Here is a 111,862-nt window from a genome sequence, read left to right as displayed (position 1 = left end):
TCACCGCCACCTTCAGGATGCTCGATCGTGTCTTCCAGCGTGAACGAATAGGAACCGGAACCGACGTCGGACAGCGTCACCGTGAACACGGTGCGCCCGCCCGCGCTGGCGATCAGCGTGCCGCTGTCATNTCCTCGTTGCCTCCGGCAAGCTGCTCTTCTTCCACGTAGTGTGGCAGCGCGGTACCCAGCGCAAAGGGCTTGTCGTCGATGACCTCGACGGAGAAATTGTTGTCCGTGCTGTCGCCGTCGGAATCCGTTGCCGTGAACGCGAAGGTGAAGGTCAGCGTGTTCTCACCTCCACCTTCGGGGTGCTCGATCGTGTCTTCCAGAGTGAACGAATAGGAACCGGAACCGACGTCGGACAACGTCACCGTGAACACGGTGCGCCCGCCCGCGCTGGCGATCAGCGTGCCGCTGTCATTGTCGAGCACATAGGTGATGGTGTCGCCGCGCGATGTCAGATTGGCGGCCGTGACCGCGCCGCCATTGACGACGATGTTGTCCACCGCAACCGCATTGGCGAACGCAAGGCCGCGATCGCCATTGCCGTTGGAGGCACCGCCATCAGGGTCGGTGTTGGCGTCGTCCGCCCCCCAGTCGATGTTGAGATCGACGTTTGTGATTTGGTTGGTCGTCGGATTGGTTATCGGCGTGCCAAGGATGACAAAGTCGTCATCGCCAGAGCCGTCGGAATCTNAACGCGAAGGTGAAGGTCAGCGTGTTCTCACCTCCACCTTCGGGGTGCTCGATCGTGTCTTCCAGAGTGAACGAATAGGAACCGGAACCGACGTCGGACAGCGTCACCGTGAACACGGTGCGCCCGCCCGCGCTGGCGATCAGCGTGCCGCTGTCATTGTCGAGCACATAGGTGATCGTGTCGCCGCGCGATGTCAGATTGGCGGCCGTGACCGCGCCGCCATTGACGACGATGTTGTCCACCGCAACCGCATTGGCGAACGCAAGGCCGCGATCGCCATTGCCGTCCGAAGCGCCACCATCGGGGTCCGTATTGGCCTCGTCCGCCCCCCAGTCGATGTTCAGGTCCACATCGCTGACTTGATGCGTGGTCGGATTAGTGCGCTGGCCCAGAAACCAGAATGTGTCGTCGTCGCCAGAGCCGTCGGAATCCTCAAGTCCGGCACCGGCAACGCTGCCCTCTTCTTCTTCAACAACTCCATTGGCCGAGGCTCCGCCGATCAACGGCGCGTCGTCGTTGATCGTGACGTCGAAGGAATGGTCCTGTGCAAAATCGTTGGAATCGGTGACCGTCAGGCCAAAGGTCAGCGTGACGCTGTCCTCGGCGCCTGCGACAGGGTGGTCGAGCACGTCGAGCAGTTCGAACGTGTAGGTTCCGTCGCCCTGTTCGTCGACGGTGGCGATGAAGACGGTGCGCCCGCCGGCGGTGCCGGTGATGGTCTGGCCGTCGTCGGATAGCGTGGTCGTTATGTCCTCGCCACGCGAGGTCAGCGGCGTACCGTTCGACCAGGTGACGACATTTGTGAACACGACTTCGCCATTGACGATGGTCTGGGCGTTGTCGGAATAGTCATCGGGACCCCAGGTGATGCCGAGCGAGCCGCCGAAGGGCGGCAGCGCGTCGGGATCGGTGTCTGAGCCGCCGGGATAGCTGTCGCCGTCATTGCCGTCGGCGAGCACCGCCTCCTCGTCGATGAGGGCAACATCCGCTGCTTCGAAGATCGGGATATCGTTGGTGCCCACGACCGTGATGCGCACCGTCACCGGGACATCGTTGATGCCGTCGGAGATCGTCACCTCGAAATCGAGCACGATGGTCTCGCCGGCGGCGAGGAAATCGATGAGGGCATTGGTGACGGTGTAGGTCCAGTCGACGGTGCCGTTGCCGGCGGCGGACGGCTCGGTGGTGACGCCGCCGGTGGCGGCGGAATCCAGCGTGAAACCGGCGAGCAACGCGTCGATCTGCACCGCCGTCAGCGTCGGTCCGTGGAGGATCGTGTTGGAAACCAGGGTGCGTGTGGTGATCTCGGCAGTGCGCGTCTCGCCAAAATCGGGATCGAAGAAGGAGATACTACCCGTCGCCGGCACCGGCTCTGGATCGATCCCGCCCGGGACGTCGTCGGATTCAATCAGTGTGCCGGTATCGCCGCCCGCGGAAATCGTCGGTGCCACACCGCCACCGTCGAGAACCTGTTCCTACGTCGTGCCATCTCCGCCCTGGGAAGTATTCTGGAGCAGCCCCAGAACTTCGGGCCCGCCGCCATCCTGCTCCTCGCCGATCCCGTCTTCGAAATTGCCGCCGGAACCCTGTGGCGCGGGCCCAACGACCGACAGCAATCCTTCGGGGCCAGCCGCGACGTTGATGCCGTTTTCGCCGAGCACCGCCACTACCGTTTCGCTCGGAACCTCAATCCCGTCTATCACAAAGGTAGGGATGTTGAGTGCGCCACCGACAATGCGAATTGAGGCACCGTCTCCCAGCACCACCACCAGGTCGGCTCCGTCGACCTGCAGATCATCAATGATCACGCCACTCGGTAGCTCAACCACGTTGTCGGCATCTGGAACGATTTCCGAGGGAATGACGATGTCGGATCCGGAACTTGTCGGCTCGTCAGCCAACGGAACCGGCTCGCCATCGGCTTGCGCAACTACGATGATCTCTTCGTTATCGTCAGCAACGTCGACGATGCTGCCGTCCGCGCGCTGATCGATCTCGGATGCGCTGAAGTGCCGATCTTCTACGGTCATGACTGTTCCCCAACTCCCAAACAGTCGCGCACTAAATATTTGTCATCGACCAATTTCAACTCGGAATTAACGAATACATATAACCAAATATGCAGCACGCTGAATAATTTAGAGATGGTTAACCTTGTGTATACTATATTATGCAGTTGCTCACCCCTCCCGGAATTAAGCAAACCTTTTGGCGATCGGTAGAATTTTCCTCAAATTTCGTTACTTATGTTTGTAAAGTATTTCCGATGTATATTTCGCGTTTATTCACACGAAATCAGTACGATCCTCCACAATCGAGTGGGGATCGATCATGTTCGAGAAATCGCAGGCAAGTATTGTTTCAGTATTTATAGGTGTAGCACTCGTAATTGCTGCATCAACGTGCGTTGCGGGCCCAATTACGGAGCGCATGGCGAGCGTAAAATCCGAAAATCGACCGAGCATACTTGCAGAACGCATCAGATCTAATCAGGCCAATATAATGCCCGTTGTTTCGGCACTGCTCGAACAACACCCGCAATCAATGCGTGCGTCCATGCATGGGGGGCTTACTGCCGCAGCCTATCTAAGGGACAATCTCGGCACCGGCCTTCTGCTGAAGCGTCCGAGCAAAGCCAAGCGGCCGGTTGCCGCGCGCAACAACACGACACTTTTCAAGTCGATAGGCATACCCTTCGGCAAACTCCCCGCCATGGAGCGCATGCGCTCGGTGGAAATGGATATTGAAGCGGGTTTCTTGAACAACTGCGCATCTCATGGATGTTGGCGCGCAGCACGATCCTTGAACACCCTGATCCGGGACAAGGCGCAAGGCGGGTTCACCCGTCTCCTTACATCCGTGAATACGGGCGTGAACAAGCTCATTCGCTATCAGCCGGATCGAAATGCATATCGTGTGACAGACTTCTGGGCCAATCCCAGCACTACCCTAAATCGCGGCGCTGGAGATTGCGAAGACTACGCCATCCTGAAGATGGCCGTCCTGGCTGAAGCCGGGGTACCCAGGTCTGCAATGTCTATTGTCGTGCTGCGGGATCAAAGCCGGGCTGTTTATCACGCGGTGCTTTCCATCCGAACGACGCAGGGCAATCTGATCCTCGACAATGTGCGCGATGACATTCTGACCGATGATGAGTTGCCCGACTATGTTCCGCTCTATTCTCTGAGTGGCGATCGCGGACACATTTTTGGGCGCCCGGTCGGCGGCTCCCGCATGGTGGCATCTCTAACGGGGCTGAACGGCATTGCGCCGGGCGAAGGTCAGTATCCAGATGTGCGAGCTAAAGCACCGCAGCCAATGGCAGTCGGTCCATTCTGACCTGCGCCTGGGTCACGGGTGGGTGACGAACGCAACAACCATCGACTGATCAGGAGTGGGTGCTAGCGCGGCTTTCAGTTGCCCTCGTACCCTGCGCCCCACGACACCGAGCGCAAATCCCGTATTGACCGGCGTCTTGGGATCGTCCTTTAGCTTGTTCAGAACGTCCTCCAGCTGCATGTCGAGCGACAGGCGCAACCCACGCATGAGCTCGGCTTGCTCTACACCGACAAAACTTGCCTGGACAAAGTGCAGGAACGGCAGATTGTAGTGAACGATCCGCTTGTCGTCCAAGAGGGCAAAGGCAGGCGATGGACTCGCTTGCACCAGTGCAAAGACATTTTCCGGCACCGTGGCATGTTCGAGCTGCCTGAGCCGGGCACGCATCCAGTGCGTTCCGATAACACGAAGTGCGGAGGCCAGGTTTCCGGACTCTGGCAGAGAATCGTGTGCGGCCCCCACCACCTCGCTTAGAGCTCGTCCTTCGGCTTTCGCGGCTTCCGAAAGGGCTTCCCAGAAAATTTTCTCAAGCCGTATACCGCGCCTCTTGCCCCGAGCGGTCACCGCTCGAAACAGCAGCGCGCTGCCGTCGAACTCCTCAGCATCTGTATCCAGGTCAATCGGTTTCATGCACTTCGCGTTTCCTCCGACCGTCGCATCATCGCTCGGTCAAGGCTTCGTTCTTAGCCTTGTTGATTGGTTTCATCAGATAATCGAGGACAGTCTTTTGTCCGGTCATGATCTCGACCGATGCCACCATGCCGGGAATGATCAGATGCGTCCTGCCGTCCTTGACGATGCCGCTCTCGTCAGTCTTTACATAGACTTGATAATACGTCTCGCCCGTTTCGGCATCGACCAGGCTGTCCGCGGAGATGTTCGAGACATCGCCATCCAGCCCGCCGAAAACCGAGAAGTCATAGGCAGTTACTTTGACCAGAGCTGACTGGCCGGGACGAACGAACGCGACATCGCGCGGCGAGATACGTGCTTCAATGAGCAGCGCATCCGAGGTCGGGACGACGCCCCCGATCACCGTCCCCGGCTGAACGAAAGCTCCGATCGTATTGATATCGAGTGTGTTCACTATCCCGTCGACGGGACTGCGTATATCGGTCCTCCGAACGCGGTCGCTCGCACCGCGGATTGTCTCCTCAAGTACATTGAGATCGGACAGGAGCTCGGATTTTTCCGTCCGCGCTTCCTGCTCCAGCTGGAGTCTGAGCTCAACCTGCTGCAGTTCTGCCTCGCGGATGGCGGCCCGTAACCGGCCGAGGCTTTTCTGCGCGACGGACAACTGCCCCTTCTTCTCGGCAAGTTCGCGCTCAAGGCGCAGAAGATCGGTTTCCGCATGTAACCGCTTCTTGACCAGCGGTTCGATCATCTGGACCTCGCGGTCCATGGCTTCGATCACTTTCTGAAGCTGCTCAATGTTCGTCTCGGCCTCTTGCAGTTCCAGCGAACGCTGGTCGGCCCGCGCGCCAAGCACATCAGCCTTGTTCTGGAAATTCTCGCGCCGCGCCTGGAATACGGCGGCCTCGTTCGCGCAGATCGCCGGATTGGCCGCCGCCAGCTTGTCGCTGCATTTAAAGGACCTCTCCAGATCTACGGCTATTTCGAGATCGAGGCGTTCTATGCGCGTACGAAGGGCATTGGCACGCGCCTGCGATTCACCCAGGGACGAAGTCGTCGTCGTGTCGTCCAGGCGCAAGATCAAGTCGCCCGCCCGTACCACCTGCCCGACACGAACAGCAATCTCCTGGACAACGCCGGCCTCACTCGCCTGTATGATCTGGGTCTTTGAGAGCGGAATAACCTTGCCCTCGCCGCGCGCTATTTCGTCGACGCGTGCAATCGCCGCCCATGCAACGAAAGTCCCAATCAGCAGCACGACAATCCAAACGACGAGCCGCGCGGCGAGCGGCGGTCGATCCTTGATGCGTTCTCTCATGCGGCTTCACCTGGCGAATTGCGCTGAAGCGCCTCAATCACCTTTTGCTTGGGGCCGTCTGCAACCACGCGGCCCTTATCGACGACAATGAGGCGGTCGATCAGCTCGAGCATCGAATGGCGATGAGTGGCGATTATTACGGTGGTAGGCCCATCCAGAGCCTTGCGGAGGTTGTCTATGAGTAGGCGTTCGCTGGCCAGATCCATCGCACCGGATGGCTCATCGAGAAAAACGATCCTGGGACGTGCGAGTAGGAGCCGGGCGATTGCCAATGCCTGCCGCTGCCCTCCGGAAAGCGCGCTGCCACGTTCTCCAACCGGCATGTCGAAGCCGCGTGGATGTCGCCCTACGAACTGATCGACGCCCGTCAGCTTGGAAACGTACAGGAGTTCGTCATCGCTGGCGGTTGGTTTGCCAACCAGCAGGTTCTCCTTGACCGTTCCTGAAAACAAATCCGCTGACTGACCGACAAGCCCCACACAAGTACGGATTTCCGCCGGATGATACTGCCGCACATCGATGCCATCCAACATCAACTTCCCGGAATCGGCCGGATAGAGCGCTCCGACAAGCCGGCCGATAGTAGACTTGCCTGAACCGATGCGTCCGACAATCCCAACCCTTTCGCCAGCGTTCACGCGGAATGAGAGTTCGTTCAGCACCTGCATATCCGAACCGGGGTAGCTAAACCCAACGCTCTGAAATTCGATACTGGGCGATGCTATCGTCCGGTTGACGAAACCCACGGTATCCGGCCGGTCTTCCGGCTGTTCCATGATTGTGTTCAAGATCCGCAACGACAGAAGCGCCTGCCTCAGGCGGGCAAGCGTCATTGCAATCTGGCTGAGAGGCGCAACGGCTCGTCCTGACAACATCACGGTTGCGATGATCGCGCCGGTTGAAATATCACCTGCGGCAAAGGAATAGGCGCCTGCGAGTATGATGCCGACCGTCACCAGTTGCTGAACGAACTGCGTCGAGTTTGCAGCCGATGCCGAAATCCGCTTGATCTGGTCGCTTGTATGGGCAGCGTTTTTGCTCAGCTCCTGCCATTTCCGCAAAAGACCGGCTTCCGCCCTCAGGCTCTTCACAGTTTCGATAGTCGCAATCGATTCTACAAGCAGCGCCTGACGTTGAGCCGCTTCGTTAGCAGCGGCTGCAACCCGCCTGCCGATACGTGCCTGCGCAACAAGGCCGATCGCGACAGCCAGCCCGAACGCCACCGCTGGAATGACCGCGATCCAGCCCGAAATGCTGTAGATGACACCAAGAAAAATGAACACGAAGGCAGAATCGATGATCGTGCTGATCGTGTTCGATGTGAAAAACTCGCGCACGAATTCGTACTGTGTCACCCGGCTCGCATATTCGCCCGTTGACATCGGTCGGGCTGCGAGCGTGGAGTTCAATACCTTGTCGAACAGCAGCGCTGACAGCCGCAGGTCTGCCTTGCGGCCGGCATAGTCGATAAGCGCGGCGCGCGCTGTTTTGAGGATGAGGTCGAATACGAGTGCCGCACAAACGCCGAGTGCAAGAACCCAAAGCGTGGCTATTGCCTCGTTTGGCAGCACACGATCGTAGACATTCATCACGAAAAGCGGCGAGACGAGTGCGATGAAATTGATGAAAAGTGCCGCTAGCGCTACGCGCAGATAGGTACGCCAGAATTGCGACAGCGTCGATGCAAGCCAATGCGGCTTTTCGATCCGCGGGGCCAGTCCGACGCTCGCCTCCTCGGCGCGATTTCCGTATGATACCGACAGTCCGACAAGTCGCGTGGGACGGAGCTTCAACAGCTGGTCTGACTTGATGACCTCGCCATCGCCGAGCGAAAGCGAGGGGCCTGTCACGACGTCGCCATTGGAATCGAACTCCAGCAGCGACAGCGCCTGCCCGTCCTCGAACAGGGCAATTGCCGGCAGTTCGGCATTGCCGCTTTTCAGCGCGGTAGGCGAGACATGCTTTGCTTCAAGGCCAACCCGGCGCGCCAGCCGATCAATGGAATCGGCATCCGGTTGGACGAGGTCGGATTCAGGAACGCCGGAAAATAGGACCGTTTGAGACGCATTGCGCCCGAGAAAGGCGGCAACCGAAGCGAAAGCGGTTTGAAAGCCTTCCTTTGAAATGGAACTGGCCGCGCTATGCGCGGCCAACATCGCCGTGTCGGTTCCATGCAACGCGATATCATTCCTTCCGGATGGGGGCTAACAAATCTAGCGGCAGCGCCGAGGTTTGCCTTGACGGCGTCCTGCGGTAATCGGGCGTTTCCACGCTTTGGACGCGAAATTCTTCACGCGCGTATGCTTCGCTCTGTTCAACCGGAGCAGTCCCGAGTACCGACGCAAGTGTGCCGGTCGCGGCGAGCAGTCGGTATTCGGCAAACAACGCCGCATAAACCGCCGTCTGGGACAAAATAGCTGAATTGAAGCGCGTATTCTGCGCTCCGAGGACGTCGAGCAGCGATCTCTGTCCGTTGCGCAGCTGCTCGCGATACGACGAAACGAGCTGAGCATTCACGCCGGCCTGGTCGCGCAGAAGTCCGGCAAGTTCGGCCCGCCGACCACGCTGGTTCCAGGCACCGCGCACCGCCTCTTCCACCTCACGATGGATTATCGCCAGTGCATAACGCTGTTCGCCCGACCGTCGGATGCTTTCTTGCTTTGCCGCAACATCCCGTCCGCCGCGAAACAGGTTCCACCTTGCAGTCACTTTGGCTTCGAGGTCGGATGTCCGGCCCAATGAGCCGTCGATATCCTGGCCAACCCGCGCCCGACCTTCCAATGCGACCTTCGGAAAGAACGGCGCGTTCGCGCCTCGCACCTCGGCATCGGCGGCATCTACATCCGCTCCGGCCGCTTTGATGCGCGGATTGTTGCGCCGCGCCATCGCGATTGCATCGTCTAGCGTTCTGGGCAGGTATTTCGAAACCGATCCCGGCGACCGCGCGTTCGTCAGCGGCCGGCCAACAAGCCGATGAAACCGGATCTTCGCGGCCTGGAGATCTTCATTGACCTCGGTCAGCCTTGCATCGGCCGATATCAGCCGCTCCCGACCCTGTATGCGGTCCGCATCCGTCAGCACCCCGCCGCTCACACTCGCGGCAATATCGCCCAGTATGGCCTTGTGGAAGCCCACATTCTGCTGCGCAGCGGCAACAATTTCCGCCTGAACCAGGATTTCAAGGTATTCCTGCGCCACTGCCAGTGCGATTGCTTCCGAGCGCTCAAGCACACGAAATGAGGCACCATCCACCCGTGCTGCCTGCCGCTCAACCTCCGCGCGCCGCGCACCGCCGTCGAACAGGGTTTGCGTCAGCGAGATGCCGACATCGCGCGGATATAGCTCCTGGCCGGAAACCCCCAGCCTGCGGCTGCTTGGGCTGTCAAGCTTGCGGATACCGACCGACGCCTCCAGATCGATGCTCGGAAGATAAAGACCGCGAGCTTGCCGCAATTCGAATTCGGTAGCTTCCCGATTTTCAGCCGCCTGAAGAATTTCAGGGTTTGAAGTAAGCGCCTCCGTGACCGCTTCCTTCAAGGTAAGCGCGTGCGCAACACCCCCAGCGCAAGCGACGGCGAGCCCAACCTGCAAGACGCCAAACGAAACAAGTTTCCCCAAGCCCATACTGCACCCATTTCTCCCGATTTCATCAGCACTAATTCAGGTGCAGGCATGAGTCACCTAGTTGAGCGCGATTCAGTTTATTCCAGTTAATTTACCCAAATGCCCGTTGCAGTTAAGCAACTATGAAATCAAACGCGTATAATCACATAGAGCATTCGCGTGATCATTGGTCCAGTTCACATAAGTAATTATGTAAGGCTACGTAAGGCGCAAAAGCGCTCACCTCTATTGAAAATCACAACTAACATAAAATATTATGCATCAACGCCGATGCGCTTTATTGTTCACACCCTGCGTTTATGCAGCTCATCGATCAAGGCACCATGCGGGCCTGACGGTCGGCAGCCGGCAAAATAAAGACAGAGCCTGTTTAAGCCCCCCACCGCGGACCCACAAACAGGGCCACCAAACCGGCTAAGTACCGTCGAGCAGGCAAATATTCGAACGGCGCGCCGGCATTTTTCGACATTTCGCGCCAGCCAATCGTTTGATTTTTCTCGATTCTAACTCACAATTGCGCGCGCCTCGTGCATGCTGCTGCCGTTGGAGAAATACGTTTGGATCACGGAAGCCCCGACGTTTCGATTGCTCTCGCGCTGGGCGGCGGCGGCGCGCGGGGTCTGGCTCATATCCACGCTTTGGCGGCGTTCGACGAACTTGGCATCCGCCCCTCGATCATTGCCGGCACCTCCATCGGCGCAATTGCAGCCGCGGCATATGCTGGCGGCATGTCCGCAGCCGAGATACGCGCTTATGCCGAGCAGCGGCTCATGGACCGCTGGTCGCTCTTCACCGATCTCGTACGCAGGCAGAACGCACCCAAATCTGCACCGCTGCCCGGTCCCCTGAGACGATCGCGGCGGTTCGATCTGCAGCGCATGCTCGCCACCCTCCTGCCGAACGATTTTCCGGCCAGTTTCGCGGAACTCGCAATGCCGGTGAAGGTTGTCGCCACGGATTTCTTCGCCCAGGCCGAAACTGTATTCGACAGCGGGCCGCTCCTGCCTGCCCTTGCCGCATCGGCCGCAGTGCCGGTGCTTTTCCGGCCTGTGCTCTACGACGGCCGTGTCTATATCGACGGCGGCACCACCAACCCGATTCCCTTCGACCTATTGCACGGCAAGGCCGACATCGTGATCGCGGTCGATATCATAGGCGACAATATCGAGCGCACTTCCAACCCGGTGAGCCGCGTCGACGCGCTCACCGCATCCAGCCACATCATGCAGCGCGCCATAGTGAACGCGAAACGCAAGGTCTGCGAGCCGGATCTTATGGTCCGGCCGGAGATTGACGGTGTCCGCGTGCATGAATTCCACCGGATCGGCAATATTCTGGACAGAAGCGCCGAGTTTCGCGAACATCTGAAGCGCCAGATCGGCGGTCTTCTGGAAATGAGGGTTCGGCGATGAAGACACTCATTATCTGCCTTGCCGGGCTGGCCACGGCGGCTGGCGTTCTGATCCTGGTTGCAAGGATCCTGTTTCCCCTTCCGGCGCAAACCGGCATGCCGCCATCGCAGGCGCGGCCCGCATCGCCCGGCAGCCCCCTTGCCGGGGCGGTTTCTTCAATGGCCGCGGCCGCGCCCGGCAAGACCGGCGTCTTTCCCCTGCTTTCCGGCAGGGATGCCTTCCTCGCGCGGATGCTGCTTGCCGAACAGGCCACCGACACGATCGATGCCCAGTATTATATCTGGCATGACGACCTGACCGGCATCATGCTGCTTTCGGCGCTACGCCGCGCCGCCGAACGCGGCGTACGCGTGCGCCTGCTGGTCGACGACAACGGGGTATCGAACCTGGACGCAGAACTCTCGGCGCTTGACGCATTGCCGGAGATGGAAGTGCGGCTGTTCAATCCGTTCGTGCTGAGGCAGCCGAAACTGCTCAACTACACCTTCGACTTCTTCCGCCTCAATCATCGCATGCACAACAAGAGCTTCACCGTCGACGGCATGGCGACGGTGATTGGCGGCCGCAACATCGGCGACGAATATTTCGACACCGGACCGGACAGCAACTTTCTTGATCTTGATGTCCTGGCGGTCGGGGCCGTGGTGCCGGATGTTTCTGCGGATTTCGACCTCTACTGGGCCAGCGCCTCGGCCTACCCGGTCGCCACGATCGTCGCACCGTCGAACAACGGCCTTCAGCGCCTCGACAGTGCATTGGAAGAGCATTCGGCGACCGCCCGATACGAAACCTACCGCAGCGCTCTGGGCGCCTCGCGGCTGGTCGAAAATCTGCGCACAGGCACGTTGCCGCTTGAATGGACCGACGTCCGACTGGTCAGCGACGATCCCGCCAAGGCACAGCGCAAGGCCCGCCGCGAAGACCTGATGATCTCGCGCCTGATCGACCTGCTCGAAACGCCCGCGAAGTCGCTCGATCTGGTTTCCGCATATTTCGTGCCCGGGGCACAGGGTACATCGCAACTGACCGGCCTTCAGGCCGCCGGCGTCGATGTCCGCATCCTCACCAACAGTTATGAGGCCACCGACGTTGCGCTGGTCCATTCCGGCTACACCAAATACCGCACCGAACTTTTGCGCTCGGGCGCCGAGCTGTTCGAGCTCAAGGCCAGCGCCCTGCCTGAGACCGGTCGCGGCGAACTCGGTCCTTTCGGCTCATCCGGTGCGAGCCTTCATGCCAAGACCTTCGCGGTCGACGGCAGGCACGTCTTCATTGGATCGTTCAATTTCGATCCGCGGTCGGCTCTCCTCAACACCGAGATGGGCCTGATGATCGAGAGCCCGGCGATCGCCGGTGCTATCGGAACCATGTTCGACAGCAGTCTGGCGGATCTATGTTACCGGCCGGTACTGGCTGACGGCGAACTGCGATGGGTCGAGAGCGGAGCCGAGGGCGAGGCAGCACGCACGGTCGAGCCAGGCACATCTTTCGTCTCGAGAGCGATCCTGACGGTCGCCGGCTGGCTGCCTGTCGAATGGCTGCTGTAGGAGCCGTCGCGCCAGTCTATTCGCGGGGTTAGAGCAACGGGTGCTTCTCGCGCACCCGATTTTGGTTTACTCGCACTGGTGGCGGCGCTGTCGTCGCATTGTCCACGGTCGCCCCGCCCATGTCTTCACCCGCCTCAACCGCGCGCTCCTATGCCGCCTTCCGGCACAGAGCCTTTCTGCGTTACTGGCTGTCTCGTTTCCTGACCACATTCGCCACTCAGATCGTTTCGGTCGCGGTTGGCTGGCAGATATACGATCTGACGCGCGACCCCTTCGACCTCGGCCTCGTCGGCATCATCCAGTTCGCTCCGGCGCTGCTTCTCGTTCTGGTGACGGGTGCGGTGGCCGACCGCTTCGGCCGCAGGCGCATCATGGGCCTGTCGATCGCGCTGGAAGCCTTGTGCGCCGCGGCCCTCGTCGTTCTGAGCCTGCGGGGCCTGAGCGGACCTGGCCCGGTTTTCGCACTTCTCGCCGTATTCGGTTTCGCACGCGCCTTCTTCGGGCCGGCCGCAGCATCCCTGGTGGCCAATCTGGTGCCACCCAAGGACTTCGCCAACGCTGTCGCGTGGAATTCCTCCGCGTGGCAGACGGCGACTATCGTAGGACCCGTTGCCGGAGGCCTGCTCTATGGCGTTTCGGCAGCGGCCGCCTATGTCGTAGCCGCCGCGCTTATGCTCGGTGCCGCAGTACTCATCCTGTCCATCCCGAAGCCCGCGCAACAGACCGAAACGCAGCAGCCGACGCTGTCCACCCTGTTTGATGGGTTCCGCTACATCTGGCGCGAGAAGGTTGTGCTCGGCGCCATCTCGCTAGACCTGTTTGCCGTACTCCTCGGCGGCGCGGTCGCGCTGCTGCCGGTTTATGCCCGCGATATTCTGGAACTGGGCCCATGGGGCCTCGGCCTTCTCCGCGCCGCGCCCGGCATGGGTGCGATCGTGGTCGCCATGTGGCTCACCGGCCATCCTATCCGCGATCATGCCGGCTACATCATGCTCGGCTGCGTTGCCCTGTTCGGAACCTTCACCACAGTCTTCGGTGTCTCGACGATACCCTGGCTGTCGATCGTCACACTGGCACTTCTGGGTGCCGCCGACATGATCAGCGTCTACATCCGCGAAACGCTGATCCAGCTCTGGACCCCCGACCGGCTGCGCGGCAGGGTGAACGCCGTCAATATGGTGTTTGTGGGCGCATCGAACGAATTGGGAGAGTTTCGCGCCGGGACCATGGCGGCCTTCATCGGCACTGTGCCCGCAGTGGTTTTCGGCGGCGTCGGGGCCATCGGTGTCGCCGCAATGTGGGCGGTGCTTTTCCCGCAGATGCGCAAGGCACGGCATCTCGACGGGCGAACCTGACGCTAAACGCGGTCGCTGACCGCATTCCGGATGAGGCACCCGGTCAGTCGGCCGCCATACCGGCCCGAACCTGTGCAGCCTGGCGCAGCGCTATGCGCTGGTCGCGTTCGACATGGATGAGCTCGGCCACACGCCAGACGAGATTGTCTTCGACCTCGTGCAGAGCGCCATCCGAAAAAACCATGTCCCACATCAACCCGACAAACTCGAATTTCCCCTCGCGGTCGAGGTGCCGGTCGAGCACGCTGGTGAAAGCATAGAGGTCGACAGCCTCGCGGTCGGCCGCTTCACCGGCTTTGATCACGGTGGCGAGTTCGGAGCCCTCGAGCCCGTAGACGTCGCCCAGCAGCCGCTTCAGCATGTCCCTTTCGTCGTCCGTACGCTCGCCATCGGCATCCATGACATGCGTCAGCAGCGCCGCGGCGGCGACACGCGGATCGCCCTCGGCGATATCGCCGTTTTCGCCGACACCCGGCAGCTGGTTGAGGAATTCTCTGAAGCGGTCGAACATGGAAAGGCTTCCGGACAAGTTGATTTCGATCTGGTTGGCTGCCGGCCAGGGCAAATCTAGAAAAGCCGGAAGCGGCTTTTCGGCTCGTCTTCCGCTTCAGGCTCGACGCCTGGATCGTCCGGGGGCCGGGTGAACGGAACGACATCGGCTTCCGCCCGCTCTTCCTCCTCGGCAACCTTCTTGACGGGCGCCGGCTTGGCAGCGGCGGCCGTCGAAGCGTCCTTCTTTGGTTCCGCCGGTCTTTCAGCTTTGTCGGCAGCAGCCTCCGGTTTCTTTGGCTCCGGCTCGGTCTTCGCCGATGCGGCGTCAGCCTTGACCGGCGTCACGTCGATCTCGACGATCTTGACCTCGTCAGCCTTCTTCGCTTCGGTCAGCGTTTCCAGATCGGCCGCTGGCGGCGCGTCTTCTGCCTCCTGCTCGATCAGCTGCGGCGCGCGCTCCACGGGAGCTTTCCATTCGAACGCGTCGATCCGCCCGCTGACCGGCGAGAACGGCGCCCAGTGCTCCGAAACGAATCCATCGGCCACCCAGGCATGGTCGCGCGGCGCACGAAGCGCCCGCGCCAGCCATTGGCGCACGCGACCCTGCTCGCCCGTATCGGCTTCCTCGATATCGGCCATCAGCAGGAACGCACCTTCGCCGGGTGCAAGCTTGATCGCCGACTCTGCTGCCGAGCGCGCCTGTTTGAGATCACCGGACGATAGGGCTGCACGCGCCACGGCGAGCGCGGATTCGGCGTTGTTCTGCTTCAACGACTGCAGCTTGAGCGCCCGTTTCAGCTTGTCCTGCGGCGTGTCGCCGACACGTGCATTGACATAGACATCGGCAACTTCCGGGTGCGGGACTTTCTTCCAGATTGCCTCCAGTATCCGGGCGGCCTTGCGCACATCGTTCAGCCTGATCAGCGCGCGCCCTGCAACAAGGGCTGCCGGAACCAGCTCCGGCGCAAGCCGGATCGCCTCGAGCCCGTTGTTGCGCGCGGTTGTCGGGTCCGCGTTCAGCACCGACATCGCCTTTGCAGTCAAAAGCACGGCGCGGCGCCGGTTCGCGATATCGCGCTCGGTCTGGCGCGTAGAGCGCTGTGCGTCCGCGAGCCGCAGGGCGCCGTCCCAGTCGCCCTGTTCGGCGCGCTCTTCCAGCGTCGATTCCACTGCCCAGCCAAGCTGCGGCGCGGCATCCGCCGCCTGCGCGGCATAGTGGCGTGCCGCCTGCCTTTCGCCCATGCGCTCGGCTTCGAGATAAAGCCCGCGCAGGCCGAGCAGCCGCATCTCGGGGTCTTCGAGCATTGCCTGGAACTTCTGGCGCGCGGTGTCGTGATCGCCTTCCAGCAGCGAAGCCTGTGCATCGAGCAGGTGGATCAGCGGCTCCTGATCGGAGCTGATCAGCTTCGCCGCCTCGCGATTCTTGGCCCGCGCCAATGCCGCATCGCCTGCACCGGCGGCAATCATGCCGGTCGACAGCGCCTGATAACCGCGGTCGCGGCGGCGCACGCGAAAATAGCGCGAAATCGTATAGGGGCTGTTCCAGATGCTCTTGAGTAGCCACCAGGTCAGCATGATCGCGGTCACGATGGCCGTAAGGATCACCGCCGCGACCATCAGCGAGACCTGATACTGGTAGCCGCTGAATGTGACGGTCATTTCGCCCGGGCGGTCGGCAAGCCAGGCGAAACCGAGGCCGACGGCAAAAACCAGAACGAGATAGGCGAGAATACGCAACATCAGATCTCTCCTAGGCCCGTAACGCGTCGGCCAGAACCTTGGCCACAAGCTCGTCCGCGGCGCTGCGCGCCTTCACTTTGGCGATGAAGCCCGCGCCTGCCGACTTTGCAGCGTCCGGCAACGCGTCATATTCAGCGATTGCACCCGCATAATCGCCATTGGTGATGGCGACTTCCATACGCGCCACGACGGCCGGCACGTCCTCGCCTTCCACAGCTCCTATCGGGCGCACGGTGATCAGCGATTCCGCACTCGACCAGAGCCTGTCGAGCAGACCCGCATTTGCATTGTCGGGCTGGTCGGCCGCGATCATGGCGCGCGCAGCAGCGTCGGTTTCGGCCGCGATGGCCGCCGCGGTTGGCACACCCGTTGCCGCAAGATCGCGAAGTGCGGCGATCTCCGGCGCGTCCGGTGCAAGCCGTGCAAAGGTCTCGAGCTCCGCCGCGAATGGCTGGCCGCGGTCGATCGCAGCCTTCAGCGCCGAAGCGGCAATGGCGAGCGCCACGCCGGGATCGTTGCCCTGCTCTTCCAGCTTCTCGGCAAGTTGGGCAAGCGAGGTATCCAGCGCCGCGAAGCGCTCCTGCGTAGAATTGGCCAGCCCTTCCAGCTCGCCTTTCATGGCAGAAAACTGGCTTGCGAGCCCGCTCACTTGTTCGGTTACGGCCTGCACGTCTCCGCCATTGTCGGCGGGCAGTGCCGCGAGCTGCTGTTCGATCCGGCCGAGCCTGTCGCGCAGTGCGGCAAGCGCGGCATCGTCACCGCCGCTGCCGGAAGCGACGGCATCTGATAGCCGGCCGAGTTCGGCGCGCATTTCTTCGACCGTTACCGCCATGCTTTCCACACGTGCATTGGTTTCTGCCAGTGCGCCGCCAATCTCTTCATTGCCGCCGCCGGCAGGAGGCGCGGCCTGGATCGCCGCGATTTCATCGCGCAGCGAGGCAAGTTCGGTTTCCAGCCGCTCGACCGCAGAATTGTCGGTTGCCGCCGGCTCAGACTGCGGCATTGGAAGATAACCGCCGAGATAAAGCCCGCCCGCACCTGCGAGCGCCACGGCGCCGCCGAAAAAGGCAGCGGCAAAAGCACCAATGCCGCCGCGTCGCGGCTGCGCCGCAGGAGTTGCTGGTTTCGCCTTCGGCTCGTCTTTGCCCTTTGTATCCCCCACCCTGGTTTCGGTGGCCTTGGGCTCGTCTTTTTTCGCCGGCTCGGGCTTGCCGGTCCCGCCGCGCCCGAATGCGGATTTGGTGCCGCCTGGTCCGGCCTGCGCGCTGGACGCCGGGGGCTGGGCGCTCGCCTGCGTTGTGCTGTCAGCGCCGCCACTGGTCGCAGCAGCCTTCGTCTCCGCTTTCTTGTCCTGGGCAGCTCCGGCCCTGGCATCCTCGCGCTTCACATCTTCGGCGCTGAGATCGATCGTCACCGGCTCGGTGCGTTGCTTGGAATGCCTGACTTTCGGGGATTTCACCATGCCGCGTCTCGTTACCGGTTTGTATATGGGCGCGCTGCCGTCGCGCCGGTATCTGTTACCATATAGCCATGGTAACGGTGGGGAAAAGCGCCAAGCCCGGTCAGGGCGCGCGACCTAGGAGCGCAACCAGCGCATCCTCGTTGGCCGCACTTGCGATCTCGGCTGATTTACGCAGCGAATGTGACAATCCCTCGGCGACTTGCCGCGACATGCACAGAATGCGCATGTCCTCCCGGTCGCCGAGAAAACCGGCCAGCAGCTCGGCGCCGAAACACGAATAGACCAACACGGCATCAATCGGTCCGCCGGAGGTGAGTTTTTCGCGCGCCGCGGCATCCATGGGCACCGCCGCAATACGATAGGTCTCGAGCGGCGTGACGCTGAACCCTGCATTCGACAGTCTTTTTTCAAGCACCGGCCGCCGGCGTTCGCCGGTGATGTAAAGCACATGCCCCCCAGCGCTGAGCTCAGAGCCGATCAGCGCGGCAAGGTCGTCCACATCTCCACCAGCCGACCGAACGTTTTCGAAGCCTGCTGCGCGGGCTGCGCCTGCTGTCCGGTCGCCGACGGCAAAACAGCGCAGCGGCGCGATCGCCCCCAGCAGTTCCGGCGAAGCCGAACCCAGGGCGTTGGCGCTGGTGACCGCCACCGCGTCGAAACCCGACACATCCGGCACTGGCGCTTTGACAGGCTCGACCTCCGACAACGGCACAACGACCGCCTCGTGCCCGAGCGCTTCAAGACGTGCCGCTGTTTGCGTCGCGCCGGGCTCCGGTCGGGTGACCAGCACGCGCAAGGCGCTCAGCTCCAGCTGTCGAAAAAGCGGGTCCCGGCTCGGTCACGCACGTCGGCCGCAGCGCGTTCGCCGATCGCCGCCGCGTCTTCAGCGCTTCCCTCGCCGGAAACCTCATGCGCTTCCATACCGTCCGGCGTCAGGATCATGCCATGGAAGAAGAGCTTTTCGCCATCGAGCCGCGCATAGCCGGCGATCGGCGTGCGGCAGGAACCGTCGAGCTTTCCCAGAAACGCCCGCTCGCATGAAAGCGCGCTGACAGTCTCGGCATGGCTGATCTCCGCCAGCAGCTGCCTGGCGCGCTCATCGTCGCCGCGTGTTTCCACGCAGATCGCCCCCTGCCCGGGAGCGGGCGGAAACCGATCGAGCGGCAATAGCGCCGTCGCCACATGCGCCATGTCCAGACGGCGCAGGCCGGCATAGGCGAGAAGCGTGGCATCCACCACACCTTCGCCGAGTTTCCGCAGCCGTGTCTGAACGTTGCCGCGGTAGCTCTCGACCCTGAGATCGGGGCGCAAACGGCGCACCAGCGCCTGCCGCCGCAGCGATGCGGTGCCGACGAGCGCATCTGCCGGGAGATCGTCGAGACCGCCGCCGTCGCGGCCGATGAAGGCGTCGCGCACATCCTCGCGCTCCAGATAGGCTACAATCTCCAGCCCGTCCGGCAGCTGCGTCGGCATGTCCTTGGTCGAATGCACGGCCATATCGATGCGCTTTTCCTTGAGCGCATCCTCGATTTCCTTGGTGAACAGGCCTTTGCCGCCGATGTCCGCCAGCGGACGGTCGGTGATGCGGTCGCCGGTGGTCGAGAACACCTCGATCCCGACCGCATCTTCGCTGAGCCCATGTGCCGCAACCAGCCGGTCGCGCACCTCATGCGCCTGCGCCAGCGCCAGCGCGCTGCCGCGCGTGCCGATCCTCAACTGGTGTGTTTGCATGTGTCTCGGTCCGTGTTAACCGGGCGGCGCCGGCCAGAATGCCGGTTTCCTAACGAGGAAAACGCAGCCGGGCAATGACCACTCCCCGCAAACGACCTTTGTATGCTCTGGGCATCGAGACGAGCTGCGACGAGACTTCGGCGGCCGTGGTGAAACTCGACAGTGGCGGCGGCGATATCCTCGCTAATGTGGTTCTCAGCCAGATCGCGGAACACAGCGCGTTTGGCGGCGTCGTCCCGGAGATCGCGGCGCGCGCGCATGTCGAGGCGCTGGACGGCGTTGTCCGTGCCGCGCTCGATGATGCCGGCATGGAGCTTTCCGACCTCGACCTCGTAGCCGCAACGGCAGGGCCGGGTTTGATCGGCGGCCTGATCGTCGGCCTGATGACCGGCAAGGCGATTGCAGCCGCATCCGGCCTGCCGCTGGTGCCGGTCAATCATCTCGAGGCGCATGCGCTCACAGCGCGACTGACCAACGGCACCGCGTTTCCTTACCTGCTCTTGCTCGTATCGGGCGGCCACACCCAGGTCGTTCTGGTGCGCGGCGTCGGCAGTTACGATCGCTGGGCAACGACGATAGACGATGCGCTGGGCGAAGCCTTCGACAAGACGGCGAAATTGCTCGGCCTGCCCTATCCCGGCGGCCCCGCGGTGGAAGAGGCCGCGCTTGAAGGTGACGTAAAGCGTTTCGCTCTGCCGCGTCCGCTGCGCGGCGAGGAACGTCCGGATTTCTCGTTCTCCGGCCTGAAGACTGCCGTGCGGCAAACCGCCAATGAGCTTGCACCCGTATCCGAGCAGGATGTCAGCGACATCTGCGCCTCTTTCCAGCAGGCAATTGTCGACACGCTGAAAGAACGCGTGGGCAAGAGCCTCGCGCGCTTCCGCGAAGAATTTGCCGACATTGCGGAGCCGACGCTGGTCGTCGCCGGCGGCGTTGCGGCGAACAAGGCGATCCGCACCGCGCTCGAAACGCTCTGCACCGAACACGGCATGCGCCTTGTCGCGCCACCGCCCGCACTATGCTCGGACAATGGCGCGATGATTGCCTGGGCGGGGCTGGAACGCTTCGATGCCGGTCTCGCCGACAGTGGCGCGCTCTCGTTTGCGCCCCGCCCGCGCTGGCCGCTGGACGAATTCGCCGCGCCGCTGGTCGGCCACGGCAAACGGGGAGCCAAAGCATGAACCGGATCACCGTGCTTGGCGGCGGTGCATGGGGGACCGCACTTGCGGTGACGCTGATGCGGGCCGGCCGCGACGTGACGCTCTGGGCACGTGACGCCGAAACCGTCGAGGCAATCAACGGTTCCGCGATGAACCCGCGTTACCTGCCCGGTATCAAGCTCAACCCCGTGCCTGCCACTACCGGCGATCTGGCTGCAGCGCTTGAAGGAGCCGAGTGCCTGCTTTCGGTGGTTCCAGCACAGGCGACGCGCGCTCTTTTCGGCGCATTCGGCGACGGGCTGGCGAACGGCGTTCCCGTAGTGCTGTGTGCCAAGGGCATCGAACGCTCGACCGGCAAACTGATGTCGGAAATGGCGACGGAGCTTCTACCGCACAACCCGGCCGCCGCGCTGTCGGGCCCGAGCTTCGCCACCGATGTCGCGAAAGGTCTGCCGACCGCCGTTACGGTCGCCGCGCACGACGCCGACCTTGCTTCAGGACTGGCGGCCGCGTTCTCGAGCGACCGCTTCCGCTGTTATTCCTCTGGCGATCTCACAGGCGTGGAAATCGGCGGCGCGTTGAAGAACGTGCTCGCCATTGCGGCCGGCGCAGTAGCGGGAGCCGGTCTCGGCGCGAGCGCGGAGGCCGCGATGGTCACGCGCGGCTTTGTGGAGCTACGCCGCATTGGCGCCGCCTATGGAGCAAAGCCGGAAACACTTATGGGGCTTTCGGGCCTCGGTGACCTGATCCTTTCCTGCGGATCTGCACAATCGCGCAATTTCGCATACGGCCAGGCGCTCGGGCGCGGCGAGGAACTGGCCGGCCGGCCCCTTGCCGAGGGGGTTGCAACGGCCGCAATTGCAGCGGAAATTGCCGCGTCGCGCGGCATCGAAGCACCGATAGTGGCAGCCGTCGACGCCGTGCTCAAAGGCAGGATTTCAATCGCCGATGCGGTGGCAGCGCTTCTGTCGCGGCCGCTGAAAAGCGAGACTGACTGACCGGCGCGCATGCGCTGCAATCACGAAACCGGAGAACCTCATGGCCTACTGGCTTTTCAAATCCGAACCGTCGACCTGGTCGTGGGAGATGCAGAAGAAAAAGGGCGACGCCGGCCAGGAGTGGGACGGCGTGCGCAACTATCAGGCGCGCAACAATATGCGCGAAATGAAGGTCGGCGACCTGGGATTCTTCTACCATTCGCAGGAGACGCGCGACATTGTCGGCATTGTCGAGGTCTGTGCGTTGGCACATCCGGACTCCAGCACCGATGACGAACGCTGGGAGTGCGTGGACATCAAGGCCGTGCGCGACGTGCCCACCCCTCCAACGCTGGACGCTATCAAGAAGAACCCGAAGCTCGCCGAAATGGTGCTGGTGAAAAACTCGCGGCTTTCGGTTCAGCCGGTCAAAGCCGACGAATGGGCCGAGATCTGCCGCATGGGCGGGGTGAACCCGGTTCCTTGAACATGCGCGCTCCGGCGCCCGCCGGCGCCGCCGCCTTCATACGCGCCAACACAGCACTGATTTCGCCACCGCATGTGCCCGAAATCCGGCTGCATCTGGCCGACGAGGCGCATGAGCTGTGGCATCGCACCGAAGATGAACTCGATGCGATTGGCCTGCCGCCGCCCTTCTGGGCCTTCGCTTGGGCGGGTGGACAGGGGTTGGCGCGTTATGTACTCGACCATCCCGAAACCGTACGCGGCAAATCGGTGCTCGATTTCGCCTCTGGCTCCGGGCTGGTGGCGATAGCCGCAGCAAAGGCGGGTGCGCGTACCGTACTGGCCGCCGACATAGACCCGTTCTGCGCGCCCGCATGCCTGCTCAACGCCGCCGCCAATGAAGTCGATATCAAATGCTCGCAAGCAGACCTTATCGGTGCCGACGACGGCTGGGACGTCGTTCTTGCCGGCGATGTATTCTACGAAAAGCCTTTGGCCGCGCGGCTGCTGCCCTGGTTCCGCGCTCTCCATGAGCGCTGCGCGCTGGTATTCGTCGGCGACCCCGGCCGCTCCTATCTGCCCGGCGAAGGCCTTGTTGCCTGCGCAACCTATTCCGTTCCGGTGACGCGTGTTCTGGAAGATGCCGAAGTAAAACGCACCACGGTGTGGCGGGTTGCTTGACGGCATCTACCATCCGGCGTTCAATCCGCTGGTATCGATTTAGGGGGAGGCAATAGTGGACTTCGGCGGACTGAACTATCTGGCGATTCTTGTCGCCGCGATTGCAGGTTACCTATTCGGCGCGGCCTATTACGGCACTCTCGGCAAGCCGTGGATGAAGGCCGCGCGCATCGATCCGGCCGACGCAAAAATGTCGCCGGCGCTCATGATCACCGGTTTCGTGGCCGAGCTTGTCATGGCCTGGGTGCTGGCCGGCGTGATCGGCCATCTCGGCACCGGCCAGGCGACATTGTGGAACGGCGTCGTCTCCGGCGCGTTCATCTGGCTGGGTTTCATGGCAACCACCGTGGCGGTCAACCAGCGCTATCAGGGCTTCGGCTGGGACCTGACGATCATCGATGCTGGCCACTGGCTCGGCGTCGCTATCATCATGGGCGGGATCATCGGCTGGTGGGGCGTTTAGCGGCGAAGCCGTACAGAGCTAACGCCCAAGCAAAAGCTCACCCCACCACCTTGACGATGCTCCCTCGCCCCATCTGCGCCAGAAGCCACGCCATATCACGCGGAGAAACAGCAACGCAGCCCTCGGTCGGCGCATAGTCAGGCTTGGCGACATGCAGGAAAATGGCGCTGCCGAGGTTGCGGCGGCGCGAACCGATGTTCCAGTCGAGCACGATAACAACGTCATAGAGCCGGTCGTCGCGCATCATCTTTTCGTGGCTGGCGGTGAAGGGCAGACGCACGAGGCGGTTGTAGTTCGCGTCCGCCGGAGCGTCGCACCAGCCGAAATCGGCGCGGATGGCGCGCAGCGATAGCCGCGCCGGCACCGCAATGCGGCGCCCACGGCGAAAACCGCCGATAACCTTCATCGACGCTCGCGGCGTTGCGCCGTCGCCCTCCCGCTTGTTCGCACTGATTCCGGAGCGGCCGAGTGCGCATCGCATAACGCGGTTTCCGGCAATCAACTGCCCCTGTGCGCGGTTGCCCGGCCGGCTGCGCACAACAAGCACGAGCCCATGACCGGGGATATTTCCGCTATTGTGGTTGCGGTCACTGTTTTTGGAGTATGATCGCACGCCGGAACAAAAGCCTGTGAACGCCTATCGCGCAGGCGAGGTTCCGCATAAACGGAGCACGGTCAACCTTGTTTTCCTGTTTTGTTTGAATGGATTGCCAATGACTTCCAGAACACTTCTCATTGTAGACGACGACGAAGACCTGCGCAGCACGCTCAAGGAACAGCTTTCGCTCTACGAGGAATTTGACGTGCTGGACGAGTCCTGCGCCGCCAAGGGCATCGCTGCAGCGCGCGGTTCGATCGTCGATCTGCTGATCATGGATGTCGGCTTGCCGGACATGGACGGGCGCGAGGCCGTGAAGGTGCTGCGCAAAGGCGGCTTCAAGGCGCCGATCATCATGCTGACGGGGCACGACACCGATTCCGACACCATTCTGGGGCTGGAAGCCGGCGCCAACGACTATGTGACGAAGCCGTTCCGCTTCGCCGTACTGCTCGCCCGCGTGCGCGCCCAGCTGCGCCAGCACGAACAGAGCGAGGACGCGACCTTCTCCGTCGGCCCCTACACCTTCAAGCCGAGCCAGAAGCTTCTGATCGACCAGCGCGGCGGCAAGGTGAGGTTGACCGAAAAGGAAGCCGCGATCATCAAATATCTTTACCGGGCCGACAAAAGCGTGGTCACCCGCGACGTATTGCTGGAAGAAGTATGGGGTTACAATTCCGGCGTCACCACCCACACGCTGGAAACGCATGTCTACCGCTTGCGGCAGAAGATCGAGCGTGATCCTTCCAATGCGGAAATTCTTGTGACAGAAAGCGGCGGATACAAGCTCGTTCCGTGAGCCGGCTGCGCTGCCCGGCAAACCGGCCGGGTGCTAGGATGTTCCCCCAAGGGGGCGGGGAACCGGGGACTTGAATGGCGCTTGACGACGACATCCGGATCCTGGAGCGGGTCAAGCTGTTCGAGGATTTCAGCAGCGACCAGCTTCGCCTTCTGGCGTTTGGTGCCGAGACGCTGCGCCTGCGCGCGGGGCGCGACCTTTATCGCGAAGGCGCTCCCTCCGATTGCGCCTATGTCGTGGCCAGTGGCAAGATCGAACTCAGCCGCAGCCGTGGCGGTGAGAACGTGACGGCGGGCGAAGCCGGCCCTGGCACGGTTCTTGGCGAATTGTCTCTGATCTCAGGCGGCAAGCGCGTGTCGACTGCGACTGCTGCCGTCGACAGCGAGGTGATTCGCCTCAACCGCTCGCTTTTCCGCCGTATCCTGGAAGAGTATCCGGAAGTCGCTGCAAAACTTCACGCACGCATTTCCGCGAACATGAAATCGATGCTTGACGAGATCGGCAGTCTCGGCCGCCACTTCGCGGAGTAGGGCCGCCGCTGTCATCCTTGGGCTTGTCCCAGGGATCTACCGCCGCTCCCGCAGATCGTCCACGGCTTGCCTTGCCGCAGGTCCTCGGGACAAGCCCGAGGAAGACGCCGCGTGCCGGCCCACCCTCTAATCCAGATCGAACCGCGCAATCACCGGCACATGGTCGGAAGGCCTTTCCCAGCCGCGCGCCTGCTTGAGCACCGTGATGTCCGTGAGCACGGGCGACAGCGATGCCGAAGACCAGATATGGTCGAGCCGCCGGCCGCGGTCGGAAGCCTCCCAGTCCCGCGCGCGATAGCTCCACCAGGTGTAGATGCGTTCCGGCGGCGGCGTGTGCTGCCGCATCAGATCGGCCCAGCCGCCGGCGGTGCGCATCGCCTCCAGCCCCTCGGTCTCCACCGGCGTGTGGCTGACAACCTTGAGCAGTTGTTTGTGCGACCAGACATCGGCCTCAAGCGGCGCGATGTTGAGGTCGCCGACGAGAATGGACGCGGCTGCCGAATCTGAATCCGCCGGCACATCATGCATCTCGGCGATGAAATCGAGCTTGTGGCGGAACTTCGGATTGATGTCGGGATCCGGTTCGTCGCCGCCCGCAGGCACGTAGAAATTGTGCAGGAGCACCGGCTTGCCGCCGGCTTCGAACCGCACGCAAAGGTGCCTGCTGTCTCCCATCTTGCAGAATTCGCGCTTTTCGACCGTCTGGATCGGCCGTTTCGAGAAGGTCGCTACGCCGTGATAACCCTTCTGGCCATGGAAGGCGATGTGCTCATAGCCGAGCGCCCGGACATCGGCTTCCGGGAACAGCTCGTCGGGGCACTTGGTTTCCTGCAGGCACAGGAGATCAGGCTGGTGTTCGGCCAGAAACTTCGCCACCAGCGGCATTCTCAGGCGCACGGAGTTGATGTTCCATGTAGCGACGGTAAGGGGCATGCGAGAGGTCCGGCTTGTGCAAAAACCGGAAACTGCCAATGCAGGTGCGGGCACGCAAGGCCGCTTCGGCCCTTGGTGCGCCGCGCTGCCTCAATCCACAGCTTTCACGCCAGGTACATCAGCCGCCGCGCTTGATCTCGTTCATCTCGCGCACGCGGTTGTAGTTGATCTCAAAGACGCTCGGATCGAACGTCACGCCCTGCTGGACGTTGAAGATCATCACGGTGGTGTCCTTGCCCTGCGCGTCGGTGATTGTCCACTGCCTGAGCTCGTAACTCTGAGGGTCGAACATCATGGTGATGGTCGCATCGCCGAAGACCGACTTGTCCACCAGCTTGATGGTGGTCAAGTCCGCGTCCTGGCGCAAATCGGCAACCTTGTTGCCGGAAAGGTCGATCCGTTCGTCGAGCAGCAGCTTCAGCGGCGTCTGTTTGAGCGCATAGAGATCGGCCGTGTTCAGCTTGCCGTTGAAAAGCACAACCGACTGGCCGTCCGAAACGACGCGGAATTTCGACGGTTCTTCATAGTTGAAGCGCAGCTTGCCCGGACGTTCGATGAAGAACTTGCCGCCGGTCTGTTCGCCCTGCGGCCCGAACTGGACGAACTCGCCCATCATCGTGCGCACGGAGGAGAAATGGTCGGCGATCTTCTGCGCCGCCGCGCCTTGCGCCCGCGCATGGTCGCTGGCGGCAAGCGGCAGAAGCAGGGTGGCACCCAACCCCGCGGCGGCGGCCAGAAGGGAACGGCGGGAGATATTGCTCTTGGCTTCAAACATCAGCGGGCCTTTGAAATGGCTGTTGGTGTCGAGCGGTAGATCGTCACTGGGGCCGAAATTTGGCCGGACAGGCGCAACGCCGCCCTGGGGCCGGTCTCCCTGAGGCGCGCCATCACATCTTGTCCTCTTCGGTCGGCACCAGAATCTCGCGTTTGCCGGCGTGATTGGCGGGGCCGACAATGCCCTCTTCTTCCATTCGTTCGATGATCGATGCGGCGCGGTTGTAGCCAATGCCCAGGCGGCGCTGGATATAGCTGGTCGAAGCCTTGCCGTCGCGCAGCACCACAGCCACCGCCTGATCGTAGGGATCGTCGGAATCCTCGAAATTGCCGCCACCGCCCGAACCCGGACCGCCGGCATCGTCGTCGCCGTCGTCTTCGGTGATCGCGTCTAGATATTCAGGCGTGCCCTGCAGCTTGAGATGCGCGACGATCTGCTCCACCTCGTCGTCGGCAACGAACGGCCCGTGGACGCGCTGTATCCGCCCGCCGCCCGCCATGTAGAGCATGTCGCCCATGCCGAGCAGCTGTTCTGCGCCCATCTCGCCAAGGATGGTGCGGCTGTCGATCTTCGACGTCACCTGGAAGGAAATGCGGGTCGGGAAGTTGGCCTTGATCGTACCGGTGATGACGTCGACCGACGGCCGCTGCGTCGCCATGATGACGTGGATACCGGCAGCGCGGGCCATCTGCGCCAGACGCTGTACCGCGCCCTCGATATCCTTGCCGGCGACCATCATGAGGTCTGCCATTTCGTCGATGATGACGACAATATAGGGCATTGCCTCCAGTTGAAGGCTTTCGGTCTCGTAAATCGCCTCGCCGGTCTCGCGGTCGAAGCCGGTCTGCACGGTGCGGCTGAGCGCCTCGCCCTTCTTCGCCGCCTGCGCGACGCGCTGGTTGAAGCCGTCGATATTGCGCACGCCGACCTTGGACATCTTGCGGTAACGGTCTTCCATCTCCCGCACCGTCCATTTCAGCGCCACGACCGCCTTTTTCGGGTCGGTGACAACAGGTGTCAGAAGATGCGGAATACCGTCATAAACCGAGAGCTCCAGCATCTTGGGGTCGATCATGATCAGCCGGCACTGCTCCGGCGTCATGCGGTACACCAGCGACAGGATCATGGTGTTGATGGCGACCGATTTGCCCGAGCCGGTGGTGCCGGCAACGAGCAGATGCGGCATCTTCGCTAGGTCGGCGATCACCGCCTCGCCGCCAATCGTCTTGCCGAGCGTCAGGGCCAGCTTGGTCTTGGTCTGCTCGAAATCGCGGCTCGCCAGAATTTCGCGCAGATAGACGGTCTCGCGACGCGCATTGGGAAGCTCGATGCCGATGGCGTTGCGGCCGGGAACCACGGCGACGCGGCAGGCAATCGCACTCATGGAGCGCGCGATGTCGTCGGCGAGGCCAATGACGCGGCTCGACTTGATGCCGGGTGCCGGCTCCAGTTCGTATAGCGTGACCACCGGGCCGGGGCGCACATGGATGATTTCGCCCTTGACGCCGAAGTCCTCCAGCACGCCTTCCAGAAGCCTTGCATTCTGTTCCAGCGCCTCGTTGGAAAGGCTCTGGTCCTGGACGACGTTTTTGGGCTCGGCGAGCAGGTGCAGCGACGGCAGTTCGAATTCGCCGCTGCCGATCAGCGAGCGCTGTGCCTCGCGGCGGATGCGGGCGCCCTGCTGCGGGCGTGGCGCCGGACCCTCGACGCGGGCCGCACCTGGAGCAGGCGTCTGCACAGGTTCGAAACCATCATCAGCTTCGAAATCGTCGTAGTCAGCCTCGATTTCCGGTGCCCCACGACCGAGGTCGGCGAATTCCGGTTCGATGCGCCCGCCTGGCGCTCGCGCCGCGACCGGCGGTTCTTCCAGATAGTCATCTTCATCATAATCGGGCTCGAACCGGCTGCGCTTCCCGGCGAACGTGAAGCGACGCCGCACAAATCCTCGCATCGAGAGCCACCAATGGGTCAGCGCTCCGAGAGCCAGCAGGCCTTCGCCGTCACTTGTATCCCCATCGTCGAACTCATCTTCATAGTCGGCAATGTCGGCATAACCTGTATCGCGACCGATGAGGGATGAGGCGAATGCGAACAGCCAGAGCGCGGGAGCCGCAAACAGCAGCATAATCAGCACTGCCGCCCAGCCGGTGGGGTAGCCGCCGACAAAGAAACCCGGAACCGCAAGCACCATGTCGCCGAACACGCCGCCGAGGCCGGACGGTAGCGGCCAGCTTTCAGGTGCTGAAATGCATCCCGCAAGCGCGGCTCCTGCAAGCGACGCGCCTATCCACGCCGCGCCGCGCTTCAGCGGCTGGTCGATCGCGGAGCCCGAAATCATCCTGACCGCCCAGATGACACCGGGAACCAGCAGGCCGACCGAGGCCAGCCCGTAGAACTGCATGGCAAGGTCGGCGAACACCGCACCCGCAAAGCCCATCGCATTGGTGGCCAGCATGTCGGTAGCGTGGCTGAAGCTTGGGTCGGCGACATTCCATGTCGCGAGGCTTGCAACGGCAAATCCGGCGACAATCAGCATCGCCACTCCGGCAGCCCGGCGCAGGAGACGTCTGACAAAGCCGCTCAACCCATGACCGGTATCGTCCATAGCTAGGGAATGGCCCGTACGCATCTGTCTCCTCAGCGTTCGCCCGCAGGTGCGCCTTGGAGCGCGCCCGAAACTAGCCGGAGACTAGGCGGCGGAAGGTTAAGGCTGCATTAACCATGCGCATTTGCTTAAGCGGAATGAAAGCAAACGGGCCCGGCGGAACCGGACCCGTTTACGGTTGCAGCTGTTATTGACGTTCCGGCCAGCGAATGTCGCCGGCCGGAAGGCTTTGTCAGGAGTGGTAGGCCACTTCACCGTGCGAGGCGAGATCGAGACCGGTGGCTTCCTCCTCCTGCGTCGGACGCAGGCCGACGATCAGATCGACCACCTTGAAGATGACGGCCGAGAGCACGCCGCACCACACGATGGTGACGAGCACCGCGACGAACTGGATCCACAGCTGCGAAGCGATGGAGAAGTCCTCCGCGCCCGTGCCGCCAAGTGCCGGAGCGGTGAAGATGCCGGTTCCGAGCGCGCCGACGATGCCGCCGATGCCGTGAATGCCGAACACGTCGAGCGAGTCGTCGTAACCCATCTTGATCTTCACCACGGCCACGAAGAAGTAGCAGACCACCGAGGCAATCGCGCCAAGCACGATGGCGCCAACCGGACCGATCGAGCCGCAGGCAGGCGTAACTGCCACGAGACCCGCGATGATGCCGGATGCCGCACCGAGCATGGAAGCCTTGCCGCGCGTCAGCGCTTCGATCGCTGCCCAGGCAACGGCAGCACCTGCGGTCGCGGTGAAGGTGTTGATCATCGCAACGCCGGCACCGGCCGTGGCTTCGAGGTTGGAACCGGCATTGAAGCCGAACCAGCCCACCCACAGCATCGAGGCGCCGACCATGGTCAGCGTCATGGAATGCGGCGCCATGTTGTCCTTGCCGTAACCCATGCGCTTGCCGACCATCATGGAGCCGACGAGAGCCGCGATACCGGCATTGATGTGGACGACCGTGCCGCCGGCGAAATCAAGTGCGCCGAGGTTGAACAGGTAGCCCGCCCCGTCCCAGACCATGTGTGCGATCGGGAAATAGACGAAAGTGACCCAGAGCACGGTGAACAGCATCACAGCGCTGAATTTGATGCGCTCGGCAAACGCGCCGACGATCAGGGCAGGCGTGATGACGGCAAAGGTCATCTGGAAGCAGATGAACACATATTCCGGGATCACGACGCCGTCTGTGAAGGTCGCGGCCTCGCTGTCTGGCCCTACGCCGGCAAGGAATAGCTTGCCGAAGCCACCCCAAAACGGGCTGGTGCTGCCGCCGAAGGCGAAGGAATAGCCCCACAGCACCCACACCACCATCACCACGGCAGCGATCATCGTGCATTGCATGAGGACGGACAGCATGTTCTTGGCACGCACCAGGCCGCCATAGAAAAGCGCCAGACCCGGCATCGTCATGAACAGAACGAGCACGGTGGCGATCATCATGAAGGCGGTGTCGCCCTTGTCCATGGTGGTTGCGGTTTCTTGCGCGAAAGCGGCGGTCGTGCCGAAAGCGCCGAGTGCCAGAGTGCCCAGAAGGGCGGCGCGCGAAAGCGGCGCGATAGTCGAACGAATTGTCATTGGTTTCTCCATTACCCGCTGGGCCCGCTTAAAGCGCGTCGGCATCTGTTTCGCCGGTGCGGATGCGCACCGCCTGGTCGATCCCGTAAACGAAGATCTTCCCGTCACCGATCTGACCGGTCTTGGCCGCGTCAGCGACTGCCTCGACGACCTTGTCGACCATGTCGGTCGATACAGCGATCTCGATTTTCACCTTGGGCAGGAAGCTGACGGCGTATTCCGCGCCGCGATAGATTTCCGTATGCCCCTTCTGACGCCCGTAGCCTTTGACTTCGGTAACAGTCAGCCCCTGTATCCCGACGCCGGTGAGCGATTCGCGCACCTCGTCGAGTTTGAACGGCTTGATGATAGCCATCACTATTTTCATGAGTTTCCACCTTTTCCGACTGCGGCTTCCCGCGGTTGCGGCATCACCGGCGCGAACGAGCCGGCAAGTGGCTGCAGCCATTCAAGCGCCGTGCCAGTTCGTACGGACGGTCGCTAAGCTGCTGGTATTAAACAGGAAAAAGTGAGCGAGAGCGCCATGCCTTCGCAAGCGCAGCATATACGATGCTCAATGTGTAGGCAGATGAGCTATCGTGCCTATTTTGTGGGCTTCGCGCGTTCCCGGATCAACCCCTCCTGGGCGACGGAGGCGATCAGCAGCCCGTCGCGGGCATAAAGCAGCCCCCGCGAGAAGCCGCGTGAGCCGATCATGTTGGGGCTGTCCTGCGAATAGAGCAGCCAGTCGTCCAGCTTGTGCTGGCGGTGAAACCACATCGCATGGTCGAGGCTCGCCATCTGCAGCCGCGCGTCGAAGCCGGTGCGGCCATGTGCGAAATTCGCCGTGTCGAGCAGCGTCATGTCGGAGAGATAGGCGAGGATCGCGCTTTGCAGCGCCCGGTCGTCGGGCACGTCGCCGGTCATGCGCAGCCACACGCTTTGCCGTGGCGGCAGCGGATCTCTCGTTGTGTAGTGCTCGACATTGACCGGCTTGACCTCCAGCGGCCGCTCACGGGCCCAGAACCTGCGGATCGCCTCGGGGATTTCGAGCTTCGAATCGTTGATCAGCTCGATCTGCGTCTTCAGCTCTTCCGGAGGCGGCACGTCGAGCGACATCGGCATCTGGTGCTCCACGCCTTCCTCGTCGCGGTGGAACGAGGCAGCGAGCGTGAATATCGCCTTGCCGTGCTGGATCGCCACCACGCGGCGCGTGGTGAAGGCGCCGCCATCGCGGATGCGGTCGACATTGTAAATAATCGGCACCGAGGGATCGCCCGGCAGCATGAAATAGCAGTGCAGCGAATGCACATGCTTGTCTTCGGCATCCACCGTGCGCTGCGCCGCCACCAGCGACTGGCTGATCACCTGCCCGCCGAAAACGCGCTGCCAGCCCACCTGCGGGCTGCGACCACGATACAGATTGTGTTCCAGCCGCTCGAGATCGAGAATGGACAGGAGTTCCCGCATCACGTCTGTCATGGTGTGGCCTTTAGCGCTGGTAGGGTTGCGGTTTCCAACAGGAAGCCACAAATCAAGTCAAGGCAAGCCAGCCGCAAAGCAGGAGATGCCCGCATGAACAACCGGACCTTCGATGTCGTCATTGCCGGCGCGGGTTATGTCGGCCTCGCTACCGCTGTCGCGCTGCGCGCCGCGCGGCCTTCGCTCTCCGTAGCAATAGTGGATGCCGCGCCCGAGGGCATTTGGAAGAAGGATGGCCGCGCCTCGGCGATCGCAGCAGCCGCATGCCGCATGCTGGCTCAGCTCGACGCCTGGGAGGAGATCGCACCTGAGGCCGAGCCGATCACCGATATGGTGGTCACCGATTCTCGAACCTCCGATCCCGTGCGCCCCGTATTCCTGACCTTCGGCGGAGATGTCGCGCCTGGCGAGCCGTTTGCCCACATGGTCCGCAACGTCGTTCTCAACGGCAGTTTGCGCAAACGCGCGGCCGCGCTGGGCATCGACCTGATCGAGGGCGTTGCCGTTTCGGGTTTCGAGCGTGGAGCGGCCTCGGTTGCCGTGCAGCTGGCCGACGGCATTACACTCGATACGCGGCTTCTCGTTGCGGCCGACGGCGTTCGCTCGCGGCTGCGCGACATGGCCGGCATCAAGACGATGCATTGGGATTACGGCCAGTCGGGTATCGTCTGCACCGTGGCGCATGAGCGGCCGCACAACGGCCGCGCGGACGAGCATTTCCTGCCCGCCGGTCCCTTCGCCACCCTGCCGCTCAAAGGCAATCGGTCCTCGATCGTGTGGACGGAAAAGACCGAAGACGCCGAGAAGCTGGTCGAACTGGAGCCCGTCCTGTTCGAGGCCGAACTCGAACTGCGCTTCGGGCTGAAGCTCGGTGACATAAAAGTCGTAGACAAGCCTCGCGCCTGGCCGCTCGGGCTGACGCTGGCACGCGACTTCGTGCAGCCGCGTTTTGCTCTGGCGGGCGACGCCGCACACGGCATCCACCCCATCGCCGGGCAGGGCCTCAATCTCGGCTTCCGAGATGCCGCGGCCCTGGCGGAAATCATTGTCGACGCCGATCGTCTCGGCCGTGATATCGGCGCGCTCGACGTGCTGGAGGGCTACCAGCGCTGGCGCCGTTTCGACACGGTTCAGATGGGCGTGACCACCGACGTGCTGAACCGCATGTTCTCCAACGATTTCGGCCCCCTGCGGGCGCTCCGCGATATCGGGCTCGGTCTTGTCGACCGTATGCCGCCGCTGAAGGATTTCTTCATCAGGCAGGCTTCAGGGCTTTCGCCGGATGCGCCGCGGCTGCTCAGGGGCGAAGCAATCTAAGGCCTGCCAACTTACCGCAATGTGGCTCCGGCATTACCGGAACCTTACCGGCGAGTGACCAAAGCTTAACTTGTCCGATCGCCCCTCTGGCCGGATGCTTTTCGGCGTCCGCCAGAGGAGTTAGGCCCATGAAAAAGCTCGCAACCGCCATTGCGATGACAGCCATCGCCGGCACCCCGACGCTGGCCCACGACCGCCCGCTCGGCGACGGCAAGATCTCGTCGTCGCCGCGCGCCAACTATCTCATGTCGTGCCAGCAGCGCTTCAATGCCAACGCACCGGGCGCGCATCGCACCGGCGACTGGATATCCGGTTCCACCTACGACCCCGCCGAAAAGCCGACCGTTGATGGCAGCGTATCCTGGCCGTCGCGCATTTCGGTATCCCTGCAGGGAAATCAGCGCGTCGTCTCGGCAAACAACCTGCCGAACCACCCGACGGGAAATTTTCCCATCGCCCGCAATGACGACGCCTACAGCTACGACCGCAACCCGAACCGCATTCGCGAACAGAACATCATGCTGCGGCTGCCAGCCGACCCTCAGCTTGCGGCCAGCCCCTCTTGTGTTCCGATGGGTATGATCGGCTTCGCCCTCTCTGGCGTCGCCATCTACAACGCCGTCGACGCCGCTGGCCGCGACGCACCGGCTCATGAAATCCAGGACAAGTGCGGCGGCCACCCACAGCAGGCCGGCCAGTATCATTATCACGACCGCTCACCCTGCCTTGCCGACACGCGCTCCGGCATTTCGGGCCATTCAGACCTGGTCGGCTACGCGCTTGACGGCTTCGGCATCTATGGCCTGCACGGCGAAGGCGGCAAAGCGCTGACCAATGCCGACCTCGACGCTTGCCACGGCCACACCCACACCGTGATGTGGGACGGCAAGGCGCGCGAAATCTACCATTACCACCTGACCGACCAGTACCCCTACACGATCGGCTGCTATCGCGGCACGCCGCAGCGCGTTGCCGGCCAACGCATGGCCAATGCCGGCGAACGCCGAGGCCCGCCACAGGCCGGCGAACGGCGCGGAGGGCGCGAACAGTTCGGCGACAGGCCGCCGCGACAAACCCTCTTCGGCCTTTTCCGCCGACCGCCGCAAGACCGGCCATAAGCGCGAAACCAGAGACGTCTCCCACTCTTTTCATTGCCGCGCGGGGATGGCCGCCGCCTGCTGCTGTACTAGATTAGCAGCGGCGGCCAGCGCGGCCCGAAACGTTTCATGAGGAGAGAAAAATGCAACGTCACGCCAATGCGGTCTGGAAAGGCGATCTGAAGAGCGGAACAGGCACGCTGGAAACCCAGAGCGGCGTTCTCAAGGAACAGGCCTATTCGTTCAAGATGCGCTTCGAGGATGAAACCGGCAAATCCGGCACCAACCCTGAAGAACTGATCGCTGCCGCACATGCCGGCTGCTTTGCCATGCAGCTTTCGCATTTTCTGGCCGAAAACGGCACCACGGCCGACAGGCTGGAAGTCAGCGCCGCTGTTACCCTCATTCCCGGCACCGGGATCACCGAAAGCGCCCTGACGCTGGCGGCAACCGTCCCCGGCATTGACGATGCGAAGTTCCAGGAACTTGCCGCCAAGGCGAAGGCAGGCTGTCCGGTTTCAGGCGCGCTTGGCGCGATCAACATCACGCTGGACGCCCGCCTGGCCTGATCACGCGCGCATCGTGTAATTTTCACATCGGAAGGTGGCGCAAAACGCAATCTTGCGTCGCCTTCCCTGCCCACTTCGCAACCAAAAAACGGCTCGTAAGCACTAAAATCGACATCATGCTTCGCTATCTCGGGAGGATGCACGATGCTGATGCAGGTGGAGACGCGTGCCTTGAAAAGCCCCAAAGCCGATACCGGTCTCTCCGTAACAGACATCACGGACCAGGCCTCACGGCTTGACGCGTTCGACAATCACGAGCGCATCTGGCTCGGCCGGGACGAAAAGCGCGGTCTCACGGCAATCGTTGCAATCCATAACACTCGCCTCGGCCCCGCGCTCGGCGGCACGCGCGTCTGGCCGCACGAGAATTTCGACGCGGCGTTGACCGACGCGCTGCGCCTTTCGCGCGGCATGACCTACAAGGCGGCTGTCGCCAACCTTTCGCTCGGCGGCGGCAAAGCTGTGATCTGGGCCGACCCCGCGACCGACAAGACACCCGAACTGCTCGATGCCTACGCCGAAATGCTGATGCAGCTCGACGGCCAGTATTATACCGCCGAGGATGTCGGTCTGTCGCTGTCCGATGCCGATTATCTGCGCGAGCGCACCCGCAATGTCACAGGCACCACGAAGGGCGGCAGCGGCAACCCCTCACCCGTCACTGCCCATGGCGTTTATCTCGGCCTCAAGGCCGCCTTTGCCTTCCGCAACGGACATGAGGATCTGAGCGGCGTGCGCATCGCCGTTCAGGGCCTCGGCTCGGTCGGCTGGGCGCTGTGCGAGCGGCTGCATGCCGACGGGGCGAAGCTCATCGTGTCCGACATCGACGAGAAGCGCGTCGCAAAGGCTGTCGCGACATTTAGCGCAGAGGCCGTAGGCGCTGATGAAATCCTCTCGGCCGACGCCGACATCTTCGCACCTTGCGCGTTGGGCGCGGTGCTTTCCGCCGAGACCATTCCGTCGCTCAAGGCAAAGATCGTCGCGGGCGCTGCCAACAACCAGCTCGCGAAACATGGCGATGCCCGGCTCCTGATCCAGCGCGGCGTGCTTTACGCGCCTGACTATGTGCTGAATGCCGGCGGGCTGATCAACGTCGCGGGCGAACTCGACCCCGACGGTTATGACCGGCAAAGGGTGCTGAAGGCGCTGCAGGAAATTCCGGCGACGCTGAACACGATTTTCCAGCGTGCCGCGCAACTCGGGCGCCCGACCAACGACATCGCCAAGGACATCGCCGACGAGCGCCTGCGGCGGGGGTAGTCCCGGCCGCCTAGCTCCCCTTGATGCCCTTGAGCGCGTTTTCGCCCCACACCTGCTCAAGCCGGGCGTCGCGCCGGCAGCCATTGCGGTAATATTTATAGCGCACCGGATTTTTGCGGTAATAGTTCTGGTGGTAGTCCTCCGCCGCCCAGAAGGTAGGCGCCGAGGCGATTTCGGTTACCACATTGCCGCCGAGTTCGCGTGCGGCGGCGCTTTTTGCTTTCCCTGCAGACGCCTTCTGGGCATCGGTCGTGGCGTAGACCGCTGTCGTGTAACTGTGGCCCCGATCGCAGAACTGCCCGCCGCCATCGGTCGGATCGATCGAGTGGAAGAAGGCCGCCACCAGCATGTCGTAGCTTACGCGTGAATTGTCGAACTCGATCCTGACCGCCTCGCGATGACCGCCGGACGAATGATCGTAATATGTTGGATTGTCGGTCCGCCCGCCGATATAGCCCGAAGTGGTGGACACCACGCCGGACACCTTGTCGAAATCGGCTTCCACACACCAGAAACAACCTCCGGCAAAGATCGCAACCTCCATCTGCGCCGAGGCGGGCTGGGTTGCAGGAAGTGCTGCTGCCGTGGCGAGCAGAAGCGCGTAAGCGGTATTGCGGATCATCGGGGAACCTCCGGTTTCGCAGCGAAAACTAGCACTGCTTTTTCGCCGTTCAAATCACTGGCTTACACGCTTGCGTGAGAGAACCAGCGGCTTGTGTGAAAGCGCCGGCCCTGCACCAATTCTCGTGCGATCCGGAATCGGGTGGCGGCCGGCATTCCGCGCCAATAGTTGGGTGGCCTCTTCAACAGGGGCATCTTCACATGACACACTTCCTTCTCATCCATGGCAGCTGGCATGGCGCATGGTGCTGGTTCAAGGTTTTGCCGCGCCTGCGCGCGCATGGTTCGGTTTCGGCGGTCAACCTGCCAGGCCGGGGACGCGATCCGGCACTTCTGCCGACGATCGATCTCAAAGCGATGGTGAAAGCAGCCGAGGCGCACGTGCCGGCGGAGCGCAAAACAACGATCGTCGTGCACAGCCGCTACGGCATTCTCGCTTCCGCGCTCTCAGAAAAGCATCCTGATCGCATCGAGCGCGTGATCTACCTCGCCTCTTTCATGCTGCCGGCCGGCGACAGCGTCGCCAAATGGGCGCCGACCGACCGCGATTCGCTGATCCCGGCCAATATGGACCTCAACATGACGGAACTCTGGGACTGGCTGCGGCCGGAGGCCTATCGCGACGCGCTTTATGCCGACTGCAGCGATGAGGATGTGGCGCTCGCCCACGCGCTCCTGTGCCGCGAGCCACTCCGCCCCGCCGGCGAGGCGCTGAGGTTAACGCCGGAGCGTTATGGCACCGTGCCGCGCGCTTACATAAGGCTGACGGAGGATCGCGCTGTCTCGCTTAACCTCCAGGATCGGCTGATCGAGGCGAGCCCGCCGGAGCGCGTGGAAAGCATCGCTGCCAGCCACTCGGCCTACTTCTCGCAGCCGGACAAACTGACCGAAACGATCATGAGCTTGGCGCGCGACTGACGGCACTTCCACGGTTCGCAACAGAGTATTAGTCGCCAGGGTTGCAACCAATAGTATATTTAAGATTGTGTTATAATCGCCGAAATATTGGCATCTATATTGCATTATATTTCCGGTAGTAACAGAAACGGGGGGTGGATAATGTCCAATGTTGTTCAATTTGGTACAAGGCGTCCTGTAATCGAACGCCCCACCTCGGGACCTCCACTCGAGGAGCGGCGTGCAGATCGACGCCGTCGCGTGAGGCGCGAGGCGGTGCTGCATTTCAATAGCGGTTACGGGGCGTTCGATGCGAGCGTCCGCAATCGCCCAACGGGGCATGCCTCGACATCGAAAGCACGCTCGGTGTACCGACGCGCTTTCACCTCACCGTTTCAGGCATCAAGGTCGGCAATGCTCATGTTCGGTGGCGTTCGTCCACGCAACTCGGCATTTTCCTGCTGGAGCCGTTTCCGCCGGACCTGATACCGCGCTAGGCGAGCTGGCTTGAGCGGCGGCTAAACCCGCCGTTCCACCATCATCTTCTTGATCTCGGCAATCGCCTTCGCCGGGTTCAGACCCTTCGGGCAAGCCTGGGTGCAGTTCATAGCCGCCCAACCGCAGGACGAAGTCCGAGGACGGGCAATCAGAGAAAGATCATGAACGGGCGGCGGCTAAACCCGACGCTCCACCATCATCTTCTTGATCTCGGCAATCGCCTTCGCCGGGTTCAGCCCCTTCGGGCAGGCCTGGGTGCAGTTCATGATCGTGTGGCAGCGGTAGAGCCGGAACGGGTCTTCCAGATTGTCGAGCCGCTCACCGGTCTTCTCGTCGCGGGAATCGATCAGCCAGCGATAGGCCTGCAACAATACGGCCGGGCCGAGATAACGCTCGCCATTCCACCAATAGCTCGGGCAGGATGTCTGGCAGCAGAAGCACAGAATGCACTCGTAGAGACCATCGAGCTTCTGCCGGTCCTCATGGCTCTGCCGCCATTCCTTGGCCGGCTCCGGCGTCTCGGTCTGCAGCCAGGGTTCGATGGAGGAGAGCTGCGCATAAGGCACCGAAAGGTCCGGAACCAGGTCCTTGACCACCGGCATGTGCGGCAGCGGGTAGACCTTCACCGAACCATTCACCTCATCCATGCCTTTGGTGCAGGCGAGCGTGTTGGTGCCGTCGATATTCATCGCGCAGGAACCGCAGATGCCTTCGCGGCAGGAGCGGCGTAGCGTCAGGGTCGGATCGACATTGTCCTTGATCCACAACAGCGCATCGAGAACCATCGGCCCGCAATCGTCGGTATCGACATAATAAGTGTCGACCCGCGGATTGTTGCCGTCGTCCGGCGACCAGCGGTAGATCCTGTATTCGCGCAGGTTCGACGCGCCGTCCGGTTTCGGCCAGACCTTGCCTTCGGTGACCCTGGAATTCTTGGGAAGCGTGAGTTCAACCATCTAACGGCGGTCCTTTCGGATGACCAGCTTGAGCCCGGACCAGACATGGTCGATCGCGGCGACCTTCACGTCTACCAGATCGAGTTGAAGCGCGGCGTTGCGCACGGTGTCCTCGGTCACGTCGGTCGGAACTTTCGAAGCCTTTTTAGGCCAGGAAACCCAGATCATGCCGTCGCGGCGAATGGCATCCTGGGCGTCGGGCAGCGCATCTTCGAGCTCGGCACGCCGGTGCGTGAAGCCGTGAATAACGTCAAAGGCGAGCGACTGGCCGGCGAGCGCGTCCCAGCTTTCAAGCCGTTTGGAGCTCGCGAAGCTTCGGCATGCCGCCAGATCATCCAACTCGCGCGGCAGCGCGATGAATGCGACATCGATGCCATCCTTCAGGCCAAGCTTGGCCGGAAGGGGCGCGCCTGAATAACCTGCCGACGCCAACGCCATCGTCAGTAAACGCGCTTCTTGGGCGCGATCTTGGCCGGGTCGATGCCGCCATCTTGGGGCTTCAGCATCGGCTCGGTGTGAACTGGCCGGTAGGTCAGCGTCACCTTGCCCTTGTCGTTCACCTTGGCCAGCGTGTGGTGGCGCCAGTTCTTGTCGTCGCGGTCGGGGTAGTCCTCATGCGCATGCGCGCCGCGGCTTTCGGTGCGTGCCTCCGCGCCGTAGACGGTCGTGATTGCACAGGCCATCAGATTTTCCAGCTCCAGTGTTTCCACCAGATCGGAATTCCAGATCATCGAGCGGTCGGTGACCTTGAGATCGTCGAGCTCCTTCCAGATGTCTGAAATGCGCTCGCAGCCCTGTTTGAGCGATTCCGAGGTGCGGAACACCGCGGCATCGTCCTGCATCGCCTTCTGCATCTTGCCGCGCAGCGCGGCGGTCGGCGTGTTGCCCGAGGCATGGCGCAGCTTGTCGAAGCGGGTCATGATCTGCTCGACCGCGCTTTCGTTGATTGAAGGCACTTCCGCCTCACGGTCGATCACCTGGCCGGCCCTTATGGCCGCCGCGCGCCCGAAGACGACGAGATCGATCAGCGAATTGGAGCCGAGCCGGTTGGCGCCATGCACGGATGCACTGGCCGCTTCGCCCACCGCCATAAGGCCGGGTGCGACGCGATCCGGATTTGCCTTGGTCGGGTTCAGCACCTCGCCCCAGTAATTGGTCGGTATGCCGCCCATATTGTAGTGAACCGTCGGCAGAACCGGGATCGGTTCGCGCGTCACGTCCACGCCGGCGAAAATACGCGCCGATTCCGCGATGCCCGGCAACCGCTCATGGATGACTGCGGGATCCAGATGGTCGAGATGCAGGAAGATGTGGTCCTTGTTCTTGCCCACACCCCGGCCTTCGCGGATTTCCATCGTCATGCAGCGCGAAACCACGTCGCGGCTGGCAAGGTCCTTGGCCGAAGGCGCGTAACGCTCCATGAAGCGCTCGCCTTCTGAGTTGACGAGATATCCGCCCTCGCCGCGCACACCCTCGGTGATCAGGCAGCCGGCGCCGTAGATGCCGGTCGGGTGAAACTGAACGAACTCCATGTCCTGCAGCGGCAGACCCGCACGGGCAACCATTCCGTTTCCGTCGCCCGTGCAGGTATGCGCCGAGGTGCAGGAGAAATAGGCCCGGCCGTAGCCGCCGGTCGCCAGCACCACCATTTTGGCGGCGAAGCGGTGGATGGTGCCGTCGTCGAGGTTCCAGGCCACGACGCCGGTGCAGACACCGTCGGTCATGATCAGGTCGATGGCGAAATATTCGACGAAGAACTGCGCCTTGTTCTTGACCGACTGGCCGTAGAGCGTGTGCAGGATCGCGTGGCCGGTGCGGTCGGCAGCGGCGCAGGTGCGCTGCACGGGCGGCCCGTCGCCGAAATTCTGCATGTGGCCGCCAAACGGCCGCTGATAGATGCGACCGTCCTCGGTGCGCGAAAACGGCACGCCGTAGTGCTCAAGCTCGTAAACGGCCGCCGGGGCTTCGCGCGCGAGATATTCCATTGCGTCGACATCACCCAGCCAGTCGGAGCCCTTCACCGTGTCATAGAGGTGCCATTGCCAGTGGTCCGGGCCCATATTCTTCAGCGATGCGGCAATGCCGCCCTGCGCGGCGACCGTGTGCGATCGCGTCGGAAAGACCTTGGTGATGCAGGCGGTCTTCAGTCCCTGCTCTGCCATGCCGAGCGTGGCACGCAGGCCGGCGCCACCGGCTCCCACGACAACAACGTCGAAGGAATGATCGACATAGGTATAAGCGCCGTTGCCCGCGGCTGAACTGTCCTTAGCGGCCACTGTGATCAGCCTCCGAATGCAAGCTTGAGAAGCGCGAACACCGAGACCGCGCCGACGACGATGGGAAAGAAGACATTGAGCGCCAGAAGCACGATCTTCAGCAGCTCGCCGTGAATATAGTCCTCGATGATCACCTGCATGCCGAGTTTCATGTGATAAAGCGCGGAGGCAAGCACCAGGATCAGGACCACGGCAACCAGCGGGTTGCCGAGCGTGGCCGCCACCGTGGCATGGTCGGCGCCATTGAGCGCCACGATCAACCCTACGAAAAACAGAATCAGCGGGATGTTGGCGAGTGCTGTCAGCCGCTGCCGCCAGAAATGCTCCGTGCCCTCCTTGGCCGAGCCCAGCCCGCGAACGCGGGCCAATGTCGTGCGCATGTCGCTCATCACATCCCCCGTGAGGCGTAGCCGGCGATCCAGACGAGCACCGTTAGCGTTGCCGAGCCAGCCAAGGTGGCCCAAGCCATCTTCGTGGCGGTATGTTTTTCGAGCATCGAACCGGTGTCCCAGATCAGATGGCGCACACCGCCCAGCATGTGGTGCAGCAGCGCCCAAGTGTAGCCGAAGAGCACGAGCCGGCCGAGAAACGAGCCGTAGATCGCGTTGACGAAATCGAAATAGGCCGGCGAGATCGCAGCCGCGATCAGCCACCAGGCCACCAGCAGCGTTCCGAAATAAAGTGCTGCGCCAACGATGCGATGCACGATCGACATCATCATTGTCGGGATCAGTCGGTACACCTGCAGATGCGGCGATACCGGGCGCTGTCGGGTGGCTGTCGTTTCGCTCATGGCTTCCCCGCTGCCGCCCCGCCTGAGCGGGGCAAAATTCGAGCCCGCAATCCTGCGGACCGCGGGTTTTCTAGTCCGGTTTTTGCACTGCGTCAAAGCCGGACCGCTAGGTCTTTAAGCTTGTTTAGGGCGTTCACGGCGCGGCGTCCACGCAAGGGGCGAACTTCAATCGATTGAGGTCGAAAGGAAGCGGCGAAAGCGGCTCAGCGCGTGCAGTCGAGTGGCGCTCGGCCGGCTTTCATCCACAGCGCCTCGCGACCCTCGAGCACCAGCGCCAACCCCTCCGCGCCGTAGCGGCTGCGCTGATTGGGCGGCGCTGCAACCAGCTCGTAACGCGCGACCTCAGGCTCGCCCGTTTCTTCCGAAACGCCTTCGGCTGCGCTGACAATAACCACGGCACCGGTATTGGTGACTCGGATGTCGCCGGCTTCGCCGCATCGGTAGGTTGCGACCCGCGGCTGCGAATTCGCTACCTGCTGCGCTGTCCCGCTGCCGGTGCAGCCCGCCGCCGCGAACGCAGCAGCGCAGGCAATACTCGACACAAATGCGCGTAACGCGCGCCCGGCTGAAATCGTCATAACGCGGACGCTAGGCGCAAAGCGCCATCGAGATCAAGCACTGCGGCGGCCGGGGAGGGTTGCCGGCTAACGCCCATCGAACCGGATCACGTAGCTCGACCAGTCGGCTGGCGCCGCGATCTGTTCGTAAAGTTTGCGGCCGTCTTCCGGCACGCGCGGCGCGTTGAGGATCAGCTTCGACCAGCCGCGCTCTTCTGCCTGATCCGCCAGAACGTCGACCAGCGCCTTGGCGATTCCCTTCTGGCGGTGGTCGTGATGCACGTAGATATGGTCGACCACACCGCAGCGCATTCCCGACACCGGCTCCGGCTGGTCGGCAAACATGATAAAGCCCACCAGCGCGCCGTCGATGCGCGCGCCATAGATCTCGATGCCGCGATCCTGCAGCAGCGTCTCGGCATAAAAATCGTCCGGGCGGCGCGGCGCACCGCGTTTCAGCGCCTGCGCGTAACCCGCAACCAGCGGCGCGAAATCATGCGCGTCGTTCAGCCGCAACTGGGCAATGTCGATCTCGGGATTCTGGCTCATGCCGTGTCCGTTCGCGGTTAACCACTTTCATCGATCCCCGGGGATCGCACCCTCCGCGCCGGGTGACAAGCGTTAAGAATGCGTTAATTTGACCAACCGAGGGGGCGGCACCTTTCACGGGAAGGAAAGCGCCATGCGCATGAGTGGATTTTGCACCGGATTGGTGCTTGCAACGGCATTGCTTGCCGCGGCGCTGACGCCGGCTGCTGCCGGCACATACGCCAAGGAACGCGTCTATGACGATTCCTTCGGCAATCTCATCATCTTGAGCCCGTCCGGACATAAACGAATCGTCGTGGGCATGGGCCACATCGCCGTCGAGATGGAGCAGGAACGCAGCGAATCGCCGGCCTATCGGCACGGCAACGACTACCGTGTCGTGAAACGTCACTGCTACCGCCCGCCGCACATCTGGAAAGGCCGCGGCTACATGTACGGCCTGGCCGACGGCGAAATTCCGCAAGCGCCGCTGGTCTGCAAGTAGTTCGAATGCCGGCCATGACTTGGCCGGATTTGCGTTGCCGAGTGGCGTTCAGGAAGCGTTAACCATGAGTGAAGCCCGCACTGCGCGCAGTCTGCGCGGCCAGATCGCATCGCTGGAGACGATGACCCGCTTCGTGCTGGCCACACTGGCGCTGGCGAGCGGTGTCTATACCTATCTTGGCGTGCGCAGCCTGCTCGACGGCGACGCGACCATGATCTTCTTTGCCGCCGTAATCTATTCTGCAGCCGTCTCGGTCGGCATCTATGGCTTCTGGACCTATCTGATCCGCTTCGTGCCCGATGTGCGCGACCTGGCGTCCCGCCTGGGGCTCGTTGCCGTCATGGCTCTCGGATCGGCGATGATCATCGCCATGTCATCCTGGCTCAATGCGGCTGCCCTGGCGGGCTCCGCGGCTGTGGAACAGCATCTGGCGACGACAATTGAGGGTTTCACGGCCGATCTCGACCAGGCCAACTCCAATGCCATAGCGGCGCAATCGCTGCTGCCGGACATCCAGCGCGCCTCCGAACGTTTTGCCCGGCTGGCCGAGGAAGAACGGGAATCCGGTGCGCTGACCGGCTCGTCGGGTTCCGGCAGCGTGGTCCAGCTGCTCAGCCAGATGTCGGCGCAAATGCGTGAGCTGGAGGCCAGCATCGCCGCTTCGCGCGAAACCGTTGCGCTGCTGTTCGAGGAAGGCCAGGGCCATCTGGCGACGATGCGCGGACTTGTATCCGGCTCGGGCGCGGTTGCGCCCCGCGCCGACCAGTTCGGTGAAGAGGCTGTCGCACTGACCGGCGTGATTTCAGCCCTTGAGCAGACCTCGATCGCGCCTTCCGTGAGCCGTGCCGCAGCCGACCTGTCGGCGGGCTTTATTGCGCCGGTTGCCGACGGCCGCTCCGCTGACCTCGCTGGCCGTCAGGACGCTGTTATGGCGCGGGTGCGGGCCTCCGTTGCCGCGCAATCCGAGGCACTGTCCAACGCCGCGAACGAGATACTCGCCCTGCCGCGCGTCGCCGAGCGCCGTTTCGTGCCGCTGTCGGCTGCCGAGGCCGTGCTGCTTTATGCATCGAGCTTCCTGCCAAGCTGGGCCGGCGCCATCTCCATCGACCTCATGCCGGCCGTGCTGGTGGGCATCATGGCGATCGTCCATGGCGCGATCCGCCGTGACGAGGACGAACTGACGGAGGCCGACCTCATCACCGCCGGCGATATGCTGCGTGCTCTTGATGTTCACGCCGCGATTGCGGCGCGGCGCAGGGAAGAGGCCCCACCGACCAACAACGACACCGCTCCGGAAGACGAAAAGCCGGACCGGCGCGAAGCAGGTTCGGATGCACCCAACGTGACCCCGCTCAGCCTCACTGACCGCAAGAGGACCGACCCATGAGCCTGCGTGACGAAGCAATCGACAGGTCGCCGCGCGACGAAGCGGGGCTCGTGCGCTGGGCATTCTTTTTCATGCTGCTCGGCACATTTGTCGTGCTGACGCTCGACTTTCGCGACATCGTCGAACGCAATGGCGGACTATGGGCGCCGGAACGTTCGGCGACGGCGGTGACCGTTCCGGTTCTGCCGCCCGCCATCGAGGGTGACGAAGACGCCAGGCCGCGGGGGGTCGATCCGCGCGAATTCGTAACCGCGAATCCGGACAATCTGCGCGATGCAATGCGCTTCACGCTTCTGCCCGATGGCGTGCTGCGGGCCGTCGGCAGCATCGACCGCGGCGCGGCTGCCAGGCTTGAAGCCGAGCTCGGCGAACGCGGCGAATATGTGCGCACGATCTCGCTCGATTCGCCCGGAGGTTCACTCGACGATGCCATGCTTATGGCGAAACTCATTCGCGAGCGCGGGCTCTCGGCCGAGGTTCAGGACGGTGCGCTCTGCGCTTCCTCCTGCCCGCTCATTCTCGCTGGCGGCAAGAACCGCAAAGTGGCCGAAAAAGCGGCGATCGGCGTTCACCAATTCTATGCGGTGACAAGCCGCGAACTCGGCCCCGAACAGGCCATGGCAGACGCACAGCTGACCACGGCGCGCATCACCCGCCACCTGATTGAGATGGGCGTTGATCCGGCGCTTTGGCTGCACGCGCTCGATACGCCTCCGCGCCGGCTCTATTACCTGTCGGCGGAGGAACTCGCCGCCTACCGGCTGGTCACCGGCGCCCGCACCGCGGCTCTGGTGGATTGACGCCAGGCACCGCCTACCGCGCCTGCGCGTGATATTCCGGGTTGGGTTGCATCTCCACCGCCGCCGCCACCCGGTTCGACATGTTGAAGAACGCCGCGACGGATGCGATGTCCCAGATGTCGCGGTCGCTGAACCCGGCCCTGCGCAGGGCCTCGCGGTCGGTGTCGTCCATCTTCGCCGGCTGCTCTGTGAGCTTTTCCACGAAAGCCAGCATCGCCGACTGTTTTTCCGAAAGTTCGGCAACGCGCCAGTTCATAACCATCATCTCGCCGAGCGCGGGGTCGCCCGAAAGCTGGCGCACGGCCGCACCGTGCGCAACGAGACAGTAGAAGCAGTGGTTCACCGAAGACACGACAACGGCGATCATCTCGCGTTCCAGCTTCGACAGGCCGGAATCGCCGAGCATCAGATCGTTGTACATGTCGGTAAAGGCACGCAGCTTCTTTTCGTCGAACGCGTATGATTTGAGCACATTGGGCACCAGCCCCAGCTTCTCCTCGCATTTGGCAAAATAGGCCAGCGTCGCCTCCGACAGCTCTCCCGACGGTTCGAGGTCCAGTGCAGTCACACGCTTGGTCATGGCCTTCATTCTCTCTTTAAAAATTGCTGCGCACATGTGAGCGCCGGAACCTTCTCCGGCTCGCCAAACAGGCTTCATCTGTTACCATGCATTTTAAACTACCTGCCGGGGGAGAAAATCGCCATGGGTGCCAGCGGCCGCGCTGAGAACGCCGACAAGAAAACGAGGGGGGGAAATCAGCCCCCTGCCGGCCTCTCGGAGTTCCTGCGTTTTCTCGTGTCGCGCGCACCGGAGGAAGATCTCGCATCATACGACAAGAATGCCCTGACGCGCGCTGCCGAAATCGCTCAGGCGGCGCTGCTTAGCCACCACCAGGGCGAGAGTGTCGTGTCCGTCGATGCCAACCCCGGCATCGTCTGGCGCGGGCGCCCGATGTCTTCGGTGACGGTGATCAACGACAACATGCCGTTCCTGTTCGATTCCATCACCGGCGAAATCAACGATTCGGCCGGCGAGGCGGGCCTGGTGCTGCACCCGGTTTTGATGGTCAAGCACGACGCCAATGGCGTGGCCCGCATCGTCGGCGACGCGTCGAACAAAAAGGCCCCGGCCGACGTGGACCGGGTCAGCCTGATCCATGTCCACATTCCGCGCATTTCGGAATCCGAAGCCGAAGCACTGGCCGGACGACTGAGAAACATCCTCGCGCAGGTGCGCGCCGCGGTGGCCGACTGGAAGCCGATGCTTGCGCGCCTCGACCAGTCGATTACCGATTTCCGTTATTCGCCTGTGCCGCTTGGAAAGGCGAAGGTCGAGGAGGCGATCGCATTCCTCGAGTGGCTGCGCGACAACAACTTCACATTCCTCGGCATGCGCGAATTCGTCTACAAGGGCGGCGAGAAGACCGGCGAACTGAAGCGGACGGACAAACCGGGGCTGGGTATTCTGTCCGACCCGGATATTCTCGTCCTGCGGCGCGGCACGGAAGCCGTGACCACGACGCCCGAAATACGCGCATTTCTGCATGGTCCGGAGCCGCTCCTCGTCACCAAGGCCAATGCGCGTTCGCTGGTCCACCGCCGCATCTATCTCGACTATCTCGGCGTCAAGACCTTTGACGAGAAGGGCAAGCTCAAGGGCGAACTGCGTATCGTCGGGCTGTTCACCTCCACGGCCTACACGCGCTCGGTCATGAACATTCCCTACCTGCGGTCCAAGGCCAGCGAGGTGGTTGCAAAATCGGGTTTCGACCCTGCCGACCATTCCGGCAAGGCGCTTATCAACGTCCTGGAATCCTACCCGCGCGACGAGCTGTTCCAGATCGACGTGCCGACGCTGCGCCGCCATGCAGAGGGCATCCTGGCGCTCGGCGAGCGCCCGCGGGTGCGCGTTCTCTACCGCATCGACCAGTTCGACCGCTTTGTTTCCGTGATCGTGTTCGTGCCGCGCGACCGTTACGATTCGCGCGTCCGCGTGAAGATCGGCGATTACCTGAAGGACAAGTTCGACGGCCGCCTCTCCGCCTATTATCCTGCCTTCCCGGAAGGTTCGCTGGCCCGCGTGCATTTCATCATAGGCCGCTCCGGCGGCAAGACCCCGCAGCCTGACGGCGACGAGATCGAGGATGCGGTGCGCGAAATCGTCCGCACCTGGGACGACGGTCTTCGCGAAGCGGTCGCCGAGACCGGAGCCGGCGCGGATGTGGCAGCTGCGGCGGCGGAGTTCCCGCAAAGTTACCGCAACGCGTTTTCGCCACGTATCGCACTGCACGACGCGCGGCGCATGCAACAGGTCGGCGCCGACGCTCCGGTCGCCATCGAGTTCCTGCGTGATGCTACGCAGCAGGACACTCATTGCGGACTGAAGATATTCCATCATCGCGCACCCGTTGCGCTTTCGGAACGCGTACCGCTTCTGGAAAACATGGGCTTTCGCGTCATCAGTGAGCGGACGTTCGACATCGGCCATGGCACCGGCGTCGTTTTCCTCCACGACATGGAGCTGGAGAGTGCTGCCGGCCGGCCGATCGACCTGGAAACCTGCGGCGACCTATTCGCCTCCGTGTTCCTGTCGGTCTGGAGCGGCGCCAGCGACAACGATGCCTACAATGCGCTGGGCGAAAGTGCCGGGCTCGGCCCGACCCAGATCCGCATCCTGCGCGCCTATGGCCGTTACTTGCAGCAGGCCGGAATCCCGCAGAGCCAGGACTTCATCGCCGGGGTCCTCAACCGTTATCCTGCGATCGCGCGCGACCTCTACGAACTGTTCGATGCCCGCAACAATCCGGCCCGCAAAGCCGCGGGCGACGACATTTCCGAACTCGTTCTTGCCGCGCTCGACAATGTGCCCTCAATCGATGACGACACCATCTTGCGGCGGTACCTCAACCTGATCGATGCCACCTTGCGCACCAACCACTATGCGGAATTTGGCGACAGGCCGGTATCGCTGGCGATTAAACTCGATTCGCGCGCCCTCACCGGACTGCCCGAACCGCGCCCGTGGCGCGAAATCTTCGTTTACGGGCCGCAGGTCGAAGGCGTGCACCTGCGCTTCGGCCCGGTTGCGCGCGGCGGGTTGCGCTGGTCCGACCGGGCGCAGGATTACCGCACCGAGGTGCTGGGGCTGGTGAAGGCGCAGCAGGTGAAGAACGCCGTTATTGTGCCCGTGGGCGCCAAGGGCGGATTTTATCCCAAGCAGCTTCCGGCCGGCGGCAGTCGCGACGAGATATTCGAGGCCGGGCGCAACGCCTACATCAACTTCATCTCCAGCCTGTTGTCGGTGACCGACAATCTGGATGGAGACAAGGTGGTGCCGCCAGAAAACATCGTGCGACATGACAGCGACGATCCTTATTTCGTCGTCGCCGCAGACAAGGGCACGGCCACATTCTCAGACACCGCCAACGGCATCAGCCAGGCCAGCGATTTCTGGCTCGACGACGCCTTCGCCTCCGGCGGCTCGGCCGGCTACGACCACAAGAAAATGGGCATCACCGCGCGCGGCGCATGGGAGGCGGTGAAACGCCATTTCCGCGAAATGAACCGCGACATCCAGACCGAACCCTTTACGGTGGTCGGTGTCGGCGACATGTCGGGCGATGTGTTCGGCAACGGCATGCTCCTGTCGGAACAGATCAGGCTGATCGCCGCCTTCGACCATCGCGACATTTTCATCGACCCCGATCCGGATCCGGCGGCGAGCTTTGCCGAGCGCAAGCGGCTCTTCGAGATGGGCCGCTCGAGCTGGCAGGACTACGACAAGGCGAAAATGTCGAAAGGCGGCGTCATCGTCTCCCGCGGGCAGAAGTCAATCGACCTTTCCAAGGCCGCGGCAGAAGCGATTGGACTTGCGAAAACGACCGCCTCGCCCGTCGAGATTATGAACGCCATTCTGAAAGCGCAGGCGGACCTGATGTGGTTCGGCGGCATCGGCACATATGTACGCGCTTCCGGCGAAAGCAATCAGGAGGTCGGCGACCGGGCCAACGACACGATCCGCGTCACCGCGAAACAGGTGCGCGCGAAGGTCGTCGGCGAAGGCGCCAATCTCGGCTTCACCCAAAAGGCCCGTATCGAATATGGCCTGCATGGGGGCCGCTGCAATTCGGACGCCATCGACAACTCTGCCGGCGTCAACTCCTCCGACGTCGAGGTCAACATCAAGATCGCGCTCGCCGCGGCCATGCGCGCCGACAAGCTGGAGCGTCCGGCCCGTAACAAGCTGCTGGCGGCGATGACGGACGAGGTGGCCTCGCTGGTGCTCGCCAACAACTACCAGCAGACGCTTGCCCTATCGCTGGCCGCGCGGCGCGGCGTCGCCGATATCGGCCAGCAGGCGCGGCTGATGGCATCGCTGGAATCGCGCGGCCTCCTCGACCGCGAGGTGGAAGACCTGCCCGGCGCCGAAGCGCTGGCCGAGCGCCAGTCGCTCGGCGAACCGCTAACCCGAGCCGAACTCGGCGTGTTGCTTGCCTATGCCAAGATCGTTCTCTTCGACGATATCCTTGCAAGCCACGTACCGGACGACCCGCATTTCCAGACCGATCTCGTCGGATATTTCCCCGACAGGATGGCAAAGAAATACGAAGGCGAAATACGCACGCATCGGCTGCGTCGCGAGATCATCGCCACCGAGCTCGGCAACGACACGGTAAACCGTGGGGGGCCGACCTTTATCAGCCGGCTGCAGGATTTGACCGGGCGCACCGCACCGGAGGTGGTTGCGGCATTTGCGGTCGTGCGCGACGGTTTCGAGTTGCCGGACATCTATCGCTCCATCGACCTGCTCGACGCAAAGATCGATGGCGATGCGCAGCTTGGCCTCTATCAGCAGGTCGGGCGCCTGGTACACGCCGCATCTGCCTGGTTCCTGAAGAACGAAGCCGACGGCCAGCCCATCGGCGCCCGCGTCGCCACCCTGCGCGAAGCACGGGCGGCACTGGAACCGGTGATGATTTCCAAGCTGCCCGAATATATGCGCCAGCGCCTTGCCGACCGCGAGCGGGGTTTTGTCGAAGCTGGCGCGCCCGAGGAACTGGCCCGCAAGCTGGCGCTGCTCGGCATCGGCGAACTTGTGCCGGACATCGCACTCGTTGCCAGCCGGGCCAAGGTTCAGCTCACAGCTGCCGCGAAAGCCTTCTTCGAGGTGACCGAGGCTTTCCGCATAGGCCGCGTCGAGGATGCCGCGCGCAACATTCAGGCCGCCGACTATTACGACGGGCTTGCGCTGGCGCGCGCAAGTGACATGATCGCAACCGCCCGCCGCGGCATTGCCGTTTCGGCGCTGCGGGCGGGCGCAAAGGACGGGACCGCCGTGGCCTCCTGGATCGATGCGGGGGGCGAACGGGTTTCGCGAACGAGGGAACGGCTTCTGGCCCTGACCGAAAGCGGGGAGATCACTGTCTCGCGGCTCTCGGTGGCAGCCGGTTTGATGGCCGACCTCGCGGGGTAATAAACTTGCGCTCTTCCGGCTTCGTCCGGGGAGGCAGCGGAGGGGTGATGGACAACGAGGCCGTGAAACCCGCGACCCGGCGCGGCATCTGGGGCTGGATGCTGTTCGATTGGGCACAGCAGCCGTTCCACACGCTGATCATCACCTTTGTTTTTGCACCCTACTTCGCCGCGTCGGTCGCCCCCGACGCCGCGACCGGGCAATCGATGTGGGGATATGCCACCGGCATCGGCGGACTTGCCATTGCGTTGTCCTCGCCGGTGCTGGGGGCCATCGCCGACGCCACCGGTCCGCGCAAACCATGGATCCTTGTCTTCTCGCTGATCGGCATCGTTGCCTGCGCCATGCTCTGGTACGCCACGCCCGGCATGGAAAACCTGACATGGATGCTGCTGGTCATTGCGCTTGCAGTGTTCGGCATGGAGTTCGCGGCCGTCTTCAACAACGCCATGATGGCCGACCTTGTGCCGCGCTCGCAGCTCGGGCGGCTTTCCGGTTCGGCCTGGGCATTGGGTTATCTCGGCGGTCTCGTCTCGCTGGTGATCGTGCTCGGCCTGTTTTCGGCGTCGCCCGAAAGCGGCAAGACATTGCTTGGGCTCACGCCGATATTCGGCCTCGACCCGGCCACACACGAGGGCGACCGCGCCGCCGGTCCCTACACCGCCGTCTGGTATGCTCTTTTCGTCATCCCGATGTTCCTCTTCACGCCCGACGTGGTTCGGCGGGTGTCGCAGGCAGGTGCGGTCCGCCAGGGCCTTTCGCGCCTCGGCAGGACGTTGCGCAGCCTGCCCTCGGAGCGCAGCTACTTCAGCTTTCTGATCTCCAGCATGTTCTACCGCGATGCGCTCAATGCACTTTATGCCTTCGGCGGCATCTATGCCGCCGGCGTGCTTGGCTGGTCGATCATCCAGATCGGCATTTTCGGCATTCTGGCCAACATCACCGGCGCCATCGGTGCCTGGCTCGGCGGCCGCGCCGACCAGCGATTTGGCCCGAAGGCGGTTGTCGCGACAACCACCACCCTGCTTGCCTTCTGCTGCATCCTGGTGATTTCGACCACCAAGACGGAGGTGTTGTTCGTCTCGGTTGCGGCCCCCGGCGAAACATCGAACCTGCCCGACATCGTCTTTTATGTTGCCGGCGCGCTGATCGGCGCCGCGGGCGGTTCTCTGCAAGCCGCATCGCGCACGCTGCTGATCGATCAGGTGGACCGCGACCGGGTGACGGAGGCCTTCGGCCTCTACGCCTTGTCGGGCAAAGCAACGACCTTCATCGGACCGTTCTCGATCGCAATCGTCACAGCCTATTTCGCCTCTGAAGCTTTCGGCCTGACGACACAGGACGCGCAACGCCTCGGCGTCACGCCGGTGGTCGCCCTGTTCCTGATCGGCCTCATACTGCTGCCCTGGGTGACAAGCCGGCACAAGGAAGCGCAGGCAACTTGATCACCAGCGTTAATGCCGGAAGTGCCGCACGCCGGTGAACACCATCGCCAGTCCGGCTTCGTCGGCGGCGGCGATCACCTCGTCGTCACGCATCGAACCGCCCGGCTGGATGACAGCCGTCGCACCCGCCTCGGCTGCGGCAAGCAGCCCGTCCGCGAACGGAAAGAAGGCATCCGAGGCAACGACCGACCCGATCGCAAGCGTTTCCGTCAAGCCGGCGGCCTCTGCCGCGTCCTGCGCCTTGCGGGCAGCGATGCGTGAGGAATCCACACGGCTCATCTGGCCGGCGCCGATGCCGACGGTTGCACCGCCTTTCGCATAGACGATCGCATTCGACTTCACATGCTTTGCCACCCGGAAGGCAAAGCGCAGATCGGCCATCTCGGCATCGCTGGGGGCACGCCGGGTCACGACCTTCAGATCGAGATCGTCGACCACAGCATTGTCGCGGCCCTGGACGAGCAGCCCGCCGGCGACGCTTTTCACCATAGTGCCGGGCCCACGCGGGTCGGGCAAGGAACCGGCCAGAAGCAGACGCAGATTGGCCTTGGCGCCAATGATCGCCAGCGCTTCTTCGCTCGCGTCAGGCGCGATGATGACCTCCGTGAACACCTTGACGATCTCGGCAGCGGTAACGGCATCGAGCGTCTGGTTGAGCGCAACGATGCCTCCAAATGCCGAGGTCTGATCGCACAGAAGCGCCTTGCGGTAAGCCTCGGTGAGCGTCGCACCCTCGGCCACACCGCAGGGATTGGCGTGTTTGATGATTGCAACGGCCGGACCGCGCGCCCGGTCGAACTCGGCAACGAGCTCATAGGCTGCGTCCGTGTCGTTGATGTTGTTGTAGGAAAGCTGCTTGCCCTGCACCTGCCGCGCCGTTGCAACGCCCGCGCGCACAGGACCGCCGGCATAAAAGCCGGCCTTCTGGTGCGGATTCTCGCCGTAGCGCATGGACGTGGCGAGCTTGCCTCCGAAGCCGCGATATGCGGGCTCGGCGATTTCGAGTGCTGCTGCGAACCAGCCGGAAATCGCGGCGTCATAAGCGGCAACGCGGGCAAAGGTCTTTGCCGCCATCTCCTGCCGGAAGCGATAGCCGAGCGCGCCATCGTTGGCGTCGAGTTCGGCCAGCAGTGCATCGTAATCGGAGGGATCGGTGACCGCCGCCACATAGGCGTGGTTCTTCGCCGCGGCGCGCAGCATGGCGGGCCCGCCGATGTCGATGTTTTCCACTGTCTCGGCGTAAGAGCCACCGGCGTCACGCACCGCCTCGAACGGGTAGAGATTGATCACTGCCAGATCGATCGGGCCTATACCGTGCTCGGCAAGCGCCGCCGCATGTTCGTTATCGTCGCGAATTGCAAGCAGCCCGCCATGCACGGAAGGGTGCAGTGTCTTCACGCGGCCATCCATGATTTCGGGAAAGCCGGTCAGCTCCGAAACATCGCGGACCGCAATGCCCGCAGCCGCAATCGCTTTCGCCGTCCCGCCGGTCGATACGAGTTCGACGCCCCGCTTTGCCAGTGCCGCAGCGAGCTCGGTCAGTCCCGTTTTGTCGGACACCGAGAGCAGGGCGCGTGCCAGCGGCACACGGTCGGGCGGCGTGATGTTCTTGGCGGCAACGGCCATATCGCAGATTCTCCCGGGAAACAGACGCGGGCGAGTTAGCATAGCGTTGTGCGAATGCAAGCCGGCGCGGCGTCGCGGGTCAGCCGATCAGTTCGGTGCGAGTGAAGCGCCAGTTGATCTCGCCGATCTGCGAGGCCTTGAAGGAGAGTACGATCTGCCGGCTTTTCTGCGGTCCGCCGGCGCCGGCGAAGAAGATCGATTCCTCCACCTGCGGGTCCACCGCATCGCATGTGAATATCCACACATCCGAGGGTGCGCCCTTGAGAACAAGACGCTCGGAAGGATCGAGGAAAAGGCCGATACCCGGATGGATATGAAACCGCACGGCCACGAGGTCGCGGCCGTCATCGAGTGCCGGCCTGCCGCCCGAGCGGTAGAACCTGTCGGTTCCTTCCAGGATATTGCCGTTGCCCGACAAGGCCATCTCGCGCTCATGCACGATACCGAAACGCGGCACATAACCGTCGTGACTGGCAATGAAGCCTTCGATCCCGCCAGCGTCGGTGCGTTTCACCGGTACACGCTGAGGCCCTCCGGTGAGCGGCGTTCCGACAAGATCGGCCAGTCGCCCGGAGGTGGTGAAGCGTGCCGACGACGTATCGTTGAGCGTCGCGGTGGAATGGGCGGCTGTCGCGCGGGCCAGCATACGGAACTCGTCGGCGCCGTAGTTGTCGACGCCGCAATTGACAATGAAGCGGTGCCGCCCGGACGACATTTCGAAGGAAAGGCAGCCCGCATGCGCCTGATGCGAGATGTCGGACTGCGGGGCGGTTCCCGTATCGGCAAGAACGACCGTGCCCCCCATGGAAAGCCGCTGATAACCTGAATGGGTGGCGTTAAGCAGCGGCGCACCGCCGGTATCGTCGTGATGAAGCAGCGCCGACACGCGATCCTGTATCGTCGACCCCATGCCGTTGAACAACGCCAGCGTACCGTCCTGATGGCGGAAGAAGCGTAGCGCCGGCAGCATGCGCTCCACCGCCGCGATCAGCGCAACTGGCGGCGCTTCTGCCTGATTGGCGTAGGTCTGCCGCAGCGGCAAGAGATCCGCCAGCAGCTCCAGCACCGCCATAGGATTGCGCGATACGTGGCCCCCATCCGGAAGGATCTGCCTTTCCAGTTCCGCGGAGAGGTGGTTGGTCGCGTTACGCAGGGCCGAATTCGATACCGGCAGCGACAGTGCGGCGAAGGCGAGTGCCGCGCGGGCGCGCAGCCGCTCCTCGCCGTCGAGCATGTCCGGCGCCATGGCGCGCAGATAGCGTATCTGTACAGCCAGCGAACGCAGATAGGAGCGGTAGAAGGTGAGGTCCGCGCCTTGCAGCACTACCGTCGAATGCTGCAGCCACGCTATCACCCGTCTCGCGACAATTGCCGGGTCCCAGGCGATGCCCGAAATCTGGCGGCCGTGCACGCTCAGCCAGTCGCTGACCAGCGCCCGCGCGTTCGACGACGCCAGTTCGGTTCCGGCCTGGCGCATATGGCGCAGCCAGCGGAAACCGTGCAGCGAATTCAGCCAGGCCAGGTCGGCAACCTCGAGCTGGAACGGCGAATCGCCGCCCATGTCCACCAGATGGCCCGCCAGCGGAAACCGCCCATGATAGATTTCGTTGGCGATCTGGCTATCGGCCAGCCTGAGATCGGGAGGCGCAATCAGCACGCGCTCCGGCGTACCGCCCATGAAGCGCCACCGCCCGGTGGGGCCGCTGCGAACGCGCCGCCGCGCGCGCCGCCACAGGGCGCGCGTTGCAAGCAACCAGATCGGTGGGCCTGAACCCCTACCGAGTGCCAATGCCCGTGACCTCCTGACCACTTGGTCCCACAGCACGACTCACACTGATTTTAGAAGTCGGGTGAATCGGTCACCAGCGTGAGAATACGCCATACAGAAACGGACGCCACGGCCTCGCCGCCAATGCAGGAGCCGTGCAATAGGTCTTCTGATTCAACGGTTTGTACAAAGCAGCCATCGCCACATATGAATGAACCGACAAGGTTAACCATGCCTTACCAGCCGCGCAGCGAAAAAACCGTCGCAGCCTGAAAGTGCCTCGGGTTCGACCCTCAGCGCCTCCGGCGTTGTCCTGAGCCAGCCACGTTCGGCGACGAAATCGGCACTGCCGGGAACAGCCGCTGAATTGACCGGATCGATCGCAAACTCCGGATTGTCTGCAAGAAAACTCTCCACAAGCTGCTCGCCCTCGAGCGGGTCGAGAGAACAGTTGGCGAAGACCAGCACCCCGCCGGTTTTGATCAGCCTCACGGCATGGTCAAGCATCCGGCGTTGCAGATCGGCGAGCTTCGCGATGTCCGCCGGTGTCTTGGTCCACGGCACGTCGGGGTGCCTCCGCACCGTGCCGGTCGAAGAACAGGGCGCATCAAGCAGCACGGCATCGAACGGCATGTCGGGCGCATAGCTCAGCGCGTTGGCCTCAACGATCTCGGCCTTGAGCTTCAGACGTTCGAAATTGGCCGCTAGGCGCTTCAGCCGGCTGGCGGAGAGGTCGACGGCGGTGACAATGGCTCCTGCTGCGGTGAGCTGCGCCGTCTTGCCGCCGGGCGCGGCGCAAAGATCGAGTACGCGCTTGCCTTTGACATTGCCAAGCATCGCCGCCGGCAGTGTGGCTGCCATATCCTGCACCCACCACTCGCCCTCGGCATAACCCGGCAATTCGGCAACCGGCGCCGGCAGACGTCCGACCCTGACGCTTCCGTTTTCGAGCACGATGCCGCCGAATTTTTCCGCCCAACCCTGCGGGTCGGACTTCACGGTGAAGTCCATCGGCGGTTCGAGCCGGTGGATTGCGAGGATCGCATCGGCGCGCGCCGCGCCGTAGGCCTCGCGCAGCCGCTCCACGAACCAGCCGGGCGCGTCGGTCGACTGTGCAAGGGCAGCCGGCAAGGCGCGCTCCTTGCGCCGGCCAAGCTCACGCAGCACGGCATTGACCAGCGAAGCGAACCGCCGGCTGCGCGGGTCTGAATTCGCGTGCGAGACCGCGAGATCCACAGCCGCACTGTCGGGCACGTCGAGAAAGAGCATCTGCGCCGCCGCCACGTGCAGAATGTGGTCGAGCGTCCGTGCATTGGCCGGTAGCGGCCGCTGCAGACGCTTCTCGATCAGCGCGGTGATGGTACCGCGATACCGCAAGGCGGTGACCAGGATAGCCCGGACCAGCGCCCGGTCGCGCTGATCGAGCGCCAGAAATTGCGGATGCCCATGTTCCTGGTCGGTCAGCGCATCGAGCGCGGTAGCTTTGTCGATGACGGCAGCCAGCAGCCGCGCAGCCGCCACGCGTGAGGCGAGCCCGGGCCGTTCCGCCTCGACCGGGACATTTTCCCGGTCGGAAGGCCGCCTGCCCGGTCCGCCCGAACGTTTCCGGTTTTTCTTGTTCGCTACCAACGGCCCGCCATGCCCGCTTCTTCAGTGGAGGTTCCGGCGCTTAAGGCCCGATGCCCGGTTTGTCGAGCGCCAGGCGCCGCTCAGCGCCGCCGGCCGGTGCTCGGCCCTGTCGGATTGCGGCCCCAGGGACTTTGCTCAGGCTTTGCGGGCTTCTTCGGCTCCCGAGGTTTTGAAGGCGGTCCCCAGGGCCCGTCGCCGTCTCGCGATTCGGGCGGCGTCGGCTTTGCGGCGGTCCTGCGGGCCGGCTTTTCGGCCCGCACCGGCTCAGCCTGCGCGGCAAACTCAGCCTCCATCGCCTGCAGAGCAGCAATGCGGTTTTCGGTCGCCGGATGGGTGGAGAACAGATTGTCCATGCGCTCGCCCGAAAGCGGGTTGATGATGAACATATGCGCGGTGGCCGGGTTGCGCTCGGCGTCCTGGTTGTGGATGCCCTTGGCGTATCCCGCAATCTTCTGCAGCGCCGAAGCAAGCCATAGCGGCTCGCCGCAAATTTCTGCGCCCCGGCGGTCGGCGGAATATTCGCGCGTGCGGCTCACCGCCATCTGCACCATCATCGCGGCAAGCGGCGCAACAATAATCGCGACAAGCACGCCGATGAAGCCGAGCGGGTTGTTGTTGTCGCGATTGCCCCCGAAGAAGAACGCGAAATTGCCGAGCATGGAGATCGCGCCGGCAAGCGTGGCGGTGATCGTCATGGTCAGCGTGTCGCGGTTCTGCACATGGGCCAGCTCATGCGCCATCACGCCCGCCACCTCCTGGTGAGAGAGCCGGTTGAGCAGACCCGTTGTCGCAGCAACCGCGGCGTTCTGCGGGTTGCGCCCGGTGGCGAAGGCATTGGGCTGGTCGTTGTCGATCAGATAGACGCGCGGCATGGGCAGACCGGCCCGCTTCGCCAGGTCGCGCACGATGCCGTAATATTCCGGCGCATTGCGCTCATCGACCTCGACCGCCCGGTGCATGCGCAGCACCATCTTGTCGGCGTTCCAGTAGCTGAACACATTCATGCCCGCCGCGATCACGAACGCGATCAACATGCCGCCCGAACCGCCGACGACATAACCCACGCCCATGAAGAGCGCCGTCATGAAGGCAAGCAGCATTGCCGTACGGATCATGTTCATGCTTCAACTCCGGGTGTGCCGCGACCACAGGCGGCGCGATTTCGTCAGATATAGGATGGGGTCAAGCGATTTCCCATTCAATAACGGCGAAGGCATGCCGCAGGAGAGTCCAGATGATCGACAAGGGTACAGAAACCACGGCAGCCGGTACGGGTCGTGACAAACGCGATCTGCCGCCGGCCGCCAGGCGTGCCCTGGCCGAGGCCGAAGCCCGCCGCGCTGCCCGCAAGCTGGAGCAGCAGCGCGAAACCGAGATTGGCGGCCCGAAAGGGCCGGAACCGGTCCGATATGGCGACTGGGAACGCAAGGGCCGCGCGATCGACTTCTGAGACGGATCGCGCGGCGCCGGTCAATCCGCTTGCAAATTACCTGATAGAGGAATATTTTCCTCTTCATGCTGCGATTGGCCGCCATCCTTCTGTTTTTGCCAGTGCCTTTGCAGGCCGCCGAAACCATCCCCGGCCCGGTCGAGGCGCGGGTGCTGCGCGTGATCGACGGCGACAGCTTTGTGGCGGAGGCGCATGTGTGGCCTGGCCACCTGATCACAGTCAACGTCCGCGTTCGCGGCATCGATGCACCGGAATTGAGAAGCCGCTGCGCTGGCGAACGCATTGCGGCTGCACGCTCCAGAAACGCGCTTGCGGAAATGATCGGCAATGGCCCCGTCGGTATGACCAATATCGGCGGCGGCAAGTTCTATGGGCGCGTGTTGGCCGACGTGACGGCACCCGACGGACGCCCGGTTGCGGAGGCTATGGCCTCGAATAAGTTTGCGAAGCCGTATGCGGGCGGCAAACGCACGCCTTTCTGCGGTTGAGCCCAGGCCTTGTGCCGCGGCGGCACGGGCGCCGGGTGCGGATAGAGCAATTGCCAGTCGAGCGCCGCCAATCTTAACGATTTGCTAACCCTGTTTCGACGCTCGAAGGCTGTAAAATCAATAGTTTATGGTGATCTGCGCAAACACGCGGCCGCGTCCCGTCCGTCTGGCAGCCTTCCTGCACCACCGTTTTCGAACAGCGTCAAAGCGTTTCGTTTGGAGACAGATGCAATGAACCCGTTGCGCACTGCCGTAAACTCGTTCCTAGCCGCCCGCGCCGGAAATTTTGCCGTCATGACGGCAGCGGTCTCGGCCGCGCTTGTGCTCGCGGCCGGATTTGCCCTCAATATCGGCCAGGTCACCATGACCCGCTCCAACCTGCTCAATGCGCTCGACGCCGCCGTCACCTCGACTGCGCGCGACATCACCACCGGCCGGCTTGCGCCCGACAAGGCGCGCGAGACCGTTGAGGCCTTTCTCTTCGCGAATGGCGGTACCGGTTTCGCCGACACCAACAACATCACCCTGGACAGCCTCACCGCCGATCGCGCTGCCCGCACGCTGCGCGCTGTCGCCAGCGTTAATATCGAGCTGGCTTTTCCGGTCTTCGGCACCGCCTCCACACGCAAGATCAGTGTCGAGTCGGCTGCTGTCTACTCCGACAAGAAGATCGAAGTCGCTATGATGCTGGACGTCACGGGCTCGATGGCAGGGCGCAAACTCACCGACCTGAAGAACGCCGCCCGCAACGCTGTCGAGACACTGCTTGCCTCCAACAGCGAAACCAATCCACGCGTTCGCGTGGCTCTCGTTCCTTACGCCACAGCAGTCAATACCGGTGTTCTGTCAAACACGGTTCATGTCGAAAGGCGCCCGACTGGCGGCGAGCCGCCGCGCCTAGACGCACCCTTTGCGGCCGCGGCCGGCGGCGGTTTCGATGGCTGCGCGACCGAACGCAAGGGTTCGCTGCAGTTCACTGACGCCTCGCCCTATGACGCGATGGTCAACCGCGACGTTAGGCTTTCCTATTGCCCGTCGGACGCTCTTCGCCCGCTGACGACCGACCTCGACGAACTCAACCGTTCGATCCGCAGGTTCCGCGCCTCCGGTTACACCGCCGGTCACATCGGCATTCAGTGGAGCTGGTATCTGCTGTCGCCGAACTGGGCACCGGTACTGCCGACGGCTGCAAAACCGGCAGACCACAACCCCGGCAAAGTTTCGAAATATGCCATCCTGATGACCGACGGCGAGTTCAACACTGCCTATGCCGGCGTAGGCCGCAGCGAAACGCCCGATGGCGCCCAGACACGCCGCTCGAGCAACTACGCCAAGCGGCTGTGCGATGCCATGAAGGCGGATGGTATCGAGATATTCACCATCGGGTTCATGCTCAACGAAGCCGCGGCCAAGGATGTGATGCGCGACTGCGCAACCGAGGGTGGCCGGACTGTAAGACACTATTTCGAAACCAGCACCGGCGCCGAACTCGACGCGGCCTTCCAGGAAATCGCCGCCAATATCGAGCGCCTTGCGCTGACAAAATAGAAGCGGCAACCCAGCTGGAGCATCCGCAGTGACGGAAAAGGGCCGGCTTTCGCCGGCCCTCCGTGCTTTCCGTCCGCGACGCGGCCCGTGGCGGCAGCTTTGTCAGATCATCGGAGTTGCGCGAAAACCGGAATCCGCTTTTCGTTCCGATGCACCGGCTACCGGCCGCGCTTCACGCGCCTGTCAGGAAGATTGCTTCCTGAAAGGACGATCCGCCGGGGCCACGCTACGGTTGAAACCACTCGACATCGGATCACCTCCTTTCAGTTTGTTGAACACACGCGCGATGATGCCGCCAAAAGCCGGCCGCCGCAAGGCCGTTCGCACTGTCAGCACCGACGCCATCAAGCACCGCAGCAAACCGCTTGCCGGCTAACCGATTGCGGCTAATGTCGGGCGGGGGGAAACAGCCCGATGAAACATGCGCTGATCCTGGCAATTTGCGTCGCCGTGCTGGCTGCTTCCGGCGGCTTGCGGGCGCAACCGCTCGACATGTCTGCGCAGCTCACCGAACCCGTGCGCCTCGCTCAGGCGCGCAAAACCTGCAAGCAGGTTTCATCCTGCGAAGAAGCGGTGATCTTGTGGTGTAGCGGTTATGACCGTGCAGACGGCGACGATGATGGCATCCCCTGCGAGAATGTCTGCCCGTCGAAACGGCTGGTCGATCAGATCCGCCGCCAGATTGGCTGCTAGCTAGCGCGTGGCGATCGCACCCGCGGCACCCGCCATCGCCGTTGCGCTCACCCGGTTCGCGATGCGCGTGGCGCGCGGGCTTCGAAGCAGGCGGCGCGCCTGGGATGCGGCGAAGGTCCAGCCCAGATCGACCGCGATCAGCACCACCGCCATGGTGGCAGTGAGTTCGGCCCAGCCGACAATGGTCACCGAGCCGAGATCGACGATGGTCGGCAAAAGCGCGAGGTAGAACACCATGATCTTCGGATTGCCGAGTGTCACCGCCATGCCGGCGAAGAACAGCTTGAAGGGCGAGTCCGAGGCCGGCAGCGCAGCACCCTCTTCCGCGACGGGGGCGGTCCACATCTTCCAGGCGAGCCAAAGAAGATAGGCGACGCCGGCCCATTTGATGACCGCGAAGGCGAGGTGGAAGCTCTGCGCCACTACGGCCAGGCCGAAAATTGCCAGCGACAGCCAGATCGCCTCGCCGATCCACATCGCCGCCAGGAAAGGCAGCACGTCCTTGACGCCGCGCGTCAGAACACGCGCGACGAGAGCAGCGATGCTGGGTCCGGGCGACCCAGCGGACACGACAAGCGCGCCCGCGAAAATCAGCAGCGATGTGAGGTCCAAAGGCTAGCCCTTCTTGTTCTGCCTGTTGGCGATGAGATCGTCCACGACCGCCGGGTCGGCAAGTGTCGAGGTATCTCCCAGCGCGCCGTAATCATCCTCGGCGATCTTGCGCAGGATGCGGCGCATGATCTTGCCAGAGCGGGTCTTCGGCAGGCCTGGCGCGAACTGGATCTTGTCCGGCGAGGCGATCGGCCCGATCTCCTTGCGCACATGAGCGACCAGCTCCTTGCGCAAGTCTTCGGACGCCTTTTCGCCGGCCATCAGCGTAACATAGGCGTAGATGCCCTGGCCCTTGATGTCGTGCGGATAACCGACCACCGCCGACTCCGACACTTTGTCATGCGCGACCAGTGCCGATTCCACTTCCGCAGTGCCCATGCGGTGGCCTGAAACGTTGATGACGTCGTCCACCCGGCCGGTGATCCAGTAGTAGCCGTCCTTGTCGCGGCGGCAGCCGTCGCCTGTAAAGTATTTCCCCTTGTAGCTGGAGAAATATGTCTGCACGAAGCGCTCGTGATCGCCATAGACGGAGCGCATCTGCCCCGGCCAGGAATCGGTGATGCACAAATTGCCGTCGGCAGCACCCTCGAGAACCTTGCCGTCATTGTCGACCAGTTGCGGCTGCACGCCGAAGAAGGGCCGTGTCGCCGACCCGGCCTTGAGATCGGTCGCGCCCGGCAGTGGCGTGATCAGAATGCCGCCTGTCTCTGTCTGCCACCAGGTGTCGACGATCGGCGAGCGCTTGTCGCCGACGACATTGTAGTACCACTCCCAGGCTTCAGGGTTGATCGGTTCGCCCACCGAGCCAAGCACACGCAGGCTCTTGCGCGATGTCCTGGTCACGTGGCTGTCGCCAGCACCCATCAGCGCGCGGATCGCCGTCGGCGCGGTGTAGAAGATGTTGACCTGGTGTTTGTCGACGACATCCCAGAACCGTCCCGCGGTCGGGTAGTTGGGCACACCCTCGAACATCAGCGTGATGGCGCCGTTGGCGAGCGGGCCATAGACGATGTAGCTGTGGCCCGTCACCCAGCCGACATCGGCCGTGCACCAGTAGATATCCCCGTCGTGATAATCGAAGACGTATTCATGCGTCATCGAGGCATAGACGAGATAGCCGGCGGTGGTGTGCATCACGCCCTTGGGCTTGCCGGTCGAACCCGACGTATAGAGGATGAACAGCGGGTCTTCCGCCTTCATCTTCTCCGGCTTGCAGTCCGGCTTCACCGACTGCGTTTCGTCGCGATACCAGAGGTCGCGGCCGTCTACCCAGTCGATCTTGCCGCCGGTGCGGCGCACCACCAGAACGTTCTTGACCTTCACCTTGCTCTTGGCCGCGATCTCCACCGCCTTGTCGGTGTTGGCCTTGAGCGGAATGGTGCGGCCGCCGCGCAGACCTTCATCCGCGGTGATGACGAAATTGGAATCGCAGTCGACGATGCGCCCGGCCAGCGCGTCGGGAGAGAAGCCGCCGAACACGACCGAATGGATCGCTCCGATGCGGGTGCAGGCGAGCATCGCATAGGCAGCTTCCGGGATCATCGGCATGTAGATGGTGACACGGTCGCCTTTCTTGACGCCGTGTTTCTTCATCACATTGGCGAGACGGCAGACCTCTTCGTGAAGCTCGCGATAGGTGATCTTCTTGTCGTCATAGGGATTGTCGCCTTCCCAGATGATTGCCGTCTGGTCGCCACGTTTTTTCAGATGCCGGTCGATGCAGTTGTAGGAAACGTTGGTCTGGCCGTCCTCGAACCATTTGATCGAGACATTGCCCTTGAAGGAAGTGTTCTTGACCTTGGAATAGGGCTTGAACCAGTCGATGCGCTTGCCGTGTTTGCCCCAGAACTTGTCGGGGTTCTTCACGCTGTCCTTGTACCACTTCAGATAGGTCTCGTTGTCGATGAGCGCGTGCTTCTTCCACGCCGACTTGACCTTGTGAACGCGTACCTCGGACATGTTTCCTCCCTCGCAATGGCTTGTACCGCTTCGGCGGCCCGTATCGCGGTTCTATTACCATTTGGCCCGCGCCCACAACATTAGACGATGGTTTCTGCCCTCGCATCGCACCGGCCAATGGCCGCCGCTTGTTGGCAATCACCGATTGTGGCTGCCAACCCATTGAAGGTCAAAGGCTTTTGATCGTACGGCGACGGATGTTCATGGACGGTTAACCATATCGGCGGCACATTTTTGCCTGTGGGGGAGCAACGCAGCGCATGGAGTTCTCTTATGGCCGGTTCGACACGTGACAATCGGGAAACAGAGCTGATGCTCAAGGGGTATGGCCTGACGACTGCCGAAATTCTCTACCGAATGCCGGACCACCGGCACCTGCTGCAGAGCTTCATCTGGCAGCACTACGACATTGCCCCGAAGTTCCCCGAGCTCTGGCGCTTCCTCGATTTCTGGCAGGAAAAGCTCGACGGCCCGCTGTTTTCAGTCGCCTACACCCACCGCCGGCTGATCGCGCCAAACGAGTGGCGCAGCGTCGACGGCGAGATCGTGCTGCACTGAACCGGCTTTCTAGGCGTCGCTGCTCCAGACCTTCTCGAATTCGAGACCGCTCAGGCTCGAACCCAGCAACGCGTCCACGGCTGTGCCACTCAGATAGATTTTGCCGCGCGGCATCTGCGCGAGCTTGAAAATCGGTCCGGCCTCCGCGACAGCAGGCAAGAACACGTGCCGCTCGATATCCAGGATATCCGGTCCCGGCGAAAAGCGGACGATCTCGGACCGGGCTTCGTCCAGAACCCCGGCATGTCGCAGCACATGAACATAATGAAGCTGCGGGTATGGCGTGCCGCTGATGCGTACGAACTGCACCGCATCGCCGAACAATGGCTCCATCACGGCGCGCGCGGCAGGCTTCACCACCAGGCCGTGTGAACCCATCCAGGGCACGTCGACAACACGGAGCGGATCACCGCGATCGCTTTCGCCGACATGCAGCGCGCGTATCGGACGTTTCCACAATGGAATGGTTTTGGCACCGGCACCGAGCATCTTTTCGAGCTCACGCCAGTCGTCGGTGACCACCCATTCGCTGCCTGCTGGGACGCTTGGCACAAAGACGTCCATTGGCAGATGATTACCCCTGGCCGCGCGACATGAAGGCCAGGCGTTCGAACAGATGCACGTCCTGCTCGTTTTTCAGCAGCGCGCCGTGCAGTTTGGGCAGTGCATTCTTCGGATCGCCGCGTAAATCGGCCGGATCGACATCGTCGGAGACCAGCAACCTGATCCAGTCCAGCGCCTCGGAGGTGGAGGGTTTCTTCTTCAGCCCCGGCACTTCGCGGATTTCGTAGAACTGCGTCAGCGCCGCGCTCACCAGCTTCTGCTTGATACCCGGATAATGCACGTCGACGATCCGGGTCAGCGTGTCGATGTCGGGAAAGCGGATATAGTGAAAGAAACAGCGGCGCAGGAAGGCGTCCGGCAGTTCCTTTTCGTTGTTCGAGGTGATGATGACGATCGGCCGCTGTTTCGCTTGCACCGTCTCGCCGGTCTCGTAGACGAAGAACTCCATGCGATCGAGTTCCTGCAGCAGATCGTTCGGAAACTCGATATCGGCCTTGTCGATCTCGTCGATCAGAAGCACGACCTTCTTGTCGGCTGTGAAGGCCTCCCACAGCTTGCCGCGCTTGATGTAGTTGGCGATATCGTTGAAGCGCTCATCGCCTAGCTGGCTGTCGCGCAGCCGCGAGACAGCGTCATATTCGTAGAGCCCCTGTTGGGCGCGCGTGGTCGACTTCACGTGCCACTCGATCAGCTCCAGTCCGAGTGCCACCGCCACCTGGCGCGCCAGCTCGGTCTTGCCGGTGCCGGGTTCGCCCTTCACCAGCAGCGGCCGTTCCAGTGCAATCGCCGCGTTCACGGCGACCATGAGATCCTTGTCGGCGACGTAAGCCGCCGTACCTTCAAAACGCATGCAGGGATTCCTGTGTCTTCGTTGGCGCGGACCGTAAAGTCGGGGCCGGCAGGGCGCAAGTCTCGGCCATCGTAATGCCCCTTGGCGGACCCGCCCCTGAGCACATATATTGGCGTTGGCGTTCTGCGCTTCTCGACAGGAGTAAATTTTCCCCGGGGCCTTATTGATCCTTAGGGAGCTGTCCCTGACTTGGCTCGTGGGCTGGGTCATACGGCGCCCACCTACTTTGTAGGCTCCCGGGATCAACCTCTCCGCCGGTCGTCGTGGTTCGCCGCTTCATCTCACCTGCCGACAAGCCGGCGGCGCATAAGGACGGCTGACCCGAACAAGGTCGTGGCATCGGATTCATATGCGAAGCCGCATCTTTCGTAGAAGGCTCGTGCCTCCGGCCCGGCGACCACGGTGATCGAAGCTGCGCCGCGTGCGTGCGCTGCACCTTCTCCGTATTCCGCGAGCGCCCGGCCGATGCCCTTGCCCCACCGGTCCGGCTCGACGAACAGGCCTTCCAGCTCCGCCTCATCCACGGAGGACATGATAACCACGCAGAAGCCGTCGACCGTGCCTTGTGTTTCGGCCACGAAGACCGCGCCCTCGGCAATCTGTTCCACCGGCAGCGACATCGCCTCGGGATGCGCCAAAAGCTCGTCGCGGTATGTGTCCGACACAAGCGACGCGCGGCGCATGATGCCTTCCAGCAGCGCGTGTTCGCCACGCAGCGCAAGCCGTATCGTAGCGCCCGTCGGCAGATGGTTTTTCATTGGTCGTCCTGCGTCATATTCACCGCCATGCGCGTCGGTTCCGCAATGGTGGCCACCCGCGAGAGGCGGTATGGATAGGGAACTCCGCCCGTGCCAACAATGGCCAAAAATTGCCGCCCGCCAGAAATCGGAGAGATCATTGCAGGCGAAAAACGAAAAGCGGCGTTTGCGCGAGGAGGCTCTGGCCCGCCGCGACGCGCTCGATCCGCAATGGCGCGTGGAAGCTTCGCTCGGCATCGCTGACGCGCTAGGCAGCCTGGAGATCGAACCGGGCACGATAGTCTCCGGTTTCATGCCGATGCGCTCCGAGGTCGATCTGCGGCCTGCGATGGCCGCGCTTAGCGACAAGGGCGCGGTGCTGTGCCTGCCCGCCATCCTGGACAAGACCACGATTGTCTTCCGCGAGCTGGTGCGCGGCGCTGAGATGGTGCCGATGGGGTTCGGAACTTTCGGCCCGGGACCGGAGGCCAGGGGGCTTCAGCCCGACCTGATGCTGGTACCGCTGGCTGCCTTCGACGACCGTGGCCACCGCATTGGTTATGGCGCCGGTTATTACGACCGCGCGATTGCGCACCTGAGGGAGGCCGGCAAAACACCGTGCCTCATCGCGGTCGCCTTCGAATGCCAGCGCGTCGACCTGGTGCCCGACGAGCCGCATGACGTGCCGCTCGCTGAAATCGTCACCGAGGCCGGGCTGAAAAGTTTTCCGCGTTAGCCGGTCTTCTTCGCTTGCCTCAGGCAAAAACCACGCTAGACACAATCTCATGCGCTTACTCTTTCTCGGCGACATGGTTGGCCGGTCCGGACGCACCGCCGTCTGGGACAAGCTCCCGGGTCTCATCTCCGACTTCAGGCTGGATTTCGTCATCGTCAATGGCGAGAACGCGGCCGGCGGCTTCGGTATCACCGAAGAAATTCTGATCCAGACGCTGAACGCCGGTGCCGACGTCGTCACCACAGGCAACCATGTCTGGGATCAGAAGGAGGCGCTGATGTTCGCTCCGCATCAGGAGCGCTTTCTGCGGCCCGCCAACTTCCCGCAGGGCACGCCGGGCCACGGTTCGGGCCTGTTCACGGCAAAGAATGGCGCCAGCATTCTGGTCGCCAACATTATGGGCCGCGTTTTCATGCACCCCGAGCTCGACGACCCGTTCCACGCCGCCGAGCAGATACTGGCCGCCGCGCCGCTGGGGCATCAGGCGGATGCCGCGGTGATCGATTTCCACGCCGAGGCAACGTCGGAAAAGATGTGCTTCGCGCATTTTGTCGACGGACGCGTCTCGATGGTGGTCGGCACCCACACGCACCAGCCGACCGGCGACCATCAGATCCTGAACGGGGGTACGGCCTATATGACCGACGCCGGTATGTGCGGCGACTACGATTCCTCGCTCGGCTTCGACAAGGAGGAGCCGCTGAACCGGTTTCTCTCCAAGGTGCCGAAGGGCCGTTTCGAGGCCGCGGGCGGCCCCGCCACCGTGTGCGGGGTCGGCGTCGAGATATCGGACCGTACGGGGCTGGCGGAAAAGGTTGCACCGCTGCGTGTCGGCCCGCGGCTTGAAGAAACCGTTCCGGCCTTCTGGGCCTAGGCGTCGCCGGCGCGAGCTTTAGCGGCAGCGCTCTAGACGTGAGCTCCGGTCGGCACCGGACCCCATTTGTTGTCATGCTTCTGCGAGCCGATCAGCATCATCACCAGGATGATCAGCGAACCGAACATCGGCACGAAGGCAAGCAGCCAGAACCAGCCGGACAGGCCGATATCGTGCAGACGGCGGAAGAGCACCGCCATCGACGGCAAAAGCAGATAGAGCCAGAACACGCTGATGGCGAGTGCCGATATTGTGGGCTCCTCCGCCTCGTCGAAACCGAGCGCGGTACCCACCACATATCCGAGACCGCCCGCGACGGCGAACCCGATCAGCGCGACAACGACAAAGCTCCAATATTCGCGCCGCCGTGCCCGGCCGCTGAAACGCACATAGCCCCTGGTCACGCAATAGCGGAAATAGCCGATGAGCCCCGGGCTGGCTGGCGGCCCGTCGGGATCGATAGCACCGGATATCGGCGGCATGCCGTCGGCAGTGTCCGCGACGCCCCAAGGGGTAGCCGCGGCGGCGGCATGCCGGGCGGCGGCGGGCGCCAACTGCGGCGTAATCGCGCGCGCCCGGTCGCCATCGGCCGCAAAGCTGACCTTCGCACCCTTGGAGGCCGGCTGGTCGTTGGCGAGGTCGGTGACGTCAAACACATAACGGTTGCCGTCGTTTCCGGTAATGAACCCGGTGCCCCTGTTGCCGTCGAAATAAATGATCTCGCCGCTCTTCAAAATTCGCCTCTCCCGTTTTGCCCGCGAGAGGTTCCCTGCGCAGGGCTGGTCTGTCAACAAGGCCGACGATTGAACGGATGGGCGCCACCGGATAGTTCAATCGGCTACTGCCACCGTCAAAAGACGTCGGAACATGAGAAAACAATACCATCTCCGTCTGGCTGGACCCGATACCCGCATCTGGGACGTTCACAAACTTGTCCGCGCGTCACGGAACCTGCCGCGCATCGATATTCCGCTTGGCGACATCGCCGAACTCGATGAGAACTGGTGGTATCAGGAGCCGGGCGCAGTGGCGACACCGCGATCCCTCGCCCATCACATGGCATTGGTCATGGAGACGGATTTGAGCCACCCGGTCATTCTCTGCGCCGAGGGACGGCTGATGGACGGCATGCACCGTGCGGTCAAAGCCGTGATGGAAAAGCGGGAATACATTTCCGCCGTCCGCTTTCCGGTGACGCCCGAACCCGACTTCATCAACGTTTCGCTGGACGACTTGCCCTATCCGGACGAGCCGGTCTAGCGGCCGCCATCGGCAGCTCACTCGGCCAAAACGCCCAATCCGATTGACTCTTGGCGCGAACGGCGTCATTAGGCGCGCGGATTTGCGATGCATGAACACGATGCCTCGCCCAGGGAGCAAACGATGCACGGTCACACCGTCAGCATATACCGCGACGCCCGGCTTGCAGCCGGTGCAGCCGCATTTGCCTCCATCACAAAAACCACGGCCAAAACGAAGACCACGACGGTCTGACCCCTGCGGCCGCCTGCTCTCTCCCCGGGTCCGCCGGGGAAGTAGCCGGATCCCGAACGGACGTTTCCCGGGCATCGCGGCGAAAGCGGAGAGGACCAGAGGACCTTAGAATCATGGGTTTCAAGATCGCAGTCGCAGGCGCTACCGGCAATGTTGGCCGGGAGATGCTCAACATCCTGGAAGAACGCGGCTTTCCCGCGGACGAAGTCGTGCCGCTCGCGTCGCGGCGCTCGGTTGGCAGCGAAGTCTCCTACGGCGATGCCACGCTGAAGGTGCGGGCGCTGGAATCGTACGATTTCTCCGACACCGACCTGTGCCTGATGTCGGCCGGCGGATCGGTTTCCAAGGAATGGTCGCCCAGAATCGGCAAGCAGGGCTGCGTTGTCATCGATAACTCATCGGCCTGGCGTTACGACGCCGAAGTGCCTCTGATCGTGCCCGAGGTGAACCCGGACGCGGTCGAAGGCTTCACGAAAAAGAACATCATCGCCAACCCCAACTGCTCGACCGCACAGCTCGTCGTAGCGCTGAAGCCGCTGCATGACCGCGCAACGATCAAGCGTGTTGTGGTTGCGACCTATCAGTCGGTGTCGGGCGCCGGCAAGGATGGCATGGACGAACTGTTCACGCAGACCCGCGCCGTCTTCGTTGCCGACCCGGTTGAGCAGAAGAAGTTCACCAAGCGCATCGCCTTCAACGTCATTCCCCATATCGACGTCTTCATGGAAGACGGTTCGACCAAGGAAGAGTGGAAGATGGTCGCCGAGACCAAGAAGATGCTCGACCCGAAGATCAAGCTCACCGCAACTTGCGTGCGCGTGCCTGTCTTCATCGGCCATTCGGAAGCGGTGAACATCGAGTTCGAGAAGCCGATTACGGCCGACGAGGCGCGCGAGATCCTGCGCGATGCGCCGGGCTGCCTGGTCGTCGACAAGGCGGAGGACGGCGGTTACGTCACGCCTGTTGAGGCAGCGGGCGACGATGCCACGTTCATTTCGCGCATCCGCGAGGATTCCACCCTCGACAATGCGCTGAACATGTGGGTCGTCTCCGACAATCTGCGCAAGGGCGCCGCCCTCAACACGATCCAGATCGCCGAGCTTCTGGTTGCTCGCGGGCTTATCCAGCCCAAAAAGCAGGCGGCCTGAACGGCCGACCCGACTGCCGGACATTGAAGCGCGGCCGCGGATCATCTCCGCGGCCGCGTTCGTTTGATCGGGTAGACCTACTCGGCCGGCTGTGCCGGCTCGATCGGCAGGATTTCTGCAGGCGCTTCGCCGGGCTGCGGCTCAACCTGTCGCTCGATGCCAGGGCTGGCGGTCTGGGTCGGGTCGATATCCTCGCCGCCCGAGAAGACCACAACACCGGCGACAAAAAGCGCCACGAGCATGCCGACAATGGCAAATGTCATGCCGCCGGCGCTGGAACGCACCTCCGGCGGCCTGTCGTTCGGGCCCTCGGAACCGTATCCGAGCGAAGGATTCCGCGGATAGAGCGGGTCATTGAACTTGGGATCGTTGATCATCGTTCTACTCCCTTCATTGGCAGGCGAAGGAAATATGGCGCGCGAAAATGGCGGGCGGGCGGCTCCGCAATTCAAATCAGATGACGGCTTGTAAGATGGCCTGTATGGCCGGTGTTCGGCCTAATTCTGCAGGCCCATGGGCTCGACCTTGAACCCGCCCTCCCTGAAGAGCGAAATAAGCCCGTCCTCTCCAGGCAGATGCAGCGCACCTACGGCCACGAATGCGCCGCCGGCTTCGATCAGCGGCAACGCACCCTCGTACATGCCGCGGTTGCGGGTCGAAACCATGACTTCCTGAAATTCGGCATAGCCGCCTTCCTCGCCGTCGCTGCCCGGCAGCACGGCACCGAAAAACGGCCAGAACAGCCCGGTTTCGCCAGCCAGATAGAGCTGGATCATGGTTTCCATGACGTCGTCGATCCGGTCGCCGAGCTTCAATGTCTCGACCAGCCCTTCAACATGCAGCTCCATCGGCAGCGACGCCATCGCTTCAAGCTGGCTTTCGGCCGTTTCCAGCCCTTCGAGTGCCTTACCGCTTGCCTGGGCGTCGGCGGCAAGCTTGGCGTCGAGCACCAGCGCCTGCTGTGCCTTTCGGTTGAGTTCGCAGGCCGGCAACGCGACCAGCGCCGCAATGATCCAGGGCTTCATCTTCTCGACAGCGGCCAGCGGCACACCGCGCTCGGAAAGCCCTTCGGCCACCAGCGCCCTGTCTTCTTCAGGAATCACCGACGACAGCGTTTCGGGCCCGGTGAACATCATCAGTTCCGGACGGTTCGCCATGACCGCCGTCATTTTCGACTGATCGAGAATATCCGTGGTTTCGATAACTACAGTGTTCGAAGCATCGAAAGCTTCCTGCGCCTCCTGGGTCAGCGCCAGCACGCGCGGGTCGGTCATGTGCATCGTGCCGAACAGCCATGACGGCTTGCCTTCGGCGTTTTCGATGCGCCACAACAGCCCCTTGCCATTCGGCGTTGAAGCCGCTTCCGCGCGCAGCGATGCTGCAAGCGCCGGATCGTCGCGCTCCATCGCCGCGAACATGTTTTCGCCGCTGCACACCACTTCTGCCGCCGCCGGCCGCGCGAAAACCACGAATGCGGCCGCCAGCGCCGCGATCAGCAGCCAGTTGGCGATCGCGAGCAGGCCGACAAACGCGGTCGGAAATCGGCTATGTGGTTCCGTCTCTTGCATCATGGCCGGCACGCTAGCGCCGAATTGCAGCAAAAACGTTAAGCGCGGGGGTGCGCGGCTTCATAGGCGGCAAGCAGGCGCTCGGTGTCGACACCGGTATAGACCTGTGTGGTCGAAAGGCTGGCATGGCCAAGCAATTCCTGGATTGCACGCAGATCGCCGCCACGCCCCAGAAGGTGGGTGGCGAAGGAGTGCCTGAGCGCATGCGGCGTAGCGCTGTCAGGCAGATCGAGCGCAGACCGCAGTTTCTTCATCTCGCGCTGGATGATCGCGGGCGCCAGCGGCCCGCCCCGCGCGCCCCGAAAAAGCGGCTTTCCCGCATCGAGTACATAGGGGCATTGGCAGCGGTAGTCTTCGATTGCCTGAATCGCAGCGGGCAGGACAGGCACAAGCCGCGTCTTGCCACCCTTGCCCGCGACCTGCAACACCGGTCCCGCCTTGGCCGGAACCTGCTCCGCCGTCAGCCCCAGCGCCTCCGAGATGCGCAACCCGCAGCCGTAAAGCAGGGTCAGTACCGCTGCATTGCGCGCCGCGATCCAGGGCTCTTCCGCAAGCTGTTCGGCAACCGCTGTCGCGCGCAGCGCATCGCCGGCCGTCAGCGGCTTGGGCAGCGATTTCGGTTTGCGCGGGGACCGGATGGCGTTTGCGCCTGCCGAGCTGGCAAGGCCACGCCGTTCGAAAAAACGCAGCATGGACCGTATCCCCGCGAGCCCGCGGCCAAGCGTGCGTGCGCCGGCCCCGTCGTTGCGGCGTGCCGCCAGAAAAGCGCGGAAATCGATCGCCTTGAGGTCGGCAATATCCGAAATGCCGGGTGGTTCGCCGAGGTGACCGGTAAGGAAGACCAGGAACTGCCGCGTATCGCGTTCATAGGCCTCTACGGTGAGACGTGCCATGCGCCGCTCGGCCGCGAGCCCGTCCAGCCATTCGGTGCGTGCTGCGGCGAGGTCCGGTTTCGCGGTGACGATAAAATCGGCCATGCTAGCCATTGCCACGACGCAAGATGACCGAAGCCGCCAGCGCGACAAATCCGGGGGCCAGAAAGATGAATGTCAGCGGCAGGAACCAGCTTTCCCGCAAAACCCCGTCGGGGCCGACATCGCCATAAAACATGGCTTCGGCGATCCGGCACGCGATTGCCAGCACAATCAGCACGATGCCTGTCTTGCGCAGTTTGGACTTCACCTTCGTCGCTCGCATTCCGGTTCACCACAATCGTTCTCTCAGAATCGTGGCAAATGCGGGTTATTATTGGATGAAGCGATTGGCCGCGTCATCCGAGTTGAAATGACGGCGCTGTGCGACTACGCGTTTGCCCGAGGATTGTTCGACATGCCGAAACCGGAAAACCCCGTTCAGATGGCCGTTATCGGTGCCCCGCACGGTATCAAGGGCGAATTGCGGGTAAAGACTTATACTGGCGACCCGCTTGCGCTGGGAGACTATGGTCCGCTTTTCGCAACCGACGGGCGGCAGTTCGACATTGCCGACATCCGGCCGGCCAAGAACGTGGTCGTCGTGCGCTTTCGCCAGGTGACGGACCGGGATGCGGCCGAGGCGCTGAACGGCGTGGCGCTGTTTGTCGACCGTGCCCAGCTGCCGGACGATCTGGACGAGGACGAGTTTTACCATGCCGACCTGATCGGCCTCGCGGTGCGCGGCGACGGCAACGAAATGCTCGGCCGCATCGTCGCCTTTCACGATTTCGGCGGCGGCGACATCATAGAAATCGAGCGCAGCTCGGGCGGCACCGTGCTCATCCCCTTTACCCGCGATGCGGTTCCGGCTGTCGATCTCAAGGCCGGCTCGGTCACGGTCGACGCCGCTGCCGCCGGCCTGCTGGAAACCGAAGACGAAGACGAGCATCCCGGCGAGCCCAGGGAATTCGACGCCCGCCGACGCCCCCGCGGCCCGCACGACGCAGGCGGCAATCGGTGACGTTCCGCGCCACCGTTCTCACGCTTTATCCGGAGATGTTTCCGGGCGCGCTTGGTCATTCGCTTGCCGGCCGGGCCCTGGATGACGGTGCCTGGTCGCTGGAGGCGGTCCAGATCCGCGATTTCGCCGAGGGCAGACATCGCAATGTCGATGACACGCCTGCCGGCGGCGGCGCCGGCATGGTAATGCGCGCCGATGTGCTGGCCCGCACGATCGACGCGGCATCGCCGAAGGGCGATGACCGCCCCAGGCTGCTGATGAGCCCGCGCGGCAAGCCGCTCAACCAGAAGCGCGTGCGCGAGCTGGCCGGCGGCGGCGGCGCGGTGATTCTGTGCGGCCGCTTCGAGGGAGTGGATCAGCGCGTGATCGACGCCCGCGGCCTGGAGGAAGTCTCCGTCGGCGACTACATTCTCTCAGGCGGCGAGCCGGCTGCCCTGGTGTTGCTTGATGCTGTGGTGCGGCTGTTGCCGGGCGTCATGGGCAACGAGGCCTCCGGTACCGAGGAGAGCTTCGAGACCGGGCTGCTGGAACATCCGCATTACACTCGTCCGCAGGAGTTCGAGGGGCTGACGATCCCCGAGATTCTCACATCCGGCAACCACGCCAGGATCGCCGCATGGCGGCGCGACGAGGCACGCAAGCTGACCGCCGAGCGCCGGCCCGATCTGTTGCCGCGATCCGCTCAGCCGGTGACGAAATAGTATCCGGCCAGGAAGAGCCCCACGGCGATGACGAAGCCGCGCACGGCATTCTGCGGCACGCGCCTTGCAATCCACACGCCGGCATAACCGCCGGCCGCCACCCCGGGGATCATGACGATCGCCTCGTACCAGGCGATCACCCCGCCGGACACAAAAACCACGATCGCAACTGCCGCGATCACGATCGAGAGCATGTTTTTCAGCGCGTTGAGATGGTGGTAGTCGCCGCGCTCGGTAAGACCCAGCGTCGCCAGCATCATGATGCCCATGCCGGCACCAAAAAACCCGCCATAGATCGAGGTCAGAAACTGGACCAGACGGCCGACCATCGGATTGCCGCCCGCGCCATCTGCGGCGCGCGGCTTTGGCTTCAGCCAGGGCCCTGCGGCGAAAAGCGCGGTAGCCGCTATCAGGAGCCAGGGCACCATTGACCGGAAGGACGGGTTGTCGAGCGACAGCAGGATGAGGGCGCCTGCCAGCGCGCCCGCAGCCGAAACGATGCAGAAGATCAGCGCACCGCGCCACATCGCCTTGATGTCGGCCCAGTAGGCCAGGGTTGAGGAGACATAACCCGGAAACTGGGCGATGGACGACGTTGCATTGGCCGATATCGGTGCGATGCCGGCCAGCGACAGGGCGCCGAATGTGATGAAGGTACCGCCGCCTGCGACGGCGTTGACCGCGCCGGAGACGAAACCGGCAATAAACAGGATAAAGGCAAGGAGAAGTGTCAAGGCAGGCAGTCCGTTCGATGGCTCCTCATAGAGAGGCATGGAAGAACAGACAAGCCCGCCGCTCGCGCCGGCCTTTCCTGTCAGCCCGGCACGCAAAAAGTACGTGTTTGGAGGTGACAAACCCCGCCGAAACGTGTAACAGCGCCGCCGATCCGGGAAAAACCCGGCAAAACCGTCAACGAAGGACGGGATATCGCCCCTGCCAATCCGGTTTCGGAGCGGCATAACCAAGCGGTCCTGAACTGCAAGGCGAGCGTCGGGCGCTCTGGCTGTCGAGAACAAGAAGAGGTTGTAGCGATGGATATCATCCGTCAGCTCGAGGCCGAACAGGCCGCGAAGATCGCAGAAAAGCGCAAGCTTCCAGAATTCCAGCCCGGTGACACAGTGCGTGTCAACGTGCGCGTGACTGAAGGTACCCGTACGCGCGTGCAGGCCTATGAAGGCGTCTGCATTGCCCGTTCCGGCTCCGGCTTCCAGGAAAACTTCACCGTCCGCAAGATTTCCTATGGCGAAGGCGTCGAGCGCGTGTTCCCGGTCTATTCACCGCTGGTCGAGGGCGTCGAGGTGGTTCGCCGCGGCAAGGTGCGCCGCGCCAAGCTCTATTACCTGCGCGACCGCCGCGGCAAGTCGGCCCGTATTTCGGAAAACACCGGCGTGCGCGCTCGCAAGCTGAACGACGAGGAGCGCCAGGCGCTTCTGGCCGAGAAGGCCCGCCTCGAGGCTGAGAAGGTCGCAGCCGCCGAGGCGCTTGCTGCCGAGAAGGCTGCTGAGGCAAAGGCAGCCGAGAGCGCAGAGGCCACGGCCACCGAATAGGCGCTTCGTGCGGCATTCACGAAAATGGCGGTCTATGGGCCGCCATTTTTTGTTGGCGGCATCCGCGTTTGTCCGGCGGGAGAAGCGCATCTGACACCTTGCACGGCGGGTCCGCATCGCTAGAGTGGCGCCGGCAAAAAAAGGCCACGGGGCCCATATGTGCAGGAGCGTCACCATGAAACATGTCTTGTCACTTGTCGCGACCGTCGCGGCACTGTCGCTGTCCGCGTTGGCTGCCAGCGCACAATCCGTGCCCGATCTGGGCGGCCGCACGGTCGTTGTCGTGACCGAAAACGCCTATCCGCCGCTGCAGTTCATCGATCCGAAAACAGGTGATGCGATCGGCTGGGAATATGACGCCATGGAAGAAATGGCGAAACGGCTCAACATCACCGTCGACATCCAGAACACCAGCTGGGACGCAATGATCCAGTCCGTGTCGGACGGCCAGTACGATATGGGCATGACCGGCATTACCATCCGCGATGACCGCAAGGAAAAGGTTGATTTCTCCGATTCCTACATGCGATCCGAAATGCGCATGCTGGTCCGCGCCGACGAGAGCCGCTTCGCCGACGAGAAGGAATTTGCCGCCGAGGAAGACCTCTTGATCGCCGCGCAGCCCGGCACAACGCCGTTCTACGTTTCGGTCTACGACATTCTGGACGGCAACGAAGCCAATCCGCGCATCAAGCTGTTCGAAACCTTCGGCGCGACCGTCCAGGCGCTGCGCGCGGGTGACGTCGACCTGGTGCTCACCGACGGCGTCGCAGCCAATGGTTACGTCGAATCCTCGGGCGGTCAGCTCAAGGTAATCGGCGGTCCGCTCGGCTCGGAAGACTTCGGCTTCATTTTCCCGAAAGGCTCCGATCTGGTACCGGCGTTCAACGCCGCCATTGCTTCGATGAAGACAGATGGCACGATCGACGCGCTGAACACCAAATGGTTCCTGGAATACAAGTTGGGACAGTGATGCGCGCCGCCTTGTCCCTCCCCCTTGCGGGGAGGGTGCGGACCTGGGCCGGTCGAAGGCAAGGCGGATGGCGTGGGGCCATGCCGCGCGGCGCCTTGACAACACCACCCGTTCAATCGCCTTTCCACCCTCCCCGCAAGGGGGAGGGATGACGCCACCGCCTTCCCAAACCAGGGACTTCCCCTATTGGCTGGTGGCCGCGGCGGCGATTGCCATCGCGGTCGCAATCTCCATTGCGGCAAGCGATCTCTACGTACAGATATTCGGCGCAATCTCGCGCGGTATCTGGATCACCATCTGGGTAACGCTGGTCGGCTTCGCCCTGGCCTCGGCGCTCGGCCTCGGCATTGCGCTGATGGCGCTATCGAAGTCGCTGGTGCTTCGGCAGATCGCTCGCTTTTATGTCGAGATTATCCGCGGCGTGCCGGTACTGGTGCTTTTGTTCTGGATCGCCTTTGCCGGGGTGCCGGCCTTCGTTGCCGGGTGGAACTGGCTCACCGGCCCGCTTCGCGAAGCCGGCTTCGGTGGCGAACTGCTGGTTCGCGACATTTCGCTCCTGTGGCGCGCCGTCATCGCCCTTACAATCGGCTATTCGGCCTTCATTGCAGAGGTCTTCCGCGCCGGCATCCTGTCCGTTGACCCCGGCCAGATCGAAGCCGCCAAGGCGCTCGGCCTGACCGGTTTCCAGCGTTTCCGGCTGATCGTCTTCCCACAGGCGATCCGCACCATCCTGCCGCCGCTCGGCAACGATTTCGTTGCAATGGTCAAAGACAGCTCGCTGGTCTCGGTCCTCGGCGTCGCCGACATCACCCAGCTCGGCAAAATCTACGCCTCCGGCTCGTTCCGCTTTTTCGAGACCTATTCGGTCGTCGCCTACATCTATCTGCTGTTGACCGTCAGCCTGTCGCTGATGCTGCGCGCACTGGAACGGCGCATGCGCCGTTCAATTCAGTAGCAGGCAAGGAAGTGCATATCTTGCGGGCCGGGAGCTGCTTGTGAATTCCATCGACCGGCGCTCCGTAACCATAGGCCTCGGGGCCGCCGCGCTGTTGAGCGGCGCGCGCATCGCCCGAGCCGCGCAGCCAGTCGACTTCATCGTTATCGGCGCCGGGCTGGCCGGCCTCGCAGCCGCACATAAGCTGGCAGATGCCGGCAAGCGCGTCGTCGTGCTCGAGGCGCGGTCCCGCATCGGCGGCAGGGTCTGGACCAGCCATCTGTGGCCCGGCCTTCCGGTCGACCTGGGCGCAAGCTGGATTCATGGCGTGACATCAAACCCGATTAGCCGGATTGCCGACGACATCGGAGCTGCAAGGGTCGCCACGCGTTACGAAGCGACCCGCGTCTACACACCTGGAGCCGCGGTAGCCGACATTGGCGACGCCCTGCAGGCAGCCGAAAACTTGCTCGACCGTGCACGCGCCCTCGCATTCGAGCGTGAAGCAGACATTTCCCTGCAGTCTGCCGTGGAAGCGCTGCCGGACTGGCACCGGGCGGACCCGGGATTTCGCCGCATTGTGCGGCACGCGGTGCAGTCGCATGTGGAGCTGGACCACGCGGCCGGCTGGAGTGAACTCTCGGCGTGGAACCTTGACGATGACGAGGGGTTCCCCGGCGAGGATGTCTATTTTCCGAAGGGCTTTTTCCAAATTGCGGAGGCGCTGGCGCGCGGCCTGGATATCAGGCACGGCTGCGAGGTCGTCGAAATCCGCCAGGCACATGGCGGTGTATCTGTCGGCTGTCGTTCAGGCGAAACCTTCGAAGCAACACGCGCTCTGGTCACGCTGCCGCTTGGCGTCCTCAAGGCCGGCAGCGTGACATTTACGCCGACGCTTTCAAATTCGAGGCAAGACGCCATCGCAGCACTCGGAATGGGACTGCTCGACAAGTGTTGGCTTGCCTTTGAGCAGCCCTTCTGGCCGCCCGCCCTGACCGCGATGGAATATGTCGATCCCTCGAGCGAGCTCTGGCCGCTCTGGATGGATTTTTCCGCACTCGGCGCGCCTCTGCTGCTCGGCTTCAATGCGGGCCGGCATGCGCGCGAACTTGAGCATCTTTCCGACCGCGCGACGATCGAATCTGCGGTCCGGAGCCTGCGTCACATGTTCGGCGGCGCCGTACCGGAGCCTGCTGCGGCGCAGGTCACCCGCTGGGGTCGCGACCCCTTTGCACTGGGCGCATACTCCTTCAACGCGGTCGGAACCGGCTCCACTACGCGCGAGGCGTTGTTCGGGCTCGACTGGGGCGGCGGGCTGGCTTTCGCCGGAGAGGCAACCGACGCTGCCGGCTTCGGAACCACGCATGGAGCAGTGATCTCCGGCCGCCGCATCGCAGAACTTCTTCTGACGTAGATCGCATGCGGGGTGGAGCGGCACCGGAGCCGCTCCACCGCTGCACCCCAAAGACATCACTCAAGGGGCATGACACGCCCCGGCAGCGAAAGGTCGCCTGACGCGACGTCGTGAACGCCGGTGACGCAAAGTAGCGGCGTCTTGCCTTCCGGGTGTACCCGAAGTTCCGCCGTCACCGCGTCGAATGAGACACCCTCGCCATCGGCAACGGGAACAGTGATACGCGCCGTCTTGTCGGCAAGCTGCGGCGACATGCCGGGGCTGTCGAGCGCGATCGGCAAATGTGGCGCGGTCGCCGGCAACAGATCGACGCCCGGCGAAACGTCCCGCACCTTGAAGCCGCCCGAGCAAGCCTCCGTACCTTCAAGGACAACCCAGTGGGAATGCCAGTCGGCACCGTCATTGGCAGGGTCGCCATCCCCGTTCTCATCGAACAGAGGCGTATCGTCGAAATCGGGATGCGCAGTGATCGCAAGCGCCAGAATGCCTGAACTGGCATCGAAGCCGACTGTTGCCGGGTCGAGCCCGGTCGGCCACACATAAGCCGCCACGCCCGCGCCCGGCAGCTGACCCGTTGCTTCCGGCTTGATGCTGCCGGCCTCGCCTTCCAGTTCCATGAAAAATGTGACCAGCCGCTCATTCGCAGTCGCGCCGGCCTTTCTGATGTCGAACGGCGCAGCGATGTCGCCATTGGCTTCGCTTGCGATTTCATGCGCTGCCACGGCTGTTGCAAAAAATGCGGTGAGGCCGAGCACGGCCATTCCTGTCGATCTCATAGTTACCTCCATAAGTAGCGAGTCGATACCATCTGCTAGCACGACCGTTCGCGGCTTGCAATATTGGTATCGAGACAATACTTTCTGGTCATGGCAGGCAACGAAACCATGGCGATGATCGAGCGGCTGGCGCGCATCGCCGCGCATGATGCGCACACCGCAGGTCTCAAACCGGTGCAGTGGGAGGCATTACGTTTTCTGGCCCGCGCCAACCGATTTTCGCGCACGCCCGGCGCCCTGACCGCTTATCTGGGAGCGACAAAGGGCACGGTGTCCCAAACGCTGATCGCCCTGGAGCGTGCCGGCTACATTGACAAATCGACGGATACCGCCGACCGGCGCACGGTCCGGATCGCCCTCACCGCGGCAGGCCGCAAGATGCTCATCCGCGACGGGACCGAGCCCATGGAACATGCGCTAGAGGCCATGAGCGAAGCGGATCGCGCCGCCTTGATGGCTGGTGCCACAGCACTTCTCAAAGCGCGCATCGCGATCGATGGCGGTCGGCCGTTCGGGATCTGCCGCGACTGCCGGCATTTCGAACGCGACGCGCGGGGCTCCAGGCAGCATTTCTGCCGGCTTCTGGCAGAACCGCTCAGCGAAAGCGACGCCGCCGACATCTGTATCGAGCAGCAAGCCGCCTGATACGCGCGCGGCGTTCGCCAACCGATTGCCGCTCATCCAAAAGATCGCTATATCCCCCTCGATATGGAACGGCTTTACGCACATCCGGCATTCCGCGGCTTCGCGCTGCAGGACAGAAAGCGCCTGCCCTCGCGCTTCTTCGCGCGCTATTGCGGCGCCGCGACCGGGCACCTCGGCTGAGCGAAACCCAAGCCCGACCGGGCCTAACCGCCAGTCAGCAAACCGAATACGGACAGCCAGAAAAATGACCGCACCCCGCACGCTTTACGACAAGATTTTCGACGAGCACGTCGTCAACCGCCAGGAAGACGGCACCTGCCTTCTCTATATCGACCGCCATCTGGTTCATGAGGTGACGAGCCCGCAGGCTTTCGAAGGCCTGCGTATGGCCAGCCGCCCGGTGCGCGCGCCCGAAAAAACGCTCGCCGTGGTCGACCATAACGTACCGACCTCGCCGGACCGCGCGCAGGGTATCAAGAACGAGGAAAGCCGCATCCAGGTCGAGGCGCTGGCCAAAAATGCGGCTGATTTCGGCATCGAATATTACAACGAGGCCGACCGTCGCCAGGGCATCGTGCATATCATCGGCCCCGAGCAGGGGTTCACCCTGCCAGGCATGACGATCGTGTGCGGCGACAGCCACACCTCAACGCATGGCGCGTTCGGCGCACTGGCGCACGGCATCGGCACCTCCGAGGTCGAGCATGTGCTCGCCACGCAGACGCTGATCCAGAAAAAAGCCAAGAACATGCTGGTGCGCGTCAACGGCAAGGCGCCAGAAGGCGTGACGGCGAAGGACATCATCCTCGCCATCATCGGCGAGATCGGCACCGCCGGCGGCACCGGCTATGTGATCGAATATGCTGGCGAGGCGATCCAGGCGCTTTCCATGGAAGGCCGCATGACGGTCTGCAACATGTCGATCGAGGGCGGTGCCCGCGCCGGCCTGATTGCGCCGGACGAGACCACCTTCGCCTACGTGAAGGACAAGCCCCGCGCGCCGAAGGGCGCGGCCTGGGACATGGCGCTTGAATACTGGAAGACGCTGAAGACCGACGAAGGTGCGCATTTCGACAAGATCGTCGAGCTCGACGCCGCCAGCCTGCCGCCCATCGTCACTTGGGGCTCTTCGCCCGAGGACGTCGTGGCCGTCACCGGCGCAGTACCCGACCCGGACGAGATCACCGACGAGAACAAGCGCAACTCCAAGAAGCGTGCGCTTGCCTATATGGGCCTCTCCGCCGGCACCAGGATCACCGACATAGAGCTCGACCGCGTCTTCATCGGCTCCTGCACCAATGGCCGCATCGAGGATCTGCGTGCAGTCGCCAAGGTTGTCGAAGGCAAGACCGTTCATCCGCGCGTCAACGCCATGATCGTGCCGGGCTCCGGCCTCGTGAAGGCACAGGCCGAGGCCGAGGGGCTGGACAAGATCTTCCGCGCCGCCGGTTTCGACTGGCGCGAGCCCGGCTGCTCCATGTGCCTCGCCATGAATGACGACCGCCTGAAGCCTGAGGAGCGCTGCGCCTCGACCTCGAACCGAAATTTCGAGGGCCGTCAGGGCTTCAAGGGCCGCACGCATTTGGTCTCGCCGGCGATGGCGGGCGCTGCTGCGATCGCCGGCAAGTTCGTCGACATCCGCGACTGGCGCTAGCAGCGGCCAGCCGCGAACGGGGTTGAGGGCGTTACAGCGCCCTCCCGTCAGGGCGCGCTTTTGCAGGCCGGGATCCGCGCTTTCGAACCCATGCCGAAAGCATGGGTCAGTGGAATGTCGCGCGCGAGCACAAAAAACTCGCCTCGCGCCTGTGTGCGCATGTAGGTGCTGACCCGCAGATGTTCCTGGTCGAGTTCGCCGGTCCGGCAGCCGCCCCTGAGAGCAATGTCGAGCGCGCCGCGCCCCTTGCCGCGCGCCGCGCGGGCCTTGGCCTGCGTGTCGGCAAGGCGCGCCCGGTCGACTGCCGCCAGACGCGCTATCTGCACTTGCTCGCCTGGCGCCAGCGAACCGCCCGGCGACCCTCCAGCATCGGAATCGACTATCTCCAGCTCGAATTTCTCGTCGAACTCGAGCGACTTGTCATCCGATTCGAAGGCAAGACGCATCGTCACGTCGCCGGTCTTCAGGCGCAGGTGATCCGGCTTCCCGACCGCAACCGCGATTGCGGCCGGGTCGGCATCGAGCGGATCGAACCCGGCAGGACCCGCGGCGGAACTTGGTGCCAGCCCGGCATAGCCTGAGGCTACAAGGATGGCGGAGCCCGCAAGGGCTCGGATAAAGAAACGGTTCATTTGGTCCTCTTTCAATTAATGCTAGACGGCGATCAATTATTGTTTTACAATAAGAAATGCAAGCTTGATGGAGAGAAAATAATGTCCAGCGATTTTGAGCGCATGCGCCGATTGAGCCGCCGCATGCGTGCCGCGGTGGCGATCGGCGGCGCGGCCCTCGCTTCGGCCGGCGCTTTCATGCTCGGTTCGGCCATAGTCGCGCCCGAGACTTTCCGCGAATTCGTCAGAAACGCCGTCGGAACCGGCGCCGCTTACGACCTCACAGCCTCGTCCACGGCAGTGCTGATGGTTCTTTTCGCGGTGCAGTTTGCGATCCTGCTCTACGCGGTCTGGTGCGTATGGCGCATGTTCGGAGAACTCGCACAGGATGAACCGCTGAGCCGTGCTGCCGCCAGCTGGATGCAGCGTGGCAGCGTCGGCTTTCTTGCAGCAGCGATCGTGTCCTTCCTGGCAACGCCGATAGGGACGGTGGCGCTTACGCTCGGCAATCCTCCCGGCGAGCGTGAACTGGCGATCGGCGTCGGCTCGACGCACCTTCTGGCGCTGCTGATCGCTGCAATCATGTTCATGACCAGCAGAATCCTCGCGCTCGCAGCTGAAATCCGCGACGACCAGAAGGCGATCGTCTGATGGCAATCGTCGTCAATCTCGATGTCATGCTGGCGCGCCGCAAGATGCGCTCCAAAGAGCTGGCGGAGCACATCGGCATCACCGAGCAGAACGTCTCGCTGCTCAAGTCAGGCAAGGTGCGCGGCGTCAGGTTCGAAACGCTGGAGCGGATTTGCGCAGCGCTCGACTGTCAGCCCGGCGACATTCTGGAATACCGCCCCGATCAGTGAGCCGTTAGCTTAGCCGAGCACGGCATGATCGAGCACATAGATCCAGAACGTGGCAGTGAGCACGGATAACATTGTCGCAAGCAGGAAGGCCGACGCGGCGAGGTTGACCGCCCGGTCGTACATGACGGCGAACAGATAGATATTCATGCCGGGCGGCATCGCGGCCAAAATGACAGCGGCCCGCTGCATGTCCGGTCCAAGCGCGAAAACATGATGCGCCAGCACGAAGGTGATCGCCGGGTGCACGATGAGCGACACAGCGGCGACCGTGCCCGCTTCGCCCATGCCGGCCCCGAGCCGGTATCGGGTCATCGACGCACCGATGCCTACCAGTGCTACCGGGATGGCAGTGCTGGCAATCATGTCGATTGTCTGCATCGCCGGTTCGGGCAGCCAGTGGCCGGTCACGTTCACGGCCGCGCCGGCCAGTATGCCGATCATCAGCGGATTGGCGAGCATTGAGCGGCCGGCGACACCAAGGGTGCCCCCGAAGGACCGACCATCGCGGCGCATGAATTCCATCGTCAGGATTCCAACTGCGTAGATCAGCGGCGCGTGGAACGCGATAATGCCGAAGGCAGCCGTCAGCGGCTCTGGGCCTTGCGAGCGCTCGAGGATCGCAAGGCCCAGAAGTACGGTGTTGGAGAACATCGCTGCAAAGCCGACCGCAACGGCTTCGCCTGGACGGCGCTTGAAGATGTGCCGCGCGGCAAGAATGCCGATCGCGAAACAGGCAAAGGCACCGGCATAGAACGACGTCAGCAGCTGCGGCGAAAACGCAGCCGCAAGATCGAGCCGCTCGAGCGCGCGGAACAGGAGCACCGGCACAGCGATCTTGACCGCGTAGGCATTGAGAGCGTCGACCACGGCGGGCGGCAGGTAACCGGACCTGACGCCGGCATAACCAACGAGGATGAGAATAAAGACCGGCGCGACAGTGACGAGAATTGTCAGCATGGACTTGCTTTAGAGCGCCCTGGGCGCGGAGGGAACAGGCGAACGCCCTGCAATCTTTCGGGCCGCTATTTGCCCTGAATAATGCCTGCACTTAACCAGTTGTTGAAACGGCTTTGACACACTCGCTGCCTGACATGAGCGGCGCCGGTTTCATCCTTGCGATCAATCTCAGTGTGGCCGGCCTGTTTGCCGCCGCATTCCTTGTTGTTGCCGTCTACGATCTCGCCCGCGTATCCGCCCGCTGGTTTGCAGCCAGCTTTGCCTTCGGCATGCTCAATTTTCTGCTCGAATTTGTGGTTGCCGCGGCGGCGCCGTCGATTCTGCTGCGCGTTGCTGCCTATATGGCCTTCATCGCCGCGCTCGCAGCCTTTACGCGCGGCATTGCGCATCTTCATAACCGGCGCCCGCCATGGAAGGCGGTGCTGGCAATCGCCTTCGGCGCCCTGCTTTTGCGGCTGGCGATAGACGACATGGCGCGCGAATCCTTCACCCGGCTGCTGCTCTTCCAGACACCCTATTTCCTTCTGCAGGCCCTGGGAGCCGCGATCGCCATGCGCTGGCCCAGGCCGGGCTTGGCCGGCAAGGTCCTGGCAGGCATGCTCTTGCTCTCCGCGTTGCACTATCTTGCCAAACCCTTCGCCGCGGCCTGGAGCGGCGGCGCGGGCCGGAATTCGGAGAGCTATCTCGCCACCGACTACGCGATGATCTCCCAAACCAGCGGCACGGTCCTTGGAGTGGCGGCTGCCCTGCTGCTGCTCGCGATCCTGATTCGCGACGTAATGGCCGATTTCACAAGGCAATCGATGACCGACAAGCTGTCGGGCCTGCCCAATCGCCGCAGCTTCGAGGCCTATCTCGATGAATGTATGCGCAGTGCTGCCGAAACGGGCTTGCCCGTTTCGCTGGTGATCGGCGATCTGGACCGCTTCAAAGCGGTCAACGACACCTACGGCCACGCTGCCGGCGACCGTGTCATCGTCGCCTTTTCGCAATTGCTGAGAGACTGCCTTACGGATCCGCGGTCGGCCGCACGTATCGGCGGCGAGGAATTCGCTGTGCTGCTGGCCGGCTCCGACCTCAGTACCGCGCGCCTGTTCGCTGAAAATGTGCGCTCCGCCTTCGCCATTCAGGAAGTCGGCGACATGCCGCCGCAGACCCGCTTTACGGCGAGTTTCGGCATCGCCCAGCTGAACCCCGGCGACACGGCATTCGAGTTTCAGGAGCGGGCTGATACGGCCCTCTACGCGGCCAAACGCAACGGACGCGACCGCGTCGAGGTTGCCGCGCCCGCGCAGGCACAAAGCACCGTACAGAAGGCCTGTGCCTAACCGTCCAGTGCCTTGATACGCAGGCCGGTGATGCGGTTGCGCTCGCGCTTGAGCACCACAAAGCGCTTTCCGTGGAAGGTAAAAGCCTGCTTTTCCTCGGGGATAGACTGCGTTTCGTGAATGACAAGACCGGCCACCGTGGTCGCCTCCTCATCGGGCAGGTTCCAGTCCAGCGCCCGGTTAAGGTCGCGGATCGGTACCGAGCCATCCACCACCACCGAGCCATCAGCCTCCTGCTTAACGCCCTGAATATCGACATCGTGCTCATCGGCGATCTCACCGACGATCTCTTCGATGATATCTTCGAGCGTCACCAGCCCTTCGACCTCGCCATACTCGTCTACCACCACGGCGAAATGCGCCTTGCGCCGCAGGAACGCGTTGAGCTGGTCCTTCAGGCTGGTCGTGTCGGGAACGAACCAGGGTTTGGCCGCGATCTTCATGATGTCGACACGCGCCGGGTCATTGTCCACATCGTGCAGCGCACGCAGAAGATCCTTGGCGTGGATGATGCCGACGATATTGTCGAGCGACCCGCGCCACAGCGGCATGCGCGTATGCGGGCTTTGCAGGATTTCGGCGACGATATCCTGCGGCGGGTCGTCGGCGTTCAGCGACCGCATCGCCGTGCGGTGGACCATCACGTCGGAGACTTCCAGGTCATGCAGGTCGAGCAGGCCGCCGAGCCGGTCTCGGTCCTGCTTGATGAACGCCCCCTCGCGATGAAGCACAGCCACCGTGCCGCGCAGCTCGTCATGCGCCGACAGCATGGAATCGCCCTGTAGAAGATTGACCCCGAACAGCGCCAGCAGCCGCCGCACGATCCAGTTGACCGCGGTCGAAAGTCCGCCGAACAGAAACACCACAAACCGCGCGAAAGGCGACACAGCCAGCGAGAAGCCTTCCGGACGCGACAGCGCCCAGGATTTGGGCAGGATTTCCGCGAAGATGACCAGAAGCACGGTCATCCCGACGGTAGCGTAGATCACGCCCGCATCGCCGAAGAGCTTGAGCAGCACGCTGGTGGCCAGCGCGGAGGCGAGGATATTGACCAGGTTGTTGCCGATCAACAGCGCACCCACCAGCCGGTCGCGACGCTCGATCAGCCGCTCCACAAGCGATGCGCGGTCATCGCCGCCTTGCGCAAGCGAATGAAGCCGGGCGCGCGACGCGCCTGTCATCGAGGTCTCGGTGCCCGAGAAAAGGAAGGACAGTACAATCAGCGCCATCACAGCGCCGGAGGTAATCCAGAATTCCGATGTCATCGTCCGATCTGCTCTGCGAGAAACGATCTTACTTCGGCCGCGGGCACGTCCCTGGCGACGAATGCCTGGCCCACACCCCGTGTCAGGATGAACGTGAGCGCGCCCCGCGACACTTTCTTGTCTTGGCGAATATAGTCCATCAGGCCGTCCGCGCCAGGCAGTTCGCCTTGTATCTGGTCGAGCCGGCAGGGCAGGCCGACCGCCTTCAGATGCGCTTCAACGCGGCTTGCATCGTCGGGGCTTGCGAGGTTCATGCGCGCTGAAAAGCGGTGCGCCAGCGCCATGCCGATGGCAACGCCCTCGCCATGCACCAGCCGCGCGCCGTCATACCCGGTAGCAGCCTCCAGCGCATGGCCGAATGTATGGCCGAGATTGAGCAGAGCGCGGTCGCCGGTCTCGAGCTCGTCGCGCGCCACCACCTCGGCCTTGGCCCGACAGGATTCCGCAATCGCTTCGGTGCGGGCGGAACCGCCGGAAAACACTTCGGCCCAGTTTTTCTCCAGCCACGCGAAGAACGCCGGCCGGTCTATCAGTCCATATTTGACGACTTCGGCATAACCGGCTCGAAACTCGCGCGCCGGAAGCGTGTCGAGCGCGCCGGTATCGGAAAGCACCAGGCTCGGCTGATGGAACGCCCCGACCAGATTCTTCCCGTGTGTGCTGTTGATGCCGGTCTTGCCGCCGACGGAGGAATCAACCTGCGCCAGAAGCGATGTCGGCATCTGAACGAAGCGCATGCCGCGCCGGACAATGGCTGCCGCGAAGCCGGCAAGGTCGCCAATAACCCCGCCGCCCAGAGCGATCACCAGGTCGCCGCGCTCAAGCCGCGCCGCCAGCACTGAATCGACGACATGCTGTAGTGCACCGAAGTTTTTCGTGCGCTCCCCCGGTTCCATCGCCACGGTAGCGTGTTCCAGCCCGGCGCCGGCAAGGCTGGCTTCAAGGGTCGCCAGGTGATGGGCGGCGACATTCTTGTCGGTCACGATGGCAATGCGAGTGCCGGCAAACGCTGCGGCAATGCGAGCCCCGGCCTGCGCTATGAGGCCATGGCCGATCACAATGTCATAGGCCCGCTCGCCCAACCCCACCCGAACGATCTGTGCGTCATCTGCTTCGGCTGAAATCGTCATGCGTTCTTTTCGCTCAGATGCGCCACAAGTGCTGCCATCACCTCATCGGCGATGACTTCGCGCCTGTCGTCGCGTGTGTTTACGGTCACGTCGGCCCGGGCGTAGACCGGATAGCGCGCTTCCATCAGGCTTTCCATGACCGCGCGCGGATCGCTTGTCTTGAGCAGAGGCCTGGTCTGTTTTTTCATCACCCGTGCCATGAGCACGTCGATGTCGGCCTTGAGCCATACGGAAACGCCCGCTTCCGCGATCGCCGCCCGCGTATCGTCGTTCATGAATGCCCCGCCGCCGGTGGAAATGACCCCCGGCCGCTCCTGCAGAAGCCGTGTGATGACACGTTGCTCGAGTGCGCGGAATTCCGCCTCGCCATAAGCTTCGAACAGATCTGCCACGCTCATGCGCGACGCCTGCTCTATTTCATGATCGCTGTCGGCAAACGGCATTCCCGCGAGCTGCGAGACACGCCGTCCGATAGCCGTCTTGCCGGCACCCATCAGGCCCACGAACACGATCACCCGGTCACCGAGCAGTTGACGCAGCTGCGCCGCCGCGCCTCTCATTGTCGTAGTGGTATTTGTCATGGTTCGGCCCTTGGCCGCGGTTTCGACATGAAAAGCCTGCAATCGTCAAGCCGAACCAGCCAACCTCGGTCCGCGCGACAGCGTCGGCCATAGCTTGCAATGACGTCATCGGCGTCCCATAACGGCCTTCCGGCGCCGTATCGAGAAGACTTTCGCCTTATGCCGACCCTTTTCCGCCTCCTTGTTGTCATCGCCGTCATCGTCGGCGTGATCTATGGCGGCATGTTCGCGCTGGCGACATATGTGAAACCCAATGTCGGCGAGATTTCCGTGCGTGTTCCGCCGGAGCGGATCAACCGTTAGAATCCGCTATGCGCGACGCCTCACGCATAGAAGCCTTCCTTGAAATGATGAGCGCCGAGCGCGGTGCGAGCGAAAATACGTTGTCCGCCTACCGGCGCGATCTCGAGGACGCAGCCGCATCGCTCTCCGGCGCATGGGGCGGCATAGCGTCAGCACCGGCGCCGGCGGTGCGCGAACACATTCTGAGTCTTGCGGCGCGCGGCATGGCAACCTCCACCCAGGCGCGCAAACTCTCCGCGCTGCGCCAGTTCTATAAGTTTCTGTTCTCCGAGGGCCTGCGCGGCGACGATCCGACATCCACGCTGGACAGCCCCCGCCGTGCCCAGACGCTCCCGAAAACGCTGAGCGAAGCCGATGTCGATGCGCTGATTGAGCGCGCGCAGAAGGAAGCCGCCGCACCGCCTGACGGAATCGACCCCGTTTCGGCGCTGAGGCTGCATGCGCTCACCGAAGTACTTTACGCAACGGGCCTGCGCGTTTCCGAGCTGGTCAGCCTGCCGCTTTCGGTCGCAAAACGCGATGACCGCTATTTCACGGTTACCGGCAAGGGCAACAAGGAGCGCCTGGTTCCGCTGTCCGCCCGCGCACGCGAAGCGATGCGGCGATGGCTCGAAGCCAGAAACGCCAGCGCCGCGCTGGCGCAAAGCTCTTACCTCTTCCCGTCATCCTCGGAGAGCGGGCATTTGCCACGGCAGGTCTTTGCCCGCGAATTGAAGGCGCTTGCCGCCCGCGCCGGCATTTCGGCCGCCAGTATCTCACCGCATGTGCTGCGCCATGCTTTTGCCAGCCATCTACTGCAGAACGGCGCCGACCTTCGGGTTGTTCAGCAATTGCTGGGCCATTCCGACATTTCGACCACGCAAATCTACACGCATGTGCTCGAAAAGCGGCTCATCGACCTCGTCAACCGGCACCATCCGCTTGCCGACTAGGTCTGTGATCGTTATGTCAGGCCTTGGTGCAGCCGTTGCCGGCTGGCCCTTCGGGGTCTCAGTTTCGTTGATCAAGTACTGTCGGGCGCATGTATAATTATCTGGATTTCGAAAAACCGGTTCAGGATCTCGAAGGCCAGATTCTCGAGCTGCGGCGGCTTGCCGAAGCCGGCGAGGCCGTCGACGTTGCCGACGAAATCAAACGGCTTGAGAAGCGCGCCAAGGAAGCGCTGCGCGACCTCTATAACGCCCTGACGCCCTGGCAGAAGGCACAGGTTGCCCGTCACGCCGACAGGCCGCACTGTCTTGCCTATATCAATGCCCTGACGACCGACTTCACTCCGCTTGCCGGCGATCGTGCCTTTGGCGAGGACGAAGCCATCGTCGGTGGCCTGGCCCGTTTTCGCGGCGAGGCCGTGGCGGTCATTGGGCAGGAAAAGGGATCGGACACCAAAAGCCGCCTGAAACACAATTTCGGCAGTGCGCGCCCCGAGGGTTACCGCAAGGCGGTGCGCATCATGGAGCTGGCCGACCGTTTCAACATCCCTCTGATCACGCTGGTCGATACAGCAGGCGCTTATCCGGGCATCGGCGCCGAGGAGCGCGGCCAGGCGGAAGCGATCGCCCGCTCGACCTCGACCTGCCTGGCCCTCAAGGTGCCGTCGGTCAGCGTCGTCATCGGCGAGGGCGGCTCCGGTGGCGCAATCGCCATTGCCACGGCGAACCGGGTTCTGATGCTCGAACATGCGATCTACTCGGTCATTTCGCCCGAGGGCGCCGCTTCGATCCTGTGGCGCGACACTGCGCGCGCCAAGGATGCGGCGACCAATATGAAGATCACCGCCCAGGATCTTCTGGGCCTCAAGATCATTGACGAGATCGTTCCCGAGCCCCTGGGCGGCGCCCACCGCGCGCCGGAAAAGGTGATCGCGGACACGGGCGACCGGATAGCCAGGAGCTTCGAGGAACTCGCCGGCGCCAATCTCGACTTCCGCGAGCACCGGCGCGAAAAATTCCTCGCCATCGGCCGCGATCTCTAGGCGAAGCGGCACGCTTCCGGCACGGAATTGCCACAATATCGCCGTCTCGATCGGTTCAATGACAATGCCGTGAGGCAAGCTCCCGGTGCCTTGCGGTAATGAAATTTCAAGCATAACCGCATAATGTGCGATGGAGACAGGGTCGGCGCGGGCGTATCTCCCGCCGAGGGACAGGGTTCAGAGCATTTCGCCAATGGTACCGCATCTCGCGCGTATAGCAGTGATCGTTTCGGCGTTGGCACTCGCAGGGTGCAACGAAACGCTGGAAGACATATCGCCGAAAGCCGAAAAGAAACTTCCCCCCAGCCTGGTTCAGTCCATGCGCGCCAAGGGCATGACGACCACGGCGCCCATCATGCTGCGCATCTTCAAGGAAGAAGGCGTTCTGGAGGTCTGGAAGCAGAAGGATACCGGCCGCTACGCGATGGCGACGAGCTACGACATCTGCAAATGGTCCGGCAAGCTTGGCCCCAAATTCACCGAGGGCGACCGCCAGGCGCCTGAAGGCTTCTACGATATCAAGCCCTGGCAGATGAACCCGAAGTCGAGCTACCACCTCGCTTTCAATATGGGTTATCCGAACAATTTCGACCGTGCGCATGGCCGCACGGGTTCCAACCTGATGGTGCATGGCGCCTGCTCGTCCGCCGGATGTTATTCGATGAGCGATGAACAGGTGGAGCAGATCTACGCGTTTGCGCGCGACGCCTTCCGCGGCGGCCAGGAAGCGTTCCAGGTGCAGGCATTTCCCTTCCGCATGACGGCCGAGAACATGGCCCGCTATCAGCAGGATCCGAACTATCAGTTCTGGACCATGCTCAAGGAAGGCTATGACCATTTCGAGATCACGAAAGTGCCGCCGAAGGTCGATGTGTGCGGCCGGCGCTACGTGTTCAACTCGATACCTCAGGAAGGCAGTTCGTTCTCGCCGAACGCCTCTTGTCCGGCAATGGCGCAGCCAGCGCGTCTGCAGACCGCATACCAGTCATATCAGCTCAAATACGACGCCGCGTTTTCCGCAGCACTCGGCGAACCGAGCAGCCGCAGAGCGCCGTCGCCAAGCATCGGCGGCTTTCGCGAGGCTACCCAGGTCGCCGATTGGTCGCGCCGCCGCGCGCGCGGCGAACGGGTGACGCGGCTGCCGCCCAACATGCAGCCCGAAACGCCCCCGGTGACAGCCCCACCGCCACGCCCTGCACCGCAGGTCGCTGCCGCGCCGCAATCTGCGCCCGCAACATCGCTGGCCGAGGAACAGGCAAATTCGGTCGCTGACGCAGCCGGAACGGCCGTGCCTGCCGAGAACCCGCAACCCGCCAACGCCGAAGGCGGCGAAAAGAAAAATCCCCTGCGCAAGCTGTGGGGTATGTTCAAGCGCGACCAGTGACGCGCGACGACGCCGACTATTACGACCTTCGCGGCCTGAACTGTCCATTGCCAGTACTGCGCGCCCGCAAACGGCTGTCAGCCATGCCCGCTGGCGCGCAGTTGGTGATCGAAACCACAGACCCGCTGGCAGCAATCGACATTCCCGCATTCTGCAGCGATGACGGTCACCGCCTCCTGGCAGCCGAGAAGGTGCCCGGCGGCCACCGCTTCACGCTGGAGCGCGGCAGCCGCTAAAGCCATCTTCGTGTGAATGCCGCAGACGTTGCCGGCGTGGCGAGCTTCAGCCCGAAAAGCCCGAAATCGCCAGCGGATTGCCCTCGACCGCGGCCCTGTCCGGCGTGTCCACCGACAGCTGGTTGGTAATCGCCGCGAACAGCCGCCGCACATAGGTCTCGTCCATGCCGTCCGCTATGAACACCAGCCGCGTCTCGCGGGCGCTGCCTTGCGGCCATGCGGGAAGCCGTGCGGGCGGATGCATCAATGTCTGCACCGCGTGCAGCACCAGCGGCCGCTCGGGATCGTCGGCCAGCCGCACGATACCTTTCATGCGCAGCATCTTCGCGCCCTGGGTCGACCGCACCAGATCCAGAAACATATCGACCGCGCCGGTTTCGATCGGCGTGTCATGGACCAGCGAGAAACTCCTGATCCGCTCGGGGTGGTGATGGTGGTGATGGTCGTGCCCATGGGAATGGTCATGAGCGCCGGGGCCGCCATCTCCAAGCCAGCGGGCGACATCGGCGGATTTAGTCGCCGGATCATAAAGGCCGTTGTCGAGCAGGGTGGCAGTGTCCACGTCGTCGCTGGGCACATTCGTCACTCGCGCTGCGGGATTGAGACCGCTGATCAGTGCCCGAACCGTTTTGACGTCCACCGCCTGCGGCAAGTCCGTTTTGGTGAGGACTATCCTGTCGGCGACCGCCACCTGCCGTTTCGCCTCATCGTGCTGCGACAGCGTTGCGGGTCCGTTCACCGCGTCGACCACCGTGACGACCCCGCTCAGCCTCAGGGCGGCGACAATTGCGGGATGCCCCATCAACGACTGCAGCACCGGAACCGGGTCCGCGAGGCCGGTCGTTTCGATGACAATCCGCTCCAGCGGCGCGATACGGCCTGCCTGCGCGCGGTCGATAAGGTCGGCAATCGTGTCCACCAGCTCGCCACGCACCGAGCAGCACACGCAGCCGTCGGAAAGCTCGATGACGCCATCGGACGACTGTTCGACCAGCAGGTGGTCCACCGCGACATCGCCGAACTCATTGATGATCACGGCCGTGTTTTTGATCGCCGGATCTTTCAGAATCCGGTTGAGCAGCGTTGTCTTCCCCGCGCCCAGAAAGCCGGTAATTACCGTGACGGCAATAGGATCGAGATGCATCGGCTAGCTTCAGCCGCCTTCCGCGACCGTCGGCGTATAAGCCGGACGCGGCGTTGGGATCGGGATGTTCGATGCGCTCGCTGCCGAAACCGGGAGCGGGCCGACGGTGCCGCCAAGACCCACTTCGATGACGCGCCGCGGCCGGTCGAATGCGGTCATGTAAGGCGAACTGATGACGCGGCGTCCCTGCTCGTCGCGATTGGCCAACCGCTCCTGCCGTGCCGTCTTGGTGCAGATCAGCGGCCGCATGTTCGTGGCGGTGGTCAGCATCGAGCCATAGGGGCGCATCGTATCCAGCCGCTTGGCTCCAAAGGACGACCGGGAGAAGCCCCTGGCCAGCAGCTCGGCTGCCGTTTCGGCGCGCTCCTCGACCGATTCCGCACCCAGGACAACCGCTACGACGCGCTTCCCGCGCCGCTGTGCCGAGGCAATCAGATTGAAGCCGGAGGGACACGTGTAGCCGGTCTTCATGCCGTCTGCACCCTCGAAACGCCCGATCAGCGAATTGTGGTTGTTCAGGCGCGCTTTGCCGGCCTGGAGCGCTTCGATGGCGAAATAGCTGTCATATTGCGGGAATTCCCGGCGGATTGCCGTCGCCAGAAGCGCCATGTCGTGCGCGGTCGTGTATTGGTGGTCCGAATGCAGCCCGTGAGCATTGACCCAATTCGTACCGGCCATGCCAAGCCGCCGCGCTTCCGCGTTCATACGCCCAGCAAACGCCTTTTCCGAGCCGCCAACGCTCTCGCCCAGTGCTGTCGCGACATCGTTGGCCGACTTGACCATCAGGATCTTGATGGCGTTGTCGACCGTTAGCACTGAGCCTTTCGGATAACCCATCTTGCTGGGCGGCTCTTTGGCGGCATTGGCCGAAATGACCACCGGAGATTTGAGCGTGATTTCGCCGGCCCTGATCGCCCGGAAGGTGACATAGACCGTCATCAGCTTGGTCAGCGATGCGGGGAACCAGCGGCGGAAAGGCTCCGATTCATCCAGCACCCGTCCGCTGCCGACATCCACCACGATATGCGGGCCGGCCATCGCCGGCGCTGCGAGGGCAGCCAGTATCAGAGCTGCAATCAACCGGACTGACGCAATCCGAGCGCGCATTCTCAACCCCATTTCGCCCTTGCCCATTCGGCGGCAGTGTCAGTATGGTTCGACTGCCGACCAGCGCCGCACGCTAGGGCCAATAACTTTGCTTGCCCTGCTATCTATCTCATGTGACGCCAAAATGGCAAAGTCGAGCACCTCACAATTCAATGAAGCCGCCCTCCGGCTGTAACCAGCGAGAGTACTGCCTGATGCCGATATTGAACCGCGTAGCCGAAATGCATGACGAAATCACCGGCTGGCGCCGCCATCTGCATACAATCCCGGAAATTCTATATGACGTTCACCAGACAGCGGCATTCGTGGCCGAACGGCTCACCGAATTCGGCTGCGACGAAGTTGTGACCGGCATCGGCAGGACCGGCGTCGTCGGCATCATCAAGGGCAATCTCGGCGACGGTCCGGCTGTCGGCCTGCGCGCCGACATGGACGCGCTGCCGCTCAACGAGATCACCGGCAAGGAATGGGCGTCGAAGACCCCCAACCAGATGCATGCCTGCGGCCACGACGGCCACACAGCGATGCTGTTGGGCGCGGCCAAATATCTTGCCGAAACACGCAACTTCAAAGGGTCGGTCGCGGTCATCTTCCAGCCGGCCGAAGAAGGCGGCGCCGGTGGCGACGCGATGGTCAAGGACGGCATGATGGACCATTTCGGCATCAGGACCGTTTTCGGCATGCACAACATGCCGGGCCTGCCTGTCGGCCAGTTTGCGATCCGCCCCGGTCCGGCCATGGCCGCGACTGCGGAGTTCTGGATCGTCGTCAAGGGCAAGGGCGGCCATGCCGCCATGCCGCACGGTACGATCGACCCGATCGTTGTCGGCAGCCAGATCGTGACGGCATTGCAGACAATTGCCTCGCGCAGCATCGATCCTATCGATTCCGTGGTGGTCTCGGTCACCAAATTCCACGGCGGCGACGCCTTCAACATTATCCCCGAGCAGGTTGAGCTCAATGGCACAATCCGCATCCTGCGCACCGAGGTGGGTGAAGCAGCGGCCAAGCGCATGAACGAGATCTGCGAGGGCATAGCGGCCGCGCACGGCGCCACCGTCGATGTGAAGATCGACTTCAATTATCCGGTTACTTTCAACCATGCGGAAGAGACAGATTTCGCTGCCGGCGTCGCCAAATCGGTTGCCGGTGAGCCGAACGTCGACACCAACGTTTTGCCGGTGATGGGCGGTGAGGACTTTTCCTACATGCTGGAAGCACGCCCCGGCGCCTTCATCTTCATGGGCAATGGCGACACCGCGAACCTTCACAATCCGGCGTATGACTTCAACGACGAAGCCATTCCCCACGGCGTTAGCTACTGGGTGAAGCTGGCGGAAACCGCGCTCGCTGCCTGACGGCGCAGCACATGCCGGCGATCACCCGCATCGGACCGTCCCGGCTGTCGCCGACGCGCAGCCGGGCAGTCGTTCACAATGGCATCGTCACCACGGTGGCGGTGTCGGTTGAAAAGCCGGCCTCGCTCTACGAGCAGGCCCGCAGCGCGCTTTCCGTGATCGACAGCCACCTCGCCGAGGCCGGAACCGACAAGTCGCGCATCCTGACGGTCATGGCCTACATCACCGACATCGGCGCAAAGCCGGAATTCAACCGCGCCTGGGACGAATGGGTCGACCGCGCCAATCTGCCGCTCAGAGCCTGCATCGGCGCTGAGCTGGAAGGCGACGATCTGGTCGAACTGATCGTCACCGCCACGGTCGGCGACTGAACATTTGGTAGTGATACAGGCGCTTGGCGAAGCGGGCACGAGCGGCTATGTGTGCCGGTAGCGGTCCCGTAGCTCAGTAGGATAGAGCATCAGATTCCTAATCTGAGGGTCACAGGTTCGAATCCTGTCGGGATCGCCATTTTTCAGGCCCGCTAGTTACCGCTCAGCACGCGCAGTTGGCGCCTGTGCGCTCACACGGTCTCCGGCGACCAGGTTCACAGATAGCGGTCTTCCATGCGCCGCCGGCCATAATCCAGCAGCGCAAAGAATGCCCAGCCCATAAACGAAAGCAGTATCACCATTCCGATGACGGTGGCTGCATCGGCATTTTCCTGACCGTTTGCCAGCAGGAAGCCGATTCCCTTGTTCGCACCCATGAGCTCACCGATGACCGCGGCGGTCATCGCAAGCGTCGTGGCAACGGTCGCACCCGCAAACAAGGTCGGGATCGCAGCCGGAAGTTCTATATGACGAAAGCGCTGCCATGCGGAGAGCCTCAGCACACCGGCGAGGTCGGCATAGGACTTGTTCATGTAGACAATGCCGGACAGCATCGCGGTCATGACCGGGAAGAAGGTGACGATGGCCACCAGGACGATTTTCGGTGCCGCACCGAGCCCGAGCCACAGAAGCAGCAGCGGAGCGATCGCGATCTTGGGCGTTGTCTGCAAAAGCAGGATCAGCGGCGTGGAAAGGCGAAGCAGAAGCGGCGAGCGCGAGAACAGAATTGCCGAAACGACACCGACGGCGGCGCCCAGAAGAAAGCCTCCCAGGATTTCAGTCAGCGTGACGTAGATGTGCCAGGCGAGCGCGGAACGCTGGAAATGGAAGATCAGGCTCTGCAGAACCGCCCACGGGCCCGGCAACAGATAGGCCGGAATGTCGAACAGCGGGACCGCCGCGCCCCAGAGCGCGACGATCCCGAACAGACCTATCAGGTTTCGTTTCAGCACCAGGCTACTCGATCGAAGAGGGGTCGACCACGAAGTCCGCGGCCTTCGGCGCGGCGTCGATCACCTTGTACTCGGCCAGAATGTCCGCATTCATCTGCCAGGCAGTGAAGTCGGCAGCGCCCAGGCCCTTTTCCTTGGTAAGCCCGCTCTGCCAGACAGAAGCCACGAATGTGTTTTCGAACGCGGTCGTGAGGATGTCCATCTGGTCTGCCCAGGTCGGTGTATATTTATCCATCGATATCTGAAGGGCTTCCTTCACATGGCCGTCGATGACCCACTCATAGGATTTGGTCACGGCAGTGGTGAACCGCTTCACGAGGTCGGGGTTTTCAGCCAGTTTGGCTGAGCTCGTGACGACTACATTGCCGAAGGATGGCAGGAAATCGTTCGACAGGATCATGTTGACGTCGAATCCGGCCGCCTCCAGCGCGTACTTTCTCAGCTCGGAGAAAACGATAGCGTCGACGTCGTCGCTCTGAAGCGTCTGGACAATGGCGCCGGATGCGACAACCTCGACCGTAACGTCGTCGATCGAAAGACCCGACTTGGCAAGGCCGACCTGCAGCTGCAGATAGTTCGGGCTTCCCAGCGACGTGACCGCGACTTTCTTGCCCTTCAGATCGGCATATGTCTCGATGCCGCTTTCCTTCTTGGCCAGAAGGGCGCCGATTCCGCGCTGATAAGTAGTGTGGACCACCTTGACGGGAAGGCCGTTTGCGGCGGCAGCCACCACGGCGTCGCCATTCGGAAATCCGAAATCGACATTGCCGGCAGCAATGTTGGTCAGGATGTCGGAGGCGCCTGCATACAGGAACTCGACCTCGATATTCTGATCCGCGAAGAAGCCGTTTTCGACACCTGCGTAAAGCGGTGCGTAGAAGGGCACGACGTTGCCGTCGATCTGGAAGACGACCTTGTCCTGCGCGCCGGCAGCCGATGCGCCTAGAAGGGGAACCACAAGGCCAATTGCAGCAGCGAGTTTCCTTAGCTTGTCATGCATATTCCTATTCCTTCTCTTACGAGGTTTGTGTTTGAGCCCTGATCAGCGCGTCTCCTGCGATGTGCAGAAGGTTGCGTTGCGTGGGTTCGTAGTCGACGAGCCAATCGTCGGTGGCCCGGTTGCCGTGAACGCCGAGAAGGCAGGCCGCCTTCAGGCCGATCCTTTGGCTCACGGAAAGAATGACCTGGCTTTCCATGTCGACGCCGATGGCGCCGCGTGTGCGGAAACTCTCCAGGTAGCTGGTCTCAAGGTCACCTGCGGCGGCGACGGGGCGATCCTGGCCGAGATAGTAGCTGTCGCTGGTCGCTATCTTGCCGGTCCGAACCGCAAGCCCCCTGGTCCGCGCGGTGTCCAGGAGGGCCGCACACAGGTCGGGATCGGAACTGAACTCGACGGCAGCGGTCTTCGAATAGAGCGGCGCGACCCCGGACATGCCGATTGCCTTGTCCGCAACTACAAACGAGCCGGTCGGGATGTCGTCGATCAGCGCGGACATGCCTCCGATGCGGACGACACGCCTGGCGCCCAGCATTGCCAGCTCAACCAGCGCGATCTCGGTGGACGGACCGCCAATGCCGCTGGAACAGATGGTGAGCGGGTGGCCGTTGTAGCGTCCGCTTACGACGGCGAATTCGCGGCGGCGTCCGAAATCGGTCACGCTGTCGAGCATGCCCGCGAGAAGTGCCACGCGGTCGGGATCGCCTGGAACGAGCACGTCCTCGCAGACATCGCCGGGCCCGCATGGCAGATGCGGCGGTCGACCGTCTGTGAACGGATGCAGCGCGGTGGGAACGGCTCTACTGTTCATCGGGCGTATTCCACGACAGGAACCAGGCTTCGATCTCGTTGAGAACAGCGTGCATCGCCATGCCGAACAGCGCGGTAAGCAGTACGGCTCCGAAGAGCATTGGCGTTTTGTAAGTCGCCGTGGCGAAGGTCATCATGTAGCCGAGGCCCTGCGCGCCGGACATCCACTCGGCCAGGATCGCGCCGACAAGCGCCTGGATCGCGCCGATTTTGACGCCGACGAATATGCCCGGAAGCGAGGCCGGCAAATCGATGCTTGCCAGGCGCTGAAGTGGCGAGAGATGAAGCAGGTCAGCCAGGTCGTGCAGCCTGCTGTCGATGGCCCGCAGGCCGGCGAGCGCGCCGGCGAAAACCGGAAAGAAGACGAGGCTGACAATAAGGACGATCTTGGCCGTCAGTCCAAGCCCGAACCAGATGATGATAAGCGGCGCCAGGGCGATTTTCGGGGCCGTCTGCAGGACGACCAGCGGACCCTCGAGGACCTCCCCGAGACCGGGGATTTTGAACAAGAGGTAAGCCAGCGCGACCCCGAATACGGTGCCGATCACAAGGCCGAGCACGATATTCTGAACCGTGAAAGCGACATGCGGCAGCAGTTGCCCGCTCTGCAGAAGGTCCCAGAGCGTCGCGATGACCGACTGCGGCGAGGGCAGCAGATAGTGCGGCATTCCCATTGGGCCGCTCGCATACCACCAGGCTAAAGCCAGAAGCAGAAGCGCGGTGCCGTATTCGAGGCCGGCCCGAACACGGCCGTTCATTCGGTCATCTCCCGCATCATGTTGCGGAGTTCGGCAACCAGGTCCAGATATTCAGCGGACCGTCTTGTATGCTCGTCCCGTGGCAGCTGCAGGTCGACTTCGATGGTCTTTTTCAGGCGGCCCGGGCGGGGGCTCATGACCATGACTTTGGTGCCCAGATATGCCGCCTCCTCGACCGAATGGGTCACGAGAAGAATGGTCTTGCCCGTCTGCTGCCAGATTCGGCTTAGCTCGTCGTTCAATGTTTCCCTTGTCAGGAGATCGACGGCGGAGAACGGCTCATCCATCAGCAGAATGGGCGGATCGTCGGCCAGGGCGCGGGCGATCGCGGCCCGCTGCTTCATCCCGCCCGACAGCTGTTTAGGCAGGGAGTTTTCAAAACCCTCGAGGCCGACCAGCTTGATGAGTTCACGAACCTTCTCGTCGCTCTGACTGCGCGGAGCGCCCGACGTGTCCAGCGGAAAACGGATGTTTTCGGCAACCGTCTTCCAGGGCAGCAGAACGGCATCCTGGAACACGAACCCGACCGGCCTTTTTTGACCGGCGGTGCCAAGGACGATCTTGCCTGATGTCGGCACTTCCAATCCGGCGATGATGCGCAGCAGGGTGGATTTGCCGCAGCCGGACGGGCCGATGATCGACACCAGTTCACCCTCCGCGATGTCGAGGCTGAAAGGCTCCAGCGCGACAACGTTGCCTTCCTTGCCGCCAAAGGTCTTTGCGATTTGCTGGATCGTGATCAATTCGGGCCTTTCGGGCGTCAATCAAAAAGATGTTCTGGGACAGCCGCCTCTGCGGACGTGTCACAAGGCTACGTCCGAGCAATTATCTATGTCAAGAAAAATCCCAATATTGAGATTTATGTTCACGATTGCGCAATATTGCGACTAGCTGTGGGCGCCGCACATGGACCGGCTGGCGCCGGGTCCGTTCAAACGAAAGGCACAATCCCAAAGGGTTTTGACATTGCCGCCGCTCCCGCGGCGCGCTACCGACAGCATCGCAACGATTCCACGAATTGAGATTCGTTTCACTGATAAGAACCACGACGCCCGTTTTCTACAACTTGTGAAATTGCGTCGCTGGCCATATTCCTGAGAAAAAGCACCCGTGAGAACGATGACGTCGCAATACGAAACCGCACTGCATGTCGGCGAGCGCCTCCGCTCATTCCGCCTTGGCAAGGGGCTATTGCCCGAAGACGTGGCATCGGGAACCGGCCTGTCTCGGGCGGCGATCTACAGATATGAGGCGGGCCAGCCAATCCGCGTGGATGCGCTCGGAAAAATCGCCGACTTCCTGGAGATTTCCGTCGCCTCGCTCTTTGGTGTTGGGTCGGAGTTCATTTCGACGGCGGCGGGCTTTTATGAGCGCGTGCGCCAGCTTGAGGGGATGGCGGATCAGATCAGCGTCCTGTTCGGGCCGATTTCATATCTGCTGACCACGGAGGGTTTCGATGCGCTGCTGCCGGACATCCTCATGGAAAGCGTGCCGGAGCTCGCCGTCAATCGCCAGAATCTCGGCAGTCAGATCGATGAGATCATCGAGCTGCTTCTGGCCCGCAAGGCTGGCTATCTCAGCCGCCGCCCCAATATCATCAGTCTCGTCTCCGCTGCCGAGCTCGAACAGGTGCTGCGGCTCGGCTTCGTTGGCAGGCACGGCATTAACGGCGCCGAACTGAAGCGGCGGCGAGCTGCCGCGCTGGCCGAGGTCGAAAATATCCTGCGGCTGCTGACGGATCAGCCAATGGGAGTACAGATCGGCCTTGTCGAAGATTCGCTGCCAGGCGCAAGTTTCCAGATTCTGCGAACGGGCTCCGCTGCGCAGGTTGCGGTAAGCCCATTCCGGCTCGGGCTTTATGCCAACATTCGCGTCGGGGTTGCCACGATCACGGCAGCGCAGGATTCGGTAAAGCTGCACCAGGAAGTCACGGCGCAACTCTGGCAGAACAGCCTGAAGGGAAATGAAGCGGCTGACCGGGTGCGCTCCATACTGGCGAACTCGGCCGACGAAATCAGGGCCTGAAGGCGCGCTCAGCTTCTCGGCGCCCTCACTTCTTGATCGCGTATTTCTCGATCATTGCCTCAAGATAGGACGCCGCTTCGCCGCCTTTCAGCGCTTCTCCCCACAGGCGTTCCGCAATGCCTTCGTGAAGCTCCATCGCTTCGGGAGCCGAGGTGATAAGCGCCACACCCAACCGGATATTGGGCTGCTCGCCAAGCCGGAAGGGGCTGATGGCAAGCACCGATCTGTCGGCCTGACGGAATATCTGGAAGCTGGTCGCCGGCACCGGCTCGCGGACAATGCCGATCTGGATTCCGATTGGCTGGCTGCGCAGCATGGAAAGAATGAACTCGGCTTCCGCCCGCGCGTGCCTGCGGCGAAGATCGATCGTATCGGCAGGCAGGTCGTGGCGACCGATCAGGCCATGCAGCAGAAACCGCTCCAGATCGGCAGAGGCTATGAGGCTGACGATAAGCGGCCGGTTGGAATTGAAGGCCTTCTTTCGCGCCCGAAGTATTTCCAGAAGCCCGTCGACGGCTTTGGTGGACGTGCCTTCCGCCTCGACCCCTTCGGGGACGGACTCGCGCAGAACTTCCCTGAGGACGGTGTCGTAATTATCCGAGGTGAGAAGATACGAGACCGGGCTGAACAGCCCGATGATCTGCTGACACTGCTCTTCGAGCTGCCGCATGCGCTCGAAGAAGGCTATCGCCGTGCTGACATACTCAACACCGACGCCCATGAGGCTCGCCAGCGACACGCCAAGTTCATCGGCAATGCTGGTGAGCATGTCGATCTTGCGAATCTCGCCTTTCTCCGCGCGATAAAGAGCAGCGCGAGAAATGCCGAGCTTGCCTGCCAGTTCATCCGGCGTAAGTTCTTTGCCAAGGCGGTGAGCACGCAATCGGGCGCCAATATCCTTGAAACGAACTGAATCCCCGAACGGCTCATTCATCCAAATCGACCTCAGCTGCATGGATAGCCGTTATCGGACCGCATTTGGCCGATTGTCAAATTCGAATTCCGAAAACATGTCAGAAGCTTATTAAATAGACGAATAGGCCATTCGTCTCATTTTTGAGAAAAATGATTGACAGGCTTTCCGGTCGTCCATACGCTCCAGCATGCAGCAATCCCATAAGCAGACGAGAGGTGGAACCCGTGAAACAATTGCTTCGCAGCCTGGCCCTTTCTTCGGTCATTGTTACAACAAGCGCGGTTGGCGCCTGGGCGGCGGACTTCGTCGCCAAGATCGGCCACCTGGAATCAACGCAGCAGTCGCGCCATATCCATCTTGAGAAGGTGGCGGCGCTGGTCGCGGAACGCACCAACGGCGCGGTCGAATTTCAGATCTTCCCACAGGGCCAGCTGGGCCAGCAGCGTGAAATGACCGAGGGCGTTCAGCTCGGCACGCTGGAGGCAACCGTTGCTCCCGCGGCATTCCTGGGCGGATTCAACCCGGCCATTTCCATTCTCGACATTCCCTTCCTCCTCCCGGACGACGACGCGAAAGCGCAGGAACTGCGGGCCGGAGCATTCGGGCAGGCGCTCTGCGATTCTTTCGACAGCCGCGGTGTCGAATGCCTGATGCTCTGGCCCAATGGCAAAAAGAACTTCACATCCAACAAGCCGCTGACCGGGATGGGTGACTTCGCCGGTCAGACCTTCCGCGTGATGGATTCCAACATCCTGATCGAGCAGTACAAATCTCTCGGCGCATCGGCCATCGCGCTGCCCTTCGGCGAACTTTACACCTCGCTTCAGACTGGCGTTGTCGACGCGCAGGAGAACCCGCTCGACACCATCCGGGCGATGAAGTTCTACGAAGTGCAGAAATACCTTGTTGTCTCCAACCACGGTGCGATGGAGGACGTGATCCTCTTCAACCCGGCTTTCTGGCAAAGCCTGCCCGCCGAATATCAGACAGTGATCACCGACGCCTTTGCCGAAGTTATCCCTGACCTGATCGCTCACAAGGCTGCGGCGGTCGCTGCTTCTCTGGAAGAGATCAAGGCAGCTGGTCTCGACGTGAGTGAGCTCACCGCCGAGGATAAGGCTTCCTTCCGTGAGATCATGTATCCGGCAACCCGCACGGCATATGTCGAGCGCGCAGGCGACGAGGGTGCCGCCCTGATCGATCTTTACGAGAAGGAATACGCCGCGATCAAATAAGGTTGCGCTTTCGCGGCGCGCGGGCAGCTGGCTAGTTTGGCCGCTCGCGCGCCGTATTCATTTGGTCCGGGAAAAGGAGGAGAACCGTGCAGAGATCGCTATCGATATTGCGCCTGGTGGAACGCTCGCTGCTTGTCGCGCTGTTCCTCACCATGGTCGGCCTCTACTTCACCAACGTCGTCGTGCGCGCCTCCGGCTCCAGCCTGGCATCCGATCTGGCCTGGATCGAAGAGGCGGTTCGTCTGATGAACGTCTATCTCGTCTTCCTGGCAATGGGGCTCGCACTTGAATACGGGCGGCATGTCGCGGTCGACACCTGGCGGGCCGGCATTGCCCGCAAGCTCGGCCTGCCGATGGGCAAGATCATCGACGCGCTCGGCTTGGTATTCGCGCTTTATCTGGTCTGGCTTGGTTACAAGATGACCGGCTTTGTATTCGGGACCGGCCAGCGCAGCCCGACTCTCGGCCTGCCGATGGGCTGGCTCTATGTCGCGCCGACGATAGGCTTCACGCTTTTGGCACTGCGCTACCTGCTCAGCCTGACCGGCATGATCGACCGCTACTCCCAGACCGAAGCGAGCGACGCATGATCCTCCTATTCGCAGTCATTGCCACGGCCGTGCTGATGCTGGTGTGCGGCTTCGAGATGTTTCTCGTCCTCGGCGTCCCGGCGATCATGGCGAAGCAGTTCTTTTACGGCTCGCTGCCCGATCCGGTTATCGTCCAGAAGGTGGTCGGTGGCATCAACCACTCGACCCTGCTGGCAATTCCTTTCTTCATTCTCGCAGCCGAGCTGATGGGCGACGGCCAGATTGCCCGCCGCCTCACCGGGCTGGTGCAATCGCTGGTCGGCCACCGCAAGGGCGGCATCGGCTACACGGTCATCGGTGGCTCGATGGCCTTCGGCTCGGTCTCCGGCTCGGCACCTGCCACAGTGGCGGCCATGGGGCGCATGGTCTATCCCGAGATGCGCGCCGCCGGCTTCCGCGAGAAATTTTCGCTCGGCCTCGTCGCATCGAGCGCGGAGACCGCGCTTCTTATTCCGCCGTCGATCACGCTCATCATCTATGGCTGGATGACCGGCGCCTCGGTTGCCCGCCTGTTCGTGGCCGGCATCGCGGCAGGTCTCGTGCTCGGCCTGGTCTTTGCCATTCTGGTCGCTGTGGAGGCCCGCCGCAGCGGCGTCAGCGCCGGCCCCCAGACCAGCTGGTCCGAGCGCTTCGCCGCCATCCGCCACGCCGGCTGGGCGCTGGGCATGCCGCTGATCATCCTGGGCGGCATCTACACCGGCTTCTTCACCCCGACCGAAGCCGCGGCAGCGAGCGTCGTTTACGCGATTTTCGTCGAAAGCGTCGTCTTCCGCTCGCTGACATTCAGAAGGCTGTTCGAGATCACCGAACGCGCCGCGATCTCCACCGCCATCATCTTCATTCTGCTCGCGCTGGGCGGCCTGCTCTCCTACTTCATCACGCTCGCGCAGGTGCCGAACCAGATCCTGGCCTTCCTGGCCGCAGTCGATGCCGGCCCGATCATCTTCCTGCTCGTCGTCAACGTCGCATTCCTGATCGCGGGCATGTTCATCGACCCGAATTCGGCGCTGCTGATCCTGGTGCCGCCACTGTACCCGGTTGCGACGGCGTTCGGCATCGACCCCATCCATTTCGGCATGATCGTTACGCTGAACATTTCGGTCGGCATGATCACCCCGCCCTTCGGGCTCGATCTGTTCGTTGCATCGTCCACGCTCGGCAAGCCGGTGATGACCATCATTTCGGGCATCTGGCCTTTCGTGATCGCCAACCTCGTCGCGCTCGCGGTGATCACCTATGTGCCGCCGATCTCGACCTTCCTGCCGAATCTGGTGTTCGGCTGATGGGCAAGGTGTTGTCTCCACCGCTGGCGGGCACGCGTCTGCCCGCCGCTGACGTGTTCGAGCGTGACCTCGTTGTGGTGTCGAATGACCCTGTCAACGGCGAGTATATGCGGCTTGCGCTCAAGGCTCCGCTGGAGCTGCTCGAGCGTTGCCGCGCCGGCCAGTTCTTCCATCTTCTGTGCCCGGTCATCGGCGGTGAAACGCCATATCTGCGCCGGCCAATGAGCATCTACGGCTTCTTTCCCGAAACGGGCGAGCTGCACTTCCTTTACAAGGTGGCTGGCGCTGGCACGCGCGCGCTTTTCCACCTCGGTCCGGGCGACATGCTCAATGTGCTTGGCCCGCTCGGTCTGGGCTTCCGTATCGAGGACGACTGGCAGCATCTGGTGCTGGTTGCGCGCGGTGTCGGTCTTGCAACGCTGGCGCCGCTGGCGCTTGAGGCGCGCAATCGCGGTCGCCGGCTTACTGCGATCTGCAGCGCCAGACATGCCGATGTGCTGATGTCGATCGACTATTTTCGCGATATGGGCGCCGATGTCGTCACCGTGACGGATGCCGACGGCACCTCCTCCATGGAGCATGTCGAAGGCGTCATCGAAACGCTTGTCGAAAAGCGAGGCGTCGACGCGTTTTACACCTGCGGTTCGAACCGCATGCTTCTGCTGCTTCAGAAGCTCGGCAGGCGGCATGGCATACCGGGCGAAATCGCGCTTGAGCAGCAAATGGCCTGCGGTCTCGGCATGTGCCACTGCTGCGTGCGCCCCTTCATGCAGGATGGAAAGCGCGTGCAGCTGCGCGTCTGCCGCGAAGGCCCCGTCTTCGACATTCAGGAGGCGATGCCATGGTAGACATGTCTGTCGATATTGCCGGCCTGAAGCTCAAGAACCCGGTCATGCCGGCCTCCGGCACTTTCTCCGAGGAGCTGGCTGAGGTCTTCGACATCGAATGCCTGGGCGCTCATGTCACGAAAACGATCACCCGCGACCTGCGCAGCGGCAACCCGACGCCGCGCGTCTGCGAGGTCGATGGTTCGATGCTGAATTCGATCGGTATTCCGAGCAAGGGCGTTCGTTATTTCCTCGAAAAAACGGCGCCGTTCTACAGCGCATACAACACGCCGCTGGTCGTCAGCATATCCGGCAACACCGCCGATGAATTCGAGGCGCTTTGCGCCGAGGTGTCGGTCGACGGCGTGGCCGCGATCGAAGTGAACGTCTCCTGCCCGAATATCGAGGAAGACGGCAAGGCCTTCGCCATCCGGCCGTCCTCGACCTATGAGGTGATGAGCCGGCTTCGCAAGGCGACGCGCCTGCCGCTGTGGGCGAAGCTTACGCCCAATACGGGCGAAACGCCCGAGGTGGCGCGCGCCGCAGAGGAAGGTGGCGCGGACGCTCTCGTCGTTGCCAACACGCTTCTGGCAATGGCCATCGATACCCGTACCCGCCGCCCCAAGCTCGGCAATCTCATGGGCGGACTTTCGGGTCCTTCTTTGAAGCCGATCGCACTTCGCATGGCCTATCAGTGCGCGAAGGCAACGCGAATTCCGATCATCGGCTGCGGGGGCATCTCTACCGCCGATGACGTACTTGAGTTCCTGATCGCAGGGGCGTCCGCCGTCCAGGTCGGCACGGCCACCTTCATCAATCCGACCGCGATGGTCTCGATCATTGCCGAACTGGAAGGGCGGCTCTCGCGCGAGGGCGTCTCATCAGTTCGCGAAATCATCGGCACGGTGATCGACGACGAGCAGAAGTCCGGCGTTGTCTTCATGGAGGCGGCGCCATGACGGCACTCAGGCCAATGCCTCAGGACGCCGGTGCCGAAGATATCCGCATCGCCGGAGCATTGTTCGATGTGATCGCCACGCGCACCGCAGACGTCGAGGGTGTCAGCCGCCCGGCATTTTCGGAGGTTGAAACCAGAACTCTCGCCATGCTGGTCGACTTCGCCCGCGATCAGGGGTTCGACGCCTGGTATGACGCGGGCGGCAACGCAAATTTCTGCCTGCCTGGGCACCGCGATGCCGACCGGTTCACCGTCGTGGGATCTCACGTCGACAGCGTGCCTTTCGGCGGAAACTTCGACGGGTTGGCCGGCATCGTGGCTGGTCTGATCTGCCTCGTTCGCGCGGCGAGTGACGAAACGTCAAGGATCAAGCCGCTGCATGTGCTGGCGATGCGCGGCGAAGAGAGCGCCTGGTTCGGGCCTTGTTACATCGGCTCCAAGGCGCTCACCGGCAAGCTTTCGGCGTCTGAGCTGGCCGCGCGCCACAAGGGCGATGGCCGCTCGCTCGACGAGCATATGGCCGATATCGGCATTCCGATGAACGAAGTGCGCGGCGGCAAACCCCTCATCGACCTGTCAAGGATAGAAGCCTATCTCGAGCTTCACATCGAACAGGGACCGCTGCTGATCGGCAAGAACATTCCGGCCGCGGTCGTGTCGGGCATACGCGGCAATATCCGTCACCGCGCGATACATTGCGTGGGCGAAGCCGGCCACTCGGGTGCCGTGCCTCGCGCGTTCCGTCGCGACCCGGTGCTGGCGATGGCGGACCTTCTGGTGCGGCTTGATGAGAGCTGGTCGACCATCCTGCAGAAGGGCGACGACCTGGTGCTGACCAGCGGCGTAGTCGGTACCGATCCCGAGCGCCACGCCATGTCGCGCATACCGGACGAGATCATGTTCAGTCTCGACATGCGCAGCCAGAGTGCCGCTACCCTGGAGGAAATGCGTACCCTGCTGAGCGAAGAGATGCGGCAGGTCGAGCGGGACCGCAAGGTACGTTTCGAAGTCGACGAGGAGCTTTATTCGCAGCCGGCACTCTGCGACCCGTCGCTTGTGGCCGGGCTTGAAGCGGCTATGGAACGGGCCGGGCAGGCACCCTTTGTCATGCCGAGCGGCGGCGGTCACGATGCGGCTGTTTTTGGCGCCGCCGGCGTTCCCTCCGCGATGGTTTTCGTGCGCAACCAGAATGGCTCGCACAACCCGAAGGAAGCGATGGAGCTTCCCGACTTCATCGCTGCCGTCGACATTCTTTATGAGTTCCTCAAGGTGCCATCATGACGTCCCTGACACTCCGCCGGCCTGACGACTGGCATTTGCATCTGCGGGATGGGTCGATGCTGGAAGCGGTGCTGCCGTACAGTTCGATGAGTTTCGCCCGCGCCATCATCATGCCCAATCTGGTGCCGCCGGTGGTGACGGTGAAGGATGCGGTGGCCTATCGCGAGCGGATTGTGGCCGCCCTGCCAGAGGGCCACGACTTCACGCCGCTGATGACGCTCTATCTCACCGAACAGACGGACCCGGCCGATGTTGCGGCAGGTTTTGCAGATGGTGTGATCACGGCGGTGAAGCTTTATCCCGCAGGTGCGACGACCAACTCGCAGTCGGGTGTGCGCGATATCGAAAAGGCAATGCCTGTCCTTGAGAAGATGGCCGCGATCGGCATGC

The 111,862-nt window shown here is 62.7% G+C and carries 114 protein-coding genes, 1 tRNA gene and 1 other RNA gene (1 of these 116 cut by a window edge); 58 read left to right on the top strand and 58 right to left on the bottom strand.

Translation table 11 applies throughout. The features are described from left to right. The 4 genes from EP165_RS18650 to EP165_RS18635 form a co-directional block, all read right to left on the bottom strand. A protein-coding gene (locus EP165_RS18650; RefSeq protein WP_501981690.1) for a T1SS-143 repeat domain-containing protein crosses the window boundary here: on the bottom strand, window positions 1-80 show its 5' end (the start). The gene continues 265 nt to the left of window position 1, outside the view; only the first 80 of its 345 coding nucleotides appear in the window; it begins with the start codon at window positions 78-80; its stop codon lies off the left edge, out of view. Window positions 81-112: 32 nt separating this feature from the next. Then, window positions 113-508: a T1SS-143 repeat domain-containing protein gene (locus EP165_RS18645; protein WP_164743094.1), complete on the bottom strand. Its 396-nt coding sequence runs from the start codon at window positions 506-508 to the stop codon at window positions 113-115. A gap of 166 nt (window positions 509-674) precedes the next feature. Further along, window positions 675-1,946: a VCBS domain-containing protein gene (locus EP165_RS18640; RefSeq protein WP_501981689.1), complete on the bottom strand. Its 1,272-nt coding sequence runs from the start codon at window positions 1,944-1,946 to the stop codon at window positions 675-677. A gap of 228 nt (window positions 1,947-2,174) precedes the next feature. Beyond that, window positions 2,175-2,729 (bottom strand): hypothetical protein, encoded by a 555-nt coding sequence (locus tag EP165_RS18635; protein ID WP_127524359.1) that lies wholly within the window; start codon window positions 2,727-2,729, stop codon window positions 2,175-2,177. A 301-nt stretch (window positions 2,730-3,030) separates the two neighbouring features. Here EP165_RS18635 and EP165_RS18630 point away from each other — a divergent pair, with 301 nt between their 5' ends. Continuing rightward, complete coding sequence (locus EP165_RS18630) at window positions 3,031-4,038, top strand: transglutaminase-like cysteine peptidase (protein ID WP_127524358.1); 1,008 nt, start codon at window positions 3,031-3,033, stop codon at window positions 4,036-4,038. 12 nt (window positions 4,039-4,050) lie between these two features. On the opposite strand, the gene EP165_RS18625 is transcribed toward EP165_RS18630, so the two are convergent. From EP165_RS18625 to EP165_RS18610, 4 genes are read right to left on the bottom strand one after another with little or no spacing between them, the layout of a single operon-like run. Continuing rightward, complete coding sequence (locus EP165_RS18625) at window positions 4,051-4,668, bottom strand: ribbon-helix-helix domain-containing protein (protein WP_127524357.1); 618 nt, start codon at window positions 4,666-4,668, stop codon at window positions 4,051-4,053. Window positions 4,669-4,696: 28 nt separating this feature from the next. Beyond that, window positions 4,697-5,989, bottom strand: a complete 1,293-nt coding sequence (locus tag EP165_RS18620) for an HlyD family type I secretion periplasmic adaptor subunit (protein WP_127524356.1) — start codon at window positions 5,987-5,989, stop codon at window positions 4,697-4,699. Further along, window positions 5,986-8,145, bottom strand: a complete 2,160-nt coding sequence (locus EP165_RS18615) for a type I secretion system permease/ATPase (protein ID WP_127524355.1) — start codon at window positions 8,143-8,145, stop codon at window positions 5,986-5,988. Before EP165_RS18615 ends, EP165_RS18620 begins: the two co-directional genes overlap by 4 nt. Window positions 8,146-8,173: 28 nt before the next feature. Next, window positions 8,174-9,613 carry a TolC family outer membrane protein gene (locus EP165_RS18610; protein ID WP_127524354.1) on the bottom strand — a complete coding sequence of 480 codons (1,440 nt, stop codon included), beginning with the start codon at window positions 9,611-9,613 and terminating at the stop codon, window positions 8,174-8,176. A gap of 557 nt (window positions 9,614-10,170) precedes the next feature. Between EP165_RS18610 and EP165_RS18605 the strand changes: the two genes are divergently transcribed. The 3 genes from EP165_RS18605 to EP165_RS18595 all read left to right on the top strand — a co-directional run bounded on the left by EP165_RS18605 (window position 10,171) and on the right by EP165_RS18595 (window position 13,927). Next, window positions 10,171-11,025, top strand: a complete 855-nt coding sequence (locus EP165_RS18605) for a patatin-like phospholipase family protein (protein ID WP_164743093.1) — start codon at window positions 10,171-10,173, stop codon at window positions 11,023-11,025. After that, the gene (locus EP165_RS18600) at window positions 11,022-12,572 is read left to right on the top strand and encodes a phospholipase D family protein (protein WP_127524352.1); all 1,551 of its coding nucleotides are present in this window, start codon (window positions 11,022-11,024) and stop codon (window positions 12,570-12,572) included. The genes EP165_RS18605 and EP165_RS18600 overlap by 4 nt, the downstream gene beginning before the upstream one ends. A 119-nt stretch (window positions 12,573-12,691) precedes the next feature. Further along, window positions 12,692-13,927 (top strand): MFS transporter, encoded by a 1,236-nt coding sequence (locus EP165_RS18595; RefSeq protein WP_127524351.1) that lies wholly within the window; start codon window positions 12,692-12,694, stop codon window positions 13,925-13,927. A 43-nt stretch (window positions 13,928-13,970) separates the two neighbouring features. Here EP165_RS18595 and EP165_RS18590 read toward each other — a convergent pair whose 3' ends face one another. The 5 genes from EP165_RS18590 to hemC form a co-directional block, all read right to left on the bottom strand. After that, window positions 13,971-14,438, bottom strand: a complete 468-nt coding sequence (locus EP165_RS18590) for a tellurite resistance TerB family protein (protein WP_127524350.1) — start codon at window positions 14,436-14,438, stop codon at window positions 13,971-13,973. A gap of 56 nt (window positions 14,439-14,494) precedes the next feature. Then, complete coding sequence (locus tag EP165_RS18585) at window positions 14,495-16,159, bottom strand: heme biosynthesis protein HemY (protein WP_127524349.1); 1,665 nt, start codon at window positions 16,157-16,159, stop codon at window positions 14,495-14,497. Window positions 16,160-16,169: 10 nt separating this feature from the next. Then, entirely contained in the window at window positions 16,170-17,621 is a 1,452-nt protein-coding gene (locus tag EP165_RS18580) for a COG4223 family protein (RefSeq protein ID WP_127524348.1), read from the bottom strand. 100 nt (window positions 17,622-17,721) lie between these two features. Further along, on the bottom strand, window positions 17,722-18,411 hold the full coding sequence (locus tag EP165_RS18575; RefSeq protein ID WP_245440223.1) for a uroporphyrinogen-III synthase: 690 nt from the start codon (window positions 18,409-18,411) through the stop codon (window positions 17,722-17,724). A gap of 11 nt (window positions 18,412-18,422) precedes the next feature. Beyond that, window positions 18,423-19,352: a hydroxymethylbilane synthase gene (gene hemC, locus EP165_RS18570; protein WP_127524345.1), complete on the bottom strand. Its 930-nt coding sequence runs from the start codon at window positions 19,350-19,352 to the stop codon at window positions 18,423-18,425. 98 nt (window positions 19,353-19,450) lie between these two features. Here hemC and tsaD point away from each other — a divergent pair, with 98 nt between their 5' ends. Genes tsaD through EP165_RS18545 form a run of 5 tightly spaced genes read left to right on the top strand, consistent with a single transcriptional unit; the run spans window position 19,451 to window position 23,098 of the window. Further along, window positions 19,451-20,533: a tRNA (adenosine(37)-N6)-threonylcarbamoyltransferase complex transferase subunit TsaD gene (gene tsaD / locus EP165_RS18565; protein ID WP_127524369.1), complete on the top strand. Its 1,083-nt coding sequence runs from the start codon at window positions 19,451-19,453 to the stop codon at window positions 20,531-20,533. Beyond that, window positions 20,530-21,510, top strand: a complete 981-nt coding sequence (locus tag EP165_RS18560; RefSeq protein WP_127524344.1) for an NAD(P)H-dependent glycerol-3-phosphate dehydrogenase — start codon at window positions 20,530-20,532, stop codon at window positions 21,508-21,510. Before tsaD ends, EP165_RS18560 begins: the two co-directional genes overlap by 4 nt. A gap of 40 nt (window positions 21,511-21,550) precedes the next feature. Continuing rightward, window positions 21,551-21,976, top strand: a complete 426-nt coding sequence (locus tag EP165_RS18555) for an EVE domain-containing protein (RefSeq protein WP_127524343.1) — start codon at window positions 21,551-21,553, stop codon at window positions 21,974-21,976. 2 nt (window positions 21,977-21,978) lie between these two features. Beyond that, on the top strand, window positions 21,979-22,635 hold the full coding sequence (locus EP165_RS18550) for a class I SAM-dependent methyltransferase (RefSeq protein WP_127524342.1): 657 nt from the start codon (window positions 21,979-21,981) through the stop codon (window positions 22,633-22,635). A 55-nt stretch (window positions 22,636-22,690) separates the two neighbouring features. After that, a complete protein-coding gene (locus EP165_RS18545; protein WP_127524340.1) occupies window positions 22,691-23,098 on the top strand; it encodes a DUF1761 domain-containing protein in 408 nt (135 codons plus the stop codon). A 37-nt stretch (window positions 23,099-23,135) separates the two neighbouring features. Here the strand turns inward: EP165_RS18545 and EP165_RS18540 are convergent, their stop codons facing one another. Then, the gene (locus EP165_RS18540) at window positions 23,136-23,636 is read right to left on the bottom strand and encodes a L,D-transpeptidase family protein (RefSeq protein ID WP_245440222.1); all 501 of its coding nucleotides are present in this window, start codon (window positions 23,634-23,636) and stop codon (window positions 23,136-23,138) included. 175 nt (window positions 23,637-23,811) lie between these two features. Between EP165_RS18540 and EP165_RS18535 the strand changes: the two genes are divergently transcribed. Together EP165_RS18535 and EP165_RS18530 are read left to right on the top strand one after the other, a co-directional pair. Next, the gene (locus EP165_RS18535) at window positions 23,812-24,495 is read left to right on the top strand and encodes a response regulator transcription factor (RefSeq protein WP_127524338.1); all 684 of its coding nucleotides are present in this window, start codon (window positions 23,812-23,814) and stop codon (window positions 24,493-24,495) included. A 74-nt stretch (window positions 24,496-24,569) separates the two neighbouring features. Continuing rightward, window positions 24,570-25,025, top strand: coding sequence for a cyclic nucleotide-binding domain-containing protein (locus tag EP165_RS18530; RefSeq protein ID WP_127524337.1), 456 nt, complete (start codon window positions 24,570-24,572; stop codon window positions 25,023-25,025). A gap of 126 nt (window positions 25,026-25,151) precedes the next feature. On the opposite strand, the gene EP165_RS18525 is transcribed toward EP165_RS18530, so the two are convergent. The 6 genes from EP165_RS18525 to EP165_RS18500 form a co-directional block, all read right to left on the bottom strand. Further along, on the bottom strand, window positions 25,152-25,958 hold the full coding sequence (locus tag EP165_RS18525) for an exodeoxyribonuclease III (protein WP_127524336.1): 807 nt from the start codon (window positions 25,956-25,958) through the stop codon (window positions 25,152-25,154). 118 nt (window positions 25,959-26,076) lie between these two features. Then, a complete protein-coding gene (locus tag EP165_RS18520; protein WP_127524335.1) occupies window positions 26,077-26,733 on the bottom strand; it encodes an outer membrane lipoprotein carrier protein LolA in 657 nt (218 codons plus the stop codon). A 112-nt stretch (window positions 26,734-26,845) separates the two neighbouring features. Beyond that, entirely contained in the window at window positions 26,846-29,362 is a 2,517-nt protein-coding gene (locus tag EP165_RS18515; protein ID WP_127524334.1) for a DNA translocase FtsK, read from the bottom strand. Window positions 29,363-29,570: 208 nt separating this feature from the next. Then, the gene (locus EP165_RS18510; protein WP_127524333.1) at window positions 29,571-30,911 is read right to left on the bottom strand and encodes an ammonium transporter; all 1,341 of its coding nucleotides are present in this window, start codon (window positions 30,909-30,911) and stop codon (window positions 29,571-29,573) included. Between the two features lie 28 nt (window positions 30,912-30,939). After that, a complete protein-coding gene (locus tag EP165_RS18505) occupies window positions 30,940-31,278 on the bottom strand; it encodes a P-II family nitrogen regulator (protein ID WP_127524332.1) in 339 nt (112 codons plus the stop codon). Window positions 31,279-31,493: 215 nt separating this feature from the next. Further along, a complete protein-coding gene (locus EP165_RS18500; protein ID WP_127524331.1) occupies window positions 31,494-32,372 on the bottom strand; it encodes an acyl-CoA thioesterase in 879 nt (292 codons plus the stop codon). A gap of 93 nt (window positions 32,373-32,465) precedes the next feature. Here EP165_RS18500 and EP165_RS18495 point away from each other — a divergent pair, with 93 nt between their 5' ends. The 4 genes from EP165_RS18495 to EP165_RS18480 all read left to right on the top strand — a co-directional run bounded on the left by EP165_RS18495 (window position 32,466) and on the right by EP165_RS18480 (window position 36,615). Continuing rightward, the gene (locus tag EP165_RS18495; RefSeq protein WP_127524330.1) at window positions 32,466-33,689 is read left to right on the top strand and encodes a ubiquinone biosynthesis hydroxylase; all 1,224 of its coding nucleotides are present in this window, start codon (window positions 32,466-32,468) and stop codon (window positions 33,687-33,689) included. A 128-nt stretch (window positions 33,690-33,817) separates the two neighbouring features. Further along, on the top strand, window positions 33,818-34,807 hold the full coding sequence (locus EP165_RS18490) for a YHYH protein (RefSeq protein ID WP_206075945.1): 990 nt from the start codon (window positions 33,818-33,820) through the stop codon (window positions 34,805-34,807). Between the two features lie 122 nt (window positions 34,808-34,929). After that, window positions 34,930-35,355 (top strand): OsmC family protein, encoded by a 426-nt coding sequence (locus EP165_RS18485; RefSeq protein WP_127524329.1) that lies wholly within the window; start codon window positions 34,930-34,932, stop codon window positions 35,353-35,355. Window positions 35,356-35,499: 144 nt separating this feature from the next. Then, window positions 35,500-36,615, top strand: a complete 1,116-nt coding sequence (locus EP165_RS18480) for a Leu/Phe/Val dehydrogenase (RefSeq protein WP_127524328.1) — start codon at window positions 35,500-35,502, stop codon at window positions 36,613-36,615. Between the two features lie 10 nt (window positions 36,616-36,625). Here the strand turns inward: EP165_RS18480 and msrA are convergent, their stop codons facing one another. Beyond that, on the bottom strand, window positions 36,626-37,237 hold the full coding sequence (gene msrA / locus EP165_RS18475) for a peptide-methionine (S)-S-oxide reductase MsrA (RefSeq protein ID WP_127524327.1): 612 nt from the start codon (window positions 37,235-37,237) through the stop codon (window positions 36,626-36,628). Between the two features lie 200 nt (window positions 37,238-37,437). Between msrA and EP165_RS18470 the strand changes: the two genes are divergently transcribed. Continuing rightward, complete coding sequence (locus EP165_RS18470) at window positions 37,438-38,154, top strand: alpha/beta fold hydrolase (protein WP_127524326.1); 717 nt, start codon at window positions 37,438-37,440, stop codon at window positions 38,152-38,154. A 653-nt stretch (window positions 38,155-38,807) separates the two neighbouring features. On the opposite strand, the gene EP165_RS18460 is transcribed toward EP165_RS18470, so the two are convergent. The 7 genes from EP165_RS18460 to EP165_RS18430 form a co-directional block, all read right to left on the bottom strand. Beyond that, entirely contained in the window at window positions 38,808-39,587 is a 780-nt protein-coding gene (locus tag EP165_RS18460) for a succinate dehydrogenase iron-sulfur subunit (RefSeq protein ID WP_127524325.1), read from the bottom strand. Then, complete coding sequence (locus EP165_RS18455) at window positions 39,588-40,025, bottom strand: DUF3052 family protein (RefSeq protein WP_127524324.1); 438 nt, start codon at window positions 40,023-40,025, stop codon at window positions 39,588-39,590. Window positions 40,026-40,027: 2 nt separating this feature from the next. After that, window positions 40,028-41,863 (bottom strand): succinate dehydrogenase flavoprotein subunit, encoded by a 1,836-nt coding sequence (sdhA, locus tag EP165_RS18450; protein ID WP_127524323.1) that lies wholly within the window; start codon window positions 41,861-41,863, stop codon window positions 40,028-40,030. A 5-nt stretch (window positions 41,864-41,868) separates the two neighbouring features. Next, window positions 41,869-42,252, bottom strand: a complete 384-nt coding sequence (gene sdhD / locus EP165_RS18445; RefSeq protein WP_127524322.1) for a succinate dehydrogenase, hydrophobic membrane anchor protein — start codon at window positions 42,250-42,252, stop codon at window positions 41,869-41,871. Beyond that, window positions 42,252-42,656, bottom strand: a complete 405-nt coding sequence (gene sdhC, locus EP165_RS18440) for a succinate dehydrogenase, cytochrome b556 subunit (RefSeq protein WP_127524321.1) — start codon at window positions 42,654-42,656, stop codon at window positions 42,252-42,254. Before sdhC ends, sdhD begins: the two co-directional genes overlap by 1 nt. Window positions 42,657-42,859: 203 nt before the next feature. After that, window positions 42,860-43,234, bottom strand: a complete 375-nt coding sequence (locus EP165_RS18435; protein ID WP_127524320.1) for a hypothetical protein — start codon at window positions 43,232-43,234, stop codon at window positions 42,860-42,862. A gap of 66 nt (window positions 43,235-43,300) precedes the next feature. Beyond that, window positions 43,301-43,762: a GNAT family N-acetyltransferase gene (locus EP165_RS18430; protein WP_127524319.1), complete on the bottom strand. Its 462-nt coding sequence runs from the start codon at window positions 43,760-43,762 to the stop codon at window positions 43,301-43,303. A 139-nt stretch (window positions 43,763-43,901) separates the two neighbouring features. On the opposite strand from EP165_RS18430, the gene EP165_RS18425 reads away from it, so the two are divergent. The 3 genes from EP165_RS18425 (at window position 43,902) to EP165_RS18415 (ending at window position 46,433) form a co-directional block, all read left to right on the top strand. After that, window positions 43,902-44,246, top strand: coding sequence for a hypothetical protein (locus EP165_RS18425; protein WP_127524318.1), 345 nt, complete (start codon window positions 43,902-43,904; stop codon window positions 44,244-44,246). Window positions 44,247-44,310: 64 nt separating this feature from the next. Then, a complete protein-coding gene (locus tag EP165_RS18420) occupies window positions 44,311-45,633 on the top strand; it encodes a hypothetical protein (RefSeq protein WP_127524317.1) in 1,323 nt (440 codons plus the stop codon). Then, a complete protein-coding gene (locus EP165_RS18415) occupies window positions 45,630-46,433 on the top strand; it encodes a COG3904 family protein (protein ID WP_127524316.1) in 804 nt (267 codons plus the stop codon). Before EP165_RS18420 ends, EP165_RS18415 begins: the two co-directional genes overlap by 4 nt. 13 nt (window positions 46,434-46,446) lie before the next feature. Here the strand turns inward: EP165_RS18415 and EP165_RS18410 are convergent, their stop codons facing one another. Continuing rightward, window positions 46,447-47,013 (bottom strand): peroxidase-related enzyme, encoded by a 567-nt coding sequence (locus EP165_RS18410; RefSeq protein ID WP_127524315.1) that lies wholly within the window; start codon window positions 47,011-47,013, stop codon window positions 46,447-46,449. Window positions 47,014-47,136: 123 nt separating this feature from the next. Between EP165_RS18410 and EP165_RS18405 the strand changes: the two genes are divergently transcribed. Both EP165_RS18405 and EP165_RS18400 read left to right on the top strand, forming a co-directional pair. Next, entirely contained in the window at window positions 47,137-51,906 is a 4,770-nt protein-coding gene (locus EP165_RS18405; RefSeq protein ID WP_127524314.1) for an NAD-glutamate dehydrogenase, read from the top strand. Between the two features lie 47 nt (window positions 51,907-51,953). Then, on the top strand, window positions 51,954-53,351 hold the full coding sequence (locus EP165_RS18400; protein ID WP_127524313.1) for an MFS transporter: 1,398 nt from the start codon (window positions 51,954-51,956) through the stop codon (window positions 53,349-53,351). Between the two features lie 9 nt (window positions 53,352-53,360). Here EP165_RS18400 and purH read toward each other — a convergent pair whose 3' ends face one another. The 4 genes from purH to htpX all read right to left on the bottom strand — a co-directional run bounded on the left by purH (window position 53,361) and on the right by htpX (window position 59,495). Continuing rightward, the gene (purH, locus tag EP165_RS18395) at window positions 53,361-54,977 is read right to left on the bottom strand and encodes a bifunctional phosphoribosylaminoimidazolecarboxamide formyltransferase/IMP cyclohydrolase (protein ID WP_127524312.1); all 1,617 of its coding nucleotides are present in this window, start codon (window positions 54,975-54,977) and stop codon (window positions 53,361-53,363) included. 79 nt (window positions 54,978-55,056) lie between these two features. Then, entirely contained in the window at window positions 55,057-56,766 is a 1,710-nt protein-coding gene (locus EP165_RS18390; RefSeq protein ID WP_501981687.1) for a heparinase II/III family protein, read from the bottom strand. 204 nt (window positions 56,767-56,970) lie between these two features. Next, window positions 56,971-58,374, bottom strand: coding sequence for an RsmB/NOP family class I SAM-dependent RNA methyltransferase (locus tag EP165_RS18385; protein ID WP_127524310.1), 1,404 nt, complete (start codon window positions 58,372-58,374; stop codon window positions 56,971-56,973). An 80-nt stretch (window positions 58,375-58,454) separates the two neighbouring features. Then, window positions 58,455-59,495, bottom strand: coding sequence for a zinc metalloprotease HtpX (gene htpX, locus EP165_RS18380; RefSeq protein WP_127524309.1), 1,041 nt, complete (start codon window positions 59,493-59,495; stop codon window positions 58,455-58,457). A gap of 113 nt (window positions 59,496-59,608) precedes the next feature. On the opposite strand from htpX, the gene EP165_RS18375 reads away from it, so the two are divergent. From EP165_RS18375 to EP165_RS18360, 4 genes are all read left to right on the top strand, one after another. Then, window positions 59,609-59,824 (top strand): DUF1674 domain-containing protein, encoded by a 216-nt coding sequence (locus tag EP165_RS18375; protein ID WP_127524308.1) that lies wholly within the window; start codon window positions 59,609-59,611, stop codon window positions 59,822-59,824. Window positions 59,825-59,889: 65 nt separating this feature from the next. Further along, a complete protein-coding gene (locus tag EP165_RS18370) occupies window positions 59,890-60,312 on the top strand; it encodes a thermonuclease family protein (protein WP_127524307.1) in 423 nt (140 codons plus the stop codon). 231 nt (window positions 60,313-60,543) lie between these two features. Further along, window positions 60,544-61,860 (top strand): pilus assembly protein TadG-related protein, encoded by a 1,317-nt coding sequence (locus tag EP165_RS18365; protein ID WP_127524306.1) that lies wholly within the window; start codon window positions 60,544-60,546, stop codon window positions 61,858-61,860. Window positions 61,861-62,274: 414 nt separating this feature from the next. Continuing rightward, window positions 62,275-62,553: an excalibur calcium-binding domain-containing protein gene (locus EP165_RS18360; protein ID WP_127524305.1), complete on the top strand. Its 279-nt coding sequence runs from the start codon at window positions 62,275-62,277 to the stop codon at window positions 62,551-62,553. Here EP165_RS18360 and EP165_RS18355 read toward each other — a convergent pair whose 3' ends face one another. After that, window positions 62,554-63,165 (bottom strand): LysE family translocator, encoded by a 612-nt coding sequence (locus tag EP165_RS18355; RefSeq protein ID WP_127524304.1) that lies wholly within the window; start codon window positions 63,163-63,165, stop codon window positions 62,554-62,556. It abuts the gene before it with no gap. Window positions 63,166-63,168: 3 nt separating this feature from the next. Continuing rightward, window positions 63,169-65,124 carry an acetate--CoA ligase gene (gene acs / locus EP165_RS18350; RefSeq protein ID WP_127524303.1) on the bottom strand — a complete coding sequence of 652 codons (1,956 nt, stop codon included), beginning with the start codon at window positions 65,122-65,124 and terminating at the stop codon, window positions 63,169-63,171. A 273-nt stretch (window positions 65,125-65,397) separates the two neighbouring features. On the opposite strand from acs, the gene EP165_RS18345 reads away from it, so the two are divergent. Next, window positions 65,398-65,682: an usg protein gene (locus EP165_RS18345; protein WP_127524302.1), complete on the top strand. Its 285-nt coding sequence runs from the start codon at window positions 65,398-65,400 to the stop codon at window positions 65,680-65,682. Window positions 65,683-65,691: 9 nt separating this feature from the next. On the opposite strand, the gene EP165_RS18340 is transcribed toward EP165_RS18345, so the two are convergent. Continuing rightward, on the bottom strand, window positions 65,692-66,246 hold the full coding sequence (locus EP165_RS18340; RefSeq protein ID WP_127524301.1) for an imm11 family protein: 555 nt from the start codon (window positions 66,244-66,246) through the stop codon (window positions 65,692-65,694). A gap of 10 nt (window positions 66,247-66,256) precedes the next feature. Next, window positions 66,257-67,096: an AAA family ATPase gene (locus EP165_RS18335; protein WP_127524300.1), complete on the bottom strand. Its 840-nt coding sequence runs from the start codon at window positions 67,094-67,096 to the stop codon at window positions 66,257-66,259. Window positions 67,097-67,213: 117 nt separating this feature from the next. Between EP165_RS18335 and ssrS the strand changes: the two genes are divergently transcribed. After that, a non-coding RNA gene (ssrS, locus tag EP165_RS18330) (6S RNA) lies at window positions 67,214-67,370 on the top strand. A 7-nt stretch (window positions 67,371-67,377) separates the two neighbouring features. On the opposite strand, the gene EP165_RS18325 is transcribed toward ssrS, so the two are convergent. After that, window positions 67,378-67,854 carry a GNAT family N-acetyltransferase gene (locus EP165_RS18325; RefSeq protein ID WP_164743090.1) on the bottom strand — a complete coding sequence of 159 codons (477 nt, stop codon included), beginning with the start codon at window positions 67,852-67,854 and terminating at the stop codon, window positions 67,378-67,380. Window positions 67,855-67,993: 139 nt separating this feature from the next. On the opposite strand from EP165_RS18325, the gene EP165_RS18320 reads away from it, so the two are divergent. Beyond that, window positions 67,994-68,569 (top strand): 5-formyltetrahydrofolate cyclo-ligase, encoded by a 576-nt coding sequence (locus EP165_RS18320; RefSeq protein ID WP_245440220.1) that lies wholly within the window; start codon window positions 67,994-67,996, stop codon window positions 68,567-68,569. 49 nt (window positions 68,570-68,618) lie between these two features. Beyond that, entirely contained in the window at window positions 68,619-69,443 is an 825-nt protein-coding gene (locus tag EP165_RS18315) for a TIGR00282 family metallophosphoesterase (protein WP_127524297.1), read from the top strand. Window positions 69,444-69,475: 32 nt separating this feature from the next. Here the strand turns inward: EP165_RS18315 and EP165_RS18310 are convergent, their stop codons facing one another. Further along, window positions 69,476-70,177 carry a DUF805 domain-containing protein gene (locus EP165_RS18310; RefSeq protein ID WP_127524296.1) on the bottom strand — a complete coding sequence of 234 codons (702 nt, stop codon included), beginning with the start codon at window positions 70,175-70,177 and terminating at the stop codon, window positions 69,476-69,478. A gap of 133 nt (window positions 70,178-70,310) precedes the next feature. Here EP165_RS18310 and EP165_RS18305 point away from each other — a divergent pair, with 133 nt between their 5' ends. Both EP165_RS18305 and EP165_RS18300 read left to right on the top strand, forming a co-directional pair. After that, window positions 70,311-70,703 carry a hypothetical protein gene (locus tag EP165_RS18305; protein ID WP_127524295.1) on the top strand — a complete coding sequence of 131 codons (393 nt, stop codon included), beginning with the start codon at window positions 70,311-70,313 and terminating at the stop codon, window positions 70,701-70,703. A 347-nt stretch (window positions 70,704-71,050) separates the two neighbouring features. Further along, window positions 71,051-72,085: an aspartate-semialdehyde dehydrogenase gene (locus EP165_RS18300; RefSeq protein WP_127524294.1), complete on the top strand. Its 1,035-nt coding sequence runs from the start codon at window positions 71,051-71,053 to the stop codon at window positions 72,083-72,085. 77 nt (window positions 72,086-72,162) lie between these two features. Here EP165_RS18300 and EP165_RS18295 read toward each other — a convergent pair whose 3' ends face one another. From EP165_RS18295 to EP165_RS18280, 4 genes are all read right to left on the bottom strand, one after another. Beyond that, a complete protein-coding gene (locus EP165_RS18295) occupies window positions 72,163-72,462 on the bottom strand; it encodes a hypothetical protein (protein ID WP_127524293.1) in 300 nt (99 codons plus the stop codon). A 120-nt stretch (window positions 72,463-72,582) separates the two neighbouring features. After that, window positions 72,583-73,656, bottom strand: coding sequence for a TraB/GumN family protein (locus tag EP165_RS18290; RefSeq protein ID WP_127524292.1), 1,074 nt, complete (start codon window positions 73,654-73,656; stop codon window positions 72,583-72,585). 35 nt (window positions 73,657-73,691) lie between these two features. Continuing rightward, window positions 73,692-74,639: a tyrosine recombinase XerC gene (locus tag EP165_RS18285; RefSeq protein WP_206075944.1), complete on the bottom strand. Its 948-nt coding sequence runs from the start codon at window positions 74,637-74,639 to the stop codon at window positions 73,692-73,694. Then, window positions 74,632-74,850, bottom strand: a complete 219-nt coding sequence (locus EP165_RS18280) for a DUF3955 domain-containing protein (protein WP_127524290.1) — start codon at window positions 74,848-74,850, stop codon at window positions 74,632-74,634. The genes EP165_RS18285 and EP165_RS18280 overlap by 8 nt, the downstream gene beginning before the upstream one ends. Window positions 74,851-74,982: 132 nt before the next feature. On the opposite strand from EP165_RS18280, the gene rimM reads away from it, so the two are divergent. Beyond that, a complete protein-coding gene (rimM, locus tag EP165_RS18275) occupies window positions 74,983-75,588 on the top strand; it encodes a ribosome maturation factor RimM (protein WP_127524289.1) in 606 nt (201 codons plus the stop codon). Beyond that, window positions 75,585-76,289: a tRNA (guanosine(37)-N1)-methyltransferase TrmD gene (gene trmD / locus EP165_RS18270; protein WP_127524288.1), complete on the top strand. Its 705-nt coding sequence runs from the start codon at window positions 75,585-75,587 to the stop codon at window positions 76,287-76,289. Before rimM ends, trmD begins: the two co-directional genes overlap by 4 nt. Here trmD and EP165_RS18265 read toward each other — a convergent pair. Continuing rightward, entirely contained in the window at window positions 76,271-77,023 is a 753-nt protein-coding gene (locus EP165_RS18265) for a sulfite exporter TauE/SafE family protein (protein WP_206075943.1), read from the bottom strand. The genes trmD and EP165_RS18265 overlap by 19 nt on opposite strands. Window positions 77,024-77,320: 297 nt before the next feature. On the opposite strand from EP165_RS18265, the gene rplS reads away from it, so the two are divergent. From rplS to EP165_RS18245, 4 genes are all read left to right on the top strand, one after another. Further along, window positions 77,321-77,836: a 50S ribosomal protein L19 gene (gene rplS, locus EP165_RS18260; RefSeq protein ID WP_127524286.1), complete on the top strand. Its 516-nt coding sequence runs from the start codon at window positions 77,321-77,323 to the stop codon at window positions 77,834-77,836. Between the two features lie 175 nt (window positions 77,837-78,011). After that, the gene (locus EP165_RS18255; protein ID WP_127524285.1) at window positions 78,012-78,809 is read left to right on the top strand and encodes a transporter substrate-binding domain-containing protein; all 798 of its coding nucleotides are present in this window, start codon (window positions 78,012-78,014) and stop codon (window positions 78,807-78,809) included. 148 nt (window positions 78,810-78,957) lie between these two features. Then, window positions 78,958-79,764 carry an amino acid ABC transporter permease gene (locus EP165_RS18250; RefSeq protein WP_127524284.1) on the top strand — a complete coding sequence of 269 codons (807 nt, stop codon included), beginning with the start codon at window positions 78,958-78,960 and terminating at the stop codon, window positions 79,762-79,764. A gap of 40 nt (window positions 79,765-79,804) precedes the next feature. Then, complete coding sequence (locus EP165_RS18245) at window positions 79,805-81,157, top strand: flavin monoamine oxidase family protein (protein ID WP_206075942.1); 1,353 nt, start codon at window positions 79,805-79,807, stop codon at window positions 81,155-81,157. A 56-nt stretch (window positions 81,158-81,213) separates the two neighbouring features. Here the strand turns inward: EP165_RS18245 and EP165_RS18240 are convergent, their stop codons facing one another. After that, entirely contained in the window at window positions 81,214-81,933 is a 720-nt protein-coding gene (locus EP165_RS18240; RefSeq protein ID WP_245440219.1) for a hypothetical protein, read from the bottom strand. A gap of 108 nt (window positions 81,934-82,041) precedes the next feature. Here EP165_RS18240 and EP165_RS18235 point away from each other — a divergent pair, with 108 nt between their 5' ends. Together EP165_RS18235 and leuC are read left to right on the top strand one after the other, a co-directional pair. Then, window positions 82,042-82,578: a MarR family winged helix-turn-helix transcriptional regulator gene (locus tag EP165_RS18235; protein WP_245440218.1), complete on the top strand. Its 537-nt coding sequence runs from the start codon at window positions 82,042-82,044 to the stop codon at window positions 82,576-82,578. Between the two features lie 244 nt (window positions 82,579-82,822). Further along, window positions 82,823-84,232, top strand: coding sequence for a 3-isopropylmalate dehydratase large subunit (leuC, locus tag EP165_RS18230; protein WP_127524283.1), 1,410 nt, complete (start codon window positions 82,823-82,825; stop codon window positions 84,230-84,232). A gap of 47 nt (window positions 84,233-84,279) precedes the next feature. Here the strand turns inward: leuC and EP165_RS18225 are convergent, their stop codons facing one another. Then, window positions 84,280-84,864, bottom strand: coding sequence for a hypothetical protein (locus tag EP165_RS18225; RefSeq protein WP_127524282.1), 585 nt, complete (start codon window positions 84,862-84,864; stop codon window positions 84,280-84,282). An 81-nt stretch (window positions 84,865-84,945) separates the two neighbouring features. Between EP165_RS18225 and EP165_RS18220 the strand changes: the two genes are divergently transcribed. Both EP165_RS18220 and EP165_RS18215 read left to right on the top strand, forming a co-directional pair. Continuing rightward, window positions 84,946-85,494: a DUF2975 domain-containing protein gene (locus EP165_RS18220; RefSeq protein ID WP_164743089.1), complete on the top strand. Its 549-nt coding sequence runs from the start codon at window positions 84,946-84,948 to the stop codon at window positions 85,492-85,494. Beyond that, window positions 85,494-85,703, top strand: coding sequence for a helix-turn-helix domain-containing protein (locus EP165_RS18215; protein WP_127524280.1), 210 nt, complete (start codon window positions 85,494-85,496; stop codon window positions 85,701-85,703). Before EP165_RS18220 ends, EP165_RS18215 begins: the two co-directional genes overlap by 1 nt. Window positions 85,704-85,712: 9 nt before the next feature. Here the strand turns inward: EP165_RS18215 and EP165_RS18210 are convergent, their stop codons facing one another. Continuing rightward, window positions 85,713-86,660 (bottom strand): AEC family transporter, encoded by a 948-nt coding sequence (locus EP165_RS18210; RefSeq protein WP_127524279.1) that lies wholly within the window; start codon window positions 86,658-86,660, stop codon window positions 85,713-85,715. Window positions 86,661-86,794: 134 nt separating this feature from the next. On the opposite strand from EP165_RS18210, the gene EP165_RS18205 reads away from it, so the two are divergent. Further along, window positions 86,795-87,988, top strand: coding sequence for a GGDEF domain-containing protein (locus EP165_RS18205; protein ID WP_127524278.1), 1,194 nt, complete (start codon window positions 86,795-86,797; stop codon window positions 87,986-87,988). Here EP165_RS18205 and EP165_RS18200 read toward each other — a convergent pair. The 3 genes from EP165_RS18200 to EP165_RS18190 are packed head-to-tail and all read right to left on the bottom strand — an operon-like array spanning window position 87,985 to window position 90,964. Beyond that, complete coding sequence (locus EP165_RS18200; protein WP_127524277.1) at window positions 87,985-89,253, bottom strand: HlyC/CorC family transporter; 1,269 nt, start codon at window positions 89,251-89,253, stop codon at window positions 87,985-87,987. The genes EP165_RS18205 and EP165_RS18200 overlap by 4 nt on opposite strands. Continuing rightward, entirely contained in the window at window positions 89,250-90,383 is a 1,134-nt protein-coding gene (gene aroB / locus EP165_RS18195) for a 3-dehydroquinate synthase (RefSeq protein ID WP_127524276.1), read from the bottom strand. The genes EP165_RS18200 and aroB overlap by 4 nt, the downstream gene beginning before the upstream one ends. Beyond that, window positions 90,380-90,964, bottom strand: coding sequence for a shikimate kinase (locus EP165_RS18190; RefSeq protein ID WP_127524275.1), 585 nt, complete (start codon window positions 90,962-90,964; stop codon window positions 90,380-90,382). Before EP165_RS18190 ends, aroB begins: the two co-directional genes overlap by 4 nt. 159 nt (window positions 90,965-91,123) lie before the next feature. On the opposite strand from EP165_RS18190, the gene EP165_RS18185 reads away from it, so the two are divergent. The 5 genes from EP165_RS18185 to EP165_RS18165 all read left to right on the top strand — a co-directional run bounded on the left by EP165_RS18185 (window position 91,124) and on the right by EP165_RS18165 (window position 94,859). After that, on the top strand, window positions 91,124-91,267 hold the full coding sequence (locus tag EP165_RS18185) for a histidine kinase (protein WP_127524274.1): 144 nt from the start codon (window positions 91,124-91,126) through the stop codon (window positions 91,265-91,267). Window positions 91,268-91,275: 8 nt separating this feature from the next. After that, window positions 91,276-92,199: a site-specific tyrosine recombinase XerD gene (gene xerD, locus EP165_RS18180; protein ID WP_127524273.1), complete on the top strand. Its 924-nt coding sequence runs from the start codon at window positions 91,276-91,278 to the stop codon at window positions 92,197-92,199. Window positions 92,200-92,288: 89 nt separating this feature from the next. After that, window positions 92,289-93,239: an acetyl-CoA carboxylase carboxyltransferase subunit alpha gene (locus EP165_RS18175; protein WP_127524272.1), complete on the top strand. Its 951-nt coding sequence runs from the start codon at window positions 92,289-92,291 to the stop codon at window positions 93,237-93,239. A 193-nt stretch (window positions 93,240-93,432) separates the two neighbouring features. Then, window positions 93,433-94,623: a L,D-transpeptidase family protein gene (locus EP165_RS18170; RefSeq protein ID WP_127524271.1), complete on the top strand. Its 1,191-nt coding sequence runs from the start codon at window positions 93,433-93,435 to the stop codon at window positions 94,621-94,623. Next, window positions 94,620-94,859: a sulfurtransferase TusA family protein gene (locus EP165_RS18165; protein WP_127524270.1), complete on the top strand. Its 240-nt coding sequence runs from the start codon at window positions 94,620-94,622 to the stop codon at window positions 94,857-94,859. The genes EP165_RS18170 and EP165_RS18165 overlap by 4 nt, the downstream gene beginning before the upstream one ends. A gap of 46 nt (window positions 94,860-94,905) precedes the next feature. On the opposite strand, the gene EP165_RS18160 is transcribed toward EP165_RS18165, so the two are convergent. Together EP165_RS18160 and EP165_RS18155 are read right to left on the bottom strand one after the other, a co-directional pair. Continuing rightward, window positions 94,906-96,003: a CobW family GTP-binding protein gene (locus tag EP165_RS18160; protein ID WP_127524269.1), complete on the bottom strand. Its 1,098-nt coding sequence runs from the start codon at window positions 96,001-96,003 to the stop codon at window positions 94,906-94,908. A 9-nt stretch (window positions 96,004-96,012) separates the two neighbouring features. Then, a complete protein-coding gene (locus EP165_RS18155; protein WP_127524268.1) occupies window positions 96,013-97,110 on the bottom strand; it encodes a D-alanyl-D-alanine carboxypeptidase family protein in 1,098 nt (365 codons plus the stop codon). Window positions 97,111-97,304: 194 nt separating this feature from the next. Between EP165_RS18155 and EP165_RS18150 the strand changes: the two genes are divergently transcribed. The 3 genes from EP165_RS18150 (at window position 97,305) to EP165_RS18140 (ending at window position 98,978) form a co-directional block, all read left to right on the top strand. Then, the gene (locus EP165_RS18150; RefSeq protein ID WP_127524267.1) at window positions 97,305-98,468 is read left to right on the top strand and encodes a M20 aminoacylase family protein; all 1,164 of its coding nucleotides are present in this window, start codon (window positions 97,305-97,307) and stop codon (window positions 98,466-98,468) included. An 11-nt stretch (window positions 98,469-98,479) separates the two neighbouring features. Next, window positions 98,480-98,839, top strand: a complete 360-nt coding sequence (locus tag EP165_RS18145; RefSeq protein WP_127524266.1) for a RidA family protein — start codon at window positions 98,480-98,482, stop codon at window positions 98,837-98,839. 62 nt (window positions 98,840-98,901) lie between these two features. Further along, window positions 98,902-98,978 (top strand) — tRNA-Arg (locus EP165_RS18140). Window positions 98,979-99,054: 76 nt separating this feature from the next. Here EP165_RS18140 and EP165_RS18135 read toward each other — a convergent pair. From EP165_RS18135 to EP165_RS18115, 5 genes are read right to left on the bottom strand one after another with little or no spacing between them, the layout of a single operon-like run. Next, window positions 99,055-99,792: an ABC transporter permease gene (locus tag EP165_RS18135; RefSeq protein ID WP_127524265.1), complete on the bottom strand. Its 738-nt coding sequence runs from the start codon at window positions 99,790-99,792 to the stop codon at window positions 99,055-99,057. A gap of 4 nt (window positions 99,793-99,796) precedes the next feature. After that, window positions 99,797-100,792: an ABC transporter substrate-binding protein gene (locus tag EP165_RS18130; protein ID WP_127524264.1), complete on the bottom strand. Its 996-nt coding sequence runs from the start codon at window positions 100,790-100,792 to the stop codon at window positions 99,797-99,799. A 16-nt stretch (window positions 100,793-100,808) separates the two neighbouring features. Beyond that, window positions 100,809-101,600, bottom strand: coding sequence for a nucleoside phosphorylase (locus EP165_RS18125; RefSeq protein ID WP_127524263.1), 792 nt, complete (start codon window positions 101,598-101,600; stop codon window positions 100,809-100,811). Next, the gene (locus EP165_RS18120; protein WP_245440217.1) at window positions 101,590-102,357 is read right to left on the bottom strand and encodes an ABC transporter permease; all 768 of its coding nucleotides are present in this window, start codon (window positions 102,355-102,357) and stop codon (window positions 101,590-101,592) included. Before EP165_RS18120 ends, EP165_RS18125 begins: the two co-directional genes overlap by 11 nt. Then, on the bottom strand, window positions 102,354-103,100 hold the full coding sequence (locus EP165_RS18115; protein ID WP_127524262.1) for an ABC transporter ATP-binding protein: 747 nt from the start codon (window positions 103,098-103,100) through the stop codon (window positions 102,354-102,356). Before EP165_RS18115 ends, EP165_RS18120 begins: the two co-directional genes overlap by 4 nt. A 376-nt stretch (window positions 103,101-103,476) precedes the next feature. On the opposite strand from EP165_RS18115, the gene EP165_RS18110 reads away from it, so the two are divergent. Continuing rightward, window positions 103,477-104,382, top strand: coding sequence for a helix-turn-helix domain-containing protein (locus EP165_RS18110; RefSeq protein ID WP_127524261.1), 906 nt, complete (start codon window positions 103,477-103,479; stop codon window positions 104,380-104,382). A 25-nt stretch (window positions 104,383-104,407) separates the two neighbouring features. Here the strand turns inward: EP165_RS18110 and EP165_RS18105 are convergent, their stop codons facing one another. Beyond that, window positions 104,408-105,265 carry a helix-turn-helix domain-containing protein gene (locus EP165_RS18105; protein WP_245440216.1) on the bottom strand — a complete coding sequence of 286 codons (858 nt, stop codon included), beginning with the start codon at window positions 105,263-105,265 and terminating at the stop codon, window positions 104,408-104,410. A gap of 257 nt (window positions 105,266-105,522) precedes the next feature. Between EP165_RS18105 and EP165_RS18100 the strand changes: the two genes are divergently transcribed. From EP165_RS18100 to EP165_RS18070, 7 genes are all read left to right on the top strand, one after another. Continuing rightward, entirely contained in the window at window positions 105,523-106,533 is a 1,011-nt protein-coding gene (locus EP165_RS18100) for a TRAP transporter substrate-binding protein (protein WP_127524259.1), read from the top strand. Window positions 106,534-106,619: 86 nt separating this feature from the next. Next, window positions 106,620-107,123, top strand: a complete 504-nt coding sequence (locus EP165_RS18095) for a TRAP transporter small permease (protein WP_245440215.1) — start codon at window positions 106,620-106,622, stop codon at window positions 107,121-107,123. Beyond that, complete coding sequence (locus EP165_RS18090; RefSeq protein WP_127524258.1) at window positions 107,120-108,406, top strand: TRAP transporter large permease; 1,287 nt, start codon at window positions 107,120-107,122, stop codon at window positions 108,404-108,406. Before EP165_RS18095 ends, EP165_RS18090 begins: the two co-directional genes overlap by 4 nt. Further along, window positions 108,406-109,254 carry a dihydroorotate dehydrogenase electron transfer subunit gene (locus EP165_RS18085; protein ID WP_127524257.1) on the top strand — a complete coding sequence of 283 codons (849 nt, stop codon included), beginning with the start codon at window positions 108,406-108,408 and terminating at the stop codon, window positions 109,252-109,254. The genes EP165_RS18090 and EP165_RS18085 overlap by 1 nt, the downstream gene beginning before the upstream one ends. Beyond that, window positions 109,248-110,192 (top strand): dihydroorotate dehydrogenase, encoded by a 945-nt coding sequence (locus EP165_RS18080; protein ID WP_127524256.1) that lies wholly within the window; start codon window positions 109,248-109,250, stop codon window positions 110,190-110,192. The genes EP165_RS18085 and EP165_RS18080 overlap by 7 nt, the downstream gene beginning before the upstream one ends. After that, on the top strand, window positions 110,189-111,472 hold the full coding sequence (locus tag EP165_RS18075) for a Zn-dependent hydrolase (RefSeq protein ID WP_127524255.1): 1,284 nt from the start codon (window positions 110,189-110,191) through the stop codon (window positions 111,470-111,472). Before EP165_RS18080 ends, EP165_RS18075 begins: the two co-directional genes overlap by 4 nt. Further along, window positions 111,469-111,862 (top strand): dihydroorotase (locus EP165_RS18070; protein ID WP_127524254.1); only part of this gene is annotated, 394 nt, incomplete at its 3' end. The genes EP165_RS18075 and EP165_RS18070, both read left to right, overlap by 4 nt.

The organism is Mesorhizobium sp. Z1-4 (assembly GCF_004000235.1).
In the GTDB taxonomy this organism is placed as follows: Bacteria; Pseudomonadota; Alphaproteobacteria; order Rhizobiales; family Rhizobiaceae; genus RCIO01.
Note: the sequence above shows the minus strand (reverse complement) of the source record. Positions and strands in the feature narration are given on the sequence as shown.

What these genes read in the sequence shown, in the direction of transcription:
- EP165_RS18405 (WP_127524314.1), top strand. Translation starts at nt 47,137, where the DNA reads ATGGGTGCCAGCGGCCGCGCTGAGAACGCCGACAAGAAAACGAGGGGG.
- EP165_RS18425 (WP_127524318.1), top strand. Translation starts at nt 43,902, where the DNA reads ATGAGTGGATTTTGCACCGGATTGGTGCTTGCAACGGCATTGCTTGCC.
- EP165_RS18505 (WP_127524332.1), bottom strand. Translation starts at nt 31,278, where the DNA reads ATGAAAATAGTGATGGCTATCATCAAGCCGTTCAAACTCGACGAGGTG.
- leuC (WP_127524283.1), top strand. Translation starts at nt 82,823, where the DNA reads ATGACCGCACCCCGCACGCTTTACGACAAGATTTTCGACGAGCACGTC.
- EP165_RS18500 (WP_127524331.1), bottom strand. Translation starts at nt 32,372, where the DNA reads ATGACAGACGTGATGCGGGAACTCCTGTCCATTCTCGATCTCGAGCGG.
- EP165_RS18295 (WP_127524293.1), bottom strand. Translation starts at nt 72,462, where the DNA reads ATGATCAACGATCCCAAGTTCAATGACCCGCTCTATCCGCGGAATCCT.
- EP165_RS18430 (WP_127524319.1), bottom strand. Translation starts at nt 43,762, where the DNA reads ATGAGCCAGAATCCCGAGATCGACATTGCCCAGTTGCGGCTGAACGAC.
- EP165_RS18170 (WP_127524271.1), top strand. Translation starts at nt 93,433, where the DNA reads ATGGTACCGCATCTCGCGCGTATAGCAGTGATCGTTTCGGCGTTGGCA.
- EP165_RS18510 (WP_127524333.1), bottom strand. Translation starts at nt 30,911, where the DNA reads ATGACAATTCGTTCGACTATCGCGCCGCTTTCGCGCGCCGCCCTTCTG.
- EP165_RS18255 (WP_127524285.1), top strand. Translation starts at nt 78,012, where the DNA reads ATGAAACATGTCTTGTCACTTGTCGCGACCGTCGCGGCACTGTCGCTG.
- EP165_RS18190 (WP_127524275.1), bottom strand. Translation starts at nt 90,964, where the DNA reads ATGACAAATACCACTACGACAATGAGAGGCGCGGCGGCGCAGCTGCGT.
- EP165_RS18150 (WP_127524267.1), top strand. Translation starts at nt 97,305, where the DNA reads ATGCCGATATTGAACCGCGTAGCCGAAATGCATGACGAAATCACCGGC.
- EP165_RS18555 (WP_127524343.1), top strand. Translation starts at nt 21,551, where the DNA reads ATGGCCTACTGGCTTTTCAAATCCGAACCGTCGACCTGGTCGTGGGAG.
- EP165_RS18335 (WP_127524300.1), bottom strand. Translation starts at nt 67,096, where the DNA reads ATGCGTTTTGAAGGTACGGCGGCTTACGTCGCCGACAAGGATCTCATG.
- EP165_RS18615 (WP_127524355.1), bottom strand. Translation starts at nt 8,145, where the DNA reads ATGTTGGCCGCGCATAGCGCGGCCAGTTCCATTTCAAAGGAAGGCTTT.
- EP165_RS18375 (WP_127524308.1), top strand. Translation starts at nt 59,609, where the DNA reads ATGATCGACAAGGGTACAGAAACCACGGCAGCCGGTACGGGTCGTGAC.
- EP165_RS18110 (WP_127524261.1), top strand. Translation starts at nt 103,477, where the DNA reads ATGACGTCGCAATACGAAACCGCACTGCATGTCGGCGAGCGCCTCCGC.
- EP165_RS18290 (WP_127524292.1), bottom strand. Translation starts at nt 73,656, where the DNA reads ATGATGCAAGAGACGGAACCACATAGCCGATTTCCGACCGCGTTTGTC.
- EP165_RS18080 (WP_127524256.1), top strand. Translation starts at nt 109,248, where the DNA reads ATGGTAGACATGTCTGTCGATATTGCCGGCCTGAAGCTCAAGAACCCG.
- EP165_RS18610 (WP_127524354.1), bottom strand. Translation starts at nt 9,613, where the DNA reads ATGGGCTTGGGGAAACTTGTTTCGTTTGGCGTCTTGCAGGTTGGGCTC.
- EP165_RS18435 (WP_127524320.1), bottom strand. Translation starts at nt 43,234, where the DNA reads ATGACGATTTCAGCCGGGCGCGCGTTACGCGCATTTGTGTCGAGTATT.
- sdhD (WP_127524322.1), bottom strand. Translation starts at nt 42,252, where the DNA reads ATGAGCGACATGCGCACGACATTGGCCCGCGTTCGCGGGCTGGGCTCG.
- EP165_RS18415 (WP_127524316.1), top strand. Translation starts at nt 45,630, where the DNA reads ATGAGCCTGCGTGACGAAGCAATCGACAGGTCGCCGCGCGACGAAGCG.
- EP165_RS18250 (WP_127524284.1), top strand. Translation starts at nt 78,958, where the DNA reads ATGACGCCACCGCCTTCCCAAACCAGGGACTTCCCCTATTGGCTGGTG.
- EP165_RS18410 (WP_127524315.1), bottom strand. Translation starts at nt 47,013, where the DNA reads ATGACCAAGCGTGTGACTGCACTGGACCTCGAACCGTCGGGAGAGCTG.
- acs (WP_127524303.1), bottom strand. Translation starts at nt 65,124, where the DNA reads ATGTCCGAGGTACGCGTTCACAAGGTCAAGTCGGCGTGGAAGAAGCAC.
- aroB (WP_127524276.1), bottom strand. Translation starts at nt 90,383, where the DNA reads ATGACGATTTCAGCCGAAGCAGATGACGCACAGATCGTTCGGGTGGGG.
- EP165_RS18530 (WP_127524337.1), top strand. Translation starts at nt 24,570, where the DNA reads ATGGCGCTTGACGACGACATCCGGATCCTGGAGCGGGTCAAGCTGTTC.
- EP165_RS18480 (WP_127524328.1), top strand. Translation starts at nt 35,500, where the DNA reads ATGCTGATGCAGGTGGAGACGCGTGCCTTGAAAAGCCCCAAAGCCGAT.
- EP165_RS18240 (WP_245440219.1), bottom strand. Translation starts at nt 81,933, where the DNA reads ATGAGATCGACAGGAATGGCCGTGCTCGGCCTCACCGCATTTTTTGCA.
- msrA (WP_127524327.1), bottom strand. Translation starts at nt 37,237, where the DNA reads ATGATCCGCAATACCGCTTACGCGCTTCTGCTCGCCACGGCAGCAGCA.
- EP165_RS18470 (WP_127524326.1), top strand. Translation starts at nt 37,438, where the DNA reads ATGACACACTTCCTTCTCATCCATGGCAGCTGGCATGGCGCATGGTGC.
- EP165_RS18600 (WP_127524352.1), top strand. Translation starts at nt 11,022, where the DNA reads ATGAAGACACTCATTATCTGCCTTGCCGGGCTGGCCACGGCGGCTGGC.
- EP165_RS18360 (WP_127524305.1), top strand. Translation starts at nt 62,275, where the DNA reads ATGAAACATGCGCTGATCCTGGCAATTTGCGTCGCCGTGCTGGCTGCT.
- EP165_RS18175 (WP_127524272.1), top strand. Translation starts at nt 92,289, where the DNA reads ATGTATAATTATCTGGATTTCGAAAAACCGGTTCAGGATCTCGAAGGC.
- EP165_RS18585 (WP_127524349.1), bottom strand. Translation starts at nt 16,159, where the DNA reads ATGTTGCGTATTCTCGCCTATCTCGTTCTGGTTTTTGCCGTCGGCCTC.
- EP165_RS18590 (WP_127524350.1), bottom strand. Translation starts at nt 14,438, where the DNA reads ATGTTCGACCGCTTCAGAGAATTCCTCAACCAGCTGCCGGGTGTCGGC.
- EP165_RS18185 (WP_127524274.1), top strand. Translation starts at nt 91,124, where the DNA reads ATGCCGACCCTTTTCCGCCTCCTTGTTGTCATCGCCGTCATCGTCGGC.
- EP165_RS18520 (WP_127524335.1), bottom strand. Translation starts at nt 26,733, where the DNA reads ATGTTTGAAGCCAAGAGCAATATCTCCCGCCGTTCCCTTCTGGCCGCC.
- EP165_RS18075 (WP_127524255.1), top strand. Translation starts at nt 110,189, where the DNA reads ATGACGGCACTCAGGCCAATGCCTCAGGACGCCGGTGCCGAAGATATC.
- EP165_RS18400 (WP_127524313.1), top strand. Translation starts at nt 51,954, where the DNA reads ATGGACAACGAGGCCGTGAAACCCGCGACCCGGCGCGGCATCTGGGGC.
- EP165_RS18495 (WP_127524330.1), top strand. Translation starts at nt 32,466, where the DNA reads ATGAACAACCGGACCTTCGATGTCGTCATTGCCGGCGCGGGTTATGTC.
- EP165_RS18535 (WP_127524338.1), top strand. Translation starts at nt 23,812, where the DNA reads ATGACTTCCAGAACACTTCTCATTGTAGACGACGACGAAGACCTGCGC.
- EP165_RS18300 (WP_127524294.1), top strand. Translation starts at nt 71,051, where the DNA reads ATGGGTTTCAAGATCGCAGTCGCAGGCGCTACCGGCAATGTTGGCCGG.
- EP165_RS18630 (WP_127524358.1), top strand. Translation starts at nt 3,031, where the DNA reads ATGTTCGAGAAATCGCAGGCAAGTATTGTTTCAGTATTTATAGGTGTA.
- EP165_RS18210 (WP_127524279.1), bottom strand. Translation starts at nt 86,660, where the DNA reads ATGCTGACAATTCTCGTCACTGTCGCGCCGGTCTTTATTCTCATCCTC.
- EP165_RS18560 (WP_127524344.1), top strand. Translation starts at nt 20,530, where the DNA reads ATGAACCGGATCACCGTGCTTGGCGGCGGTGCATGGGGGACCGCACTT.
- EP165_RS18455 (WP_127524324.1), bottom strand. Translation starts at nt 40,025, where the DNA reads ATGGCGTTGGCGTCGGCAGGTTATTCAGGCGCGCCCCTTCCGGCCAAG.
- EP165_RS18220 (WP_164743089.1), top strand. Translation starts at nt 84,946, where the DNA reads ATGTCCAGCGATTTTGAGCGCATGCGCCGATTGAGCCGCCGCATGCGT.
- EP165_RS18125 (WP_127524263.1), bottom strand. Translation starts at nt 101,600, where the DNA reads ATGAACAGTAGAGCCGTTCCCACCGCGCTGCATCCGTTCACAGACGGT.
- EP165_RS18235 (WP_245440218.1), top strand. Translation starts at nt 82,042, where the DNA reads ATGGCGATGATCGAGCGGCTGGCGCGCATCGCCGCGCATGATGCGCAC.
- rplS (WP_127524286.1), top strand. Translation starts at nt 77,321, where the DNA reads ATGGATATCATCCGTCAGCTCGAGGCCGAACAGGCCGCGAAGATCGCA.
- EP165_RS18120 (WP_245440217.1), bottom strand. Translation starts at nt 102,357, where the DNA reads ATGAACGGCCGTGTTCGGGCCGGCCTCGAATACGGCACCGCGCTTCTG.
- EP165_RS18345 (WP_127524302.1), top strand. Translation starts at nt 65,398, where the DNA reads ATGGCCGGTTCGACACGTGACAATCGGGAAACAGAGCTGATGCTCAAG.
- EP165_RS18155 (WP_127524268.1), bottom strand. Translation starts at nt 97,110, where the DNA reads ATGCGCGCTCGGATTGCGTCAGTCCGGTTGATTGCAGCTCTGATACTG.
- EP165_RS18160 (WP_127524269.1), bottom strand. Translation starts at nt 96,003, where the DNA reads ATGCATCTCGATCCTATTGCCGTCACGGTAATTACCGGCTTTCTGGGC.
- EP165_RS18205 (WP_127524278.1), top strand. Translation starts at nt 86,795, where the DNA reads ATGAGCGGCGCCGGTTTCATCCTTGCGATCAATCTCAGTGTGGCCGGC.
- EP165_RS18340 (WP_127524301.1), bottom strand. Translation starts at nt 66,246, where the DNA reads ATGGACGTCTTTGTGCCAAGCGTCCCAGCAGGCAGCGAATGGGTGGTC.
- EP165_RS18280 (WP_127524290.1), bottom strand. Translation starts at nt 74,850, where the DNA reads ATGCGAGCGACGAAGGTGAAGTCCAAACTGCGCAAGACAGGCATCGTG.
- purH (WP_127524312.1), bottom strand. Translation starts at nt 54,977, where the DNA reads ATGGCCGTTGCCGCCAAGAACATCACGCCGCCCGACCGTGTGCCGCTG.
- EP165_RS18370 (WP_127524307.1), top strand. Translation starts at nt 59,890, where the DNA reads ATGCTGCGATTGGCCGCCATCCTTCTGTTTTTGCCAGTGCCTTTGCAG.
- EP165_RS18525 (WP_127524336.1), bottom strand. Translation starts at nt 25,958, where the DNA reads ATGCCCCTTACCGTCGCTACATGGAACATCAACTCCGTGCGCCTGAGA.
- EP165_RS18365 (WP_127524306.1), top strand. Translation starts at nt 60,544, where the DNA reads ATGAACCCGTTGCGCACTGCCGTAAACTCGTTCCTAGCCGCCCGCGCC.
- EP165_RS18315 (WP_127524297.1), top strand. Translation starts at nt 68,619, where the DNA reads ATGCGCTTACTCTTTCTCGGCGACATGGTTGGCCGGTCCGGACGCACC.
- EP165_RS18420 (WP_127524317.1), top strand. Translation starts at nt 44,311, where the DNA reads ATGAGTGAAGCCCGCACTGCGCGCAGTCTGCGCGGCCAGATCGCATCG.
- EP165_RS18085 (WP_127524257.1), top strand. Translation starts at nt 108,406, where the DNA reads ATGGGCAAGGTGTTGTCTCCACCGCTGGCGGGCACGCGTCTGCCCGCC.
- EP165_RS18620 (WP_127524356.1), bottom strand. Translation starts at nt 5,989, where the DNA reads ATGAGAGAACGCATCAAGGATCGACCGCCGCTCGCCGCGCGGCTCGTC.
- xerD (WP_127524273.1), top strand. Translation starts at nt 91,276, where the DNA reads ATGCGCGACGCCTCACGCATAGAAGCCTTCCTTGAAATGATGAGCGCC.
- EP165_RS18325 (WP_164743090.1), bottom strand. Translation starts at nt 67,854, where the DNA reads ATGAAAAACCATCTGCCGACGGGCGCTACGATACGGCTTGCGCTGCGT.
- rimM (WP_127524289.1), top strand. Translation starts at nt 74,983, where the DNA reads ATGCCGAAACCGGAAAACCCCGTTCAGATGGCCGTTATCGGTGCCCCG.
- EP165_RS18285 (WP_206075944.1), bottom strand. Translation starts at nt 74,639, where the DNA reads ATGGCTAGCATGGCCGATTTTATCGTCACCGCGAAACCGGACCTCGCC.
- hemC (WP_127524345.1), bottom strand. Translation starts at nt 19,352, where the DNA reads ATGCAAACACACCAGTTGAGGATCGGCACGCGCGGCAGCGCGCTGGCG.
- EP165_RS18215 (WP_127524280.1), top strand. Translation starts at nt 85,494, where the DNA reads ATGGCAATCGTCGTCAATCTCGATGTCATGCTGGCGCGCCGCAAGATG.
- EP165_RS18090 (WP_127524258.1), top strand. Translation starts at nt 107,120, where the DNA reads ATGATCCTCCTATTCGCAGTCATTGCCACGGCCGTGCTGATGCTGGTG.
- EP165_RS18225 (WP_127524282.1), bottom strand. Translation starts at nt 84,864, where the DNA reads ATGAACCGTTTCTTTATCCGAGCCCTTGCGGGCTCCGCCATCCTTGTA.
- EP165_RS18485 (WP_127524329.1), top strand. Translation starts at nt 34,930, where the DNA reads ATGCAACGTCACGCCAATGCGGTCTGGAAAGGCGATCTGAAGAGCGGA.
- EP165_RS18145 (WP_127524266.1), top strand. Translation starts at nt 98,480, where the DNA reads ATGCCGGCGATCACCCGCATCGGACCGTCCCGGCTGTCGCCGACGCGC.
- EP165_RS18460 (WP_127524325.1), bottom strand. Translation starts at nt 39,587, where the DNA reads ATGGTTGAACTCACGCTTCCCAAGAATTCCAGGGTCACCGAAGGCAAG.
- EP165_RS18595 (WP_127524351.1), top strand. Translation starts at nt 12,692, where the DNA reads ATGTCTTCACCCGCCTCAACCGCGCGCTCCTATGCCGCCTTCCGGCAC.
- EP165_RS18305 (WP_127524295.1), top strand. Translation starts at nt 70,311, where the DNA reads ATGAGAAAACAATACCATCTCCGTCTGGCTGGACCCGATACCCGCATC.
- EP165_RS18130 (WP_127524264.1), bottom strand. Translation starts at nt 100,792, where the DNA reads ATGCATGACAAGCTAAGGAAACTCGCTGCTGCAATTGGCCTTGTGGTT.
- EP165_RS18635 (WP_127524359.1), bottom strand. Translation starts at nt 2,729, where the DNA reads ATGACCGTAGAAGATCGGCACTTCAGCGCATCCGAGATCGATCAGCGC.
- EP165_RS18625 (WP_127524357.1), bottom strand. Translation starts at nt 4,668, where the DNA reads ATGAAACCGATTGACCTGGATACAGATGCTGAGGAGTTCGACGGCAGC.
- htpX (WP_127524309.1), bottom strand. Translation starts at nt 59,495, where the DNA reads ATGAACATGATCCGTACGGCAATGCTGCTTGCCTTCATGACGGCGCTC.
- EP165_RS18550 (WP_127524342.1), top strand. Translation starts at nt 21,979, where the DNA reads ATGCGCGCTCCGGCGCCCGCCGGCGCCGCCGCCTTCATACGCGCCAAC.
- EP165_RS18515 (WP_127524334.1), bottom strand. Translation starts at nt 29,362, where the DNA reads ATGCGTACGGGCCATTCCCTAGCTATGGACGATACCGGTCATGGGTTG.
- EP165_RS18580 (WP_127524348.1), bottom strand. Translation starts at nt 17,621, where the DNA reads ATGGTGAAATCCCCGAAAGTCAGGCATTCCAAGCAACGCACCGAGCCG.
- EP165_RS18490 (WP_206075945.1), top strand. Translation starts at nt 33,818, where the DNA reads ATGAAAAAGCTCGCAACCGCCATTGCGATGACAGCCATCGCCGGCACC.
- sdhC (WP_127524321.1), bottom strand. Translation starts at nt 42,656, where the DNA reads ATGAGCGAAACGACAGCCACCCGACAGCGCCCGGTATCGCCGCATCTG.
- EP165_RS18200 (WP_127524277.1), bottom strand. Translation starts at nt 89,253, where the DNA reads ATGACATCGGAATTCTGGATTACCTCCGGCGCTGTGATGGCGCTGATT.